Source organism: Ruegeria sp. BHSC223 (assembly GCF_059613025.1).
The window spans coordinates 163,676-275,647 of the sequence record NZ_JBXWRR010000003.1; the positions used below are offsets into that span (position 1 = coordinate 163,676).

Below are 111,972 nucleotides of genomic sequence, written 5' to 3' on the forward strand. Positions count from 1 at the left end.
CCCTGGGTATCCTGATCCCGCCTTCGGTCACCATGATCGTCTACGGTATCGCCACCGAAACCTCGATCGGCCGCCTGTTTCTGGCCGGTGTGATCCCGGGGCTGATGTTGGTTGGGCTTTTCATGGCCTGGTCGCTCTACTCGACCTGGCGCTCCGGCGATACGGCCCGGTTGGGATCAGGCAGCTATACATGGGCCGAACGGTTCGAGATACTGCCGCGGGTGCTGCCCTTTCTGGGCATCATCCTGGGGGTGCTCTATGCCATGTATGGCGGCATCGCGACGCCTTCCGAGACTGCGGCTGTGGGGGCTCTGCTCTGCCTGCTGATCGCGATGATCATCTACAAGCTCTGGCATCCAAGAGCGCTCTGGATCGTGCTGCGTGACAGCACCAAGGAAAGCGTGATGATCCTGTTCATCATCGCGGCGGCCGGGGTGTTTTCCTACATGCTGTCCTCGCTGTTCATCACCCAGTCGATTGCGGAGTGGATCGGCACGCTGGACGTCAATCGCTGGGTGCTGATGGGCGCGGTCAATGTGTTCCTGCTGATTGCAGGCTTCTTTCTGCCGCCAGTGGCCGTGATCCTGATGGCGGCACCGATCCTGTTGCCGATCATCACGACCGCTGGATTTGATCCGATCTGGTTCGCCGTAGTTCTGACAATCAATATGGAGATCGGCCTGATTTCGCCGCCGGTGGGCCTGAATCTCTATGTGATCAACGGTATCGCACCAGATATCTCGCTCAAAACCATCCTTACCGGGTCTCTGCCCTTTGTGGCCTGCATGGTGGTCGCGATTATCCTGCTGTGTCTTTTCCCAGGCCTCGCGACATGGCTCCCCAATGCTGTCATGGGAACCGCTGTATGACTTTGCTTGCCGATCTCCTCTCGACGGTGTTCGAGCGGCGTTATCGCCGGCAAACGCCGGGAACGCATAAGGATGGGCGCCCGCTGATCGAAATGGCCTCGGCCCTGGTCGGCTCCACGGGCGAGACCTCGGGACTGGCGCTGGCCGAAGAAATCCTGTCGCGCTTTGCCGATCTGGATGATACCGCGAAACTGGCCTTCTTTCGCGATGTCGCCACCTCGATGAACATCAATCCAGCAACCTTGCGCGAAACTCTGGATGCATATGAGCAGACCCCGTCCAAAGCAACCTATCGCGCCTTTGCCGAAGCCGCCGAACCGGCACGACAGGAGTTGGTGCGTCGACTGAACAGTGTGCCCGGCGCAACCGGTGCCTTGGTCAAGATGCGGGCAGACCTGCTGCGGCTGGGAGGTGACGAGCCGGAATTGCAGGCGCTGGACCTGGATTTCCGCCACCTGTTCGCCTCGTGGTTCAATCGCGGCTTTCTTGTCCTGCGGCCCATCAGTTGGGAAAGCCCGGCACATATCCTGGAAAAGATCATCGTCTATGAGGCAGTGCATGCCATCGACAGCTGGGACGATCTGCGCCGCAGGCTTGAACCGGCCGACCGCCGATGCTTTGCGTTCTTTCATCCTGCGATGCCCGACGAACCGTTGATTTTCGTCGAGGTCGCGTTGACCAAAGGCATACCGGGGTCGATCCAGGGATTGCTGGCCGAGGACCGCGCCACATTGCCAGCCCAGGCCGCGGATACGGCAGTGTTCTACTCTATCTCGAACTGCCAGGCGGGGTTGGCCAGCATCTCTTTTGGCAATTCGCTTATCAAGCAGGTCGCCTCGGACCTTGCGACCGAGCTGTCCGGGCTGAAAACCTTCGTCACCCTGTCGCCCATTCCCGGCCTTTCCCATTGGCTGACGCAGGAGGGTACGAGCTGGGATGCTGGCAACCCCGAGATGATGCGAAAACTGGCCGCGCATTACTTGCTGAATGCAAAATCGCGCGGGAACCTGCCGTTCGATCCGGTTGCGCGGTTTCATCTGGGTAACGGTGCAATTGTTCATGCGGTACATGCTGATGCCGATACGTCGGACAAGGGCCGCGCGCAATCAGGCGGCGCCATGGTCAACTATCTTTATGATCTCAAACGTGTCGCCCAGAACCACGAGAAATTCGCAGCAACGCGTCAAATCGCTGCCACCCCCGATGTCCAGTCACTGGCAGAGTCCGCGGTACTTTCCATGACCGAAGAAAGGTAACACATGGCCAATCCTCTCTATGACGGTCTGTTCGGTGCTCATGCTGGGAAGACCCTGCCGTTTCTGCATCTTCAGGACGGGCAGGTGATCACCTATCACGAATTTCTGACCATGGCCGCGCGGTTCGCCAACGCTATGGCCAGGCTTGGACTTCAGCCCGGCGACCGTGTTGCCGTACAGGTCGAGAAATCGCCAGAAGCTCTGGCGATTTACGCCGCCTGCGCACAGGCCGGTCTTGTGTTTCTTCCGCTGAACACCGCCTATACCGTGGATGAGCTGAGCTACTTCATTGAAAACAGCGGTGCTTCCCTCATCGTCTGCGATGGCGGTATCGCGGTACCGCTTGGCGACCTTGCAACCAAGCTGGGGGCTAAATGCGAGACTCTGAACGCAGACGGCAGTGGCACGCTAAAAGATCTCGCGCGCGACTTACCGGATGTTTTTGCCACCGTTGACCGGGGTGGTGACGACTTGGCTGCCTTTCTCTACACCTCCGGAACGACGGGACGGTCAAAAGGGGCCATGCTGACGCAGAACAACCTGTTGTCCAACGCTCGGACCCTGGTCGGGGAATGGCAATTTACGGCGGATGATGTACTGCTGCATGCGCTGCCCATCTTTCACACACACGGTCTGTTTGTGGCAACGAATGTGACCCTTGCCGCAGGCGGCAGCATGTTCTTTCTTCCGAAATTCGATCTCGACCAGATCATCGAACGCTTGCCCGATGCGACGACGATGATGGGCGTGCCCACCTTCTATACCCGCCTCCTGGGCGATGATCGATTTACCCGCGAACTCGCCGCCCATATGCGCCTTTTCGTGTCGGGCTCTGCCCCGCTGCTGGCAGAAACTCATATACAGTTCGAAAAACTGACCGGTCACCGCATCCTCGAACGTTACGGGATGACCGAAACCAACATGAACACCTCGAACCCCTATGACGGGGAACGTCGCGCGGGAACGGTTGGCTTTCCCCTGCCGGGTGTCGAACTCAAGATCACCGATCCGGAAAGCGGCGACAGCCTGCCTACAGGCGAGGTGGGACAGATCGAGGTCCGCGGCCCGAACGTGTTCAAGGGCTATTGGCAGATGCCCGACAAGACAGCGGCAGAGCTGCGCCAGAACGGGTTCTTCATCACTGGGGATCTGGGCAGGATCGACACAGAAGGCTACGTGCATATTGTAGGGCGCAACAAGGACCTCATCATCTCGGGCGGTTATAACATCTACCCCAAGGAAATCGAACTGGTCCTTGACGAACAGCCGGGCGTTCTGGAAAGCGCGGTGATCGGTGTGCCGCACCCCGATTTTGGCGAAACCGTTGTGGGCGTGGTCGTTCCCGAACCCGGAACCACACCCGATACCGAGGCGATCATGGATGTGGTTCGGCACTCACTGGCACGGTTCAAACATCCGCGCAAGATTGTGATACTTGACGAACTGCCCCGCAACACGATGGGAAAGGTTCAGAAAAACGCTCTGCGAGAAAAGTATGACGGGCTATTTGCACCCTAATCACACCGCTACGGTCGATGCCCCCTCCTCGCCTTCTCCAGCTACGGCGCTTTCGCTTGCCCCGGCAATCGCCAGCCCTCCGAGATGTGCCAGCAGATCGACAACCTGATCGACGCCAGTGCGATGACGCAGGGCGGTAAATACAAAGGGTCTGTCCTTTCGCATCCTACGCGCATCCCGCTCCATCACCTCCAGCGACGCGCCCACATGCGGGGCCAGATCGGTCTTGTTGATGATCAGGATATCGGATTTCGTGATCGCCGGCCCGCCCTTGCGGGGGATCTCCTCGCCGGCCGCGACGTCGATCACGTAGAGCGTCACATCCGCCAGTTCCGGGCTGAAAGTGGCCGACAGATTGTCGCCACCACTTTCGATAAGGACGATATCCAGGTCGGGATGGCGTGCGCAAAGCTCGGCCACGGCGGCCAGGTTGATCGAGGCATCCTCGCGGATCGCGGTATGCGGGCAGCCGCCGGTCTCAACCCCGATGATCCTGTCCTGTGGCAGGATCTGCATCCGCATCAGGGCCTCGGCATCCTCTTGCGTATAGATGTCATTGGTGATGACACCGACGGAACAGACATCGCGCAGGGCCTCGGCCAAGGCGGCGGTGAGGGTGGTCTTTCCGGCACCGACAGGTCCGCCGATGCCCACGCGCAGGGGGCCGTTCATGCTGCTCATGTTCGAAAAATCCTTGAATACTGGGTTTCGTGTTTCATCGACGCGATATCGGCCAGGAACGCGGTCGAACTCAGATCGTCCAGCCCAGCCGCAAGCGCCTGTTCCGCAAGCTGCGCGCAGAGTGGTGTCAGCTCACGGATCAACCGCTGCGCCTCTGTCTGGCCCAGGGGCACAAGGCGGGTGGCGCAGGCGACCAGATTGCTCATGAAAGCCTGAAGGAAAACCTGCGTCGTCAGCAAGAGCGGCAGATCCTGCAAGCGCGCCGCGTGTCCCACCGCGACCGGATAAGCAAGTCCGCCCAACTCGAAGTCCCAGACATCGCCGGTCACGGACCCAAAGGCCTGCCCCAGAAGGTGGGTTTCCATTACCCGTTCGGACGAGGCGCAAAAGGCCCGCGCGGTGGCGTCGATACCCGCCAGTGCGCCTGCATCCCCCGCCCGATGGGCCGCGACAAGAAACAGCGCATCGTTCCAGCCCGCCCCGTGTTCCAGCACATCCGCGATCCAGGCGCCGGTGTCTTGCACGGTTGTGACCGCACCCGCGTCGATCGCTGCCTCCAGCCCGTGGGAATAGGCGAACCCCCCCACCGGGTAGGCCGGGGACAACCATTGGGTCAGCGTCAGAACAGCGGTGTCAGTGGGCGTGGCCATGGGTCCTGCCGTGGCCATAGGCCCCGCCTTCCGGGGTAAAGGGTTCGACAACCTCGCGCAGCTCGGCCCCCAGCTTCAACAACATGTCGCGCAGGACATGATCGCGCTGGATCAGCAGGCGGGTCGGCTCGATCTGGCAGGGCGTATGCCGGTTCCCGATATGCCAGGCCAGTTGCAACAGGTTGTCGCCGCCAACCTCGAGCAGTTCTTCGGGGGCCGCGACGATCTCGACCTCGCGCCCGTCCTCCAGCACCAGCACGCCACCATGGTCGAGCGAGCGGGTCTGCGCCAGATCGACCAGAAAGGTCTCTCCCGCATCCGTGGCCAGCATCTTGCGGCGCAGAAAGCGGCCGTCATAGTCCAGCGAAACCTGGGCGCAAGCAGGCGCATGAGGGTGATCGCGGTAGATGCGGGCGGTCTTTATCGCGGTGCTCATCGGGGGTCTCCTTGCGGGCTCAGAACAGGAAATAGCGCTGCGCCATCGGCAGCACCTCGGCAGGTTGGCAGGTCAGCAACACGCCATCGGCGCGAACCTCGTAGGTTTCCGGATCGACCTCGATCCGGGGGGTCGCGTTGTTCAGCAGCAGGTCACGCTTGCCGATCGCGCGGGTGTTGCGCACGGCAACCGTCTGTTTCGCCAGCCCCAGCCTTGCGCGTACGCCATCGACCTGCGCGGCATCGGAGACGAAGATCACGGCCGAGTGCTCGACCGAGCGGCCATAAGCGCCCCACATCGGCCGGGAATAGACCGGCTGCGGCGTCGGGATCGAGGCGTTGGGGTCACCCATCTGGGCGCAGACGATGGTGCCGCCCAGCAGCACCATTTCCGGTTTCACCCCGAAAAAAGCCGGATCCCACAGGACGAGATCGGCGCGTTTGCCTTCCTCGATACTGCCGATCTCATGCGCGATGCCGTGGGCGATAGCCGGGTTGATCGTGTATTTCGCGATGTAACGGCGAACCCGGAAATTGTCGTTGTCGCCGCTTTCCTCTGCCAGCCTGCCGCGCTGTTTCTTCATCTTGTCGGCGGTCTGCCAGGTGCGGATCAGCACCTCACCCACCCGGCCCATCGCCTGACTGTCGCTGGCGATGATGGAAAACGCGCCCATGTCGTGCAGAATATCCTCGGCCGCGATGGTCTCGCGCCGGATGCGGCTTTCGGCGAAGGCCACGTCCTCGGGGATCGACTTGTCCAGGTGGTGGCACACCATCAGCATGTCGAGATGTTCCTCGACCGTGTTCACGGTAAAGGGGCGCGTGGGGTTGGTCGAGGAGGGCAGAACATGGTCCTCGCCACAAATCCGAATGATGTCGGGGGCATGGCCGCCGCCTGCACCCTCGGTGTGAAAGGCATGGATCGTCCGGCCCTTCATGGCCTTGACCGTCTGTTCCACGAAACCGCTCTCGTTAAGCGTATCGGTGTGGATCATCACCTGCACGTCCATCGCGTCCGCCACCGACAGGCAACAGTCGATCGTCGCGGGTGTCGTACCCCAGTCTTCGTGCAATTTCAGGGCGCAGGCCCCGGCCAGCACCTGTTCCTCCAGCGCGGCGGGCAGCGCGGCATTGCCCTTGCCCGCAAAGGCAAGGTTCATCGGAAAGGCATCGGCGGCCTGCAACATCCGCCCGATATGCCAGGGGCCGGGCGTGCACGTGGTGGCCAGCGTGCCATGGGCCGGCCCGGTGCCGCCGCCCAGCATGGTGGTCAGGCCCGAATGCAGCGCGTCCTCGATCTGTTGCGGGCAGATGAAGTGGATATGACTGTCGAACCCGCCAGCGGTCAGGATCCGCCCTTCGCCGGCGATGATCTCGGTGCCCGGTCCGATGATGATGTCAACGCCGGGCTGGGTATCCGGGTTCCCGGCCTTGCCAATCTTGTGAATGCGCCCGTCTTTGAGGCCGATATCGGCCTTGGTGATGCCCGCGTAATCGACGATCAGCGCGTTGGTGATCACCGTGTCCACCGCCCCCGCCGCACGGGTGGCCTGCGACTGCCCCATGCCGTCGCGGATGACCTTGCCACCGCCGAACTTGACCTCTTCTCCGTGAACAGTCAGGTCCCGCTCTACCTCGATGATCAGATCGGTATCGGCCAGCCGCAGCTTGTCGCCCGTGGTCGGGCCGAACATGGCGGCATAATCGCTGCGCTTTATCTGTGCCGGCATCAGAGAGGCCCCATGACCTGTTGGTTGAACCCGTAGATCTTGCGTGCCCCGCCGATCGGGATCAGCGAGACCTCACGGCTCTGCCCCGGCTCAAAGCGCACGGCGGTGCCCGGTGCGATGTCCAGCCGCATCCCGCGCGCGGCTGCGCGGTCGAACTGCAAGGCGGGATTGGCCTCGGCGAAATGATAGTGTGACCCGACCTGAACCGGGCGGTCACCGGTGTTCGACACCATCAGTGTGGTCGCCATGGCATCCGCGTTCAAAAGGATCAGCCCCTCTGCCGGGAACAGCTCTCCCGGGATCATCTGGGCAACCGCGACAACAGGGCAATGACGATAAGGGCGATCAACGCCAGCCCCACGCCCAGGCTCGCATGATCGGTTCCATGAGCGTGTATATGGGTATCGGTATGGGCCATGGCGGGGCTTGCGAACACGAGCGCGGCAAACAGCATGCGGGTCATTGGAAACTCCTTGTCAGATCAGCGGATTGGGTTGTGGACGGTGACCAGCTTGGTTCCATCCGGAAAGGTGGCCTCGACCTGAACGTCGTGGATCATCTCGGGCACGCCTTGCATGCATTGATCGCGGGTGACGACCTCGGCCCCGGCCTGCATCATCTCGGCGACCGAACGGCCGTCGCGGGCGCCCTCGACAACCGCCTCGGTGATCAGGGCAATCGCCTCGGGGTGATTCAGCTTGACGCCCCGCGCCAGCCGCCTGCGGGCAACCTCGGCGGCCATGGCGACCAATAGCTTGTCTTTCTCACGCGGTGTCAGGTTCATGTCAGAGCATCCAGCATCGGGGTAAGGTGTCGTCATTGAGCAGGCGCAGAACCGGCAGCAGATCGCGCCTGAGGGTAAAGCTGTTTTCAGCGAGCATCCGGATCACCAGCAGGTCCGGCTTGATCAAACTGGCACCGGCTGTGTCGGGCAGCAGCGCGCGGACCGGGGTCAACCGCGCCTCGGCGGTTGGCGCGGCAAGAACGACCAGCGCCATTGCCCCGGCGCCATTGGCGATATGCGGCCTGGCGAGATGGGCGTGCAGATCGCCAGAGAACCGCATCGCATCCAGAAAGACCGGCGCCGCGCCGCGCCGGATCTCGACCCGGTCGCGCAGGCGGATATCGGTCAGGGTCTCTCCCATCGCGGCACGGCCAAAGACCAGCGGCTCGACCATCAGCAGGGTTGCATCCGGCGCCATGTCGATGCGCAGACGACGATCCAGCGCGCTGCGGTTGAACAGGATGGTCTCTTGCGGCAGCCAGTTCAGTCTTGCGCCGGGTTCGATCGTCAGGCTTGTAGAGACCTGCCCCCAGCTATCGGGTTGCGCCTTGTAGATGCGTTCGCATGCCTGCGAGGTCAGGGTCAGCGTCGTACCCGAGGCGGCCGCGCCGGTGAACCGGAACCTGTCCCCCCCGGTAATGCCACCCGCGGTGTTCAGCAGGACCGCGTCCAATCCCCGGCCCGCCGGGCGGGGAAACAGGCATTTGAACGACCCCGCCTGATGCAGGTGGTCCAGAACAGACCTGTCGCCCAAAGGCTTGGTGCGCAGCCGAATCGCACCCTTGGCGCGCGGGGCCGCCTGTGCCTTGTCGGGCGATATGGGAGCAAGTTGGGTAATGGGGTACCTTCAACGGGCTGTTTCGCACCACCTGTTTCGCCGCTGCAGCGTCAGAGCACTATTCCAGCATGCGGCCAGCCGGCCAGATTCCCTCGCCCCTGATCATCTTTTAGGCAGCAGTCCGGCCCACAGATCAAAAAACAGGCAGATACAGCCGAAATCTGGAAATGCTGAACAGGCCGGTTGCGCAAATTGCTGCAATGCAGAAATCGTATGAATGCCCACAGCGGAGAGACATTCCGAAGGGTGTGTGACGGCTGCGCGAATTGGACCTCGGACACAACCGCCACACGGAACGCAACAACAGTTGCGGGGATCAGGTAGTAGAAGAGCACGCCGTGACGCAAGCCCTCTCTCCCGGCCCCGCCAGGAGGATCATATGACATCTTTCAAATCCACACTTGCCGGTTCGGTCGTATTTGCCGCCATGGCCACCGCCACGCTTGCGGCCGAAGACACGATCAAGGTGGGCGTGCTGCATTCGCTGTCGGGCACCATGGCGATTTCGGAGACCACGCTGAAGGACACGATGCTGATGCTGATCGACCAGCAGAACGCCAAGGGCGGGCTGCTGGGCAAGCAGCTTGAGGCGGTCGTGGTCGACCCGGCCTCGGACTGGCCGCTGTTCGCCGAAAAGGCGCGCGAATTGCTGACCGTGCACGAGGTCGACGTGATCTTTGGCAACTGGACCTCGGTCAGCCGCAAATCGGTTCTGCCGGTGATCGAAGAGCTGAACGGGCTGCTGTTCTACCCGGTGCAGTACGAGGGCGAGGAATCGTCGAAAAACGTGTTCTACACCGGCGCCGCCCCGAACCAGCAGGCGATCCCGGCCACCGATTATTTCCTGGATGAACTGGGAGTCGAGAAATTCGCGCTGCTGGGCACCGACTATGTCTATCCGCGTACCACCAACAACATCCTCGAAAGCTATCTGAAGCAGAAGGGCATCGCCGACGAGGATATCTTTGTCAATTACACGCCTTTCGGTCATTCCGACTGGTCCAAGATCGTGGCCGATGTGGTCGCCCTGGGCGCGGACGGCAAGAAGGTGGGTGTGATCTCGACCATCAACGGCGATGCCAATATCGGGTTCTACAAGGAGTTGGCAGCCGCCGGTGTTTCGGCGGATGACATCCCCGTCGTGGCCTTCTCGGTGGGCGAGGAAGAACTGTCGGGTCTGGATACCACCAACCTTGTTGGCCACCTTGCGGCCTGGAACTATTTCCAGTCGGCCGATACCGAGGCCAATGCCGAGTTCGTCGAGACCTGGAAGGCCACGATGGGCGAGGATCGGGTCACCAACGACCCGATGGAGGCCCATTACATCGGTTTCAACATGTGGGTGAACGCCGCGACACAGGCGGGTTCGACCGAGGTCGACGCGGTGCGGGCCGCCATGTACGGGCAGGAATTCCCGAACCTGACCGGCGGCACCGCAGTCATGCTGCCGAACCACCATCTGGCCAAGCCGGTCCTGATCGGCGAAATCCAGGCCGACGGTCAGTTCGACATCATCAGCGAGACCGACGTGGTGCCGGGCGACGCCTGGACCGACTATCTGCCGGAATCCGCCGTCCTGAAATCGGATTGGAAGGATCTGGGCTGCGGCATGTACAACACCCAGACCCAGACCTGCGTTCAGACCCTGTCGAACTACTGATCCCAATTGCAAGGCGGGCGCCCTGCCCGCCTTGCCTCAGGACATCCGGGTTTCACCACATGTTTAGACTTCTCCTCGCGAGCCTCGCACTCGTGGGCACCTGCCTGACGGCCTCGGCGCAAGAGGCCGCATTGCAGACAATCCTGCAAGAACATCGGGCGACGATTGCCGAAAGCTCGCGCAAGACGATCGGACCGGCGATTGACGCGATTGCCGCCAGCGGGTTGCCGCAAGCCCAACGGATGCTCGAGACATGGGCCGCCAAGGACATGTGGATGCGCAAATCCGACGGTCTCTTCTTTGCCGGTAGAAAGGGTGAGGGGCGCACTTATGTCCTGACCGATTTCGATACCGGCGTGACCGTCGGCAGCTTTGCCTCGTCCGAACTGGCGCAGCTGAAACCCAATAGCGGCATACGGGCGATGATCGGTACCGCGCTGGTGCGGTTCCAGCTGTCCGACCCCGACCGGGCCAAGCGGCTGTCGGCGCTCGATTCGATCCAGCGCGCGCCCGAGGCGGCCCTGTTGCCCCCATTGCGCGCGTCGATCGCCGCTGAACCCGACGCCGGGATCAAGGCCCGCAAGCAGCGGCTGGAGCGGTTGCTGACCATCGGCTACGACTCCGACCCCCGCGCCCGTATTGAGGCCATCGACGACATGTCCGACGGGCTTGGCCTCGACCTGCGCGCCGCCCTGAACCCTTTGCTTATCACGACCCGGCATGCGGCGCCCGCGCTGCCGGATGAGGCCAATATCGCCGCCGTTCTCGAACCGGGACGAGAGGGTCTGTCCGTTGTCGACGCCTATGACCTGCTCGTCGCAAGGGATCTCGCCCCGCCACGCGTTTCGCGGGATGACATTCGAAATGCCCTGGCGGCACATATCGTTGGCGGGCGCGTCGGCGACGTGCCGGTCGCGCAACTCGATACCGACGCCGCGCGCGCGCAGGCCTATGCCGCACTGGCCCGGGCCGGCGCGGTGCCCGCGCTGGTCACCCAGGCCGATATGGCCGCCGCAGTGGCCGGGCATGTGTTCTTTGATGCCTATGTCGAACCGTCAAGGGCTGTCACCGAGGCGGCCCAACAGGCATTGGACCGGATCGACCTGAAGGTCGGCATGAACCAGACGCTCGACCTGGCGCTGGATGCGGTCTCGCTGGCGTCGATCTACTTCCTTGCGGCCATCGGTCTGGCCATCACCTTTGGCGTGATGGGAGTGATCAACATGGCCCATGGCGAGTTCATCATGATGGGCGCCTATACCGGCTATGTGGTGCAACAGGTCATCCCGGATCACACGCTCTCGATCATCGTCGCGATCCCGATGGCCTTTGCCGTCACCTTTGCCGCCGGCGTCGCGATGGAGCGGCTGGTGATCCGCTGGCTCTATGCCCGCCCGCTCGAGACCCTGCTTGCCACCTTCGGTATCTCGATCGCGCTGCAACAGCTGGCCAAGAACATCTTTGGCACCCAGGCCCGCCCGCTGACGGCACCCGGCTGGCTGGATGGGGCATGGGTGCTCAACGATGTGGTGTCGATCAGCTATATCCGCATCGCCATCTTCGTGCTGGCGCTGATCTTTCTGGCGCTGTTCCTCTATATCGCGAAACGCACCCGGCTCGGTCTTGAAATGCGGGCGGTGACGCAGAACCCGCGCATGGCAGGATCAATGGGCATCAACCCCGGCCGGGTGAACATGCTGACCTTTGGGCTGGGTTCGGGCATTGCCGGGATCGCCGGCGTCGCCATCGGTCTCTTTGCCAAGGTCACTTCGGATCTGGGCAGCGACTATATCGTGCAAAGCTTCATGACCGTGGTTGTCGGCGGTGTCGGCAACATCTGGGGCGCTCTGGCCGGGGCCGGAATGATCGGTTTCCTGCAAAAGGGGATCGAATGGATGAACCCGTCCAACACGCTCGCCGCCCAGACCTACATGATCGTTTTCATCATCATCTTCATCCAGTTCCGGCCAAGGGGCATCATCGCCCTCAAGGGCCGCGCCGCGGGGGATTGAGCCATGGACCGCAGCTTTGTTGCAAGAAACCCGTCGGTGCTGGTCTTTCTGGCCTTGCTGTCGCTGTTCACCCTCGTCGTCACCGTCCTGTCCGAGGGCTTTGGCATCGGCGTGATCTCGACCAGTTTCGTCAAGACGCTGGGCAAGACCCTGTGCCTGTGCCTGATCGCGGTGGCGATGGATCTGGTCTGGGGCTTTACCGGCATCCTGTCGCTGGGCCATTTCGCCTTTTTCGGGCTGGGTGGCTACATGATCGGCATGTGGCTGATGTACGAGCGCACCCGCCTGATCGTGGTCGATGCAATGTCCCAGGCCGAGATCCCGCCCACTCCGAATGAGGTGGTCGATGCAATCGGCAGCCAGATCTTTGGCGTGGTCGGATCCTCCGAGTTTCCCTTGGTCTGGGCCTTTGCTGACACTCTGGCGCTGCAACTGGTGCTGGTGGTGCTGGTGCCCGGATTGTTGGCGCTGGTCTTTGGCTGGCTGGCCTTTCGCAGCCGCGTGACCGGCGTGTACCTGTCCATCCTGACCCAGGCGATGACGCTGGCACTGGCGCTTTACCTGTTCCAGAACGACAGCGGTCTGCGCGGCAATAACGGCCTGTCCGGCCTGCAAAACCTGCCGGGTGTCACCGCCGCGCAGGATATCGTGTCGATCTGGTTCCTCTGGGCCTCGGCGCTGGCGCTGGGTCTGGGATACCTGCTGGCCGCCTGGATCGTGGCGGGCAAGTTCGGCTCGGTGATCCGCGGCATCCGCGACAACGAGGCACGGGTCCGTTTTCTGGGCTACTCGGTCGAGGTCTACAAGCTGGCGGTGTTCACCCTGACCGCCTGTCTCGCGGCCATCGCGGGCGCGCTCTATTATCCGCAGGCGGGCATCATCAACCCCGAGGAGATGGCGCCCATCGCCTCGATCTATCTGGCCGTCTGGGTGGCGATCGGCGGGCGCGGGCGTCTTTATGGCGCGGTGATCGGGGCGGCCTTTGTCAGCCTGCTCAGCACCTGGTTCACCGGCGGCCAGGCCCCGGATATCCCGCTGGGTTTCTACACGATCAAATGGGTCGACTGGTGGCAGGTGCTGCTGGGCGGTTCCTTTGTGCTGGTCACCCTGTTCGCACCGCAGGGGATCGGAGGGCTTTTCGACCTCTGGTCGAACCGGCGGCGCCCCGATCGCCATGGCGCCAATCTGGGCCCCGATGCCGGATCCCTGCGGGAAAAGGAGGCAACGCAATGAGCACCCTGCTGGAAGTGAGCGGCGTCTCGGTCTCGTTCGACGGATTTCGCGCGATCAACAACCTGTCGTTCCGCATCGGCAACGCCGAACTGCGCGCCGTGATCGGGCCGAACGGCGCGGGAAAGACCACGTTCATGGATATCATCACCGGCAAGACGCGCCCCGACGAGGGCCGCGTGATCTGGGGCGAGAAATCCGTGTCGCTGCTGCGCCTGAGCGAGGCCGCGATCGCGCAGATGGGCATCGGACGCAAGTTCCAGAAACCCACCGTGTTCGAAGACCAGACCGTGCAAGAGAACCTGTTGATGGCCCTGAAGAACACGCGCGGCTGGCTGGGCGTGCTCTTCTATCGCCCGACGGCAACCGATCTGCAAAAGGTCGATGATCTGGCGACCGAAATCGGCCTGTGGCAAGAGCTGACGCGCAAGTCCGGCGAATTGAGCCACGGCCAGAAACAATGGCTGGAAATCGGCATGCTGCTGGCGCAGGAACCGCGCCTGTTGCTGGTGGACGAACCCGCCGCCGGGATGTCCCCACAAGAACGCGAACACACCACCGACCTGCTGGTACAGGCCGCCAGGACCCGCGCCGTTGTGGTTGTCGAACATGACATGGAATTTGTCCGGCGCCTGAACTGCAAGGTCACCGTGCTGCACGAAGGGTCGGTTCTGGCCGAAGGCAGCCTCGACCACGTGACCTCCAATCAGGACGTCATCGACGTTTACCTGGGACGCTAGACCATGCTGAAACTGACCGATCTGACCCTGCATTACGGGCATTCGCAAATCCTCAACGGTATCTCGATGGAGGCCAGCCAGGGCGAGGTGACATGTGTGATGGGCACCAATGGCGTCGGCAAGACCAGCCTGATGAAGGCGATCTCGGGCACGCATCCGCGCTCGGGCGGCACGCTGGAACTGGATGGCGAGCAAGTCGGCATCTTGCCTGCACACGGGATGGCCTGGAAAGGCGTCGCCTATGTGCCGCAGGGGCGCGAGATCTTTCCGCTGCTGACGGTACGCGAAAACCTGGAAACCGGCTTTGCCTGTCTGCCCAAGGATGCGCATGTCATCCCCGACGAGATCTTTGACCTGTTCCCGGTGCTCAAGCAGATGCAGAACCGGCGCGGCGGCGATCTTTCAGGGGGCCAGCAGCAGCAACTGGCCATCGCCCGTGCGCTGATCACCAGACCGCGCCTGCTGCTTCTGGACGAACCCACCGAAGGCATCCAGCCCAACATCATCCAACAGATCGGAGAGGTCATCCGGCATCTCAGGGCCTCGGGTGACATGGCCATCGTGCTGGTCGAGCAGTATTTCGATTTCGCCTATGAACTTGCCGACCGGATATTGGTGCTGCGGCGCGGAGAAGTCATCACCCGCGGCAGCAAGGCGGACCTGTCGCGAGAGGCGGTCTTGGACGGGATCTCTGTCTGAGCGCAAGACCGCCCCCGAGAACCGCCCCGCTTGCGCTGTTCGCGGCGGCGGTTCCCTGCTGCACTTGCTGCATCCGTCAGAGGAAAGGCAGCTCGCAAAGGGTTCCTTCGACCGCGCCCGACCCACGTTGCACCAGCACCCGGTCACCGGGTTTTGCCGTGACCGAAACCAGGGCAAAACCGATGTTCTTCTTCATCCGGTAGGACCAGACGCAGGTGGTCAGGTCGCCGATCTTCTGCCCGTTCCTCTCGATGTCGCTCCAGGTGAATTCGGCCTTGGCCGGTTCGGGATCGTCCAGAACCACACCCAGTTGGTGCCGTTTCGGCCCCTCGGCCGCGATGCGCCGCAACGCAGTGATCCCGATGGTGTCGTCGGGTACATGCAGATCGACATATTTGCCCATCCGCACCTCGAACGGGTTGGTGTGCCCGTCCGAGTCGCCGCCATAGGAGACCAGGCCGCTTTCGACCCGTTCGCACCAGTTCGGGTTCCCCGGCCCGATGCCGTACGGCTGACCCGCTTCCTTGACGATATTCCAGAGCGCGCTGCCCTTGGTGCCATCCATCAGGTAGATTTCGAAACCGCCCTGTTTCGACCAGCCGGACCGGGCCACCGCGACCGGAATGCCGTCTATCTCGGTCTCGCGGAACCAGAAATACTTCAGCTCCCGCACCCAATCGCCAAAGATCGAGGCGACCACGGTTTCCGCCTTGGGTCCCTGCACCGCAAGCGGCGACACGTCCGGCTCGCTCACCTCGACATCCAGACCGCGCTCGCGCGCAATCGCTTCGGCCCAGAACCAGATGTTGCTGTCGGCAATCGAGAGCCAATAGCGTTCCTCGTCCAGCTTCAGCAGGATCGGGTCGTTGATCAGCACGCCATGGTGATTGCACAATGGCACATATTTGCCCTGCCCGACCTTGCATTTCGTCAGATCCCTGGGCGCCAGTATCTGCGCCAGCCGCCCTGCATCCGGCCCTTTCAGCTGGACCTGGCGTTCCACCGCCACATCCCACATCGAAACGCCGTTGATGATGCGCCAGTACTCTTCTTCGGGATGACCGTAAGAGGTCGGCATCAGCATCTGGTTATAGGTCGTCATGGCGCAGACACCGTCGGCCAGCGTGGCCTCGTAAAAGGGCGACGTCCGCAGGCGGGTCGAGGGCGAGATGGAGAACATGATTGCACCGGTTGTTCGGGTGGACGCAAGAAAACGGCCGCCAGTCCGGGTCGACCGGCGGCCAGGGGTCAGTCTGCTGGTGTCACTGACGGGGAGTGATCCGGATCAGGCGAGCCAGACGTTGCGCAAGGTCTGGCCAAATCCACCCATCGCACCGACCGAATGCGGCGTATAGCCCATGACGTTTTTCGCCGTTGCCTCAAGCTGGTTCTGGAACACAGGGTTCACGAACCCGCCGTCGTCATTCATCATGTGCAGCATGTCGCAATACATCTGCGCCCGCTTGGCCTCATCCAGTTCGGCACGCGCGGCAAGGATCATGGCGTCGAACGCATCCGAACCCCACATGGTTTCGTTCCAGCTGCCGCCTTTCATGTGCGCGATGGTCAGAAAGGCGTCCACGGTGGGCCGCGCCTGCCAGCCCGACATGGTCATCGGCTTCTGCATCCAGATGTTCGACCAATACCCGTCCGAAGGGGTCTTGATGACCTTGATATCGGCAGCGCCCTTCGCGGATTGCTGGAAGGTCAGCGCGATGTCATTGGCCGTGCTGCCGGCGGTCTCCGAGGTATAGAGTTCGACAGCGTTGACACCGGCCTTGTCGAAATGGAACTTCGCCTTGTCGAGGTCGTATTCGGCGGGCTTCACGTCCTTGCACCAGTACTTGTAGGTTGGTCCGATCGGCGTGTCGGCCGAAATCGTGCCGATGCCCTTGAACACCTGGTTCAGGATCAGTTCGCGATCCAGCGCGTGCTTGATCCCCTTGCGGAAATCCGCGTTGTCCGTCGGCGCCCGGTCAACCATCATGACGATGTTGGTGAAGCCACCCGTGGGCGTGTTGTAGAGCGTGATCGCATCATTGCCGCTCAGTTGTTCGACCGCAAAGGCGGGCACATCGCGGATGGCGTCCACGTCACCGGCCAGCAATGTGCTAAGCGTCGCATTGGCGTCCGGAACCGGGATGAAGTCGATCCCGTCGAGATAGGGTTTGCCTTCTTCGTAATAGTTTTCAAACCGCTCAAGGACCACACGCTCGCCGGGGATGAACTCCATCACCTTGAACGGGCCTGAACCGATGGCCATTGCGAAATCGGTATGGCCTGCCGGGTGAATCGCAAGATGGTAGTCGGACATGATCACCGGCAGGTCGGCATTGCCCGAGGACAGGGTGATCTTGACGGTCGAGGCATCCGGCGCCTCGATTGCCGTAACGGTGGAAAGCAGTGCCTTGGCCGGAGATTCCGAACCTTCGGCGATGTGCCGCGACAGGCTTTCGACCACATCCGCCGCCGTCACCGTCTGACCATTGTGGAAGGTCAGCCCGCCGCGCAGCTTGAAACTCCACTCGGTCGCCTGTGCATTCACGCTCCACTCCTCGGCCGCGTCGCCCTCGACCTCCAGTGTCGGAGCGAACCGGGTGAGGCGCTGATACACGCAGTTCGAGTAAATGCCGTCATCGGTGTCGACCATGCGCACCGGCTCGAGCGTGTTGTCCGTGTTGCCCTGCGCAATCCGCAGCCAGCCGCCGCGCTTGGGTTCTTCGGCATGTGCCGGGCCAGCCATCGTGAGGATACTGCTTGCCGCAGGCATCAGCAGGCCAAAGGCGCCTGCGCGTTTGAAAAAGCCGCGGCGGCTGAGCGCGCCGGCCTTGTATTGCCGTACCAGGCTGTCGATGTCGGACATGTCATTACCTCCCAGATGACCGATGACGGGCAGTCCCCGCTATGCCGCAAAGAGTGCGGGGCGCGCGTGCGTGGCACAAACAACCGATTTCATGACTTTGCCATAACTGTGGTTATGCATTGCATCCGCTCCTTCAGCGAGACAGGAACGAAGCGCCCGTCATACCTTCGGGAACAGAGACCCCCATCCTCGTCAGGATCGAAGGAGCAAGCGCCAGCTGGTCCAACAGGACATCTTCGGATGGCAGGGCGCTGCTGCCGAAATAGTACAAGGCCAAATCCTGCTGATCTTCTCCGGCGCCACCGTGATGGCCAAGATCGTCCTGCCCATGATCGGCGGTGACAATGACGTCATACCCCAGTTCGCGCCAGCGGGTCACATAGGGCGCCAGGGCCGCATCCAGATAATAACAGGCATCGCTCAATTCCTTTCGTCCATGGCCAAAGCGATGCCCCATGCTGTCGAGCGTCGACGTGTGCAGCAATCCGTAATCCAGGCCCTTCGCCTCGCAAAGATAGGTCAGGGTGGCAAAGAGATCGGCATCCGAAGGGCTCATCTGGTTTGCATCGGTCGCATCCGCCATCGTGTGAAACCGACCGTGATGTATCGGGCCAACTGCGTTGTCGCTCTCGATGTCACGCACCGGGTCAAAGGGCATCCGGTGAAACAGCTCGCTCCACCAGCTCAGCGCCACGGCGCCGGTTTTTCGCCCGGCGCCCGCCAGCTCCGAGAACACGTCCGGCACCTCCAGTCTCCGCCTGTGCTTGTTACCGACAACACCATGGCGATGCGGCGGCAAGCCGGTGTGCATCGAGGCATAGCAGGCCGAAGACGTCGAGGGCAGCACCGAACGCATGCGCCTTACGCGGGCCCCTCCCGATGCGACCAGTCCTTCGAGATTGCCGAACAACCGACGGGAGTTCCTGTAAGGAACACCGTCCAGAACGATGAGCAAGAGTTTGGCGGGCATGGTCGATGTCCTTTGCAGTTCCACTCCGTTTTGCTGCCTTGCAAACCGCCCCGACAAACAACAAAAAAACGGTCATTGCCCAAAAAGTCGAAAACGCATGCCGTTGCCATAACCAAAACGACCCCATTCGGGTTGCTATGGTTGTTTGTCCGAACCCGGGCTTGGGCCGAATATACCGGCAGCCTTGAAGGGAGGAACAAGGTGCACCGGATCATTCTGACCCGTCTGGCGCAGGGTGTGCTCACCCTGCTGCTGGCATCCATAATCATTTTCGGCGCCACCGAGATTCTTCCCGGTGACGTGGCCGAAGCCATTTTGGGCCAAAGCCGAACCGAAGAGGCGCTCGCGACCCTGCGTGAGGAGATGGGCCTCAACCGCCCCGCGATCGTGCGCTATTTCGACTGGCTGGGCGGCATGGTCCAGGGGGACCTGGGCACCTCGCTGGCGACCAAGCGGCCGGTGGCCGACATGATCGAAAGCCGGATGTGGAACACGCTCCGCCTGGCCCTGCTTGCGGCCGCAATCTCTGTGCCGTTGTCGCTGGCGCTGGGTCTCTGGTCTGCGATGCGCGCCGGTGGGCGGGTCGACAAGACCCTGGCCATGACCACGCTCGCGCTGATCGCGGTGCCCGAGTTCTTTATCGGCCTGATCCTGATGAAGGTCTTTGCGGTCGAGTTGAAATGGCTGTCCGCCTCGGCCAACACGCGGCCCTATTTCGACTTCTGGCAGAATGCCCGCGCGCTTGCGCTGCCCGTCGCCACACTCAGCTTTGCGGTGCTGGCACACATGATGCGGATGACGCGTTCCTCGGTGATCAACATCTTCACATCTCCCTATATGGAGATGGCCGCGCTCAAGGGCTTGCCGAAACGCCGCCTTGTGGTGCTGCACGCCCTGCCCAATGCGCTGTCCCCGATCCTGACCGTGATCGCCCTGAACCTGAGCTACATGGTCTCGGGCGTGATCATCGTTGAAACCGTGTTTGGCGTGCCGGGTCTGACCCGCCTGCTGGTCGATGGCGTCACGCTGCGGGACATCCCGCTGATCCAGGCCTGCGCCATGATCTTCGGCGCCGTCTATATCCTGTTGAATCTGCTGGCCGATGTCCTGTCCATCATGGCCAATCCGCGCCTGAGGTATCCGAAATGAGCGACGCAACCGAATTCGCCAAGCCGCGTGCTTCGGTCTTTGCCGGCCTGCGCCTGACCCGGACCGCGATTTTCGCGGGTGGCATCCTGCTGTTCTGGTTGGTCCTCGCCCTGTTCGGGCCGTGGATCGCCCCCCATGGAGAGGCCGATATCATCTCGACCAGGACATTCGCTCCGATCGGCGAAGGCGGGTGGCTCGGCACCGACAAGCTGGGGCGCGACGTGTTTTCGCGGCTGATCTACGGCGTCCGCACAACGCTGTTGCTGGCGCTGGTGACAACGGTAATCTCCTTTACCTTTGGCGTCACGCTGGGCTTTGCCGCTGCTATCCTCAAGGGCTGGTTCGATATCGTGGTCAGTCGCATCGTCGAGGCCTTCATGGCCTTTCCCTCGACCCTGCTGGCGCTGGTGGTGATCGGCGCCTTCGGCACCTCGATCACGGTTCTGGTCCTGACGGTCGGGTTGGTGCTGTCGACCAGCGTCTTCCGGGTATCGCGCGCATTGGGCTATGACATCGGCGTCATGGATTTTGTCGAGGCCGCGCGCGCCCGAGGCGAAGGCACCTGGTGGATCCTGACCCGCGAGATCCTGCCAAACTCGATGGCGCCACTGATCGCGGAATTCGGCTTGCGCTTCACCTTTTCGATCCTGTTCCTGTCGGGTCTCTCCTTTCTGGGTCTGGGCGTTCAGGAACCCGCCGCCGACTGGGGGCTGATGGTGCAGGAAAACGTGGGCGGGCTGTTCCTCGGCTCTTCTGCCGCGCTGATCCCTGCCGCCTGCATCGCCTCTCTGACCGTATCCATGAACCTGCTTGTCGACTGGTTCCAGCAGCGTCAGCAGGGTGAAACCGTTCTGGAGAAGATCGACCAATGAGCGACATCCTGACCATCAAGAACCTGCGTGTCGAGGGTCGCCCACCAGGGGGAACCTATGTGCCCATCGTCAAGGGCGTGTCGCTGAACGTGGCCAAGGGCGAGGTGCTGGCCCTGATCGGCGAGAGCGGGTCGGGCAAGTCAACGATCTCGCTGGCCTCGATGGGCTTTGCCCGCCCCGGCTGCCGCATCTCGGGCGGCGAGATCTGGCTCAATGGGCGCGACATCATGAAACTGTCACCGCATGACCGCCACGCGCTGCGCGGGAACGAGGTCTCGTATGTGGCGCAATCGGCGGCGGCCAGTTTCAACCCCGCCCTGCGGATCGGCAAACAGGTGATCGAGGCACCGCTCTGGCATGGCGCGGGCGATGCAGCGACCCTCACCGCCACCGCCGTCGATCTTTATCGCAAGCTGGACCTGCCCAATCCCGACACCGTGGGTAACAAGTTCCCGCATCAGGTCTCGGGCGGTCAGTTGCAGCGGCTGATGGCGGCGATGGCCATGTCCTGCGGGCCGGATTTGCTGATCCTGGACGAACCCACAACGGCGCTGGACGTGACCACCCAGATCGAGGTGCTGAAGGCGTTCAAGGACATCATCCGCGATCAGGGCACGGCGGCGATCTACGTGACCCACGACCTTGCGGTCGTGGCGCAGGTGGCGGATCGCATTCTTGTGCTGAAGAACGGTGAAATGGTCGAGGAAGGACCAACCGCCCAGATCCTGCATGACCCGCAGCACGAATATACCCGCACGCTGATGGCGGCGGTTCGGCCCGCACCGCATCTGGTCGACCATGTTGACGCCAGCGCGGCGCAAGCGCCGGTGATCTCGGCCCGCAACATCACCGCGGGCTATGGCGCGCTGACTATCCTGTCCGATGTCTCGGTTGACGTCCCCGCCGCATCGGTCGTCGGGGTGATCGGCGAAAGCGGCTGTGGGAAAAGCACGCTGGCGCGGGTCGTCGCCGGCCTGACGCCGTTGCGAGAGGGAGAAATCAAGCTCGATGGGAAGGTCGCCGCTCCAAGCGTGAAGGATCGCCCCCGAGATACGCTCAAGGATTGCCAGATCGTGTTCCAGATGGCCGACACGGCGCTGAACCCGCGCCAGCGGATCGGAGACATCCTGGGCCGCCCGCTAGAGTTCTATCAGGGCCTCAAGGGTCGCGCGCGTTTAGACAAGGTTGGCGAGCTTTTGGAACTGGTTGACTTGCCGCGCAGCTTTGCCTCGCGCTTCCCGGGCGAATTGTCAGGCGGGCAAAAGCAACGCATCAACCTCGCTCGCGCGCTGGCCGCCGATCCAAAGGTAATTCTCTGTGACGAGGTGACATCGGCGCTGGATACCGTGGTAGCGGCGGGGGTGATCGAACTTCTGAAAACGCTCAAGGACAAGCTGGGTGTGGCCTATATGTTCATCAGCCACGACCTGTCCACGGTGGCCTCTTTTGCCGACGAGGTTGTCGTGCTCTACGCCGGGCGGGTGGTCGAGAAAGGACCGTCGAAGGCCGTCTTCAGCCCGCCTTTTCACCCCTATACCAAACTGCTCCTCTCCTCGGTCCCCGAGATGCGGCAAGGCTGGCTGGAGGGCGTGGCCGATACCGGCGAGGCCAAGGCCGCAAGCGCCGGCAGTGTCGTAATCGGAGCGAAGGGCTGCCCCTTTTCCAACCGTTGCACTCATGTGATATCTGGGACCTGCGACACCGTTGCACCGCCGCTCAAAGTGTTGTCCGATGGGTTGGAAATCGCCTGCCATCTGCCGACGGGCGAGTTGCCTGATCGAGGTCTTTGAAACATGCCCCCGAAACCACGCCGGTTTCCTGACTACCAAACCGCGCTAAAGGTGGCCTTTGACGAGGAGATCGCCGGCCGAGCCTATTTTCTGATGCTGGCAAGAAAGTATCCCGAGCAGCGTCAGGCGTTGCAATTGATCGCACGAATAGAGGCCGTCACGGCCAGCATCCTGCGGCCCCCAGTCACACGTGCTGAAATCACGCCGGGCGATCCCGAGATCCTGAACAGCAAGGGTCAAGCCGAGGCGGCGGTCGAACAAAGGCCGTGGCTCGAGTTCGTCTGGTCTATGGCCAATGATTACCCCGCCTACATCCAGGAGATGACCGATCTGCTGCATATTGCGCCATCCGCAGATCGAGCCGCCCTCGAAGCCTTGGTCGCGCATGAGCAGGCGATTGTCGATTTCGCCCTTGCCGAAACAAGGGGGGATAGCAAAAGCATGCAACCCCTGATCGATTTCCTGAGGCGCCACGGCGAGGATCAAACAAGCGCCTGATAACTCAAAACCCTCAGCTGTCGGCGCAATGTGTAAGCGCTGGAGGGGATCAGTTGCGTCATCAGGATCACGGTCATCTCTTCGACCGGGTCCACCCAGAACGCGGTCGACGCCATGCCGCCCCATGCGAATTCGCCGGGTGAGCCGACGATCCTGGCACGGACCGGGTCCAGCATCACCGACACGCCCAGGCCGAAGCCGATCCCTTCAAAGGTCGTTTCGCTGAAATGCGCCTGCCCCCGGCTGGCCAGATCGCCGCCCATCTGGTTCGACACCATCAGGTCGAACGTCTTGCGCCCCAGTAGCCTGCCGCCGTCATAGGCGCCGCGCTGCAACAGCATGGTCGCGAAACGCTGGTAATCGGCCATGGTCGAGACCAGCCCGCCACCACCGCTTTCCAGCGTGACCGGCGCGAGGCAGCGATCCTGACTGGCAGAGGGTACATATCCCCCGCCGGCATGATCATAAAGCGTCGCCAATCGTCCTGCCTTGTCCTCGGGCACCGAAAAGCCGGTATCGGTCATGCCAAGCGGATCGAAGATCCGTGACTTGAGAAAACCGCCCAGCGTCTGGCCGCTGATCACCTCGATCAAGTGCCCCAGAACATCGGTCGACAACCCATAGAACCACCGCGCACCGGGGTGAAAGGCCAACGGAAAAGCCGCCAGCGCCTCGACCGCCTCGGCCATGGTGGCAAAACCGCGGTCAAAATCGAGGCCCGACGCAGATAGCGCCTGTTCCAATGCGTTTCCACGCGGGTCGCCATAGACGATCCCTGCCTGATGCGTCAGCAGATCGTGAATGGTGATCTGACGCCGCGCGGGTTCGGTCTCGGTCAGGGCATGCCCCTCGCCTGTCCAGACCTGCGGATCGGCAAAAGCGGGCAGGAAGTCGGCGACTGGCTGATCAAGCTGGAACGCCCCTTCCTCGTACAGCATCAACAGGGCAAGCGAGGTCACCGGCTTGGTCATCGAGTAGATGCGCCAGATCGTATCCGGCGCCACCGCCCGCCCGGCCGCCGCGTCGGCATGGCCGGCCCGCTCGGAAAAGACGACCTGCCCCCGCCGCGCGATCTGCACCGCCAGACCGCTCAGGCGCCCGTCACGCACATGCCCCTCCATCCAGCGCGAAATGCGCCTCAGTCGGTTGGGGTCGACACCGTCGATATGGTCCTGCGGCAAGGCCGGTCCTCCTTGATCCTTCGCCACAACTTTGCGGCAGATCATTCCCGGCTTTCAAGCGATGGATAATCGCCCTATAACACCATCAGAGTTATGCATGAGTTGGTCATGAGCACCCGGCGACTTCCCCATCTGACATGGTTGCGTGCCTTCGAAGCATCCGCCCGGCATCTGAGTTTCACCCATGCCGCGCAGGAACTGAACCTGACCCAGGCCGCGATCAGCAAACAGGTCAAGCTGCTGGAGCATTACCTGCGTGAACCCCTGTTCGAGCGCAAACCCCGGAGCCTGGTGCTGACCAAGGTCGGCGCCGCCTATCTGCCAAAGGTCCGCGACGGGTTCGAACGTCTGGCGGCGGGCACCGAAGAGGTATTTGGCCTCAGGCGGTCCGAGGTTCTGACCGTCCGCGCGCCGGTGGGCTATTCGGTCAACTGGATCGCACCCAGGCTTCAGGGCTTTTTCGACCGTCACCCGGAGAGCGAGGTGCGGCTGGTGTCCAGCGTCTGGGGCGACCAGTTCGACAACGAGCGGTTCGACCTCGACATTCAGTACGGCACCGGCAGGTGGCCGGGCTACACGGCCGAACGGCTGACATGGGAGGTGATCAAGCCGGTATGCGCCCCCGCGTTGCTGGACGGGGAACGGGCGCTTCGGCAGCCCGAAGACCTTGTCCATCACCGCCTGCTGCATGTCCTGGGATACGAGGAAGGCTGGGCCGACTGGCTACGCTATGCCCAGACGACCGGGGTGAACTCGGGCCAGGGTCTGCAATTCGATACCTCGCTGCTGGCCTTTGAATTCGCGGCGCGCGGGGGCGGGGTAGCGTTGGCGCGATCCTCGATGCTGGGCGTCGAAATAGAACGCGGGCGCCTGGTCACCCCCTTCGAGATCGAGGCCCCCCTGCAAGAGGCGTTCTATCTGATCTCGCCCGAGACAGGCCGCGACCATCCGGATGCGCGCAAGTTCAGCGACTGGCTTGTCGAGACTGCGGCGAACGACCCCGAGAACCGGAGGATCCGGACAACCTATCGCACTTGAGGCGTGGCGCTCTATCGGGCTCAGTCGAGTACCACGATGCCGGAGTGTTTCTGCTTGTGCTCGGGTTCGACATGGATGGTGATCTTGGCGCCCTCCACGGCCTCTTTCAGCGCCGCTTCGACGCGGTCGCAAATCTCGTGCGCGTCGAACACCGTGGTCTCGCCTGGGACCACAAGGTGAAAGTCGATAAAGGTGGCCTGCCCCGCGTGCCGCGTTCTGAGATCATGCGCCTCGACCGCGCCGCCCGCCTCCCTCGAGATGATGTCGCGCACCTTGGCCAGCGTATCCTCTGACACCGCTTCGTCCATCAACCCGCTGAGCGACTGGCGCACCAGGTGAAAGCCGGACCAAAGGATGTTGACCGCGACCAAGGCCGCCATCAGCGGATCAAGCAGCCACCAGCCGGTGACGATGGCCAGCAATATCCCCAGCGCCACCCCGGCCGAGGTGATCACATCGGTAAAGAGATGCTTGCCATCCGCCACCAGCGCCGGAGAGCGGGCGGCGCGACCACGCCGCACCAGAACCCAGGCCCAGATCGCATTGATCACCGTGGCAGCGCCGTTGACCAGCAGCCCCTCGATCGGCAGGTCCATCGCCCGGGGGGCCAGAAACCCCGTATAGGCCTCGCGCAGGATGAGCAGCGCGGCGACGATGATCATAACCCCCTCAAGCACGGCGCTGAAGAACTCGGCCTTGTGGTGCCCGTAGGGGTGAGACGCATCCGCCGGTCGTGCTGCGATACGGATGGCAATGAGCGCTGCGATGGCCGTTGCCACGTTGACGGTGCTTTCAAGCGCATCCGCAAGCAGCGCGACAGAACCCGTGAGCCACCAAGCAAGCGTTTTGATGCCCAGAACAAGGGCACCGACGAAGATGCTGGCAATGGCGATCCGGATGGTCGCGGACATCGATTCCCTCCAATGCGGCAGGTGGACTGAGTAGCCCCGTCAGCGGCAACGGGCAAGCGATGCCTCGCTCCGCGACCAGCTCGGTCTTGCAACGAGGGCAGAGCCTCGGCTGGACGACGTTCTCCGTGGCCCCACCCCCCTGCGTTGCGCCGCGACAGGATCACCGAAATGACAAAGGCGATGGCGGTGATGGCACTGAGCGTTTCCCAAAAGGAGGCCAGCAGCGAGATCGACAGCGCGATGACCCCGCTTTTGAAGAAACTCGGCAGCCATCCACCGATCTGAGCCAGCCGCGCCTCGGGGCAGTTCATACCGGTACCCGATTCGGGCATGGATTCGGCCAAAGGCTGGAACAGCCATGGGGGTGACCGGGGCTTGTGGGCATTTGCAAGTCGCGCCTTTGGCAACAGTGGCGGTACCGGGCAGCACAGCCTCTTGGCTCGTGCAACTTTCCTCAAAGTTCTTTCGGTTTGCTGGCTGGCCCCTCCGAAAAGCTGGCGAATATTCGTCATAGCTGATGTGTTGCCGTCGAAAAAAATTTATAAGATGCAAAGGAGAGTAACCTTAGGAAATATCATGCAACTCGACTTGTTGCCCCCTCAGGACAGAGGCCAGCTCCATTCGGTTTTCGTGGTGGTGCCGCGGTTCAACCTGACGACCCTGATCACGATGATCGAAACCATGCGGATCGGGAATTACCTGTCTTCCGAGCGGCTGTTCTCATGGGAAGTCACCTCGTTCGATGGGCTGAAACTGGGCGCCAGCAATGGCGTGCGGGTGCATCTGGACGTCGAGCCAGACCAGACCGCACCGGCCGACCAGGTCTTTGTGCTGGCCAGCTGGGGGGGCGAGCATTACCAGAACAAGGCGCTGGCCTCGTGGCTGCGCAAGCGCGCGCGGCGGGGCGAGCGCATCTGCGCGGTCGAGCTTGGCTGCTATCTGGTCGCCCGTGCCGGCCTGATGGATGGCAAGGAAGCCACGACCCATTGGTCCTGGATCAACGGTTTCCAAGAGAAATTCGACCAGATTTCCGTGGTCGAACAGCTGTTTACCATCGACGGGCGGATCCTGACCTGTGCCGGTGGCATGGCGGGTGTCGACCTGATGCTGCGGCTGATAGAGCAGTCGCACGGGGCGAGTTTCTCGGGCGAGATTGCCGACCAGATGCTGCATAACCCGATCCGCAAGGGGTCCTCCTCGCAGCGCCGGACCATGGGGCGCGGGACGGAATCGATCCTGCCGCTGGTGCGGCAGGCGATGACCCTGATCGAACGCAACATCGAAGAGCCGCTGACCGTGCCCCAGATCGCCGCTGCGCTGGACGTGTCACAACGCCAGCTCGAGCGGCAGTTCAAGAAACACGTGGGCTGTACCGTGGTTCAGTTCGGCCTGCTGCGCCGGTTGCAGAACGCACGCGTCCTGCTGATCGCGACCGAACTCAGTGTGCGCGAGATCGCCACCGCCTCGGGCTTCAACACGCTGTCGCATTTCTCGTATTCGTTCAGCAAGTTCTTCGGGCGCAGGCCGTCGGAATATCGCGAGGCCTGGCCGTCGAACGAGACCGCGCCGACATGGCCCGGCACCCTGTCGGATTTCCTGCATGCGCTCAATTCGGGGGACAAGCGCTCTAAAGCTCCGCTCGCGCCTCCCGAAGGGCGTTGAGCACGGCGACGATCTCGCGGTCACGCTGCGCCGCCATGTCGGCAAAATGCCGGTCACCGGCGACGGCATTGCAGCCATCGACCATGCGGTCGCGCAGCTCTTGCGTCAGCTCGGGCGCCTGAAGCCGGGTCCAGGGCAGTTTCAGCGCCGGGCCGAACTGATCCAGATTGGTGGCCATGCCGCCCGCGCCACAGGCGACGTGAAACGCCATGCATTGCCCCTGGCTGACCATGCGCGGCGCCGGGCCGTTCATCAGTGCGATGTCGATATCCTCGGGCGTGGCCTCGCCATTGGCGACCATGTGCAGCGCCTCGCGCCACAGCGCCTCTTGCAGACGTGTCGCGACAAAGCCGGGGATCTCCTTTTTCATCATCAACGGCGCCTTGCCCGCGATCCGATAGAATTCACCGGCCCATTTCACCGCCGCCGGGTCGGTTTTCTCTCCGCCCACGATCTCGACCAGCGGCAACAGATAAGGCGGGTTGAACGGATGCCCGATCACCGTGCGTCCGGGCGTTTCGCAATTGGCCTGAATGTCGGTCATCATCAGGCCCGAGGTCGAGGAGCCGATCACCACAGTCTCGGGCACGATGCGCCCCAGCCGGTGATAAAGCGCCTGTTTCATCGCCAGATTTTCGGGCGCGCTTTCCTGGATGAACCCCGCCCCCTCGACCGCCGCGTCAAGGTCATGAACGACGCGCAGCCGGTCCAGCGACGCGCCCGGAGCAAGCCCCAATGCGGTCAGGCTGATCCAGGCGGTATCGAGGATGGTGCGAAACGCCCCCTCCTCGGCCGGGTCGTGCAGATAGCTGGTGACGTCATATCCCCGCGCCAGGAAATGCGCCGCCCAGCCGCCGCCGATGGGACCACCGCCGATACTGGCGACACGGGTGATGGAGGTGGGATCGGGATACATCATTCGCCCTTGAACCTGGGTTCGCGTTTCTCGACAAAGGCGGCCACGCCTTCGGCGGCATCGTCGGATTTCAGCATCTTGCGATAGGTCGGCATCGGGTCGGTGCGCATCTTGTGGAACGCCTGTTCCAGCGGCACGCATTCGATCTCGCGCTGAACCTCTTTCACCGATTGCATGGCCAAGGGCGCCGACCAGGCGATCGAGGCGGCCCATTCGCGCGCCGCATCCATCAGTTGCTCCTTGGGCACCACCTTGTTGACCAGACCGTAATGGGCGGCCTCGGTCGCCGACATGCGGCGGCCCAGCAGGAACATCTCCATTGCGATGTTATGCGGAATGCGCCGAGGCAGGCGTTGCAGCGCGCCCGCATCCGGCACGATGCCCAGCGGCATTTCCGGCAGGCCGAATTCCACGTGATCGGCGGCGATCAGCAGGTCGCAGGCCATCGCCATCTCGAACCCGCCGCCGATGGCCAACCCGTTGATCGCGGCAATGACCGGCTTGTTCAGCGACCAATTTTCGGTCAGGCCGGTAAAGCCACCGAACCCGTAGTCGTCGCTCTCCCACCAGTTATCAAGCTGCATCTCGCCCGCGTTCAGCGCCTTCAGATCCCAGCCCGCGCTGAAGATCTTGTCGCCGCCACCGGTCAGGATCGCGCAGCGCAACTCCTTGTCCTCGTGCAGCTCCTGAAACGCCGCCGCCAGGGCCTGGCTGGTCGGCACGTCGATGGCGTTGACCTTGCCACGCGACAGCGTGACCTCAAGGACATGGCCGTCACGGCGGGTGCTGACACCTTCGCTCATCGGGGTCTCCTCCATCACCGGAATTCCGGCATGACTTCATTGCAGAACATCCTGAGCGAGCGTTTCTGCGCGTCATGATCCAGCCCCATCGAGGCGTAGTAGATGAACTCGTTCACACCCAGGTCCTCGTACCGTTTCAGCTTGGCAATAGCGGTTTCGGGCGAGCCGAACATGAGGTTCTCTTCCAGCATCTCGGGGTCGTATTGCTCGCGGCCCGCGATCTGGTCCAGCGGCAGCGCGGCGGGGAAGCCGTTGACCACGTCACCGGCATTGCGGAACAGGTTTTCGAATTGCGACAGCAACCGCCGGATCGCGTCCAGCGCCTGCTGTCGGTCGGCGGCATTGTCATAGATGCAGGCATGGCGCATCAGCGCGAAACGGGGTGACCAGCCGTTATCGGCCTTGGCGATGGCCTCGTCCAACTGCTTTTTGTACAGTTCCGCCTCGGCAAAGGGCCGGGTCAAGGGCCAGCAGTTGATATGGCAGCGGTTGCGCACCGCATAGTCATAGGTGATGGGCGAACGTGCGGCGACCCAGACCGGCATGTCGGCCTGTACCGGCTTGGGCACCGAGGTCGAGGTCGGGAACTGCCAATACTCGCCGTCATGGGCGTAATCGCCCTGCCACAGCGCGCGTACCGCCGGCAGCATTTCCTGCATGTAGCGCCAGGCATCGGATTGCTTGAGACCCGGTTTCATCCGGTCGAACTCGCGCTGATAGGCGCCCGAGCCGATGCCGAATTCCAGCCGCCCGCCGCTGATCAGGTCAAGAAACGCGGCCTCGCCCGCGAGGTTGATGGGGTGCCAATAGGCCGCCGTGGCGACCGCGGTGCCCAGCCGGATATTGCTGGTCTCTCCGGCCCACCAGGTCAGGATCTGGAACGGGTTCGGCGCGATCGTCATCTCGATGGCGTGATGTTCTGCGGCCCAGACGATGTCGAAACCGCCCTCTTCGGCCATTTGCACCATTTCAAGCGTGTGGCGCGCGACGTCGTTCATGTCGAGACTGTCGTCGATCCGTTCCAGGTTGATGGCAAGTTGGAATTTCATTGTCCGTGTTCCTTTCCGGGCTCTCGCTCAGCGCATGACAAAGGGGTTGGCCATGGGTTCGTCGGATGTGTTCATCCAGACCGTCTTGGGCCGGGTGTAATCGTAGATCGCCTGAAACCCGCTTTCGCGGCCATAGCCGGACCCCTTGATGCCGCCAAATTCGGCAATGGGAGAGACCACGCGATAGGTGTTGACCCAGACGATGCCCGCGCGCACCGCGCCCGCCATCCTGAGCGAGCGGGCGCTGTCACGGGTGAATATTCCCGCCGCCAACCCGTGTTCAGAGTCATTGGCCAGCGCCAGAACCTCTTCTTCGGTGCGGAAACGCTGGACGCTCAGGACCGGGCCGAACAGTTCGGTATCGACGATGCGCAGGTCCTGGCGTGGGCAGTCGATGATCGTAGGTTCGTAATAGAGACCGCCCAGCCCCTCGGGCTGCTTGCCGCCGGTCAGCACGGTGCCGCCCTCGGATTGCGCATGGGCGACCTCGCGCTGGATATGCTCCAGTTGCCCGGTGGTGCAGAGCGGCCCCATCTGGGTCTCGTCGGCCAGCGGGTCGCCGATCACGATGGCGCGGGCCTGTGCCACCATCCGGTCGAGGAACTCCTCGGCGATATCCTCGTGCAAATAGAGCCGGGATCCGGCGACGCAGCTTTGCCCCGTGGCGCCAAAGATGCCCGCAATCGAGGCGTTGACCGCGCTTTCGATATTGGCGTCCTCAAAGACGATAAAGGGCGATTTGCCCCCCAGTTCCAGCGAGACCTCGGCAAAGTTGCGCTTGGCGTTTTCCAGCACGTGGCGCGCGGCATTCGGCCCGCCGGTGAAGGAAACCCGTGCCACCAGAGGATGCCCGGTCAGCGCCCGCCCGCAGGGTTCGCCGTGGCCGGTGACAATGTTCACGACACCCGGTGGGAAACCGGCCTTTTCGATCAGCTTGCCGAATTCCAGCATGGCGGCACTGGCATGTTCAGAGGCTTTCAGAACAACCGTATTGCCTGCGGCCAGGGCCGGGCCGATCTTGACAGCGACCAGGAACAGCTGGCTGTTCCACGGCACCACCGCGGCCACCACGCCCAGCGGTTCGCGCTTGGTAAAGACGAACATGTCCGGCTTGTCGATCGGCAGCGTTTCACCGCTGACCTTGTCGGCGCAGCCTGCGAAGAAGTGAAAGAACTCGGCGATGTACTTCGCCTGCCAGCGGGTTTCCTTGAGCATCTTGCCGGTATCCACCGACTCGATCCGGCCCAGTTCCTCGGACCGGTCGGCCAGCAGATCGCCCAACCGCCGCAGAAGCTTGCCGCGCTCGGTCGGTGTCATCCGGGCCCATGGCCCCGAGGTAAAGGCGCGGTGCGCCGCCTCGACCGCCCGGTTCACATCCGCCTCGGTGGCCTCGGGAACCCGGCACCACACCTTGCCGTCGGCGGGGTTGGTGCTGTCGAACAGCGCCCCGTCCGAGGCATCGACCCAAGCGCCGTCGATCAGCATCCGATAGCTCTGGATATCGGCCATCTCGGTCCTCCCTTTTGTCTCTCGTCTCATACAAAGCGGCGAATCGGCGATGAGTTGTGCGAAAAATCGGCATCCATGTGTCGAAAATTCCTAAGTTGAGGATTGGGGATCAGGGCAGGCTGGCCGCAAAAGGAGATGCGAACGTGACCAGCAGCAAGAAACAGGTGATTGGCGGCCCCCTTGAAATAGGCGGCAGGGTTCTGTCGCTTTCCCGCGCCATCCGGGCCGGCGATTTTGTCTTTCTGACCGGCCAGATCCCGATGCGGGACGGTGTCCCGCTGACCACCGGCTCGGTCGAGGAACAGACCCGCGCCGTGCTCGACGACATTACCGCCACGCTCGCCCTCGCTGGCTGTACCCGTGACGATGTGGTCAAGGCGATGGTCTGGCTGCGCGACCGCAGCGATTTCCCCGGCTTCAACGCGGTCTATGGCGAGTATTTCCCGCACGATTCGCCGACCCGCTCGGCCGTGGTCAGCGATCTGCTGGTCGATGTCCGGGTCGAGGTCGAGGTGATGGCGTACAAGCCGCTGGAGGGAGAGGGCTGATGCCGGTAGCACCTGACGGCAGCACCTATGAGATTACCGGCCCAGCGGATGCGCCCTGCGTGGTGCTGATCCATGGTCTGGGGCTGAACCGGGCCTGCTGGCAATGGACCGGTCCGGCGCTGGCCGATGGCTATCGCGTGCTCAGCTATGACCTGTATGGTCACGGCGAGTCGGCGGTTCCGCCCGAGACGCCCAGCCTGTCGCTCTTTTCGCGGCAATTGCAGGGCCTGCTTGATCACTGTGGTATCGCGGATGCGGTCATTGTCGGCTTTTCTCTGGGAGGCATGATCGCGCGCCGCTTCGCGCAGGACTGCCCAGACCGCGCGCGCGCGCTGGTCATCCTGCATTCGCCGCATCAACGCAGCGCCGAGGCGCAGGCCGCGATCCTGGCACGGGTCGAGCAGGCCCGCGATCAGGGCCCGCACTCAACGGTCGAGGCGGCGCTGGAGCGCTGGTTCACCGAAGGTTTCCGCGCGGCCAACCCGGAGATGATGGAGACCGTGCGCGGCTGGGTCACGGCAAACCGCAAAGAGGTCTATCACCGGATCTACCGGGTTCTGGCCGAGGGGATCGACGAAATCACCGCCCCTGTCCCGCCGCTCACCTGCCCGGCGCTGGTGATCACCGGGGACGAGGATTATGGCAACGGCCCCGAGATGACCCGCGCCATCGCCGCCGAGATCGCGGGTGCGCAGGCGCTGATCCTGCCGGGACTGCGCCACATGGCACTGGCCGAGGACCCGGACGCCATCAACACCCCGCTGCGCCGGTTTCTGGACGGCCTGCCAAAGGGGGCGACCGGATGAGCAGCACTCTCCTCAAGGGGATACGCGTGCTGGATCTCAGCCGCATGCTGTCCGGCCCCTATTGCAGCATGTTCCTGGCCGATCACGGCGCCGAGGTCATCAAGATCGAAGGCGGCAGCGGCGACACCAGCCGCAACAACGGCCCCTATCGCGCCGACGATCCCGGCCACGATTGGGCGGGCTATTTCGTCAGCCTGAACCGGGGCAAGAAAAGCATCCGGCTGGACCTGAAATCGACCGAGGGCAAGGCCGCTTTTCGCAGGCTGGCGGCAACGGCGGATGTGGTGCTGGAAAACTTCCGGCCCGGTGTGATGGACCGGCTCGAGCTGTCCTATGAATCGCTCGCCGAGGCCAATCCCCGGCTGGTCTATGCCGCCATTCGCGGCTTTGGCGACCCGCGCACCGGGGCCAGCCCCTATGCCGACTGGCCCTCCTATGACGTGGTGGCGCAGGCGATGGGCGGGCTGATGGCGATGACCGGCCCCGATGCCGACACGCCCACCAAGGTCGGCCCTGGCATCGGCGACATCTTTGCCGGCATGATGATGTCCTTTGGCATTCTCGCCGCCCTGCGCGAGGCCGAGGCGACCGGCAAGGGGCGGTTCGTCGACGTCGCCATGTATGACGCGATGATCTCGATGTGCGAGCGCATGGTCTATCTACACGACATGACCGGGCAGGTACCGGGCCCCGAGGGCAACGGTCACCCGCTGCTGGCGCCTTTTGGCCTGTTTCCCGCCGCCGATGGTCAGGTGGCACTGGGCATTGTCGATGACAGTTTCTGGCAAAAGCTGACCGCGATCATGAACCGGCCCGACCTGGGCAGCGATGCGCGGTTTTCCACCCGTGCGGGGCGGTCCGCCCATGCGGGCGAGATCAACCGGGTCGTTTCGGGCTGGACCGCCACCCGCAGCAAGGCGGAGCTGACCGGCCTGCTGGGTGGTCAGGTTCCCTTTGGCCCGCTCAACACGGTGGCCGATATCACCGCCGATCCGCATGTCGCGGCGCGGCAGATGCTGGCGCATATTCCCCATCCCGAACCCGGCCATGCCCCCTGGACCGTGGCCGCCAATCCGCTGCGCTTTGCCGGGCAGGCGGCGCCTTCCCTGCCTGCCCCGCCCCGGCTGGGCGAACATGACGCGCTGCTCGACACGCTGGCAGAAAGCGCGCCGCTCGACGACGAGGCCCGGCGCGACCTGCGCCGCGCCTTTGGGCAGTTCGCCACCGGGGTGACGGTACTCACCACCCGGCAAGAGGATGGAACGCCCCGCGGCTTTACCGCCAATTCGTTCACCTCGGTCTCGCTCGACCCGCCGCTGCTGCTGGTCTGCCTCGCCAAGACCGCGCACAGCTGCGATGTCTTTGCCCAAGCGCCGCATTTCGCTGTGAACATCCTGTCGGATGCGCAGAAAGAGATCTCGGGCCTCTTCGCCTCGCGTTCGACCGAGAAATTCGCCGGCCCCCATTGGCATCCAGGCCCGCAAGATCTGCCGCTGATCAACGGGGCGCTGGCGACATTTGCCTGCGCCCGTCACAAGCTGGTCGATGCCGGCGATCACCTGATCCTGATCGGGCGCGTCCTGAACCACGCGGTGACCGAGGGCAAACCGCTTGGGTTTCACAACGGCGCCTATTTCGACCTCGGGTTGGAAAACCGGCTGGCCGACGCGGCGACCAAGGACACAAACGGGGTCATCGCCGCCGTTCTGGCCGAAGGTGAGCGAATCCTGCTGGAAGAGACACCAGACGGCACGCTGACGGTTCCCAAGTCACCCGCGCGCGACAACACCGTCGCGGGCTTTGTGCGGCACATGGACAGTCGCGGTCTGACCGCCCGGCTCGACCACCTTTATGCCGTGTTCCAGAACAGCCAGACCGGCGCGCATTCGATCGTCTATCACGGCACGGTCAGCGGCGCCGCGCCCGAGGGCATGCGCTATCACGACCTTGCCGCGCTGCCGCTGGATCAGGTCGCCAACGATACCGAACGCTCGATGCTGGCGCGCTATCAACGCGAATACCGCCATGGCAGTTTCGGGATTTACCACGGCACCGAACGCAGCGGCATCGTCCATTCCATTGCCGATCACACCGAATACACCGTTTGACAGGAGACCCCCAATGCTTCCGGAACTGAGAAAAGTCGTCACCTTTGACGAGGATATCCACACCGAGGGCGGCCGCGCCGCCGACCCGGTCCTGCGTATGATCGGGGTCGCGGCGGTGGTGGCCAACCCCTGGGCCGGGCGCGGTTTCGTCGAGGATCTCTCGCCCGAGATCCGCCGCATGGCGCCGGTTCTGGGCAAGCTGCTGACCGACCGCCTGATCGCGCTGGCCGGATCGGGCGACGCGATCGAGGCCTATGGCAAGGCCTGCATCTCGGGCACCAATTGCGAGGTCGAACACGCCTCGGCGCTGATCCATACGCTGCAATTCGGCAATTTCTATCGCGAGGCGGTGGGCGCCAAAAGCTATCTTGGCTTTACCAACACGCGCGGCCCCGCCAACACCCAGATCCAGATCCCGCTGATGGACAAGCACGATACAGGCCGCCGCTCGCATTACCTGACGGTGCAGTTCTCGATCTATGACGCACCCGCCTGTGACGAATTGGTGGTCGCGCTGGGCGCCGCGACACGCGGGCGGCCGCATCACCGTATCGGCGACCGCTATTCCGATCTGGCCGCGCTGGGCCGCGACGTGCAGGACCCCGCCGGCGTCGGCAAGGACGGCTAGGACCAGACCCGCTCCTCCCGAGGCACTGCCGGGAGGAGCGGGCGCGACGGCCTCAGGGCGTCACGATTGCGAAATTCGGGTCGAACGCATCCAGCGCTCCGAAAAGGGCGCCGAGTTTCGTGGCATCGCCCTGCATCGACAGAATGCCTTGTCCGATCAGGTCCTCGACCCCGGCGATCTGCCCCAGCAGTTGAAAGAACGCCGCTTCGGTCAGGGTCAGGACCAGGTCCGCCGTGCCGTCGTGATAGGTGGTGTTGGCAAGCACGCCGTTCTGCGCGGCCAGCAGATGGCTCTGGCCGCTATCCGAGAAGTTCAGCAGAACGGTAAAATCACCCGGCACCTTGGCCGCATTGAACTTCACGCCCAGGAAATCGAGCGCCATCCCCACCCCCATGTTGAACAGCACATCCGGGTTCGAGGTATTGACGGTCGAGGGGCGGATGCCCTCGCGCAGTTCCTGCGCCCCCAGCAGGAAGATGTTGCGCCATGTTCCGGCCTCGGCCTGATACCCCATCTGCTCCAGCGTATCCGCCTGAAGCTTGAGCGCCGCCGCGTTCTGCGGTTCGGCAAAGACCAGCTTGTTCAGGATCTCGGCGGCCCAGCGATAGTCGCCTTCGTCATAGGCCCGCTGCCCTTCGGCCAGCACAGCGTCGGCGCCGCCCATGGCGCGCACCAGCCGCGTGGCGCTTTCTGCGGGCGGCAGGCAATCATAGGTCGACGGATTGCCGTCCCACCAGCCCAGATAGAACTGATAGACCGCCTTGATGTTGTGTTTCAGCGTGCCGTAATAACCACGACAGGCAAAATCGTGCCGCAACCCCTCGGGCAGTTCCACCATGTCCGGGATCTCGTGGATCGTATGGCCGTGATTGGCCAGCCGCAGCGTCTCGTCATGGATGAAGCGATAGAGATCGCGCTGCCGGGTCAGGAAACCCCGAATGCGCTCGGTGCCCCATTGCGGCCAGTGATGCGAGGCAAAGATCAGGTCGGTCCGCTCGGCAAAAAGCGCGATCGACTCGTCGATGTATTTGGCCCAACCCAGGGTATTGCGGATCTCGGCGCCGCGCGGGGTCAGGATGTTGTGCATGTTATGCGTGGTCACTTCCGAGGCGCAGAGCGCCCGGAACTGCGGGAAATAGAACATGAACTCCGAGGGCGCTTCGGACCCGTTGGCCATCTGGAATTCGATCTCGACCCCGTCCACGACCCGGGTTTCCCCGGTCCGGTACACCGTGTCGGTGGGCGGGATCAGGCTGATCGAACCGGCCCCGGCCGCCGGCCCCAGGCCACAACCGGCATGGCCCCGGGGGCCGGCGTCCAGCCCCATGCCGAACTGGTATTGCGCCCGCCGGTTCATCGCGTTGCCAGCAAGCACGTTTTCGGAGATCGCGTATTCCATGAACCCGTCGGGCGCGATGATCGGCACCTTGCCCGCCGCCACATCCGCCTGATCGACAACACCGCGCACGCCACCGAAATGGTCGGCATGCGAATGGGTATAGATCACCGCCACCACCGGACGCTCGCCCAGATGCCGGTTTGCCAGCGCCAGCGAGGCGCGCGCGGTCTCGACGGTCAGCAGCGGGTCGATGACGATCCAGCCGGTGTCACCCGCGATCAGCGTCATGTTCGAGATGTCGGCATTGCGTATCTGATGGATACGCGGATGGATGGTGAACAGGCCATGAATGGCGTTCAACTGACCCTGCCGCCACAGGCTGGGGTTCACGGTATCGGGCGCCGCACCCTGCATGAACGCAAAGCGCTTCAGGTCAAAAACGGTCTTGCCCCCGGCCCCGGTGATCGCATCCTCGTCAAAGGTCGCGACAAAACCGCGGCTGGCATCCTCGAAATCCTGCCGGTCGCCAAAGTTAAGCAGGTCCAGCACCGCCCGGTTGGCGGTGGCGGTATGGTCGGTTGCGGGGTTCTTGCACATGGGAAACCTCCTGGGCGGGATCGGCGATGCGGGGTGAGGCTCAGGCCGCGCTCAGGGCGCAGCCTTCGATGGTGATGCGGTGCATGTAACGGCGGTACCCGTGATAGTCGTTGATCGCCTTGTGCCAGGTCGACCGGTTGTCCCACATGGTCAGATCGCCCTCGCGCCAGCGCACGCGGCACTGGAACTCGGGCTGTTGGCAATGCTGGTAGACACCGTTCAGGATCGCGTCGGATTCGGTGGGGGACATCCCGTCGATGCGGGTGGTGAACTGCGGATTCACAAACAAGCACGGGCGCCCGGACAGCGGATGCCGGATCACCATCGGGTGTTTCACATCCGGCTCGGGCATGGCGTTTTCGTTCAGCCGCCCCTCTTCGCGCGCCTTCTTGGCCGCCGGGCTGTTGACGAAGACATGATAAGTGCCGTGCCAGGCCTCCAGCCCCTCCAGCATTTTCTTAAACCGGTCCGACAGGGCGTCATAGGCGGCAGCCATCGAGCTGAAGGCAGTGTCGCCGCCCACCGGCGGCATCTCCTTGGCGTTCAGGATCGAACCAAGCGCGGGTTCCCGGTCATAGGAATGATCGGTATGCCAGACCTCGCCGATCGCGCCTGTCTGATCCTTTTCCTTCAGAACAATTGCGATGTTCGGATGGGTGTCCAGCGGGGTGAAGAACCGGTTGATGTTGATCTTGCCGATCGCCTCGGCAAAGGCGATGTGCTCCTCAGGTTCGAGATGCTGATCGCGGATCGACAGGACCGAGTATTTGGCAAATGCGTCCTTGATCCGGGCGACATGTTCGGGGTTGCGCACATCCGCGCTGTAGATGTCGGCGCCCAGCGCGGTGGTCATGGGTACGATTTCCATTGCCTTCTCCTTGCTTGTCTGTGGTGCCCGGTCCTCGGGCGTTTGAGGTGTCATTCGGATGGTTGCGTCATCAGCACGCCGCGCCGACCGACCTGCCTGTTCTCGGGGTCGATCAAGGCGCCGGGGTTGAGGATGCCCGCAGGGTCGAAGCGGCTTTTCATCGCGGCAATCGCGGCGCGCATCAGGGCCGGGCTTTGGGCCTCATAGCCACTACGGTGATCACGGCCCACCGCGTGGTGATGGGTGACCGTGCCACCATGCGTGGTGACGGCAGTATTCGCGGCCTGTTTGATACGGCGCCAGGCCTCCAAGGCTCCGGTCATGTCGCCGGGCGCGCCGCCATCGCAGTAGAAGGTGAAATAGGGCGCCGGGCCATCGGGGTATACATGGGTAAAGCGGCAACTCAGCCGCCCGGGTTTGCCTGTCGCCCGTTTGATCGCCCTGCCGACATCGGCCATGACATTGCGATAGAAACCCTCGAACCGGTCCCACGTGATCGCGGATTCGAACGTGTCGACAATGACCCCCAGCCGGGTCAGACGGTCGCGGTAATAGGGCATGCGGATAAAGGACTCGCGCCAGGCGCCCGCCGCGCCCTTGCGGTGTTCGTCGCCGCCCCTGAGCGAGGCCGCCACCGTCTCGGCATCCCAGCGCCCGCCATGATCGGCCATCAGCTCCACGGCCCGCTCCATCCACGGGTCCAGCGCATGATCCGCGCTCTCAAACCCCAGGACCAGCGTCGCGCTCTTGCCGTCGCCGATGCCATAGGCCGCAACCTCGGCCTCGTCGAGCAAGCGGCAGTTCGTCGGATAGAGCCCTGATTGAGACAGCGCGCGCACGGCCTTGGCGGCGCTGAAGAAACTGTCGAACCGCACCGAAGCCGAGGCGCGGAACCGCGGGCGGTCCTGCAAGCGCATCCAGGCCTCGGTGATGAGCCCCAGGTTCCCTTCGGACCCCAATACCATACGGTCGCCGGATATCCCGGCCCCCGAGCCGGGCAGGCGCCGGGTCTCCATGATGCCCGCTGGTGTGACCATCCGGGTCGCCTCGACCAGATCATCGATATGGGTCATCAGCGTGGCATAATGCCCGCCCGCACGGGTGGCGATCCATCCGCCCAAGGTCGAGAATTCAAAGCTTTGCGGAAAGAACCGCAGCGTCAGACCATGTGGGCGCAGCTGCTCTTCCAGTGCCGGACCATAGGTACCGGCCTGAATGCGCGCGGCGCGGCTCAGGCTGTCGACCTCGAGGACGCGGTCGAAATTCTGCATGTCCACGCAAACCGTGCCGCGATAGGCTGGCCCGACATCGGGCTCGACCCCGCCGCAAACGCTCGACCCGCCGCCATAGGGGATGACCGCGATGTCATTCGCGCTGGCCCAGTCGAGAAGCGCCGCGATCTGGTCTTCGGTCCTTGGGAATGCGACCAGATCGACCGGTTCCGGCACATGGCGCATCACCATGCGGATATTGTCGGCAGTGCTTTTGCCATAGGAATGCGACAGCCGGTCATGGGCGCCGTCGGACATGATTTCGGCAAGGCTTGCCGGAGGTGTCACGCGCGGCGCCCGCAGCTTGAAATCCGCGAGCTTGGGTTCCGGCGCGATGGCGGCAGGGTCGCGTCCGAATGCGCGCGCTATACCGTCGATCAGCGCGGTCTCGGGTTGGGTCAGGACAAAACCCGCCCGACCCCAGCCCCAGAACGAGCGCTCCTTGTTCGCAGGGATTTTGGGCATCGCGCTTTCTCCTATGGCGAGACGAAATAGAGTGAAAGCTGGGGCGCAAAGGTGACCAGCATCAACACCGCGAACATGATCGCGATGAACGGCAGCACAGCATGGCAGATGTCCCAGAACCGCTCGCGAAAGGCGGTCATCGCCACCAGCACGTTCAGCCCGACAGGTGGCGTCAGCAGCCCGATTTCCAGGTTGATCACCATGATGATCCCGAAATGCACCGGGTTGATGCCAAAGCTTTGCGCGGCGGCAAACAGGATCGGCCCAAGCAGCAGGATGGCCGAGACCACGTCAATCAGGCAGCCGATCACGATAAGCGCGGCATTGACCGCCAGAAGAAAGGCGATCTTCGAGCTGACTGCCCCCTGAAGCCACTGGGCGAAATCCTGCGGGATGCCCTCGATCGCAAGGATGGTCTTGATCGACAGCGCCACCGCCACGATAGGAAACAGCGTTCCCAGCATCTGGGCAGTTTGCAGGCCGACCGCAAAGAAATCCCTCGGCCCAAGCTCGCGATGAATGAACAGTTCGACCAGCATCGCATAGCCGACCGAAACGGCGGCCGCCTCGGTGGGCGAAAAATAGCCCGAGTAGATGCCCCCCAACAGGATCACCGGCAGCATCAACGACCAGATGCCGTTGCGAAACGCCGCCATGAGGCGGGAGATGGAAAACGGGGTCCGGGGAACGTGGCGGTTGCTGAGCAGACTGTAAATGCCCAGTGCCACGGTCAGCAGGATGCCGGGGATGATCCCGGCCAGGAACAGATCGACAATCGAGGTTTCCGTGATGATCCCATAGATAATCAGCGGGATCGAGGGCGGGATGATGATCCCCAGCGTCCCCGCCGAGGTCACGGACCCAAGCGCGAATTTACGGGTATAGCCCGCCTCCTTGAGGGCCGGATACATCACCGCCCCCACCGCCAGCAGCGTCGCGGGCGACGACCCCGAGATGGCAGAGAACAGCGCGCAGCTGAGGATCGTGGCAAAGCCCAATCCGCCGGGCATCCACTCGGTTGCGGCGCGCACGATCTCGATCAGCCGTTCGGCGATCGAGCCACGCGACATCAGGGCGCCCGCGATGATGAACATCGGGATGGCCAGCAGGACGGAATTGTCCATCGCCGTCCAGATATCCTCGATCAGGTAGACGACCAGCCCGTCGCCCCAGACCAGATGTACATAGGCGGTGGCGGCAAGCAGGATGAGAATGACGCTCTGCCGCAGGATCAGAAGCGCGGCGAACAGGGCAAACAGGCCAAGCACCTCCATATGTCAGCCCTCGCCGGTATGTTCGGGCTTGGTACCCGGAACGAGAAAGAAGATCAGATGCCGTAAAGCGGCGGTGCCGAACGCATAGGGAAACACCAGCTGGATCGGCCAGAGCGGGATATGGATCACTTCGGCTTTGTCCTTGAACTGAATGGATTCACTGACAAATTCGATTGCATACCAGCACAGGCCGCCGAACAGGATCGCCGAGATCAGGTCGCCCAGCCGGTCGACCCAGGGATAGGGCAGCACGCGGTCGGCGAAATTGGCGCGCAGGTGGGCATTGTTGCCCACCGCGATGGTCAGGCCCAGAATACCGGCGACGATGGCACCGAACACGGCCATTTTCTGAGCCCCCCAGATTGCCTGGGACAGGAACTCGCGGGCAAAGACATCCGCCAGGAGCAACCCGCAGGTCACCGCATAAGCGGTGACCGCGACCATGCCTTCGACCCGCAAGAGCATTGTAAGATAGCGCTGCATCGTGTCAGCCCCGGTTCAGGCCGGGTCAGGACCCACAGGCGGCCTTGGCCTGCGCGATCCGGTCGGCGACGGCCTGGGCATCGCCGCCTGCCTCTTCGATGATCGCCGCCAATACGCCGTCCGCCGCGGCCTTCCACACGGCGCCTTCCGCGGCGCTCAGATGCTTGACCGGCACGCCCGCGCCTTCGAGTTGCCCAAGGAGCGCAGGCTCAGCCCCGAGGATCCCTTGCGTCAGCTGCGGCCCGGCGGCGGTGAACACACCCAGCCATTGCTTTTCCTGGTCAGAGAGCTTGGCCCAGGTCCGCCCCGATACAGCGACGGTGCCGATCAGGCGAGCGTGATTGGTGACGGTGACATGCGGGGCGACCTTGTGGGTCCCGATCCCGATCCCGAACAGCGTCGGGAACCAGGCCGCGTCAACGGTGCCGGTCTGCAAGGCCGGGATCGCGTCCGACGTACCCATCGGAACCCCCTGAACGCCCCAGGCCTTGGCCAGCGCCGCGTCGGCGATCGAGGGAGCGATGCGCATCTTTTTGCCGGCCAGGTCCGCCGGGCTGGAAACAGGCTCCTTGGAGAACAGGACATAGTGGCCGACTTCCATCCAGGTCAGCGGCACCACGCCGGCGCCCTCCATGATGCCGCCCAGCGTATCCGAAAGATGCTCATAGGTGACACAGGTCCCCTGTTCGGGGCTGTCGAACAGATAGGCCGCCGAAGGGATCGCCATTTCCTGGCTCAGCAGGGTCAGCGGCACGTTGGACACAAAGGCGATATCCAACCGCCCCTTGGCGGTTTGGCGCAGCACCGTCTGTTCGTCACCAGCCTGCGCATCCAGCAGCAGCTCGATCTTCAACGCGCCGCCCGAAACCTCTTCGATCTTGGCGGCGACCCCGGTCGCCCATTTGCCCCAGGGCGAGCCGGATGGCGCCACCGAGCCGAGCTTGAGAACCGTTTCCGCAACGGCTGGTGCACTGATGGCCGCCAGACCGCACGCAAGGGCAAGGCCCTTGAGCATGGACTTTTTCATTACTCTCTCCCTGATTGAACGTTGTCGTTCATGTTCCAGCTCTCCCCTCCTCCGGGAATCGCCGTCTGGCATGAAGCAAACAAAATTTCTGGACTTTTGTCCAATAAATTCGCTTAATCTTTTTCGAGGAGATGGATCGGACTGGGATTCGCCCTGCGAAGGGTAAGAATAGCAGGGCAATAGGCACGGTCCGATGGAGAGAACCAGGGAGTTGGAAATGAGCTATGATTTTGTGATCGTGGGCGGCGGGTCCGCCGGGGCGACGATCGCGTCGCGCCTGAGCGAGGACCCGAATGTCAAAGTCTGCCTGCTCGAGGCGGGCGGTGGCGGCCGCGATATCCTGATCCGCGCCCCCATGGGCGTGGTGGCGATGCTGCCCGGCTATGGCAAGATCAACAACTGGGCCTTCAAGACGGTACCGCAGCCCGGGCTGAACGGGCGCCAGGGCTATCAGCCGCGCGGCAAGGCGCTGGGCGGGTCGAGCGCGATCAACGCGATGCTCTATGTGCGCGGCCAGAAAGAGGATTACGACAGCTGGGCGGAACTGGGCAACGATGGCTGGGATTGGGACAGCGTCCTGCCCTATTTCAAGAAGGCTGAAAACAACGTGCGCGGCGCCGACGCGGCGCATGGTGACAGCGGGCCGCTCCAGGTCTCGGACCAGAAGGCTCCACGCCCGATCTCCGAGGCATTCATCGAGGCCAGCACCCAGATGCAGATCCGCCGGACCGAGGATTTCAACCGGGGCGACAACAGCGGCGCGGGCTATTGGCAGGCGACCATCCACCACAGCCCCGACAAGAATGGCGAGCGCTGCTCGGCCGCGGCGGCCTATTTGTTCCCGGTGATGGACAAGCGCCCGAACCTGACCGTGATCACCAAGGCGCGCACCACCCGTATCCTGTTCGAGGGCAAGCGCGCCATCGGGGTCGAATACCGGGTCGGCAAGGCGACGCATCGCGCCATGGCCGGCAAGGAAGTGATCCTCTGCGCCGGTGCCTTCCAGTCGCCGCAGATCCTGCAATTGTCAGGCGTGGGCCGGGCACAGGACATCACCCCGCATGGCATCGGCATGGTGCACGAGTTGCCGGGTGTCGGCCAGAACCTGCAAGATCACCTCGATTTCATTCTCGGCTACACCACCAAGGATACCGACAATATCGGCATCGGCCTGCGCGCGACCGGAAAGCTGTTCGGCGAAATCCTGAAATGGCGCAAGCACGGCAATTCGATGGTGGCCTCGACCATCACCGAAGCGGGAAGCTTCTTCAAGACCGACCCAAGCCTCGACCGGCCCGACGTGCAGACCCATTTCGTGATCTCGATCGTCGACGATCACGCGCGCAAACTGCATCTGGGCCATGGCTATTCCTGCCATGTCTGCGTGTTGCGCCCCCATTCGCGCGGTGAGGTGTTCCTGCAATCGGGCGACCCGATGGCCGATCCCGGTATCGACCCGAAATTCCTCAGCGACGAGCGCGACCTGCAAACCCTGATCAAGGGCGCCAAGATGACCCGCGCCGTGCTGGAGGCGCCCGCGATGGCGAAATACAAGCACAAGGAACTGTTCGGGGTGCATGACACCACCACCGATGCCGAATGGGAGCAGCATATCCGCAACCGGGCAGATACGGTCTATCACCCGGTCGGCACCTGCAAGATGGGCATCGACGACATGGCGGTTGTCGACCCACGGCTCAAGGTGCGGGGGCTGGACGGGCTGCGCGTGGCCGATGCCTCGATCATGCCGCTCCTGGTGTCGGGCAACACCAATGCGCCCTCGATCATGATCGGCGAGAAATGCGCCGACATGATCAAAGCCGAATACAGCGCCGCGGCTCGGGCCGCCGAGTGAACAGAGTTTTTGGCCTCGCTTGCGGCGAGGCCCGACCAACAACACAGGGAGATCACCCATGCTGGGTTCGATGATGCGAAAAGAGCTGCTGATCAGTGATCTGATCGTGCATGCCGGGAAATACCATGCCGATACCGAAATCGTCAGCCGCGAGACCACCGGTGCCTTGCACACCACCAACTGGGGCGATGTGGCGGCCCGGTCGCGCAAGCTCGCCTCGGCCCTTGGCACATTGGGCCTGTCGCAGGGCGACCGGGTGGCGACACTGGCCTGGAACAACCACCGTCACCTGAAGATCTGGTTCGCCGTGTCCGGCAGCGGCATGGTCTGCCACACGCTGAACCCGCGCCTTGCACCACAGCAGTTCATCTTTATCTGCAACGATGCCGGCGACAAGGCGATGTTCTTTGACAAGACCTTCATGCCGCTGATCACCGGAACGCGTGACCACCTGAAGACGATCGAGCATTTCATCTTCATGGGGCCGCGCGATGCAGAGGTTCTGGCGGCGATCCCGGACGTGATCTTCTATGACGAGCTGATCGAACAGGGCGCTGACGACTACGAATGGCCCCAGATCAGCGAGGATAGCCCCTGCTCGCTCTGCTATACCTCGGGCACCACGGGCAATCCCAAGGGGGTGCTCTACAACAACCGCTCGACCATGATCCACACCTTCGCGATCTCGCTGCCCGACGGGTTGAGCCTGTCGAGCGAGGAGACCATCCTGCCGGTGGTGCCGATGTTCCACGCCAATGCCTGGGGCATTCCCTATGCCGCCGCGATGACCGGCGCCAAGCTGGTGATGCCGGGACCGATGCTGGACGGTGACAGCCTGCTGGGGCTGATCGACGACCAGAAGGTGACGCTGGCCCTGGGCGTGCCGACGATCTGGATGATGCTGCTGGCGGCGGCGAAGAAATCAGGCTCCAGGATGGAGACCCTGCGCCGCAACGTGATCGGCGGATCAGCGGCCGCACCGTCGATGATTGCCACCTTCCGCAACGATTATGACTGCGACACGATCCATGCCTGGGGGATGACCGAGACCTCGCCGCTGGGCACGGCCAACCGGCCCAAGGGCAAGCATGCCGATCTGGATGCCGATGCGATGGCGCTGTTGCGTCTGGGTCAGGGCCGCCCGCCCTTTGGCATCGACCTGCGCATCGTCGATGACAAGGGCGCTCCCCTGCCCCATGACGGCAAGGCCGAAGGCGCCCTTCAGGTGCGCGGCCATTGGGTGGTCGATACCTATTTCGGCAAGGACGCACCGGCAACCACCGGTGACGGCTGGTTCGATACCGGCGATGTCTCGACCATCGACGCCGACGGGTTCATGGTGATCCGCGACCGGACCAAGGACATCATCAAATCGGGCGGCGAGTGGATTTCCTCGGTCGACCTCGAAGGGATCGCGGTGGCGCATCCCGGCGTCGCCATGGCCGCCGCCATCGGCGCGATCCATCCGAAATGGGACGAGCGCCCGATCATCATCGCGGTCAAGGCCGAAGGCGCCGAGCCGAGCGAAGAAGAGATCCTCGCGCTTTACAAGGGCAAGGTCGCCAGCTGGCAGGTGCCCGACGCGGTGGTGTTCACCGATGCGATCCCGCTCAATGCCACCGGTAAGATGCTCAAGAACCAGCTGCGCGACCAGTTCGCCAATACCCTGATCGAGAGAGGTATCCAGGATGCTTGACGCCGCACAACTGACACTCGACGACCAGGACGCCCTGTTCGATCACTATGACCGTGCTCTGGCAGAGCTGGACGCGAACAAGGACAGATGGGCGCAATTGCCCGTCCCCGACCGGATCCGGCTGTTGTCGGGCATGAAGGACGGGATCATGAAGGTCGCCAAGGGCTGGGCCGACGAGGCCGCCCGCCGCAAGGGTCTGAAACCCGGCACGGCGGTGGCGGGCGAGGAATGGATCGCGGGGCCCTATGCCTGCATGGCAGGCTGCAACGCCTTGATGGCAACGCTGTCGCAGATGCAGGGCAAGGCCTTTGTCGATCACCTGCCCACCCGCGAACTGGTCACCGGGCAACTGGCGGTCAAGGTGCTGCCGCATTCGATCTGGGACAGGTTGCTCCTGTCCGGCGTTTCGGCCGAGGTCTGGATGCAACAGGGCGTGACAGCCGGCAACCTCAAGGAGCACGCCGCCATCGCCTATGACACGCCCGAAAGGGAACGGCGTGGCAAGGTCGCGCTGGTGCTGGGCGCGGGCAACGTGAACGCGATCACGCCGCTGGACGTGCTGCAAAAGCTGATCCTGGAAAACCAGGTGGTGATCCTGAAGATGAACCCGGTCAACGATTACCTGACCGACTATTACAAGATCGCCATGAAACCCTTTGTCGACGAGGGATATCTGCGCATCGTCAAGGGGGATGCCAAGGGGGGCGCCTATCTGTGCGATCATCCCATCATCGAAGAACTGCATATCACCGGCGCCGAAAGCACCCATGACGCCATCGTCTGGGGCGTGGGCGAGGAAGGTGCAAAGAACCGCAAGGCGGGCACGCCCAGAAACACCAAGCGGTTCACCTCCGAACTGGGTTCGGTCAGCCCCACCATCGTGGTACCCGGCCCCTGGTCCGCCGCCGATATCCGGTTCCAGGCGGAAAACATCGCGACGATGAAGCTGCACAACTCTGGCCACAACTGCATCGCCTGTCAGGCGCTGGTGATGCCGCGCGGCTGGGACAAGGGCGCGCAGCTGATCCAAGAGGTCAAGCGCGTCGCGGCGGGGTCCACCCGCCCGGCTTGGTATCCCGGCGCCCAGCAACGGCTGGACAGTTTCGCCGAACATGCCGGCAAGGCCGACAAGGTCGACCGCGGCCCGCTTGCCCCGGCGCTTATCGTGGGCGAACTGGGCGCGGACCATTTCAACGCCTCGTGCGAGGTCTTTGCCCCCGCTTTGAGCGTCAAGGAACTGGAGGCCCCCGATCCGGCCAGCTATCTCGAAGCGGCCATCGACTATGCCAATGACGAGCTTTGGGGCACGCTGGGCTGCCAGATCCTGATCCACCCGAAAACCATCCGCCAGATCGGCCGGAAACGGTTCGAGGAAATCATCGCCAAGCTGCGCTATGGCACCATCGGCATCAACGGCTGGTGCGGGCTGGGTTTCCTGATCACCGCCTGTCCTTGGGGTGCATTTCCGGGTCATACGTTGGAGAATGTCGGATCGGGCATCGGGACGGTGCACAACTCCTTCATGCTGGAGAAGACCGAACGCACAGTGGTACGTGCACCCTGGCGCCCGTTCCCGCGCGGGCTGCTGTCGGGGCAGTTCTCGCTGCTGCCGCGCCCGCCCTTCTTCATCACCAACCGCCGCCAGCACAAGATCGGCGCCGCGCTGACCGGATTCCAGTACAAGCCCAACTGGCTGAAACTGCCCGGTATCTTCTACCACGCGCTGTTGGGCTGAAAGGAGACAGAGGGCGGAAAAAGTTGCATTCCGCCCGAATCAAAGCCATGTGAGTGCCATGAACGAGATGCCAGCCAAACTGAAAGCCCGCGCCGCGCGCAAGAACGCCAAGCGGGACGAGAAAAAACGCCAGATCGCCACCAGCGCGATCGAGGCGCTCAAAGAGCTTGGCTATGCCAATACCTCGCTGCGTGACATCGCCGAGAAAAGCGACCTGTCGCTTGGCATGCTGCATTACTATTTCGAGGACCGCACCGACCTGATCATCTACTGCGTGCAGCTCTACAAGCAGGAGTTCGTGCGCAATATCACCGACGCGTTGAAAAAGGCGCAGGGACGCGAGCGGGTGATCGACGCCTTTTCCGAGGCTCTGGTAACCTCGATCGTGGACGACAACATGACCCACCGGCTGTGGTATGATATCCGCACCCAGGCCATGTTCGACGCCACCTTTCGCCCGGTCGTGGCCGAGATCGAAGGGATGCTGATCGGCATCGTGCGGGCCGCTTTCGAGAAGGCGGGCCATGACGCCCCCGAGAATGTCGAAATCTCATATGCGCTGCTCGACGGCGCCTTTCGGTTTCTGATGCAGAACCAGATCGGCAAGGACCAGGGCAGTCGCGAAGAGTTGACGGCCACGTTCCGGGCCTTGCTGACCCGGTTCCTCTAAGCCGCCGGTCATTCGCATGGAGACAGAACCTCCGGGGTCCACCCGCAAGGTGATCCAGACAGGCAATAAGTAAGAGAAAGGCGGATCAGGCCGCCTGAATGCGTGAAGCGCGGACGTTCTCGACCCAATCGACCAGCGCATCCGCTTCCGGGTTCAGCTTTACGGCGGCACCCTCGGTAAAGGCCAAAAACCGCTCTTCGTTCAGGCCGTTCACCCCCAGCAGCACCGGGATATCCCGCGCCAGCGCCTCGGCGATCAAGGGGCGAAAGCCGCGCCCGTCGGCCTCGTGTTTGCCGAACTTGTTGACGATCAGCAGCTCGGGGTCCTCGGCCAGAGCCGCCGAGACCAGACCCACCGCGCGCTCCAGCTCTCCGGGATCCAGCCGGCAGCCGCGCGACCCGGCGCCCAGCGTCTGCGAGATGCGGATGACCTCGGTTCCCGGCATCACCCGCAGATCCATGTCGCAGCGGGCGTTATCGGCGCACTCCGTGTTGGTCTGCACCACCCCGGCCAGGCGCACGCCCTTGGCATCCAGCCGCGCGGCCACCTCGCTCAGCAGCCGGTCGGTGGCGCCGCGCGCTGTGGTGGTGACATAGGCCAGATGCATCGTGAGCGTCCTTTTCTCTCGGTTGGTGATGATCTAGCACGCCGATCCGGGTTCGACCAGTCAGGGCAGCGGCGAGACCCCGATCACAGGTGCATGGGCCAGCAGGAGGGCCAGATAAAGCAGCACGGCAGACAGCACGATGCGCGGCGCCAGCAGTGCAGGCAGTCCCCTTGGCGACAGCCGGGCAGTGCTTGCCGCCAGCCGCGTCCAGTCGGCGCCCAATTCGCGCCGCTTGCGCCGGTCGATCAGGGCCATGCCCATCACGGCAAACCCGGCAAAGAGGCCAAACAGGATCACATGCGCCAGCGATCCATTGGCCAGCAGATGCGCCCCCGACCACATTGCCAGCGCCAGCAGCAGCGGATGGCGCGACAGGGCCAGAATACCGGGCCGGGCCGGATCGAACGCCCCCCGCCCCAGCCCGCCAAAGGACAGCGGATTGACCGCACGCAGCCCCGCCACCGCCATCAGGCAGACCGGCAACATGACCAGCACCGGAACCCAGCGCAGCGCGGGCAAGGGCGGGATCACCTCGACATAGGGCGCGCGGGCGGCGGCCAGGATCAGCCAGCCCAGCACCGCGATGGAGAACAGGGAATAGGCGATGCCAAAGCCGCGCGCGCCCAGCCGCGCCACCAGCCAGGGCCGCACCGGCGGGCGCACCGGGATCACATGGCTGAGAAGGAACACCGCCAGCGCCACCGCAAATTCCGCCCATCCGCCCATCGCTGTCCCTCGACCGTTTCGCCGCCCCGGTCTAGGGCGGCAGAAAAGGCCCGGCCTTAACCGAAGTCAAGCCGCGCCCGCATGGGTTCACAGGCCCAGCGCCTTGCGCCGCTCTTCGGCAAAGCCCTGCACCAGCCGGTCGGCGATCAGCGCCAGAATGGCCATCGCCGCACCTGCCGAGATGCCCAGACCCACATCCGCCTGTCCCAGCGCCAGATAGATCGACTGGCCCAGACCGGTGGTCCCGATCAGCGCCGCGATGACCAGCATCGAAAAGGCATAGAGGATGGTCTGGTTCAACCCCAGGAGGATGGTCGGCGCCGCATAGGGCGCGCGCACATCGCGCAGGATCTGCCAGTCGGTGGCGCCGCTGGAAATCGCGGCCTCCATCATCTCGTCCGGCGTGTCCACCAATCCGTGACGGGTGTAGCGGATCATCGGCACGATCGCATAGGCGCAGATCGCCAGAAAGGCCGAGAATTCGCCGATCTGAAACACCATCAGCACCGGGATGAGGAAGACGAACAGCGGGATGGTCTGCAACGTGTCGCAGATCGGGCGCACCACGCGCCAGACCGGCGACCAGACCGCGCTGGCCACACCGATCGCGCCACCCAGCACCGCGCAGGCAAAGACCGAAGCGCCGCAGAGATAAAGCGACAACAGCGCCCGGCCCCACAGGCCCGACACCAGAATGGTGCCCAGCAGGATCACCACCATCAGCGCCAGCCGCCGACCACCCGCCACGTATCCCAACGCCGCCGCCCCGGTCAGCACAAAGGGCCAGGGCAGATTGGTGATGCCGGTCTCGATCATGCCGAGGCCGATCAGGGCCATCAGCCCGGCAGTCGGCCGCCCGGCCCAGGCCATGCCCAGCGCCAGCACCGCGCCCAGCGCAAACAGCGCGCCACTCATCAGCGGGGTCCAGGAAAAGCCCCAGGTAAAGGGCAGAACCGCCTGATCCAGCCCGATCCTGAGCGGCAACAACACATAGTAGAGCGTGTTGTTCTTCAGCGCATCCAGCGCCGCGCCATTGGCCTGGGTGAACCGGGTCAGCCCCTGATCCAGCGAGACCGCCACCGGGTCGAGCAGGGTCAGGTCCGAGGCCGCCGGCAGCCGGGTCCAGAACACCAGCGTAAAGGCCAGGGCCAACCCCAGCAGCCCCCAGACCACGCGAATGTCATGGCGTTTGCGCTCGGTCGCCAGCACCGCGCTCATCCGGTCGATGATGACCGCAAAGGCCACGATCACCATCCCCGCCAGCAAGGCCGCACCGAACTGCGCCTTGCGCATGGTCAACAGCACTTCCCAACCAATATCGTTGAACCCGCCGATGACGGCGGCGATGATCACCATGCTCAGCGCCGCCATCAGGCACTGGTTGAACCCCACCATGATCTGGCGCGAGGCCGAGGGGATCTCGACCTGGAACAATTGCTGCATACGGGTGCCGCCGGACATGATCGCGGCTTCCTTGACCTCGGCCTCGACCCGCTCCAGCCCCAGCATCACGTTGCGCGCCATCGGCGGCGCGGCATAGATCGCCGAGGCGATCAGCCCCACCACCGGGCCAAAACCGAACAGCGCCAGCAAGGGCGTCAGATAGGCAAATGTCGGCACTGTCTGCATGATATCCAGCACCGCCTGCACCGCGGCCCGGATGCGCGGCACCTCGTTGGCGAGAATGCCGATCGCCCCGCCCACCACCAGCGCCAGCGGCACCGAAACCGCCACCAGGGCCAGCGTGTTCATTCCCTCGTGCCAATAGCCCGAGGCCAGCACGAAGCCCAGACCGCCAAGCCCCAGCGCCGCCATCGCCGCACCGCCCAGATACCAGCCCAACGCGGTGACGATACCGATCACCAGCGGCCAGGGGGTCGCGTTCAAAACCCAGTTGGCGGCATCCATCGGATAGACCATCACCGCCGAGAACAGGCGGGCCACGGGTTTGAACCAGGCCAGGAACGCGGTCATCACCGTCCCGACCCAATCGGTGGCGGGCAGCACCCAGGCCTTGGGCCAGGCGCCCAGCCAGGGCGCCACCGGCTCCAGTACCAGGCAGAGCGCGCCGACCAGCGCCGTGATCAGCGCGGCCTTTGTTCCCACCGTCAGCCGTGCCGCGCGCGGGACCGGGATCTCGACGGCGCTCATGTGTCGTCCACCTGCAATGCAGCCGCCAGATCCGAGGGTTGCACCGTGCCCACGATGGCACCGCTGGCATCGCGCACCGGCACCGGTTGGTACAGCTGCATGCAGCGCGCCAGCGCGGTGTCCAGCGTCATGCCCGTGGTCAGGCCCGGATCGTCCGGTCCCTGCTCCTCGGCGCCGGTCCGCATGACCGAGGCCACCTTGGCATGGCGGCCCTTGGCCACATCCTTAGAAAACTCGCGCACATAATCGTCGACCGGGTTCAGCACGATCTCGGTCGGCGTACCGATCTGCACGATCTTGCCATCCCGCATGATCGCGATGCGGTCGGCCAGTTTCAGCGCCTCGGCGATGTCATGGGTGATGAAGACGATGGATTTCTTCAGCGTCGCCTGAATGCGCAGGAATTCATCCTGCAACTGGCGCCGGATCAGCGGGTCCAGCGCCGAGAACGGCTCGTCCAGGAACCAGATATCGGGGTTCACCGCCAGGCTGCGGGCGATGCCGACGCGCTGGCGCTGGCCACCGGACAGCTGGCGCGGGAAACTGTCCTCGCGCCCGTCGAGCCCGACCAGCGAGATCACCTCTTGCGCCCGGGCGCGGCGTTCCTTGCGCCCTACCCCCTGCACCTTGAGCGGATAGGCCACGTTTTCAGCGACCGTCATGTGGGGGAACAGGCCGAAATGCTGGAACACCATGCCCAGCTTGCGGCGGCGCAAATCGGTCAGTTTTTGCTTGCTGGCGCCGACGACATTGTCGCCCTCGATCCGGATCTCGCCGCCGGTGCCCGGCAGCAGTTGCGAGATACAGCGGATCAGGGTGGACTTGCCCGACCCGGACAGGCCCATGATCACGAACAGCTCGCCCTCGCGGACCTCGAAACTGGCGTCCTGCACGGCGGGGATCAGACCCTTGCCGCGCAGCTCTGCCGCCGCGGCCTCGGCATCGCCGCCCGACCGGGCCAATGCCTCGGCCAGGGCGTCGTTTGCACCGGGCCCAAACACCTGCCAGAGATTCTGGCAGGTGATGGCCGGCGTTGTCGCCTCAGTCACGTCTGCGGCTCACTTGGTGGCAGCGTCGACGACCGGGCGCCAGCTGCCCTCGTTCTCGGTCATCCAGGCGGCAACCACCTCTTCGACCTTGCCGCCATCGACGTCGATCGCGCCCATCATCGGCTGCTGCGCCTCGACGCTCAGCTGATAGTTCGACAGGATCTCGTGCGCGGCGGGCCATTTCTCGGCAAAGCCCGACCACGACGCCTTGAAGATGCGGCTGGGCGAGAAATCGCAATCGTTGACCGCATTGGGGTTCGGCCCCCACGAGGCATCGCTGAAGCAGGCCTCTTCGCCCGGCGGCAGGTCGATGAATTTCACATCGTAGGCCGACATCGCCCAATGCGGCTGCCAGAAGGTGATGAGCAGCGGCGACTTGCGCTCGGTCGAGGCGCGCAGTTCCGCGATCAGCGCCCCTTCGGAGCCTGCGGGCACCGCCTTGATCGGCAGGTCAAGACCGGTCATGCGGTCAGCGCCCGGTGTGCCCCAATCGGCGGGATAGTCGACAAGGCGGCCCATCGGCAGGGTCTCGGCGGTGGCGAAGACCTGCGCGCACTCCTTCAGCGCCTCCCAGGCCGGCAGGCCCGGGCACAGATCGGCCACATGCGCGGGATAGGCGATGCCCTCGCGCGCGTTCAGGCCCAGATCGCCGATCTCGGTCACCGTGCCCTCGGCAACCTTCTTGGCGTATTCGTCCGACACGTTCGACGACCAGATTTCCAGCGTGGCGTGGATATCGCCATCGGCCAGCGCCTGGAACTGGTTCATCATGCCGGCAGTCACATATTCCACCTTGTAGCCCGCGGCCTTGAGCATCTCGCCGGCCACATGCGTGGTCACGTGCTGCCCGGTCCATTCGTTGATCGCCAGCTTGATCGGCTCGTCCGAGGCGCCCATTTCAGCGGCGTTCACGCCCCCTGCAAGCGCGGCCAGCGCAAGTCCAAGTCCTACCCGTTTCATCTCAGTTCTCCCTGTTGATCCGATTGGGTGCACTATCCGCCGATTCCGGGGAACTGTCACCAGTCCCTCGCATGGCGGTTTATTGATTGGTCAGTCAATAATCATCACACCTCCCCGTCTTGTCGAGCATTTTTTTGCGACGCCGGGTTTGACCCTGTCTGGACTTGGCGTCGGATGATCTCTGCGCCTATGCTCGCCCCCAGACAGAACCACAGGAGACGCCGCTGATGTTGACCCCGGAAACCGCCCAGGCGCTGCTGAGCGAACATTTCGCCGATTGGGTTCAGGCGCTCGACCCCGAGGTGCTGGAGGCAGGGCGCGAACACGTGCTGGTGCGAATGCCGCTGGGGCCGCATCTGGCGCGGGCGGGCGGCATTGTCTCGGGTCAGGCGCTGGCAGCACTGGCCGATACCAGCATGGCGCTGGCCGCCATCGCACAACAGGACGAGCTGCGCCTGTTTGCCACCACCGACCTGCACACCCAGTTCCTGCGCCCCGGTGTCGGGCGCGCGATCCTGTGCCGGGCTCAGGTGGTGCGCGCTGGCAAGGCGCTGGTCTTTGCCCGCGCCGATATGCACGAAGAAGAGAGTGGCAAGCAGGTGGCCACCGCGACAGCCACCTTTTACGCGCCCTGACGTGCACGCCTTGCCCAGCCTTGGGCAGAGTGGCAACATCCCCCAGATCAGGGAGGTGAGACATGCACCATTTCGACGAGATCCATGCGCTTGCCGCCGCCCGCCATGGCGGCACGGCGGCGCTCGAGGCCAAGCTGACCCGTCCCTCATCCGCGGCCGAGCTCGCCGCGCTGCCCGAGGATCGGTGGCTGTCGGTAATCACCAAATGCGTGTTTCAGGCCGGCTTCAACTGGAAGGTGATAGAGGCGAAATGGGACGGGTTCGAGGTCGCCTTTGACGGGTTCGACATCGGCCGTTGCGCCCTGATGGATGACAAGAATTTCGACGCCCTGTTGCAGGACGCCCGCATCGTGCGCAACGGCACCAAGATCGCCACTGTACGCGACAACGCGGCCTTTCTTCTGGAATTGCGGGACGAAGGCGGCGCCGGTCAGGTGCTGGGTGGCTGGCCGTCAACCGACTATGTGGGCCTTCTCGACCTGCTTAAACGTCGCGGCAGCCGGTTGGGCGGCACCACCGCGCAATATGCCATGCGCTTTGCCGGGCGCGACAGTTTCATCCTGTCGCGCGATGTGATTGCCCGGTTGATCGCCGAAGGGGTTGTGGACAAGGCGCCCACCTCGAAAAAGGCGATGACGCAGGTCCAGGAGGCCTTCAACACCTGGATGGACCAATCCGGCCGTTCGCTGACCGAAATCAGCCGCGTGCTGGCGATGAGCCTTTGAGGCCACCGCGCGACATTTCCCTTGCCCGACCTGCGGGCGCTTGGCTAGCGTCCGGAGCGAGGCTGCTAGGGCTCTGCCAGGGTCCTCTCACCAACGCGCGGGGCGGGACCGTGCGATGGTACAGACATCTGTCCCGAACCGCACGAGGCCCGCGCGCATGATCCTCCGCCTGTTCTGTATGCTGCTGCTGGTGGCCGCCTGCGGCCGCCCACTGACCGAGGCCGAGCGCGCCTTTGCCACCCGCTTGCACGGCGACGCGCTCGATATCTCGCGGGTGCGCCTGGTCGAGGGCGCGCCGGTGGGCGCGGTGACCTTTCACCGCAAGCCGCGTCCGCGCGTGACCTGCCGCGAACGGATCCTGCCGCCGCAGAAAGAAGAGATCGTCACGGTCAAACCCGCTGCCGTAACCCTGTTCCACAAGGTCTATTTCGCGCGCGACTGGTATCTGGATGACTACATGCCGGACTATCCCGACCGGGTGAACCTGATTGCCGCGATGCTGCTGGCACATGAGCTGACCCATGTCTGGCAATGGCAGAACCGGCACGCCACCGGGTATCATCCGCTCCGGGCGGCGGCCGAACACGGGGCCAGCGACGATCCCTATCTGTTCGACCTGCGCGCGGCACCCGATTTCCTGAGCTACGGCTACGAGCAGCAGGGCGCCATCGTCGAGGAATATGTCTGTTGCCGGGCGCTGGCCCCCGAGGCGCCGCGCACGCGTCGGCTGCATGACATGCTGGCGGCGGTGATGCCGGTGAGTGCCCTGCCACAGTCGGGTCGAGAAAGCGACGTGCTGCTGCCCTGGCGCGATGCGGAGCTGAATGGGATCTGCGACTGACCTTGCAACGCAGCGCCAGAGAAGAAAATTCGTCGAATTTTCTTCGCCTCCGCCCCGGTCGCGCGGATTACCCCGCCTCGGACACCTGGATACTTTCCAGATAGGCCAGCAACGCCGCCAGTGGCCGCGGCGTCGGCGTCATGACCCCGTCGATCTCGACCGGAACCAACTCTCCTTCGAGGAGGGCGCCAAAGGCTGGCATGATCTCTGCCGACACCTTGCCGCGTCCATAGCCGTCGATCTTGGTTAGGATCTCGGCCCGGGGAAAGTCTCCATCCCGCCGTTCCGCGATCCGGGTCAGGTCCGGCGCCTCGCCACCGCCAGACAATTCCGCCCCCTGCCCGCGGTAATCGTGACAGGCCACGCAATTTGCGGCAAAGACCTTTTCGCCTTCCGCGGGACCGGGCATGGCGTCGATCCGGGCACAGGCCGCAATCACAGCCAATATCAGAGCGGTTGCGGGTATAGCGCGCATGGCCGGTCTCCCATTCATTTCTCTTGCAGCGTCGCGATATAGGCCAGCAGATCGACAATCGGCTGGCTGGTCAAGATCGGCTGACCGGTTTCCGACTTAATAGCCACGTCGCGCCCTTCGAAATAGGGGCCGTAGACCGGCATAGGGCTGCCATGGCTGACCAGCGGGTCTCGCCCGTCGATGCGTCGCACGATCCGTACGATCGGCAGCTCTCCATCCTCGGACAGACGCGTCAGATCCGCGGGGCTGATCACCAGTACGCCGGCCATCGGTCCGTGCCCGGTGGCCTCGATCCCGTGGCAGGTCGCGCAATGGTGGCGGTAGAGTTGCTCTCCCTCGGTCACATCCTGCGCCAAGGCAGGTGCGACCAGGCTCGAGATCAGCAGGGCGGACAGGAACGGTTTCATCGAGGTCTCCTCCAGTTTGCGCGCCTCAGGGCGTTTGCAGCGTTTCGACATGAGCGGTCAGCGCCACTATTGCGCGCGGTGCTGCGACGACATTTCCATCGGTAGTGGTGACGGCGACCGTCTCGCCGTCGAACAATGGCCCGAATTCAGGCATCGCGCCCAGATGCCCCTTGCCGGGATAGCCATGGATCGTGGCCATCACGGACGCCGCCGGAAACTGCCCGCCATGCGCCTCAGCAAGGCCACGCAGATCTGCGGGCGGCACCGGCAAGCGCGGCGCCTCGGGTCCGTCCCCTGCGCCGGTCGGCCCATGGCAAGCCGCGCAATGCCGGGCATAGAGCCGCGCACCACCCGGTCCTTCGGGGGCGCATGCGGCGAGCAGGAGCAAGGCCGGAAACAGAAGGCGCATGTTCAACGAACCACTATGATTTCCCGGCCAGCCTGACCCGGCGCGACACCCGGCGCCATGATCCAAATCAACGCGTGGCGCCGCCTCAGCCTTCGGCCGACAATCGCCCTTCGGTCAGGCGCACCACCCGGTCCATGCGCGCGGCGAGTTCCAGGTTATGAGTAGCGATCAGCGCCGACAGGCCCGTGCCGCGCACCAGTTCGACCAGCGCGTCAAACACCTGCTCCGAGGTCGCGGGGTCGAGATTGCCGGTCGGCTCATCCGCCAGCAACAGGCGCGGTGCGTTGGCCAGCGCCCGGCAGAACGCCACGCGCTGCTGTTCGCCCCCCGATAGCGCCGCTGGGCGATGATCCGCGCGCCCGGCCACTCCGACGCTGGAGAGAAGCTCGCGTGCGCGCGCTTCGGCCTTGCCTTCAGCCACGCCGTTGGCCAGCTGCGGCAACACCACGTTTTCCAACGCGGAGAATTCGGGCAACAGATGGTGGAACTGATAGACAAAGCCCACGTCCCGCCGCCGCATCCCGGTGCGGGCGCGGTCGCCGCGCCCGGTCATGTCCTGTCCGGCGATCTGAACCTGACCCGCATCGGGCACGTCCAAGAGGCCCGCGATATGCAGAAGCGTCGACTTGCCCGCCCCCGAGGGCGCGACCAGCGCCACCATCTCGCCCGGCGCGACGCTCAGATCGACGCCGCGCAGCACGCGCACCTCGCCGGGTGTCCCCTTCAGATAGGTCTTTTCGATGCCGCTCAGGCGCAATGTCGGCTCACTCATAGCGCAGCGCCTCCACCGGGTTCAGCCGCGCCGCGCGGCGCGCCGGGAAATAGGTCACGACACAGGAGAGGCCCAGCGACAGACCCGCCGCCTTGAGCACATCAGCCAGCCGCAGTTCCGCCGGCAGCGCATAGATGCCGCGAATGGCCGGGTCCCAGACGCCGCCCCCCATCACGAAATTCACGAAAGAGAAGATCGGGTCGATATAGATGGCAAAGAGACAGCCCAGCACAACGCCCATCAGCGTGCCCAGGATGCCGGTAAACGCGCCGCAGATGAAGAACACGCGCAGGATGGACCCTTCGCTCAGGCCGATGGTGCGCAGGATGCCGATATCCCGGCCCTTGTTCTTGACCAGCATGATCAGACCCGAGACGATGTTCATGGTCGCGATCAGCACCAGGATCGACAGGATAATGAACATCACGTTGTCCTCGACCTCAAGCGCGCGCAGGAACCCGCCCGAGGCGTCTTGCCAGGTCCAGACCTGGGCGCCGTCACCGGCGGCGGTCAGGATCGGGATCAGCACCCGGTCCAGCCGCTCGGGCTCCGTCACCATCACCTCGATCTCGTCGGCGACACCCTCGCGGTTGAAATAGGCCTGCGCCTCGGCAAAGGGCATGTAGGCCCGGGTGCGGTCGATGTCATAGCGCCCGGCCGAGAACACATAGACCACCTCATAGGCGTTCACCCGGGGCGAGGTGCCCATCGGTGTGCGGGCACCGTTGGGCGAGATCAGCTTGATCCGGTCGCCCACGGTAACCCCCAGCTCGCGCGCCACGCCCGAGCCCAGCGCGATCCCCTGATCGAAGCGGGACAGGTCGCCATAAGAGCGGTCGGTATTGGTGATGCCGGGCAGTGCGGCCAGATCGGCCGCGGCGATACCGAACACCTCGACACCGGCATTGCGGTTCTGGGCGGCCGCCATCACCTGCCCCTTGACCAGCGGCGCGGCCCGGGTGACGCCCGCGACCCCGGCCACCCGGGCGGCCATCTCGGCATAGTTGGGGATGGTCCGGTCAATGCGGCCATTGGCGTCGATTTCGCCGGGGTTATAGACGGTGACATGGGCGTTGGCACCCAGGATGGTGCCCACGAAATCGGACCGGAAGCCCGAGCGCACCGCCAGCGTCGCGATCAGCGCGAACACCGCCAGCGTGATGCCGATCAGGCTGATCCAGGTCATCACGCTGACCCCGCCCTCGGCCCGGCGGGCACGCAGGTATCGCCAGGCGATCTTCCATTCAAATGCGGCAAAGGGGGCCGGTTGTCTGGCCATTTTAGGCTCCTGCTCGTTTGCCCGCGATGTACGGCGTTTTGACGGTTTTGTACATGGTCAGAACCAACAACCCGCCGATTCCGCGGTATGCCGGGGGAATTCAGAAGCCGTACGACTGTCAAATGCTTACGCGCGCCGGGTCGCTCTTGCTCGCGATTTCGTGAGCCCCTTGGAATGATCCGCCCTGTTCCTGAACGCGTAGTCCTCTCGAACACAAGCTGGAGGAAACAATGCCCACAATAACAGATATTGCCGCTGGAAACGCGGATTTCTCGATCCTTGTTTCGGCCCTGACGTTCGTCGACAGCGAACTACCCGGATCGAACCTTGTCGCCACCTTGAACGATGCCTCGGGCGATTTCACCGTTTTCGCCCCGACCAATGCGGCCTTCTCGAAACTTGCCGTGGATATCGGCTTTGACGGAGACAGCACGGACAACGATGCGGTGACCGCGTTCTTGACCGGTGCAGTACCTGCTGAAACTCTGCGCGCTGTCTTGCTGTATCATGTCGCCGGCGAATCCCTGGAGGAAGCCGAAATCGCGGCTGCGGGCAGTCTGACAACCCTTCAGGGTGGCGTTGTGACGCTGAATGCGCCCACCCTTGTCGATCTCGAACCTGACCTGATCGACGCATCTTTGGTCACGACCGATGTGGCGGCGGACAACGGCATCATCCACGTCATCGACCGGGTCATGCTGCCGGTAGACCTGCCCGGAAACGATGCCCCGACAATCACAGGGCTGGTCGCGTCGTCGGGAGAGCTGGATGACAATGGAAGCGACTTCGATCTCCTCCTGGCGGCCGTATCAGCCGCCGGGCTTGGCAGTGCCCTTGACGATGCGGATGCCGACCTGACTGTTTTCGCGCCGAATGACGACGCGTTCCTGTCTCTTGCGCAAACGCTCGGCTATGAGGGAACCGACGAGGCAGGTGCCCTGTCCTTCATTGTGCGCGGTCTCAATCTTCTAAGCGGGGGCGATCCGATCGGGCTGTTGACCCAGGTGCTGACCTATCATGTCGCGGGCGAATCCCTGCAAGCCAGCCAGGTACTTGCTTCTGACACCATCACAACACTTCAGGGCGGTTCGATAACGATCGACGGAACCAGCCTCGGCGATCTTGACCCCGAACTGCCCGATCCAAACATCATCGCCACCGATATCCAGGCTGCCAACGGGATCGTGCATGTCATTGATGGCGTTCTGGTTCCTGCAGATGTTCTTGTCAGCGACGGGAACAATGCTGTCGATCTGATCTTTGGCGAAGACATTGCAGAGTCCTTTGATACCGGCCTCGATAACGACCTAATCGACGCTGGTGGCGGGGATGATGTCGTCCGCGGCGGTGAAGGCAATGACATCATCCTTGGCGCCGACGGCAACGACCGGCTGCTCGGCGACGCCGGAAACGATCTTCTGCGCGGTGGCGATGGCAACGATACCCTCAATGGGGCCGAGGGTGCCGACACGATCATCGGCGGCGCCAGCGACAGCGACCTTGGCGACTGGATCTATGCAGGCGCAGACAGCGATCTGGTTGATGCGGGGGCCGGTAACGACGTCGTCTATGGCGAAGGCGGTGCTGATACGATCTCGGGTGGTGCAGGAACCGATTTTCTGGCTGGTCAGGACGGGAACGACGTCATCGCCGGAAACGGGTTGAGTGACCAGATATTCGGCAACGCCGGGGATGATTTCATCAATGGTGGCTTCGGGTTCGACCGGTTGAATGGTGGCACCGGCGCCGACAAGTTCTACCACCTGGGGATTGAGGATCACGGCACCGACTGGATCCAGGACTTCAACTCGGAAGAAAACGATGTCCTTGTCTTCGGCCAGTCCGATGCGAGCATCGACGATTTCGTCGTTCACGTGACCCATGCCGGCGGTGACGGTGTCGCACGTCCGGGGGATGATGCCGTCGAGGAGGTTTTTGTCGACTATCAGGGGCAAGTGATCTTTGCCCTTGTGGACGGCGCTGCACAAGACAGCATCATGATCAGGATCGACGGCACGGATTACGATCTTCTTGCCTAACCCAACGTTCGCACATTTTGGCAGGGGCGGCTACAGCGCCCCTGCCGTACATGATGCACAGATGACAAGAACACGCATCACCGCTCAATACCGTTTCCAAGACAGAAACATTATGGCGATGAGACCGATTTTGACACCGAATTTCCCCAAATTTTAACCAAAATTAACACGTCGGGCGGGCAAATTTTGAATCCGTACTGCACAAGTGCCAGCATTTTAGGAATGAGGAGTGCCCAAGATGGGACTCAGGCAGATGACAGGACCGATGTCTTCGAAAAAACGCTCCACGTCGCAACCTGCGGCTTATGATTGTGAAACGGCAGCTCTGCTGCGGGCAGTCATGCTGCCGCTTTTTCACGGGGCGAAAACATGGGCCGAGCTTATCGAGGTCATGCGGAAACGCGGTTATGGTCTGGCTTTTCGAGACGGCGCCTTTTGCGTCACAGAGCGCGGCAGCGGTAAGCGATTGTGCGGTTTGAACTTCCTCGGGCTGTCGATGGAGGACTTGGTGAACCGTTTGGGGCGGCCATGCGTTCTGGCGCACCATGGCGACTGGGCGGATGGCGATTTGCTAAGCCACCCGCCAACCCGCAGTCCACTTCACTAGTCCATCACAGCCAGGTGTGGAAAGACCGGCCTGCCATCGGCTCTTCACGAGCTAGGTGCGGGTGGTGCGGCGCATAGATCTCGGCCACCTTCCGAACCGCCTCTTCCGGGCTCAGCTCGACGCTTTCGCCGGTCTTGCGGCTGGTCAGTTCCACCACCCCGTTCTTCAACCCGCGCGGGCCCACGGTGATCCGCCAGGGCAGACCGATCAGGTCCATGGTGGCGAACTTGCCCCCCGCACGTTCGCTACGGTCGTCATAGAGCGGTTCCAGCCCGAGCGCTGTCAGCGCGGCATATAGCTTGTCACAGGCCGCATCCGCCTCGTCGTCACCCTGCTTCAGGTTCACGATACCGCAATGGAAAGGCGTGACGCCCTCAGGCCAGATAATGCCCTTGTCGTCGTGGCTAGCCTCGATGATGGCACCGATCAGGCGCGACACTCCGATGCCATGGCTGCCCATGTGCAGCGGTACGCGCTGGCCGTCCTCGCCCTGCACCATCGCGCCCAGTTTCTCTGAATACTCGGTCCCGAAGTAGAAGATCTGGCCCACCTCGATCCCCCGCGCCACGCGGCGGCGCTCTTCGGGGATCTCGTTGAAAACCGCCTCGTCATGGGTTTCGTCGGTGCGGGCGTAGCGGCTGGTGAACTCCTCCAGCACCGCCTGGCACTGGGCGTGATCGTCATAGTCGATCATGCGGTCGCCAAAGCTCAGATCGGTGATCGCGCTGTCATAGAAGACTTCCGACTCGCCGGTATCGGCCAGCACCAGGAATTCATGGGTATAGTCGCCGCCAATCGGGCCACTGTCGGCCCGCATCGGAATCGCCTGCAACCCCATACGCTCATAGGTGCGCAGATAGCTGACCAGATGGCGGTTATAGGCGTGCAGCGCATCCTCTTTCGTCAGGTCGAAATTGTAACCGTCCTTCATCAGGAATTCACGGCCCCGCATGACGCCGAAACGCGGGCGCACCTCGTCGCGGAACTTCCACTGCACATGGTAGAGCGTCAGCGGCAGCGCCTTGTACGAGGTCACATAGTTGGCGACGATGTCGGTGATCATCTCTTCGTTCGTCGGACCAAACAGCATTTCGCGGTCGTGCCGGTCGGTGATCCGCAGCATTTCCGGGCCATAGGCGTCATAGCGCCCGGATTTGCGCCACAGGTCGGCCGATTGCAGGGTGGGCATCAGCATCGGGATATGACCGGCACGGATCTGTTCCTCGTGCACGATGTTTTCCAGCTTGCGCAGCACCTTGAACCCCAACGGCAGCCAGGAATAGATGCCGGCCTGCGCCTGTTTGATCATGCCGGCGCGCAGCATCAGACGATGGCTGACAATCTGGGCCTCAGCGGGGTTTTCCTTCAATACGGGCAGAAAATATCGCGACAGGCGCATCGTGCTGTGTCTTTCCTGAATTTGACGTTTCCAAGCGGTCTAAGACATCGCCGTGCAACAGGCAATCGCTCAGGCGTGGTTTTGCCCGGTGAAGACATCCGGTTTACCGCTGCATCAGGTTCATGTTCCAGTACGGTCAAAGCAGCTACACCCGGAACGGAGACAATGCGCAAGCCGTGTTCCCCAGAGCTATAGTGATCGCAACGCGGGCCGCGCCAAGGGAATGCTTGCAAGCCCAGGCACCATAAGCCAAAACCGAAGCATGTGGAAAATCATCGCGCCGGAGGCCGCATGGCACTGCCCGTAAAGGATCAACTGCGCTACTGGGGGCTTGCCGCGGCGGTCTTTGTTGCGGTGCTGTATTTACTGGGAGATGTGCTGCTGCCCTTCGTGATTGGCGGCGCGATTGCCTATTTCGTCGATCCGGTGGCCGACCGGCTGGAACGCTGGGGCCTGTCGCGCACGGCGGCGACGGCGGTGATCACCATCGCCTCGGTGCTGCTGTTCGTGCTGATGGTGCTGATGGTGGTGCCGGCATTGATCGCGCAGATGATCGACCTGATCAACGTGCTGCCGCAACTGTTCCAGGACCTGAGGGCCTTTGTCAGCACCCATTTCCCCTCGGTGCTGGATCGCGAATCGAACGCGCATCAGATGATCGCCTCGGTGATGGAGACGCTGAAGTCGCGCTCGGGCGACCTGCTCAAGACCCTGGCCGGTTCGGTCGGCTCGGCCATCAACGTGGTGCTGCTGTTGGTGATCGTGCCGGTGGTTGCGGTCTATCTTCTGCTTGACTGGGACCGGATGATCGCGCGCATCGACCAGTTGCTGCCGCTGGATCATGCACCGGTGATCCGGCGTCTGGCCGGAGAGATCGACGCTGTGCTGGCCTCTTTCGTGCGCGGCATGGGCACGGTCTGTCTGATCCTCGGAACCTATTACGCGGTGGCGCTGATGATTGTCGGCCTGCAATTCGGTCTGGTGGTCGGGCTGATCGCCGGGCTGGTGACCTTCATCCCCTATCTGGGGGCACTGATCGGCGGTGCGCTGGCCATCGGGCTGGCGCTGTTCCAGTTCTGGGGCGACTGGCTGTCGATCGGACTGGTGGCGGCAATCTTTGCCCTGGGCCAGGTGGTCGAAGGCAACCTGTTGACCCCGAAGCTGGTGGGCAGTTCGGTCGGGCTGCATCCGGTCTGGCTGTTGCTGGCCCTGTCGGTCTTTGGTGCGCTGTTCGGCTTTGTCGGCATGCTGATCGCAGTGCCGGTCGCGGCGGCGCTGGGGGTGCTTGCGCGTTTCGCCACCGGACAGTATCTGGGCAGCCGCCTCTACCGGGGCCTCACCGGACAGGACAACGACTGAATGGCCCGACAACTCAGCTTTGACCTCCCCGCGATGACCGCGCTGGGGCGCGAGGATTTTTTCGTCTCGCCCGCCAATGCGCTGGCGGTGGCGATGATTTCCGCACAGGTCTGGCCCGGCGGCAAGCTGGTGCTGACCGGCCCGGCGGGCGCGGGCAAGACCCACCTGGCCCATGTCTGGGCCGCCGAGACCGGCGGGCGTATCACCGCCGCAACCGACCTGGCCGAGGCCGATATTCCCCAGTTGGCATCCGGCCCGGTCGCGGTCGAGGATGTGCCGCTGCTGGCAGGCGACGACGCGCGTCAGGCGCTGCTCTTTCATCTGCACAATCTGACCCTGGCCAATGGCCATCCGCTGTTGCTGACCGGACAGCAGGCGCCCGGCTTCTGGGGCCTGGCCCTGCCCGATCTGCAAAGCCGGATCGAGGGCGCACAGCATGTGGCGCTAGACCCGCCGGACGACGCCTTGCTGGGCGCTGTACTGGCCAAACTGTTCGTCGACCGGCAACTCAGCCCCGGCCCCGAGGTGATCTCGTATCTGGTGAAACACATGGACCGCAGCTTCGAGGCCGCCGCCCGCATGGTCGAGGCGCTGGACCGGATCGCGCTGGCCGAAAAGCGCGACATCACCCGTGCCCTGGCCGTTCGGCTGCTGAACGATCAGCCCGGTGCGGCCGGACACCGCAATTGACCCGAATGACTCAATCCCGCATTCTGCCCACACGAAGACAGGGGGCCGCATGAACCTGCAAACGGAAACATCCGTCCCGGACTGGGGCCCCTTCGGCAGACCGCTGTTCGACGATCCCGGCGCCCGGGCGCTGTCGCGGATCGGCGTGGTGGATGTCGGCTCGAACTCGGTCCGCATGGTGGTGTTCGATGGGGCAGCGCGCTCGCCCGCCTATTTCTACAACGAAAAGATCATGTGCGCCCTGGGCGCCGGTCTGGCCGAGACCGGACGGTTGAACCCCGAAGGCCGGGTGCGGGCGCTGGCCGCGCTGCGCCGGTTCCAGCACCTGGCCGACGACCTGGACCTGCCGCCCCTGCGGGTGGTGGCCACCGCTGCCGTCCGCGAGGCCGCGGATGGCGCCGATTTCTGCGCCGAGGTAAAGCGCGAGACCGGCCTTGTGATCCAGGTGATCGACGGTGAAGAAGAGGCGCGGCTGTCGGCGCAGGGCGTGCTGCTGGGCTGGCCGGGCGCCTATGGGCTGATCTGCGATATCGGCGGCGCCTCGATGGAACTGGCCGAGATCGGCAGCGGCCAGGTCGGCCGCCGCCTGACCTCGCCGCTGGGGCCGCTGAAGCTGCGCGACGTGCCGGGCGGTCGCCGCGGCCGCAAGGCACATATCAAACAGGTGATGAACGACCTGCGCGCCCAGCTTGGACCGCAGCGCGACCGCCTGTTCCTGGTCGGTGGCAGCTGGCGCGCCATCGCGCGTGTCGACATGCTGCGCCGGAACTATCCGCTCAAGGTGCTGCACGAATACCGTATGACCGTCCGCGACGTGCATGAAACCGCGCGCTATATCGAACGGGCCGACCTGGACAAGCTGCGCAGCAAGGCCGGCGTTTCGGCCTCGCGCATGGCGCTGGTTCCCTATGCGATCGACGTGCTGGCCCGGCTGATCCGCGAGTTCAAGCCCAAGGATATCGCCATCTCCTCTTACGGGATCCGCGAGGGGCTGCTGTATGAACAGATGCCGCAGCGGCTGCGCGACCGCGACCCGCTGATCGAGGCCTGCTATTTCGCCGAATCCAAGGATGCCCGCCTGCCCGGATTCGGCAAGCAGCTCTTTGAATTCGTGATGCCGCTGTTCAAGTCCGCCCCCCGCCCACGGGTGCGGCTGATCAAGGCCGCCTGCCTGCTGCACGATGTCAGCTGGCGCGCGCATCCCGACTACCGCGCCGAGGTCTGTTTCGACAACGTGACCCGCGCGAACCTGGGCGGGCTCAAGCATTCCGAACGGGTCTTTATCGGGCTGGCCCTGCAACACCGCTATCGCAACAAGCGTGAGGGCAACCGGTTCGAGCCGATTTACGCGTTGCTGGACGACAAGAGCCAGACCCAGGCCGAGATCCTGGGCAAGGCAATGCGCTTTGGCGCCATGCTCTGGCTGAAGCGCGACGCGCGGATGGGACGGCTAACCTGGTTCCCCAAGAAGCGCCGTCTGGAACTGCACCTGCCGCAAGAGGCCGCGCCTCTGTTCAGCGAAGTGGCCGAGGCCCGGTTCCAATCGCTGGTCTCGGCGCTGGGGGCGACCTCGGACGTGTTTATCGAGGAGTGAGACCAACGCAGCCCGGGGCCGCAGGTTTGCCCCGGACTTTCCGGAACCTGCCGTGACCCATCCTGTCGGGTGGTCCCACAGAGGTCCTCGCTTGGGTTCGTAACAAGCCGCTGGCCAAGACGCATCACCGCGAACAATGAGAGGGAGTTGCTTCGGGTTCGTTCAGCAACTCGCTCAGCATCGGCTTCCGTCAGGCCAGCGGCGCGGCAGATCGAAAAGATGACCAGATGCCTCTCAATTCCGGGCGGTGAGACCCTCGTACATGGCGTGAAGAATATGATCCGCCGCGACAGGGCTAAAGGCAAAATCCGGGTGTGACAGCTCGCCTTTCTGCACGCCCGCCTCGGCCTCGTAGATCACTTTGTTCTCCTTGATGGTCTTAACCACACGAAGCTGATCCAGCGTTTCCGGATCAACCGCCGTCGGGTCGCCAGACAGAATGACGAAGTCGGCGAGCTTGCCTACCTCGATCGAGCCCTTGTCGTCTTCCTCGAACTGCTGCCATGCGGGCCAGATTGTCATCGCCTTGAGCGCGGTCATGACATCGACCCTTTGATGTGGCCCAAGGATGTCGCCGGAACGCGTCCGCCGGGTGACCGTGGCGTCAAGAATGCGCATGCTGTCGGGGAAGGCAACTGGCGCATCGTGATGAGAACCAAACATCATGCCACGCTGAACCAGCCATCCGGTTGGCGAGATGTTTTCGGCGTTGACCGGCCCAACCGTATGGTCTCGATGCCAGTCGCCCCAATAAAAGGTGTGCATCGGAAACAACGACATGAAGACACCCAGCCGCTGATAGCTGTCCACCTGGTCTTCGCGCAGGAATTGACCATGGATCAGTACCGGACGGTTGCCCGGATCGCCATACTTCTCCTGTGCCGCCCCAAGTGCGGCGATCAGCATGTCGGACGCCCCCTCGCCGTTTGCATGCGTAATGACCTGCAAACCGTTCTCGTAGCACCAGTTCACTGCGTCTTGGACCTGCTCCATCGTCACGGCAGAATACCCGGCGTAGCCCGGTGGATAATCGCCCACCGGATCGAAATATGGTCGGTCTCGAAGCGCGGTGAAGCCTTGCGGCGAACCGTCGATTGTCAGCTTGCAACCCCCGACGCGGACGTTGCCGGTGTAATCATCCGAAGCGTTTGCCTTGATGTAATCCTTGGCTTCCAGCACATCGGGAAAAGCGATCACATCGATCGGCAATTCGCCTTCGGCGTCGACCGCTTTCAGGGCTTCGACGACGCCGCCCGAGGATCGGCCGTCCTGTGCCGTGGTATAGCCAAAGCTCGCCCATAGCTTGGCCCCGGCCTTGGCAAAGACAGTCACACCCTCGGGGCCCAGTTCGGACAGCATCGGCACCACCGCCGTGAAGAAGGCATATTCTTCCAGCACACCGTTCGGTTCGCCGTCGGGACCACGCCGGATGACGCCACCGGGCGGGTTCTCTGTCGAGGCATCGATCCCGGCGATTTCCAGCGCCTTCGAATTGCCGACACCCAGATGCCCAGACTGATGCACGATCATGATCGGGTATTCAGTCGAAACCGCATCGAGGTCTTCTCGTGTCGGATGCCGCAGTTCCGCGAGTTGGGCATTGTCGTAACCAAAGCCGATGATCAGTTTCACCTTCTCGACGGTATCGGCGTTCTTCTCGGCCCACTCACGAAGCGTTTGCTGCAAACTGGGAATGTCGGTGACGTCTCCATCCGGCGGGGCGAGAAGATTGGCGGAAAGCGCCTGTAACCCCCCCATGACCACGTGCCCATGGCTATCGACAAATCCCGGCAGCATGGTTCTGCCATCTAGATCGAAGACCTTCGTCGCGTCGCCTTGCCGCGCCAACAGATCGGACAGATCGCCCACAGCAAGAACCCGCCCGTCCTTCACCGCGACTGCCTCGGCTCTCGGCTGCGCGTCATCGACCGTGAGAATAGGACCCCCGGTATAGATCGTGTCCGCGACTTCCTGGGCTTCGGACATTGATGCCCACATTGCGATAACCGCAATCCAGGCCGTCGTGCGATGCAAATTCATCAACATATTTGTCTTCCCCGACTGGTGATCCTATCCGTATAAAATATCGACAGGTGACCCGTCTTGATAGAGCGCTCATGACTTTGTGTGTGGTGATCGGCAGATAAGCCGGCAGCGCGGATGAAAATGCCCACTCAGCAAGCGACAATCCCAGGATTGTCCGTGCTAAATATCCGTCATCCCTGGGGGGGGCGGCTCCACCGGCTGAAGCGGCTGGTCCGGTTGTGCCTCGGGCAGCGGCGTCTTGCGGCGGATGAGGATGTCGCCGTTGGGCAACATCTCGGGTATCTCATAGACCGACCAGTCCTCGACCCGCTCGGCCAGATCGGCCAGTGCCGGGCCCATCTGTTCGAGGAAACTCAGCACCGATGGCCCCACCTTGCCCGCCATGTCGCGCAGGTCCCTGAGCGCCGGTTCCATCTCCTGGCTCAACCCCTTGAGGAACAGTTCGGCGCCGCGTTCCATCAGCGAGCGGCCTTCACCCTCGTCCTGCGCGGTGGCGGGCAGCGGGGTGGTCAGCATCAAGCCAAGGGCGATGACAAGGATCGGTTTCATATGCCCAAGATAGGCATTCGCGCGCGCGATTTCAAAGCTCAGATGTCGATATCCAGCGACACCGGGAAATGATCGGAGGCGGTCAGTAGCGCCTCGCGCAACTCGACCATCTGCCAGCATTCGGCATCGTCGAACGGATGCCAGATGCGCCAGGCCGGGCGCCGCGCCATCAGGCCCCCGCTGATCATCACGTAATCGAGCAGCGCCGACAAGTACCGCCCTTCGCCCGGAAGCTGGAAGCGCGCCGTCGCCGGCAGCGGCCCCGGGCGCACCTGCCGCACCTTGTCGGCATGCGGGTCATACAGCCCCGCCGCAAGCAGGATCTCGACCGAGGAACGGCCAAAGAGATGTTCGAATTCGTCCAGGCCGGGGCCGTCGTTCAGATCACCCAGCAATACCACCTCTTCCCCACGTGCCAGATGATCCTCGACCCTTTCACGCAGCCAGATCGCCTGGGCCAACTGTTTGCGCCGGTTCAGGATCGAGATGCGGATCGCCTCGTCGCGGGATTCGGCCCCATGCGGCGCCTTGGATTTCAGATGCGCCCCGATCATGCGGAACCGAGTGCCCGTGGCGGTCTTGATCTCCAGCTCCAGCGGCGGTTTGGAAAAGCGCACCAGATCCTCGGTCGCGTCGATATCGAGGTCGATCCGGTAGGTGCCGTCGAACCGGGGCGGCGTGGCACTGCCGCGCTTTCCGGTCTCCTCGCCCAGGGGATCGTGCCGCGCCTCGAGCCGGGCCGGATCGTACAGCAGCGCCAGCTCCTGGTGGGTCTCGTTGGCAAAGCCCATCACCGCGGCGCGGGTTCGCAGATCGAATGCCTCGGCAAAGGCGGTCAGCGCCCGAACCGTGTTCTGGGTTCGCCCGGTATTGGGCGCCTCGATGATCATCACCGCATCGGCATCGAGCGCGGTCAACACCTTGGCAATGGCCTCGACCTGCCGGGCGCGGGTGACATCGTGGCGCCCCGACCAGCGGTCATCCACCAACAGCCGGTCATTGCGGTCAAAGAGGTTGGCGAACCACTCGATATTCCAGGTCGCCAGCCGCATCGCCCTAGACCCGCGCGCCGTTAAGCTCGTCCCAGGCGCGGTTGATGTCGATCATCTTCTTTTCCGCCAGGCGGATCGCCTCTTCGGGCACACCGCGCGCCATCATCGCGTCCGGGTGCGTCTCGCGCACCAGCTTGCGCCAGACCTTGCGGATCTCGGCCATCGGCATGTCGGGCGACACCCCCAGCACCGTATAGGGATCCTTGGGCGCATCAGGTACGAAACGGGCACGCAGGGCATGGAACTGGCGGTCGGTCTGCCCGAATATCTGCGCCACCTCGGCCAGGAACTCGTTCTCGCCCGGATGATAGAAGCCGTCCGCCATGGCGATGTGAAACAGCCCCTCCATCAGGTCACACAGCACGGTGCTGTCCTCGGCGAACATGCCTTTGATCTTGCGGGCGTAATCCTGATAACCGGCGACATCGGTGCGGGCCATGTCAAAGACGCGCGCCGCGCCCGCCTCGTCGGCGCGGGCGATCTGGAACACTTCGCGAAAGGCGGTCACCTCGTCGCGCGTGACCCGGCCATCGGCCTTAGCCATCTTGGCACCCAGGGCGATGACGGCGATGGCAAAGGCCACCGATTTCTCGGGCGGCGTACGCAAGCGTTCGAACACGGCGCTCAGGCTTTCGCCCTGCGCCAGCGCGCTCAGCGCGTCGGTTATGCGGGTCCAGAGTGACATGGCGCCACACTAGCGCCTTCGCCCGGCGGTGTCAGGTGCGTCAATTTGGGTCAGCATAGAGAATTTTCTGCATCAGGATCAGGTCGAGCCAGCGCTCCTCCTTGTACCCGACCTGCGGCAGGCGCCCCACCTCGGCAAAGCCCAGTTTGCCATGAAACGCCACCGCTCCCGGATTGGCGCCCGAGATACCTGCCACCAGCACATGCACCCCCTCGGCGCGGGCGACCCGCTCCAGTTCCGCCATCAAGGCGCGCCCCGCCCCCTGCCCCCGCGCGCCGGGGACAAGCAGGATGGAATGCTCACGGGTGCGGGCATAGCCGGGCCCCGACCGAAACGGGCCATAGGTGGCAAAGCCCAGAACCGCACCCGCCGCTTCGGCCACCAGATAGGCGGGCGCGCGTGCCGCGATATCTTCGGCTACGGCCTCTGGCCTGCGCAACTCGGTGGTAAAGGTCACCAGCGTGTCGCGGATGTAATGATTGGCAATCCCGGCGATATCAGCCGCATCCTGCGCCCGCGCGGGCCGGATCCTCATTCCAGCACCCGCAGCCCGTGCGGCGTGTCGATCTCGGCGCGTAAGCCCGAAGGCCCGGTCTCGAACACCACCCGCTCCAGCGACCCGCACAGCTCTGCCAGTGCCTGCGCCTCGGGATGGGTCACCACCAGCCGGCGCAAAGCGCAACCCGAAGGCGCCAGCATCGCCGCCGGATGCAGGTCGCCCTGCCACTGGATCAGCGCCGGAAACCGGTCATCATAGGGCAGCACGCCACTTGCCGGAACCGCCATCCGCCAGCTAAGCGCGCCGCGCTCCAGATCGACGATATCCCCCGCCCCCGCTAGCGCCTCGCTCAGAGCCGCCGTCAGATCGGGCACCCGGCAGATCCAGTTACTCAACCGCGGCGGGCCTGAAAAGCGATCCAGGTCGAACCAGCGCGGCCGCTCCGGCCCTGGCGCATCGGGGTCGATGGCAATCGCCTCCAGGTACAGCCCGTCGGCCAGGCTCAACAGCCTGTTATGGGTGCCAAACCGGGCATGCTGCCCCCCCGGCTGCATCGCCACGCCCAGCGCCGCCTCCACATGCGCCCGCGCCGCTTCCAGCGTCTCGCCCGCCACCGCGAAATGATCCAGTTCCATCACCGCCCTCCTGCCAAAGCAGAGACTGACAGCAAAAAAGCGGCAAGCCAACGCCTGCCGCTTCTTTCTGGTTCGAAATACTCCGGGGGGAGGCCGCAGGCCGGGGGGCAGCGCCCCCCAACCCCTGCCCTCAGCCCGCGCGCGCGTCGCGCACCAGCTTCAGGATATCCTGCGCCGCTTCGGGAATGTTGGTGCCCGGACCAAAGATCGCCTTGACCCCGTGATCATAGAGGAACTGGTAATCCTGCTGCGGAATGACCCCGCCGCAGATCACGATGATGTCCTCGGCACCGGCCTTCTTCAGCTCTTCGACCAGTTGCGGTGCCAGCGTCTTGTGGCCCGCCGCCTGGCTGGAAATGCCGACCACGTGGACGTCGTTGTCGATGGCATCCTGCGCCGCCTCGGCGGGCGTCTGGAACAGCGGCCCCACATCAACGTCGAAACCGATATCGGCAAATGCGGTGGCGATCACCTTGGCGCCCCGGTCATGGCCGTCCTGGCCCATCTTGACCACCAGCAGACGCGGGCGGCGGCCCTCTTCCTCGGCAAAGGCCTCGATCGACTTCTGAATCGCGGCAAAGCCCTCGTCGCCCTCATAGGCCGCGCCATAGACACCGGCCAGGGTCTTCACTTCGGCGCGGTGGCGGCCGAATTCCTTTTCCATCGCCATGCTGATCTCTCCAACAGAGGCCCGGGCGCGGGCCGCCTCGACGGCCGCCTCGAGCAGGTTGCCGCCCTCTTTGGCGCGGCGGGTAAGCTCGTCGAGCGCGGCGACACAGGCCGCCTCGTCGCGGGTGCTGCGGATACGCTCCAGCCGGGCGATCTGGGCGTCGCGCACCGCCATGTTGTCGACGTCCAGAATGTCGATCGGGTCTTCCTTGTCCTTGCGGTACTTGTTGACGCCGACAATCACCTCTTCGCCGCGGTCGATCATCGCCTGGCGGCGGGCGGCGCTTTCCTCGATGCGGAGCTTGGGCATGCCGCTGGCCACGGCCTTGGTCATGCCGCCCATCTCCTCGACCTCCTGGATCAGCGCCCAGGCTTTCTCGATCAGGTCGTTGGTCAGGCTCTCGACATAGTAGGAACCCGCCAGCGGATCGACCACCTTGGTCACGCCGGTCTCTTCCTGCAGCACCAGCTGGGTGTTGCGCGCGATGCGGGCCGAGAAATCGGTGGGCAGCGCAATCGCCTCGTCCAGCGCGTTGGTATGCAGCGACTGGGTGCCGCCCAGGACCGCGCTCATCGCCTCGTACGCCGTGCGGATCACGTTGTTATAGGGGTCCTGTTCCTGCAGGCTGACACCCGAGGTCTGGCAATGGGTGCGCAGCATCTTGGAACGTTCGGATTTGGCGCCGAACTCGGTCATGATCCGGTGCCAGAGCGTGCGCGCGGCGCGCAGCTTGGCAATCTCCATGAAGAAGTTCATGCCGATGGCAAAGAAGAACGACAGGCGACCTGCGAACTTGTCCACGTCCATCCCGGCCTCGATCGCGGCGCGCACATATTCACGCCCGTCGGCCAGGGTATAGGCCAGTTCCTGCACCAGGTTCGCCCCGGCCTCTTGCATGTGATAGCCCGAGATCGAGATCGAGTTGAACTTCGGCATGTTGTCCGAGGTATAGCCGATGATGTCCGAAATGATCCGCATCGAGGGTTCGGGCGGATAGATATAGGTGTTGCGGACCATGAACTCTTTCAGGATGTCGTTCTGGATGGTCCCCGACAGCACCGATCTGTCATGGCCCTGCTCTTCGCCCGCGACGATGAAACTGGCCAGGATCGGGATCACCGCGCCGTTCATCGTCATCGAGACCGACACCTTGTCGAGCGGGATGCCGTCGAACAGGATCTTCATGTCCTCGACGCTGTCGATGGCGACACCGGCCTTGCCCACGTCGCCCACCACGCGGGGGTGGTCGCTGTCATAGCCGCGATGGGTGGCCAGGTCGAAGGCGACCGAGACACCCTGCTGACCGGCGGCCAGGTTGCGGCGGTAGAATGCGTTCGATTCCTCGGCGGTGGAGAAGCCGGCATATTGCCGGATGGTCCAGGGGCGGCCCGCATACATGGTCGCCTTGACGCCACGGGTAAAGGGGCCAAAGCCCGGCATCCCACCCATATGCGGCAGTTCGGCGGTGTCCGCCTCGGTATAAAGCGGCTTGACGTCGATCCCTTCGAGCGTCTGCCAGGTCAGGTCTTCAACGGGGCGCCCGCGCAGCTCTTTCTCAGCCAGCGCCCGCCAATCGTCGGTCTTGCTCATTGCGTCTTCCTCTTGTCAATTCGGGTCTTGGCAGGGTTTGCCCCGCCGGTTTCTTGTTCGGATCGTCCATTAGCCAGGCCAGGCCATCGGCTCCGGCTGCCAGCCACATCAGGTCATCGGCATAGGTCTCGCGCTGGGCGGTGGCCTGCTCGGCTGTAAAGGGGCTCCAGCGGCCCTCGCCACCGGGCAGCGCGCGCGCCAGGCGCTCTGGCAGCATCTCGCGCAGTTCCGGCAGGCGCGGCGTTGCGTTCAACCAGTCGCGGCTATGCTCGTTCGGCGCCGGGCGGCCGGTGACCGCCTGCAACTGCGCCTCGGGGCGGCCGGCGAAAATCTCGAACGGCAGCACCCACAGCCGGGCGCCCGGCACCGCGCAGCCGATATCGGCGATCACATCGCGCCAACTGCGCGGGCCATGAGCGATCCAGTCCAGCGCCACCGGCGATGGCAGGCCAAAACCGCGCGTCAGCCCATAGCCCAGCGCCGACGACCACCAGATCTCGGGCGAGCGGATGTTCAGCACCACATCGCTGATCCTGCCGTCAAAGGCCTCGGCATAGCGGGCGATGCGTTCGCCCGCATCCGGGTACAGTTCCGCCTGACGCAGGTTCAGCCGCATCGAACCCAGCATGTTCTCATCGCTCACCACCAAACGCCGGGTGCCGCCCAGCGCGGTACGCGCCAGGTTCAGCCGCACCCGCCCCACCGCGCGGCGGCGCAGGTCGCGCCCGGTGGCGGGGCCGGGCGTGGGCAGCAGGCCGCGAAACAGCCCGTTGCGGGTCCGCCGTGGCCCCCAGAACCCGGTGCCATCGGCCGCCAGCCGGTCGGCATTCTGGCGCAGATAGTGTTGAAATGTGGTGGTCGCGCAGCGATGCGCGCCGATATGCAGGATAACGTCCATGGCGCAGCCTTTCTTGCGGGCCCTCAGGACCCGATGGGAGCGGGAATGTACCCTCACAGTCATGCCCAACCCCTGACGAAGCCATTAACGTTAAACTTTTTGCATCCCCCTCTCGCGCAAGCTGTCGCAATCGGCGCCGCCGCGGCTATATTGAACGGGACAGGAGACCACATGAGACCGTTATTCGCCTTTGTTTTCCTTGCCTTTCTCCCGCTTGCAGGCTGGGCAGCCGATGCCATGCAACCTGAAGCGGAGGCTCTGATCCGGCCCGCCGGTGAGAGCGATTTGAGTGAATTTTTATGGATAAAACGGCCCATCGTCGTCTTTGCCGATACCGATGCTGACCCCCGGTTCCAGCAGCAGATCGAGATGCTGCGCGCAGGCGCAGACATGCTCAAGGAACGCGACGTGGTGGTTCTGACAGACACCGACCCGTCGTCCCGCTCACCCGCCCGGCAGAAACTGCGCCCGCGCGGTTTCGCGCTGGTGGTGATCGACAAGGATGGCGGCGTCAAGCTGCGCAAGCCGACACCGTGGAGCGTGCGCGAACTGACCCGGACCATCGACAAGATGCCGACCCGCGAACAGGAAATCCGCGACCGGCGCGGGCTGAACTGAGGCGCGCGCGCCGCCATCACACATCTCCCCGGGCAAAGAACACCTGTCGGCGTTCCCGGTCGAGGATCACCAGGGCGTTGTTATCCGGGGCAAAGATCAACAGCGCGGCAGGCGAGTGCAGCGCACTCAGATAAGCCGATCTTGTATCCTCGTCCATGCAGGCCCGCGCGCTGAGCCCCGAGGCCAGGATGCCCAGCCCCTTGGGCAGATCCGCCGACATCACCGCCTGCGAGACCTGATCGGGCGTTTCGCCCTCAAGTTCGAAGGCAACGATGGCCTCGCGCGACAGTGCCGCCAGCCCGTCTCGCAGGGTCGAAACCGTGCGCACCTTGGTTTGCAGGAAATCGGCCTGGGTTGCGAACAGCCCCGCCGTGCATTCCAGCTTGGACTCGAAATAGAGTGTATCGCCCAGCGGCATCCAGCCGCCGAGTTGGGCACGCACCTCGGCCTCGCGGTCCAGCGCACAGGCCGCCAGCCCGATCAGGGCCAGCGCCGCGAGCGGGTGCGATGCGCGAAGATATGTGCGTGCCCCGAACATGGGGTTATTCGAACTCCATGATTACGTCATCGACGGCCAGGCTGTCGCCCGCGCCGGCGTTGATCTTGGCAACCACGCCCTTTTTCTCGGCGCGCAGGATGTTTTCCATCTTCATCGCCTCGACGGTGCACAGCGCCTGACCCTCCTGCACTTCCTGCCCCACTTCGACATCGACCTTCACGATCAGGCCGGGCATCGGGCAAAGCAGCATTTTCGAGGTGTCGGGCGGCAGTTTCTCGGGCATCAGCCGCGCCAGTTCCGCCTGACGCGGGGTACGCACATGCACCTTGAGGTCAGCGCCCCGGGTGCGGATGCGGAACCCGCCCGAGATCTTGCCCACCTTCAGCACCAGCGGCGCACCATCGACCATCAGGTTGGCCAGCTGGTCGCCCGGCGTCCAGTCGCTGGTCACCCGCATCGCGCTGCCATCGTCAAAAGTGACGGTAGAGCCATCGTGATCGGCGGCGATGGCGACCGGGAAATCGGCGCCTTGCAGCGTGACCACCCAATCCGTACCCACCCGGCGCTCGTGGTTGTCCATCCGGCCCGAGACACGGGTGCGCCGGATTTCGGCCACACGGTGCATAGCGGCGGCGGCGGCGGCCACGCGGCGCAGGTCGGTTTCAGGCAGGGTCACGCCTTCGAAGCCTTCGGGATATTCCTCGGCGATAAAGGCCGTGGTCATGTCGCCCGAGATGAATTTCGGATGGTCCATCACCGCACTCAAGAAGGGCAGGTTGTGACCGATGCCTTCGACCTCGAAACTGTCCAGCGCGATGCGCATCGCCTCGATCGCGGCGGCACGGGTCGGCGCCCAGGTGCAGAGCTTGGCGATCATCGGGTCATAGTACATGCTGATCTCGCCGCCTTCGTAGACGCCGGTATCGTTGCGCACAGCCGCCTCACCCGTGGGCGCCTCCCCCTGCCATTTTCCATTGACCAGCATCGGACCGGCGGCGGTTTCCGCCGGCGGGCGATAGCGGCTCAGACGGCCGATCGAGGGCAGGAAGCCGCGATAGGGATCTTCGGCATAAAGCCTGTTCTCGATGGCCCAGCCGGTCAGTTTCACATCGTCCTGGGTGATGCTAAGCGGTTCGCCCGCAGCCACGCGGATCATCTGTTCCACCAGATCGACACCGGTGATCAGCTCGGTCACCGGGTGTTCCACCTGAAGGCGGGTGTTCATTTCCAGAAAGTAGAAGTTCTTCTGCCCGTCGACGATGAATTCCACCGTGCCCGCGCTGGCATAGCCCACCGCCTTGGCGAGCGCCACGGCCTGTTCGCCCATGGCGCGGCGGGTGGCCTCGTCGAGGAAGGGGCTGGGCGCCTCTTCGACGACCTTCTGGTTGCGGCGCTGGATCGAGCATTCACGCTCGCCCAGATAGATGCCGTTGCCATGGCTGTCACACAGAACCTGGATCTCGATATGGCGCGGCTGGGTGACGAATTTCTCGATGAAGATACGGTCATCGCCAAAGGAGTTCGCCGCCTCGTTCTTGGAACTTTGGAAGCCTTCGCGCGCCTCCTGATCGTTCCAGGCGATCCGCATGCCTTTGCCGCCGCCCCCGGCGCTGGCCTTGATCATCACCGGATAGCCGATCTCGTTCGAGATCTTGACCGCTTCGTCGGCATCCTCGATCAGACCCATGTAGCCGGGCACCGTCGAGACATTTGCCTCCTGCGCGATCTTCTTCGACGTGATCTTGTCGCCCATCGCCTCGATGGCGCCCTTGGGGGGGCCGACAAAGATGACACCGGCGGCCTCCAGCGCCTCGGCGAATTTCGAGTTCTCGCTAAGGAAGCCATAGCCCGGATGCACCGCTTGGGCGCCGGTCGCCTTGATCGCGGCCATCACCTTGTCGATGACGATATAGGACTGGTTCGCGGGCGGCGGGCCGATATGCACCGCCTCGTCGGCCATCTGCACATGCAGCGCCTGCTTGTCGGCATCCGAATAGATGGCAACGGTGGAAATGCCCATCTTGCGCGCGGTCTTGATGACCCGGCAGGCAATCTCGCCCCGGTTGGCGATCAGGATCTTGTTGAACATGCGATGTCCTCTGTCTTGGAAGGGTCGGAACGCAAAACGCCGCCCCCGGCCGGATGGCCAGGAACGGCGTATCGCGCGATATCAGCCGGGCGGTTCGGTGCCCGGAGAGAATTCAGTGTGTCAGTTACAGGTGCCTTGCACCTTGCAATAAAGGATGTTGCCAGCGGCGCCGGCCGCTGCGCCGACAACAGGGTTTCCATCCAGCGCGAGCGAGCCCAGAAGCCCCGCACTGCCGCCGTAAAGCGCCTGTTCGGTCGGATTGTCGCCACAGGCGGCCAGACCGGCGACGAGCGCCAGACCGGCAAAGAGTTTCGATTTCTGCATCCTGCCCTTCCTTCGGATTGATCCGTCTTATGGGCAGATAGATGGGGCCGCGCGCGGGTGGAAATCAAGCGGCGTGCACGCGCCGTGACAGCCTCAGCGGCGGGCCGCGCAAATTGGGGGAAATCCGCCGATCCACCTGTGCCGAGCGCGGGCAAAAAGACGGGCGGTTCGAGGTCAGCGACATCAAACCGCCCGCTTAGGGAAGGGGTACGGAATAGTAGGTGCGCGCACGACGCAGGCAGATTTGTACCGCACGCCTGAACGAGGCTGCCGTATCCGTGACAAGCCGCCAAGCCCCGGTTCGCGGGACGCCGGATTTGAGCCGGATTCTGCCGGACGCGGAGCAACTCTGGCGGGAAAACGCCGACAGGGTGCTTCTCCGCTGCGGGCACGTCCTCTGTCACATAACCGTTACGCAAGGCCAGGCGATCCCGTCCCAACCCACAGGCGCGACGACTGCTTTCACGCGAGCTGCACGCGTTCGTGCGCGCCAGACCCTGTACCGGCGAGATACCGTGTGCGACAGGCAAAAACTCAACTCCCGAACGATCACCATCGCGGCAATTTCCGCTCACGGCCAATCGCCCGCTTGTCATTTGATCGCACCGGGGCCGCGTGGAACCCAAAGCCTCGCCACATATAAGAGGAGATGGGTAGAAATGGTGAGGAGACTTGACGCAATATCGGCGCTGACGCTGATGACGGCCCTGGGGGGCGCCGGAGCGGCGATGGCCGGCGATGCCGGCAGCCAGGCCGAACTGGACGCGCTGCGCGCCCGTGTCGAAGCGCTGGAGGCCGGCCGTGCCGCCGGTGCACGCGGCGACCTGCATGTCGGTCGCACCGCGATCGACATTTACGGCTATGCCAAGGCCGATTTCTTTTACGATTTCGACTTTGTGCAGGGCGACACCGCCTTTGTGAACAATATCGGCGAACCCGCGAATGCCACCGACGGGACCTTTGGCGCCACCGTGCGCCAGTCGCGCCTGGGCATCCGCACCAGCACCGAGACCGATATCGGCACTCTGGGCGGGCAGCTGGAGTTCGACCTGTTCGCCTCGGGCGGCCGGTCGGAACTGCGCCTGCGCCATGCAAATATCCGCATCGGCGATCACTGGCTGATCGGTCAGACCTGGACCAACTTCATGCCCATCGGCCATTACCCGACCAGCGTCGAGTTCAACGGCCCGGTCGGCGTGACCTTTGCCCGGGTGCCGCAGGTGCGCTACAGCCATGCCTTCGGCAAGGCACTGTTCAGCGCCTCGATCGAGGAAAACAGCTCTCGCTCGGACGATCCGGTCGTCACCGCCGCGCTGGAATACAATGACGATCTGTTCTCGGCCCGGATCGCGGGCCTGGTCGGCACCGTCATTTCCGGCGGTACCGAGGTCGACCAGACCGGCGTCACCGTGTCCGGCGCGCTGCGCCCCTGGCATGGCGGCCTGTTCCAGGCAACCTTCGTCACCGGCGAGGCGCTGGGCCCGCTGCTGATCGGCGGCGGCGCCTCGGCGGTTGGCGGCGTGGCCAACGATGTCGATGGCTTTACCGTCGAATTCCGGCAGGATGTCGGCGAGAAGTGGAACTTCGGCATCGCCTATGGCAGCGAGGAATACGACCTGCCCACCTCGACCGGTACGCTCGATTTCACCGAGCTTGAGACCATCCATGTCAACGCGTTCTACAAAGCCACCGACAACCTGACGCTGAGCGGTGAATACATCTTTGGCGAACGCACCACCTCGACCGGCGCCAGCTTCGAAGGCGACCGGGTTCAGCTTGCGGTACAGCTGAACTTCTGAGAGCCGCGGCACGCCCTGTCCTCCCTCGGTCAGGGCGTGTCCGGTATTCCCCGAACGGGCCATATGCGCCGCCGGATGGATCATTCCCAATCGTCCCCGTCGAACGCATCCGGGAACGAGGCCCGCGCCACCGCCACATCAATGACCAGAAGCGCCTCGTAGCTGGCCGGATCGAACGGATCCTCTGCTGCCACCACCTCGCGACCGAACAGCCAGCTCAGGCGCCCGGCATCCAGATTGCCGCGCTCGAACGGTTCGTCGCCGAACTGCTCCCACAGGGCCTGCATGAACAGCGCATCGGCACGGCGATCGACCGCCTTGCGGTCGCGATAGCGCTCGCGCCGGACCAGTGGCGTGACGCCCTTGGGGTTGGCGCGGCGAATGGTGAACTGGAAATCAGAGCCGGGCATGCGGCTGGGGAAACCGCGATGTTTCAGCATGACACGCCCTCCCGGCCAGAGAGCGCGGCGAAACGCGGGACCGGCCGCAGGGCCGATCCCGCGCGGTCTTTACTTGTACTTGCCGGTGAAGACCGGTTCGGTCGAGATGGGCTCGACGATGACGTATTCTTCCTTCGGCGAGTTGTCACAAGCAGCAACGGCGCCGACAAAGGCAACCATTGCAACGAATTTGATGCATTTCGACATCTGTTTCTCCTACTGACACAATCGAAACTTACAGAAGCAACAGCTTCTGCCTGCCTCACCCTTTCAGGGTTGGACGCGCGTTGGCGACCGTGCGCGAGCATAGTGGATCTCGGTTCGGAAATACATCCGAGATGGGGCAAGTTCATGGCCTGTGACTCCAAAGTCGCAAAACTCCGCTGATGTGAAGATTGACCCGCAACATGTTGTAGCATCGTCAAAACTCCTCCCAGATACAGCGAGAGTCGCGGAGGCGGTAGGCCTCAAAAAATTGTGTGGCGCCGGGTTGCGAGGTGCCGAAGGCCACCGGGCGGTCCGACATCGAGATGATCACGCGCGCCGGTGTGATCTGGCGGCTTTCCACATATGGGACCGCCAGGATGGTGCACAGATGCTCCATGTCGATGGCCACCACGTCATAGGGGATCTGCCCCGCCTGATCGCCGATCTTGGGCGCGATGAAGCGGAAGCGGATCCATAACTCGCCCGGATTATTGTCGAGCAGCACATCGGCCAGTTCCACAGGCTGACCCGAGGGCACCGGCAACAGCGCCTGCGCTCGCAAAGGCGCGGCAAACGCCGCCATTAGCGCCAGGACATAGAGGCAACCCCGGCCCCGCAAGCGGGCTCCTCTCGCCGGGGTTGCTTGCGCATCGCACGTGGCGGGCGCTGTTCCATGTCGGGCGCGCAGGGTCATGGGGCGGTCTCGTCCCGTGTCTCGAAGGCGGCGGGCGAGATGATCTCGATCAGTTCCATGTCGTCGGAGTGACGGCATTCGCGGTGCTTGATGCCGGGCGGCTGCAACACGCAGGACCCGACGCGCAACATATGCTCGCCCAGCCCTTCGTATTCGAAGACGACCCAGCCCTTGGTGACATAGACCATCTGGAAATCGAGATCGTGACTGTGCCAGGCGCCCGGGCTTTCCATGCCCGGCACCGCGCGGATCACATGGGCGCCGAACCGGCCCTTGGTCGCATCCTTGATGCCCAGATCACGATATTCGAAAAAGGCCCGCAGCCCCTGCCCGACAAAGGGGGAACTGTCGGCATGGCTGATGGTAAAGGCCTGATTTTTCCAGAGCTGTGTCATGAGCTTACCAGGTGATGATGGTTGTAGACCGCCGGATCCTGCGGTGCGCCTTCAAGATCGGTTGCGTGTTGCCGGTAGACCGGGAACCCGGCCTGTACCACCGTCCCCTTCTGTGCGCAGTCGGTGAAGATGTACTTGGCGTTTTCCGGCGTCCTGTCGAACCAGTCCGGGTCGTCCAGGGTACCCGCCATGACTCCCGTGAAACCGGGGAACCGCTCCAACTCCACAAACACGGTGGTGGCACAGGTCGGGCAGGATTTCAGGTGGATCTGCTTGCCGCTGCCTTCGGAGACATGGGTATAGGTCTTAGGGTTGCCCGACACCAGCCGGAACGCGCCACCGGAAAACCCGGCAAGCGCATTCATCGGTGTCCCGGTCATCTTCTGACAGAAGCGACAGGTGCACCATGTCAGACGCAGGGGCGGTTCGCTCACTTCGTAGCGAAGCGCGCCGCACAGGCATCCACCGGCGTGGGTCTGGCCCATCATTGACCTCCTAGAGCGGAATGTTGTCGTGCTTCTTCCACGGGTTCTTGAGCGACTTGCCCCGCAGCGAGGCAAAGGCGCGGCTGACGCGCTTGCGGGTGCTGCGCGGCTGGATCACCTCGTCGATGAAGCCGCGTTCGGCGGCGACAAACGGATTGGCGAACCGGTCCTCGTAATCCTTGGTATGGGCCGCGATCTTGTCCGCATCGCCCAGATCGGCGCGGTGGATGATCTCGGTCGCGCCCTTGGCGCCCATCACCGCGATCTCGGCGGTGGGCCAGGCATAGTTGAAATCACCGCGCAGATGCTTGGATGCCATCACGTCATAGGCGCCGCCATAGGCCTTGCGGGTGATCACGGTGACCTTTGGCACCGTGGCCTCACCATAGGCGAACAGCAGCTTGGCGCCGTGCTTGATGACGCCGCCATATTCCTGGCTGGTCCCCGGCAGAAAGCCCGGCACGTCGACCAGCGTCAGGATCGGGATTTCGAAACAGTCGCAGAAGCGCACGAAGCGCGCCGCCTTGCGGCTGCTGTCGATGTCCAGACAGCCCGCCAGGATCATCGGCTGGTTGGCCACGACACCCACGGTCTGCCCTTCGAGCCGGATGAAACCGGTGATGATGTTCTTGGCGAAATCCTCCTGGATTTCATAGAAATCGCCCTCGTCCGCGATCTTGTTGATCAGCTCTTTCATGTCATAGGGGGTGTTGGCGTTTTCCGGCACCAGCGTGTCGAGGCTGGCCTCGATCCGGCCCGGCTCGTCAAAGAACGGCCGCACGGGCGGCTTTTCACGGTTGTTGAGCGGCAGGAAATCGACCAGGCGGCGGACCTCGGCCAGCGCCTCGACATCGTTTTCAAAGGCGCCGTCGGCGACCGAGGACTTGCGGGTATGGGTCGAGGCCCCGCCGAGTTCCTCGGCTGTCACCACCTCGTTGGTGACGGTTTTCACCACGTCGGGACCGGTCACGAACATATAGGACGTGTCCTTGACCATGAAGATGAAGTCGGTCATCGCGGGCGAATAGACCGCGCCGCCGGCGCAGGGGCCCATGATCACGCTGATCTGGGGCACCACTCCGCTCGCCATGATGTTGCGCTGGAACACCTCGGCATAGCCCGCAAGGCTGGCGACGCCCTCCTGGATGCGCGCGCCGCCCGAATCGTTGATACCGATCACCGGGGCGCCGTTCTGCACCGCCATATCCATGATCTTGCAGATCTTCTGGGCATGGGTTTCCGACAGCGAGCCGCCAAAGACGGTGAAATCCTGGCTGAACACATATACCATGCGGCCATTGATCGTGCCCCAGCCGGTGACCACGCCATCACCCGCAGGCTTTTGTTTTTCCATCCCGAAATCGGTACAGCGATGGCTGACGAACATGTCGAATTCTTCGAAACTGTCCTCATCCAGCAACAGCTCGATCCGCTCGCGCGCTGTCAGCTTGCCCCGGGCATGCTGGGCGTCGATCCGCTTTTGCCCGCCCCCCAGCCGCGCGGCCTCGCGGCGGGTTTCCAGCTCGGAAAGGATGTCTTTCATGGCGATTGTCCCCTTTGAAATTTGAACGGACCATAAAGACAATGCCGCAAGCGCCAAAGGGGAATTCGGCAAATTTGCAAATGATTGGCAACTCCACCAAAGCAAAACGCAAAGTTGCTAATTAACACCTTAACCCACGGCCAAAGATGGACTTGCCCGCCGAGCGCGCCTAGATCGAAACCATGCAGACCCCGCCCGCCTCCTTGCAGCGCAGCCCACCTGCGCTTGCCACTCTGATCCTGTTGTCGGGCCTTTCCGCCCTGGGCATGAACATCTTTCTGCCCAGCCTTCCCAACATGACCGAGTATTTCCAGACCGATTACCGGCTGATGCAGCTTTCGGTCGCGCTCTACCTGGCGGTGAACGCGGCAATGCAGGTGGTGATCGGACCGCTGGCGGACAAGGCCGGGCGGCGCCCGGTCATCCTGTGGGGGCTGGTCCTGTTCCTGATCGTCACGCTCGGCTGCATCTATGCGCCCACGGTCGAGATTTTTCTATTCTTCCGCATGTGCCAGGCGGTGATCGCGGTGGCCATCGTGCTCAGTCGCGCAGCGGTGCGCGACATGTACGAACAGGACAAGGCCGCCTCGATGCTGGGCTGGGTCACCATGGGCATGGCGGTGGTGCCAATGATCGGCCCCGCGCTGGGCGGCGTGCTGGACCAGTATTTCGGCTGGCAGGCCAATTTCTGGATCCTCTTCGCGCTGGGGGTGGCGGCGCTCATTCTCACCTATGTCGATTTCGGGGAAACCGCGCTGAAAAGCGGCAAGACCCTGATCCAGCAGTTCCGCGAGTATCCCGCCCTGCTGACCTCTCCCCGGTTCTGGGGCTATTCGCTGGCCTGCGGCCTGTCCTCGGGGGCCTTCTTTGCCTATCTGGGCGGTGCACCCTTTGTCAGCACCGAAGTTTTCGGGATGGAGCCCGCGCGCATGGGTCTTTTCTTCGGGGCCCCTGCGCTGGGGTACTTTGCCGGCAACTTTGTCAGTGGCGCTTATTCGGTAAGGTTCGGCGTCGACCGGATGGTATTGTGGGGCTGCCTGATGAACGCGCTTGGCATAACCCTGTCGCTGGCAACCATGCTCTCCGGATATGGGTCTGAATACAGCTTTTTTGGACTGATGACGCTGGTCGGGCTCGGCAACGGCATGTCGATCCCCAACGCCACCGCCGGCGCTCTGTCGGTGCGTCCGCATCTGGCAGGCAGCGCCTCGGGGCTGAATGGCGCCATCATGCTGGGCGGCGGCGCCGCGCTGAGCGCCTGGGCCGGCGCCTTGCTGACGCCCGAATCCGGCGCGCTGCCGCTGCTCTGGCTGATGCTGGGCACCGCCCTGCTAGGGGTTGTCGCCATCCTCGCCGTGATCTGGAGAGCACGCCGGCTGGGCCTGTGACATTCGCGCGGACAGAACGCCTTCGACCCAATCCGCGACCAGGCGAACGCGCTTCAGGTCACGCAGTTCGCGACGCAGCATCAACCAGAGTTCGCGCCTGGGCAGCGCTCCATGCCGAAACGGCAACTCGACCAGGCGCGGCTCGGCGCCGCCAATGATCCGGGGCAAGAGCGTTTTCCCGTGGCCGGAGCAGACAAGCCGGAACAGGGTTTCGGCGTCATTGACCGAGACCTGGGCCGCACCTTCGATCTCTGCCGCCCGTGTGAGGGCCGCCGCCTGAGGCAGGTATTGCATACGTGTTTCATAGCCGATCCAGGGCAGATCCCTTGCGGCATCGCGCGCAGCAAAGGCAGCATAGTCCAGATCTCCCAGCTTGCGCGCCAACACGCCCTGCCCGCCCTCTGTCGGGCGCGCCAGGCGCAGGGCGATATCGGCCTCGCCGCGCAACAGGCTCAGATCGCGGGCCTCGGCAATCAGTTCCAGCCGCAGTCCCGGAGCCGCCGCGCGCAGGTCGCAAAGCGCAGGCACAAGGATATGGTTGATCACCATGGGCACCGCTGTCAGGCGCACCGTTCCAGACGTACCATCGCCACTGGCCCCGGCCAGGGTGTCGACCTCCTGCATTTCGCCCTGCATGACCTCGGCATGGCGGTACAGACGGCGCCCGAATTCGGTAAGACCCAAGCCCTGCCCGCCCACCTCGACCACCTGGCGCCCCAACGCCGTCTCGAGCGCACGCAGGCGCCGCGACACGGTGGTCTTGTCCACGCCAAGTGAGCGGGCCGCCCCTTTGAGGCTGCCCGCTTGCGCAACCGCCAGCAGAAACCGCATGTCATCCCAGTTCATGACTGCAACCTTGCATCTCCTAACTGCAAATTTCCACTCTGCGCAGCTAATTTGCAGCATGTCATCCTGTTCACCTTAGCACCGAAAGGACAGATCATGCTCTACCGTGTCACGTTTCAGGATAGTCCCGGCAAGGAACATCTGCGCCAAAGACACATGGCCGAACACCTTGCGTTTCTTGCCTCTCACGGGGCAGCCATTCTTGGCGCCGGACCGCTGTTCGACGGGCCCCAGGGACGCGGCGGCATGTGGTTGATCGAGGCCGCGACCCGCGCCGATGTCCAAACCCTGGTCGAGAAAGACCCGTTCTGGCCCACGGGCTTGCGCCAGAGCGTGGACATTCTGGAATGGCGGCAAGTCTTTCGCAACGGCCAGCCGGTCTGAGCTTGCCGCGCGCGCTTTGCAAACGTAACCTTGCATCAAGGTAAATTTGCAAAGAGACGGCATCCGATGGCCACCCAGAAACTCTATGCCGGCGCCAAGCTGCGCGAGATCCGCAACCGCCTGTCGCTGACGCAAAAGGATTTTGCCGCCAAGCTGGGCGTGTCGCTGCCCTATCTGAACCAGATGGAAAACAACAACCGCCCGGTGTCGACCTCGGTGGTGCTGGCACTGGCGCAGGAATTTGGTCTGGACGTGACCGAGCTCAGCACCGGCGACAGCGAGCGGCTGGTCAGCGACATGCGCGAGGCGCTGGCTGACCCGATTTTCGCCGACGCGATGCCGCCGCTCGCCGATCTGCGCCTGACCGCGTCGAACGCACCGGCACTGGCGCGCGCCTTTATCGAGCTGCACCGCACCTACCGGCAGACACATGAGCGACTGGCCTCGCTGGACGAGGCGCTGGGACGCGAGGATGCCCGCATCCAAGCCAGCCCGTGGGAGGAGGTGCGCGACTTCTTCCATTATTGCGACAACTATATCGACGCGGTCGATCACGCGGCAGAGCGGTTCGCGGCCCGGGCCCAGACCGACGGGGTGCGCGGCGCGGCGCTGGCCGCACTGGCCGATCGCGGCATCACGGTCGAGCTGACCGATATCGAGGCGTTGCGCCAATATGACCCCGCAACCCGCCTGCTGCGGCTGTCCACCCGCAGCGCGCCACAGACCCAGGTGTTTCAACTGCTCTTGCAGGTGGCGCTGCTCAGCCAGAACTCGCTGCTCGAGGCAACGCTCGATTTCGCCCGTTTCCATAGTGACGAGGCACGCGCCATTGCAAAGATCGGGTTGGCCAATTACTTCGCCGGTGCGGCGCTGATGCCCTATGGCACCTTTCTGGAGGCTGCCCAACAGACCCGTCATGATCTGGAACGGCTCAGCACCCGCTTCGGCGCCTCGATCGAGCAGGTGGCGCACCGTCTCTCTACCCTGCAACGGCCGGGCGCCAAGGGCATCCCCTTCTTCTTTGTCCGGGTCGATCAGGCCGGCACCATCACCAAGCGCCACTCGGCCACGCGGCTGCAATTCGCACGCTTCGGCGGCGCCTGCCCGCTCTGGAACGTGCATCGCGCGTTCGAAACCCCCGGCCATTTCTTGCGACAACTGGCGGAAACGCCCGATGGCGTGCGCTATATCTCGCTGGCGCGTGACGTGTCCAAGACCGGCGGCTCCTTCGGGGCACCAGTGCGACGCTATGCGATCGGGCTCGGCTGCGAGGTGCGCCATGCCGATCAACTGGTCTATGCCGATAATCTCGATGTCAGCAACGCCAGCGCCTATGAGCCGATCGGCATTTCCTGCCGCATCTGCGAGCGCAAGACCTGCCACCAGCGCTCGGTCCCGCCGCTCGAGCGGCGCCTGACCATCGACAGCGACCATCGCGGCACCCTGCCCTACGAGGTCAACTGATCTTCATTTCGCTGAAAATACTCCGGGGGAGTCGCCGACAGGCGACGGGGGCAGAGCCCCCGTCCCTTCGGATCAGGCCTTGGACAGGATGCCCCAGATCTCATCCTTCAGCGCCGCGCGCTTCTTGCGCAGCTCGACCTCGGCCAGTTCCTCCATGGGTTCCACGTTGGTTTCGGCCCGGTGCACAGCCCGGTTGATCTCGTGATACTCGTCCGCCAGTTTGGAAAAATGCGCATCCGTCTGCTTGAGCTGGCTCATCAGATCGACCTTTTCGGGAAATTCCTCGGCCAGTTCATGCGGGGTATGGGACATCCGTTCGCTCCTTTTTCAATGTCAGCCCAGAGGCTAGACGCCCTCCACAAGGCCGACATTGACAGGGATCAAATCGGGTACGGCAGGCGAGATTTTTCGACGAAAAATCTCTGCCCCTGCCTTACCGTTGCGAGGCCTCCCAGCGCGGGTTGATCCAGGGGATGTCATTGGCGCGCGGCAGCGGGTCGCGGCCCAGGATATGGTCCGACATCTTCTCGCCCACCATGATCGAAGGCGCGTTGAGATTGCCATTGGTGATTTGCGGGAAAATCGAGCTGTCGGCCACGCGCAGGCCCTCGACACCGATCACCCGACCCTGCCCGTCGACCACGGCGTTCGGATCATCCGCCCGACCCATGCGGCAGGTGCCGCAGGGGTGATAGGCGCTTTCGGCATGTTCGGCGATGAACGCGTTGAGTTCGTCGTCGCTCTGCACCGCCGCACCCGGCTGGATCTCTTTGCCGGCATAGGGTTTGAACGCGTCCTGACCAAAGATCTCGCGCGTCAGCCGGATACAGGTGCGGAAATCGGCCCAGTCCTTTTCATGGCTCATGTAGTTGAAGCGGATCACCGGCGCGTCCTCGGGCCGGTCCGAGCGCAGGGTGACCGCCCCGCGCGAGGGCGAGCGCATCGGCCCCACATGTGCCTGGAAGCCATGGCCCTCGGCCGCGGCCTGACCGTCATAGCGCACGGCGATGGGCAGGAAATGGTACTGGATATCCGGATAGGGCACGCCGGGTTGCGAGCGGATGAAGGCCGCGCTTTCGAACTGGTTCGAGGCGCCAAGCCCGGTCTTGGTGAACAGCCATTGCGCGCCGATCGCCGCCTTGCCCAACAGGTTCCAGTACTTGTAGAGCGTCACCGGCTGGATCGCGGCCTGCTGGATGTATAGCTCCAGATGGTCCTGCAAGTTGCCCCCCACGCCGGGGCGGTCGGCCACAACCGCGATGCCATGTTCGGCCAGATGCGCCGCCGGACCGATGCCCGACAGCATCAGCAGTTTCGGCGAGTTGATCGACGAGGCCGCGATGATCACCTCGCGACGGGCGCGGATCACCTCGGCCTTGCCGCCCCGGATGATCTCGACCCCGGTGGCGCGGCCCGCGTCCATCACCACGCGGGCGGCCAGGCCGCGCACCACGTCGCAATTCTCGCGCTTGAGCGCCGGTTTCAGATAGGCATTGGCCGCCGACCAGCGCCGCCCCTTCCAGACGGTCTGCTCCATCGGGCCAAAGCCCTCCTGCTTTTCGCCGTTATAGTCGCCGGTGACCTCGTACCCGGCCTGCCGCCCGGCCTCGACAAAGGCCTTGAACAGCGGGTTGGTACGCGGGCCGCGGGTGACATGCAGCGGCCCGTCGGTACCGCGCCAGGTGGCATCGCCGCCATGGCCGCCATCGTGCCAGGTCTCCATCCGCTTGTAATAGGGCAGCACATCGGCATAGGCCCAGCCGTCGGCGCCCATCTCGGCCCAGGTGTCGAAATCCATCGCATGGCCGCGCACATAGACCATGCCGTTGATCGAGGACGACCCGCCGATCACCTTGCCGCGCGGGCAGACCAGGCGGCGATTGTTCAGATGCGGCTCGGGCTCGGACAGGTAACCCCAGTCATAGCGCGACATGTTCATCGGATAGCTGAGCGCCGCCGGCATCTGGATGAACGGCCCCGCATCGGTGCCGCCATGTTCGATCACCAGAACCGAGGCCCCCGCCCCGCTGAGCCTGTAGGCCATGGCGCAGCCCGCGCTGCCGGCCCCCACGATGACAAAATCCGCTTCCATCCGTCTGTCTTTCCTTGCTGCCGGCGTCGCCTTGCGCACGCCAAAGGGGGAACCCGGCCAACAGGGGCCGGGTCCGGTTGTGTCAGTGCACGCTCTCGACCTTGTGGAAATCGAGCGCGCGGTCTTCGGGGGATGTCCTGATCGCCATCACCGTGCTGCGGTGACGCAGCGCGATGAACAGGACGCAGGCCAGGTACAGGCCGATCACGATCGAGCCGACCCACTGGATCTGGAGCCACTGGCTCTGGAACAGCAGGGTCAGCGCGAACAGCACGCCGACATTGCCCGCGATATAGACCGGGCGGCCCAGACGCTCGACCGTGATCGACAGGTTGTCGGTGTAAAGCCGGATCAGCGAGTCGAGCGAGTTGATGACAAAGGTGATGCCCACCACGATCATCGCCACATTGGTCAGCCCGGCGGTGCTGATCCCGTTCTCGTGATAGAAATAGAGAACCGAGAACCAGATCGCCAAGGGGATCGAGGGGAACACCAAAAGCGCGATCAGCAATTGCCAGGTCTTCAGCCCGCCGACAAAGCGCGAGGTGAACTGACCGATCATGATCGACCAGGCGAACCACCAGAACAGGTAGAAGGCGTGGTAATCGGTCAGCGGCAACACGAATTCCTGCAGGTTGCCGAAATAGGCACCCAAAAGCCCAAGGTTCTGGCCGACACCGCCCAGGCCCATGCCCGCGCTGGCCCACATGCCCAGGATCAGCGCCAGGAACAGAAAGGTCGAACCGACCGACAGCACGCGCACATATTTCAGATCGGTCGAGGAATAGGCCGCCGCCAGAATGGTCAGGAACACAATGACGTAGAAGGCGGGCACCACCGTCTCGCCATCGCCGATCTCGGGAATGTAGCCGGGCAGATAGATCAGGAACAGGCTGGCGGTAAAGGCACAGGTGCCGATGATGACGATGTTGTTGATCAGCTTGACCAGCGGGATCTCGAAAAATCCGACGCGCGGCTCGATCACGCAGAAATAGAAGGCAGTCAGGAAGTAGAACGCCCAGATCAGAAAGCCCCAGAACCCGAACTCGATCGCCAGCGGGTTGGCAAAGGCATAGGCGGGCTCGTCTGCATAGCCGCCGAACTCGGCCAGCGGGAACATGATCAGCCCGACATCCAGACCGGAGGTGAACAGGATCGCGATAAAGGTGAACAGATGCACCGGCGTCGGGCCGATACAGTCCACATCGCGCCATTTGATGACGCAAAAGGCCACCAGACCAAATGTCAGCAGCAGCCCGAAGCTCAAGATCGAATTCAGGATCATGGTTCCTCCCTGGGGTCACGCCCGCCCTCTCCTCGGGGCCGGGTCGAATGATGCGGGAAATTAGCACAATAACCTGATCAAAAGAACCAAAACTTGTATCACCATACAAGTTTTTCGATAATCCTTTAAACTTGAACAGTTTGACCGATTGGCCAATATGGCCGCATGAGACGCAAACGCATTCGGGATATCCGCAATGACGAGCTGGTCGCCGCCGCGATCCGGTCGTTGCATCAAAGGGGATTCGGCTCGGTCACCATGGCCGAGATCGCGGGCGAGGCCGGGGCCTCGGCGGCGTCGATCAACTATTACTTCGGGTCCAAGGACCGGCTGATGGAAGAGACCATGCGCCGTCTGCTGTCGATCCTGCACACGGCATTGCTGACCCGACTGGCCGAGGCAAGGACACCGCGCCAGCGGCTGCTTGCGATTGTCGAGGCCAATTTCGACGATACGCTGTTCACGCCCGCGCAATGTTCGGTCTGGGTGCAGTTCTGGGCCAATGCGCCCTATACCAACAGCCTGTCGCGGCTGCACAGGATCAACCGGGCGCGGGTGGCAAGCAACATCCGCCGGGAACTGCGGCAACTGGTGCCGGAACAGGGTCTGAACAGGGTGCAGACGACGATACAGGCCTATATGGACGGCATCTGGATCGAAGCGGCGCAGGGCGACACGATCCCCGATGCGGCATCGGCTCGGGCCGATGCGCGGGCCCTGACGGAGTTGTTACTGGACCGGCGGTGACAGGCGCGCGCGTCATCTCAGGATTGCCGTTTCTTTCGCGCCCGAGGCCGATATGCTCATCGTGCCGCCAGATCAATGAGGAGTGCCATCATGCGCCGCGATGAATTGACCAAGCGTTTTCGGGACCTGCACGTTCCGGGTGATCCTCTGGTGATGCCGAACCCGTGGGATATCGGGTCGGCCAAGGTCATGGCCGGTTTGGGCGCGCGGGCGCTGGCGACGACCTCGTCCGGACATGGGTTTACCCTGGGTCTTGCGGATGGCGGGCAGATCACGCGCGAGATCGCGCTGCGGCACGCGGCGGATATCTGCGCCGCTGTCGATGTGCCGGTGAACGGCGATTTCGAGAACGGGTTTGGCGACAGCCCCGACACCGTGGCCGAGACGGTGCGCCTGGCGGCGGAGGCGGGTTTGGCCGGGGTTTCGATCGAGGATACCATGATGCCGTCCAAGGGGTCTTATTCCTTCGATCTGGCCCTGGCCCGGATCGAGGCGGCGGTGGCTGCCGCCCGCGAGGTGGATATCGTTCTGACGGCGCGCGCCGATGGCTGGCTGATGCAGAGCTATGATCAGGCCGAGGCCCTGCGCCGCTGCATCGCTTTTGCCCAGGCGGGCGCGGACGTGATCTATGCCCCGCTTGTCGATGCAGATACCACCCGGGCGCTGGCCGATACCGGAACGCCGGTCAACCTGCTGGCGGCGGGGGAAATGCGGGATCTGACCGCCGAGCAGATGGGCGCGCTGGGGGTTTCCCGGATCTCGATCGGTGGCGGTTTGGCCCGGGTGACGCAACAGATCCTGCTGGACGGCACCCGCGCCATGCTGGAACGCGGCGATTTCACCGTGCTGAAGGGTGCGGCGAGCGTGGTCGAGGTCGAAGCTTTGCTGAACGGGTAAGACCGCCGGAGCGGCGGACATTCAGCGGATACGATAGACCTTCGACACGATGCGCCAACTGCCCTCGTGCAACAGCAGCGTGAGGAAATCGTCAAAGCGCATGCCGGCCCAATCGTTTTCGACATGGACCTGCGCGATGTCCCCCTGCACCGAAACAGAATTGATCGCCCAGAACGGATCGGTTTCCGCATCGGCCGCGTCCTCGCACATGGCGATGAACGCGTCGCGAGAATTCCAGAGCAGCTCCCCTTCGTAATGGCCCACCTCGCTGGCCCGGTCGAAGAATATCCGCTCCAGCGTGGGCCGGTCGCCCCGGGTCATCGCCACCACGTAGGTTTCGACAAGCGCGGTCAACGCGGCGATGTGTTCTGATGTGGTCATGATCCCCCTCTTTTGGAACAGGAGTTTACCCGATCATAACCTGATTTGAATGTGCGAAGCGAACGGCTTGAGCGCTGGAAAATCGCCTGTCACGGCGTGGAAAAATGGGGGTCACGATCATTTCCGTCGCTGCCAGAGTACCATCAGGGGAAACAGCTACTCCCCCCTCGGGAACCTCTGGCTTTCCTCCAGATTATCAAGGTTCATGTGGTTACGCATGTAGCGTTCCGAGGCTTTTTGCAGCGGCTGGTAATCCCAGGGATAATAGCCGCCCTGGCGCAGCGCCTCGTAAACCACCCAGCGGCGGGCCTGGCTGGCGCGCACTTCGGCATCGAAACGGTCAAGATCCCAACGGGCCTGCGACTTGGCGCGCAGGCTCTGTACCGTGCCCTGATGATCGGGGTGGTCGGCGAGGTTGGTCATCTCATGCGGATCGGCGTCCAGATCGAAAAGCTGGTCGGGGTCGAGCGCGCAGCGGTTGTACTTCCACTTGCCATAGCGCATCGAAACGAGCGGCGCATAGGATGCCTCGGCGGCGTATTCCATCAGCACCGGCGCGGTGCGCTCGGTGCCGTTTGCCAGTGGCACCAAGCTTGTGCCATCAGTCCAGGGCGCGATTTCGGCCATGTCGACACCCGCCAGTTCGCCCAGCGTAGGCGTCACGTCGATGGTCGAAACCGGCGTGTCGATGCGGCCCGGGGCCATGCCCGGTGCGGCCACCATCAGCGGCACCCGGGCGGAGCCTTCGTAGAAGTTCATCTTGAACCACAGCCCGCGCTCACCCAGCATGTCGCCGTGATCGGAAACAAAGAGGATGATCGCCTCTTGCCGGGTGGTGTCCAGCACCTCGAGGATCTCTCCCACCTTGTCGTCCAGATAGGAGATATTGGCGAAATAGGCACGGCGCGACTTGCGGATGTCGTCCTCGGTGATGTCGAAATTGCGCCAGTCATTGGCATCGAAGATGCGCTTGGCGTGCGGGTCGTGTTTGTCGTAGCCCAGATCGCCCACCTCTGGCAGCAGGTGCTCGCAATCCTCGTAGAGGTCCCAGTATTTGCGCCGCGCCACATAGGGGTCATGCGGATGGGTGAAGCTGACGGTGACGCACCAGGGGCGGCCATCCTTGCCGCGCGCCAGATCGTAAAGCTTGGCCTTGGCGTGATGGGCGACCTCGTCGTCATATTCCATCTGGTTGGTGATCTCGGCCACGCCTGCCCCAGTCACGGACCCCATGTTGTGATACCACCAGTCGATGCGCTCGCCCGGTTTGCGATAGTCGGGCGTCCAGCCGAAATCGGCCGGATAGATATCGGTGGTCAGCCGCTCCTCGAACCCGTGCAACTGGTCGGGGCCGACGAAATGCATCTTGCCCGACAGGCAGGTGTAATAGCCCGCGCGGCGCAGGTGATGGGCATAGGTCGGGATATCGCTGCGGAACTCGGCGGCGTTGTCATAGACCCCGGTGCGCGACGGCAACTGGCCGGACATGAAACTGGCCCGCCCCGGCGCGCAGAGCGGGCTGGCGGTATAGGCATTGGCAAACCGGGTCGAGCGCGCCGCCAGCCGTTTCAGGTTGGGCGCATGCAGCCAGTCGGCGGGACCATCGGGAAAGAGGGTACCGTTGAGCTGATCCACCATCAGGATCAGGATATTGGGTTGGGTCATCTACCAGCCTCGATCAGGGTATCAAGAACACGCAAAGCATGGGCGCAGGCCAAATCGGGTTCTCCGGGTGCGCCCAACGCCGCCTGGATGTAGAGCCCGTCGATCAGCGCCCGGATATCACTGGCCACCTCGCCCGGATTGCGCACCACCGGACGCAGGGCATGAACCAGGTTGGAATACAGCCGCGCCTGATAGATGCGCCACAGGCGCAGCGCGTCGTCATTGGTCTGCGACAACACGTAGAAGGTCATCCATGCCGCGATCACATCCGGGGTGAAACAGGAATGCGCGAAACAGGCCCGCACAATGGCTTGCGGTCGGTCGGCTGGCGTGCTGGCCTTCATCTCGGCCCGCGCCTCGTCGCCGAACTCGGTCAGGATATGACGCATGGCGGCCAGAAAGATCTGGTCCTTGCCACCGAAATAGTGATGCGCCAGCGCGCTCGACATGCCCGCCCGGCGGGCGATCTGGCTGACGGTGACATCGAGGCTTTTCTGCACGCCCAGTTCTGCTATCGTCGCCTTGACGATCGCATCGCGCCTGATCGGTTCCATTCCGATTTTCGGCATGCCCTCTCCCCAGCGCCATTGGTTTAAAAAAACGCTAGGGAATATTTATTGACGCGTCAATCAATCATCGGCAGGTCGAACCAGAGGTGACAGGTCCAACCGGAAACCGGTCGCCGTGGGGCCGGTATCAACCTCGCGAAACAAGTTGGTGACAAGGTCGCGTTCCCGACAGTTTTCGGCGCCGACAATGTCAAAGACACCCTGCTTGACGCAAAAGGCGATGTCATGGTGGTCAAACGCCCACCCCTCGGCCAGCGCAGTCACGTAATAATAGCGATTGGTCAGATCACCCTCCAGCACGGTCTGGCATTGATCCGGTGCGAACACATACCAACCCTGGCTGATCCAGTCCCCGGGACCACGAAAGGCGAGCGCAACAGATTGCGTAACCGGCGTATCGTTGCAGATCTGGAACCCGGCCTGCACCACACCGGGCGCGAACAAAAGACAGATTATGGCCGCAGCGCCTCTCATGCGATTTCCCTTTGATGCGCGCCCCTTCAAACGGGTCACAGCTTCGGTGCAATGCTGGGCGGGGTGATCGGGCGCCGCTTCAGCACCGCCTCGCGCCAGGTGATGAAACTGACCGAGGCGAGGATCAAAGTGCCGCCCGCAACCACCCAGATATCGACCCCCTCGCCAAAGACCAGCGCGCCAAGCAAGGTGGCCCAGATCAGTTGCAGGAAGGTGACCGGCTGGGTCACCGCCACCGGTGCCGCCTTGAGCGCCAGCGTCATGAAGTAATGCCCGGCAGTGGCGAAACTGGCGATGGCGAACAGAACCCCCAGCTGTTGCCAGCTGGGGGTCTGCCAAACCGCCACCGCAAAGGGGATCATCGCCACCGTGACCCAGATCGACAGATGCGCCACCACCACGGCGGGGCTGAGATCCTCGACCGCCGCCTTGGCCAGCAGATAAGAGCCGCCCAGCGTCAGCGTGGTCCCGAGCATCGCCAGATGACCGGGCGAGATCTCGCGAAAGCCGGGGCGCAGGATGATCGCGGCGCCGATCAGCGCCACGAAGATGGCGGTGATCCGGCGTGCCGCCAGCGTCTCGCCCAGGAACAGGGCGGCGCCGAGGCTGACATAGACCGGGGTGAGATAGTTCATCGCGGTGACCTCGGCCAGCGGGATGCGGGTCATGGCAAAGAACCACAGCATCACCCCCACCGCATGGATGGCCCCGCGCAGGCCGAACATGGTCCAGTGCCGCCGGGTCAGCCGCGCCGACCGCAGGCTGCGCAGCGCAGGCAGCACAAAGACGATGCCCAGCAGATAGCGCAGAAAGGCCGACTGGATCGGGTGCATGCCCTGCCCCATCGACTTGACCAGCGCGGTCATCACCACAAAGGACAGGCCCGCCGCAAGCATCCAGAGGATGCCGGCCAGCGGGCGGGAGTCTGGGGTCTCGGGCAGAGGCATATCAGGGTTGAACACCCATTCCGGCGCCGGGGCAACCCTTCACATGCGAACGACCCGCGATTGCCCGGTCACATCAGCAGCAGCTTGGCCGCGATGGTCCACATGGTCAGCGCGATCACCGTGTCGAGCACCTGCCAGGCCCGAGGCCGGGCAAAGACCGGCGCCAACAGCCGCGCGCCGTAGCCCAGCGAGAAGAAGAAGGTGAAGCTGGCCAGGGTAGCGCCCAGGCCAAAGCCGAACCTGTCGCCATATTGCGCCGAAATCGACCCGATCAGCACCACGGTATCCAGATAGACATGCGGGTTGAGCCAGGTAAACGCCAGCACCGTCAGCAACACCGGTCGCAGGGCGGCTCCTCCGCCCTGGCGGGCGTCCTCGCCGGTCACCAGCGCCTCGGTCTTGGTCAGCGCCGCGTGCAGGCTGCGCGCGCCGTACCAGATCAGGAAGGCGGCCCCACCATAGCGCATCAGCGGCTCGAACCAGGGCATGGCCGTGGCCAGCCCGCCAAACCCGGCCACGCCGGCGGTGATCAGCACCGCGTCCGACAACGCACAGGTCAGGCAGACGGCCAGTACATGCTGACGCCGGATGCCCTGCCGCAGAACAAAGGCGTTCTGCGCGCCGATGGCAAGGATCAGTCCGAAACTGAGGACATAGCCGGAGAAGAAGGCAGAAGACATGGGGCGGGGTTCCTTGGTGTCGCCGGGTTTGACTAGAGGGCGGCAAGAACTTAATCCAGTTAAAGATTGTTGTCCTTGTTTAGAGTTTCTAATGAAATTCGACCCACATCAGCTTGCCGCTCTTGCTGCCATCCTGCGGCTGGGCAGTTTCGAGGCCGCGGCCTCGGCGCTGTCGGTGACGCCGTCAGCGGTGTCCCAACGCATCCGCGCTTTGGAGGAGAAAGTGGGCCTGGCGCTGATCCAGCGCGGTCCACCCGCAACGGGCACCGCCGCCGGTCTGCGGCTGGCGCGCCATGCCGAGGATGTGGGTCTGTTGGAGGCGCAGGTGAGCCGCGATCTGGCGCTGGACCAAGGCTCCGGGCCGGTGCGGGTGCGGATCGCGGTCAATGCCGACAGTCTGGCCACCTGGTTTCTGGAGGCGATGTTCGAGGTCAGGGACGTACTCTTCGATCTGGTGATCGACGATCAGGACCATTCCGCCGAGTGGCTGCGGCGCGGCGAGGTCGCCGCCGCGATCACCGCTCATGGCAAACCGGTCCCAGGCTGCGACGCCCACCCTTTGGGCGCGTTGCGCTACATCGCAACAGCCAGCCCCGCCTTCATGCAGCAGTGGTTTCCCGAAGGTGTCACGGTGCAGGCGCTGTCGCGCGCGCCCTGCCTGACCTTCAACGCCAAGGATCAGCTGCAACTGCGCTGGATCGAGGCGCAGACCGGGAGACAGCTGGCGCCCCCGACACATTTCCTACCCTCCTCACAGGGCTTCGTTGACGCCGCGCTGGCAGCTATGGGGTGGGGAATGAACCCGCGCGCCCTGATCCGGGCCCATGTCGACCACGGCGATCTGGTTCCTCTCATTCCGCACAGACCGCTGGATGTACCGCTGACCTGGCAGGTGAGCCGGGTGCTGACACCGGCGCTCGCCCCGCTGACCCGAGCGGTGCGGCGGGCCGCGAGCCTGGGCTTGATCGCTGCTTGAACGCGGCTGATAAAGAGGCAACCGAGAAGGAGAAGCCATGTTTGCCCGTGACGCGCTGAGCTATGCCGCCCTGCCACTGCCCGACCGGGTCGAGATGAGCGATGCCCGGATGCTGGCGGCGGCAGAGGCGTTTCACGACACCATGCGGCGGCGCCACACGGTACGTGACTATGCGGACCGGCCGGTGCCACGCGCGGTGATCAAGGCCTGCATTCGCGCAGCGGGCACCGCGCCTTCGGGCGCCAATCACCAGCCCTGGCATTTCGTAGCGGTCGCCGATCCGGCGTTGAAGGCGCGGATCCGGGAGGAGGCGGAAGAGGAAGAGCGGCGGTTCTACGCAGGCGGTGCGGGCGACGAGTGGATCAAGGCTCTGGAGCCGATCGGCACCAATGCGGTGAAAGAGCATCTGACGGACGCCCCCTGGCTGATCGTGGTCTTTGCCCAACGCTGGGGGCAGTTCGACGACGGCACGCGGTACAAGAACTATTACGTGCCCGAGAGCGTGAATATCGCCACCGGCTTCTTGCTCGCGGCGCTGCATCACGCGGGACTGTGTGCGTTGACCCATACGCCCAACCCGATGCGGTTCCTCAACGACGCGCTGGGGCGGCCCGCCTCGGAAAAACCCACGATGATCATCGCGGTGGGTCACCCGGCAGCGGACGCGACCGTGCCGGAGGTGGCCAAGATCAAGAAGCCGCTGAGTGAGATCGCCACCTTCGCCGAATAGCGCCGCCGTTTTCCGGCACGGAAAACGGGTCGGAAAATTTGCAATTTTCCGCGCCCGGCTCCCGATCCGGTCACATCGGCCAGAACAGCAGGATGGCCGGGATGGTGACCGCCACGATCAGTATCTCGAGCGGCAGACCCATTCGCCAGTAGTCGCCGAAATGATAGCCGCCAGGGCCAAGGATCAGCGTGTTGTTCTTATGCCCGATGGGGGTCAGGAATGCCGCCGAGGCCGCCACCGCCACCGCCATCAGGAACGGGTCGGGCGAGACGCCCAGCGCATTGGCCATCTGGATGCCCACGGGCGCGGCAACAATTGTCGTCGCGGTGTTGTTGAGCACATCCGACAGCGTCATCGTCACCACCATCAGCACCGTCAGGATGGCCCAGGCGGGCCAGCCCTCGGTCAATGTCACCAACCCGCCCGCGATCAGCTGGGTGCCGCCCGAGGCCTCAAGCGCGGCGCCCAGCGGGATCATCGACCCCAGAAGCACCACCACCGGCCATTCGATATGGTCATACAGCTCGGCGATGGGCAGGATGCCGGTCAGCACATATGCCACCACCACCAGCCCCAGCGCCACCGGCAGGTAGAGAAGCCCGACCGAGGCCGCCAGCACCGCCGCGCCAAAGAGGCCGATGGCCAGCCATGTCTTGTCATTGGCGGTCACGCTCAGGCCCCGCGTGGCCAATGGCAGGCAGCCCAGCCATTCGGTCACATCCGGCCCCCGGTCGCGCGGGCAGAGCAAGAGCAGGATATCGCCCGGCTGCACCTCGGTCCGGCGAATATGCTGGGTGATCCGGGTGCCCTGGCGCGAGATGCCCATCAGCACCGTGTTCTGCCGCCAGCTGAGCCCCAGCCCCTGCGCGGTGCGCCCGGCGATACGGGCGCCGTCGGTCACCACCACCTCGATCACGTCCAGCCCCTCGCCCGCCGCCGTCAGTGCCTGCTGGCGTTCCTTGTCCGAGAAATCGAGGCTGAGCGCGGCGCGAAACTCGTCCAGCGCTTCGGGCGTGGCCTCGATCACCAACGTGTCGCCGGCGGCCAGGATGGTGTTGGCGGCGCGGCCATAGCGGCGCTTGCCGTCGCGGATCAGGCCCAGGATCGCCACGTCGGCCTTTTCCGCCTCGGCATCCAGTTCTGCCAGGCGTTTGCCGATATGGGGCGACTCTTCTGGCACCGTCAGTTCGGCGATATATTCGGCCAGCGCCTCGGCCGCCTCCGCGGCACCTCCGCCGCGCGTCGGGATCAGGCGCCAGCCGATCAGCGCCACAAAGATCAGACCCGCCAGCGCCGCCGCGCCGCCGACAGGGGCGAAATCGAACATGCGATACGGCTCGCCCAGCGCCTCGGCCCGGATCGAGGCGATGATGATGTTGGGCGGCGTCCCGATCAGCGTGACCATGCCGCCCAGGATGGTGGCAAAGGACAGCGGCATCAGCGTCAGCGCCGCCGCCCGCCCCGCCTTGCGCGCGGTCTGGATATCGACCGGCATCAAGAGCGCCAGCGCCGCCACGTTGTTCATGAAGGCCGAGAGCACCGCGCCAATCCCGCCCATCAGCGCGATATGGGCGCCAAGGCCCCGCGAGGCATCGACCAGCGTGCGTGTGATCAGGAACACCGCACCCGAGCGCACCAGCCCCGCGGAGACCACCAGCACCAGCGCCACCACGATTGTGGCGGGATGGCCAAAGCCAGAGAACGCGTCCTTGACCGGAACCAGCCCCAGTACCACCCCCAGCATCAGCGCCGAGAAGGCCACCAGATCGTAGCGGAACCGCCCCCAGAGCAGCAGGGCAAAGACGGCGGCGAAAAGGGCGAAAAGCAGGATCTGGTCAATCGTCATGGCGCCAGCATAGAGGGCGCCGCGCGGCCTGCAACCGGCTCCCTTGATCCCGCCCCTCCTCCTTGTCTATATGGGCGCCAACCAGCAACCAGCGACGAGGACATCATGGCCGGCCATTCCAAATGGGCAAACATTCAGCACCGCAAGGGACGGCAGGACGCAGCGCGGTCAAAGCTGTTCTCGAAGTTCTCCAAGGAGATCACGGTTGCGGCCAAGATGGGCGACCCGGACCCGGACAAGAACCCGCGCCTGCGCCTGGCGATCAAGGAAGCCAAGTCGCAGTCAATGCCCAAGGACAATATCGAACGCGCCATCAAGAAGGCGATCGGCGGCGATGGCGATGCTTATGAGGAAATCCGCTATGAGGGCTATGGCCCCAATGGCGTGGCGGTGATTGTCGAGGCGATGACCGACAACCGCAACCGCACCGCGTCGAACGTGCGCTCGACCTTCACCAAGCACGGCGGCAACCTGGGCGAGACCGGGTCGGTGGGCTTCATGTTCGAGCGCAAGGGCGAGGTCATCTATCCCGCCGAGGTCGGCGATGCCGACACGGTGATGATGGCCGCGATCGAAGCCGGCGCCGAGGACGTGGAAAGCTCGGACGAGGGACATATCATCTATTGCGCCGATACCGACCTGAACGAGGTATCGACGGCGCTGGAAGCGGAGCTGGGCGAATCGGATTCGACCAAGCTGGTGTGGAAACCCTCGACCACGACCGAGCTGGACCTCGAAGCGATGCAAAAGCTGATGAAGCTGGTCGACGCACTGGAAGATGACGACGACGTTCAGCGAGTGACCACCAATTTTGAAGCCTCCGACGAGGTGATGGCGGCGCTTTGAACCCGTCCAAGGCAGGGGGCGCTGCCCCCGCCGCCCGTTCCGGGCGACTCCCCCGGAGTATTTCCGACCAGAAAGAAGCAGCAGGGCCTGCTCTCTTCATTTCGCCCTAAATACTCCGGAGCGCGAGGCAGAGCCTCGCTTGCCCCCGTCTGCTGGCCATGCGCGCTTGCCCGGCAGGGCACTGCGCGTTAGACGAAGCGCCATGAAACGCTTTCTGATCCTGCAACTGCGCCCTGAAACCGACGCGGCCGATGCCGAGTTCGCCTCGATCCTCGATAAATGCGGGATCGGGCCGGAGCGGGTGCACCGCATCCGGCTGGATTGCGAGGACCTGCCCGAGGGGCTGGATGTGACCGATTACGCGGGCGTCATCGTCGGCGGTGGACCCGGCTGTGTCAGCGACGACCCCGCCACCAAGCCCGCGACCGAAGCGCGGATCGAGGCGGCGATCCTGGGGCTGATGCCGCAGATCACCGGTGCCGATCATCCCTTCATGGGGTGTTGCTATGGGCTGGGCGTGCTGGCGGCGCATCTGGGCGGCGCGGTCAGCAAGGCGCGTTATGGCGAGCCGGTCGGTCCCTCGACCTGTACCCTTACCGAAAGCGGCGCGAGTGATCCGCTGACCGCTGGCCTGCCGCCTGTCTTTGACGCCTATGTCGGCCACAAGGAGGCGGTGCAGGCGCTGCCGCCGGGCTGTACCCATCTGGTCGCCTCGGCCCCTTGCCCATATCAGATGATCCGCTGGGGCGAGAATGTCTATGCCACCCAGTTCCACCCGGAAGCGGATGCGCATGATTTCGAGCAGCGCATCCGGATTTACAAGGATCACGGCTATTTCCCGCCCGAGGATGCCGCGCGACTGATCGACATGTGCCATGCCGCCGAGGTCACGGCACCGGGCGAGATCCTGCGCCGGTTCGCCCAGCGCTACGGCTGACCCAACGGCGCCGTTGCCTGCTGGCCTGCTGCCGTCCTAGGCTGAGGCCAGGACAGGGGAGGATGGATATGGGCGCGAATACCGCCGATGCGATCATCGTGGGCAGCGGGCTGGCCGGGCTGGTTGCCGCCGCCGAACTGGGCGACCGGGGCAAGCGGGTGATCCTGCTCGATCAGGAACCCGAGAGCTTCCTGGGCGGTCAGGCCTTCTGGTCGCTGGGCGGGCTGTTCATGGTCGATACCCCCGAACAGCGCCGCATGGGCATCCGCGACAGCGCCGATCTGGCCCTGCGCGACTGGCTGGGCAGCGCCCAGTTCGACCGCGCGGAAGACGCCTGGCCCCGCAAATGGGCCGAGGCCTATGTGGAATTCGCCGCTGGCGAGATGCGACCCTGGCTGCATGCCATGGGCTTGCGCTGGTTTCCGGTGGTCGGTTGGGCCGAGCGGGGCGGCTCCTATGCCGACGGCCACGGCAACTCGGTGCCGCGCTTTCACATCACCTGGGGCACCGGTCCGGGCGTGCTGGAGCACTTTCTGCGCCGGGTGCAGGACCACGTGAAGGCGGGCCGGATCGAGTTGCGGTTTCGCCATCAGGTCAGCCATATCATCATGCAAAACGGTACCGCGACCGGGGTGTCGGGCGAGGTACTGGCCCCGGACACCGCCCAGCGCGGGCAAAAGACCAATCGCGACGAGATCGGTGAGTTCGAGGTCTATGCCCCCTCGATCCTGGTCACCTCGGGCGGGATCGGCGGCAACTTCGACCTGGTGCGCAAGGCCTGGCCGCGCGACCGGCTGGGAGAACCGCCCCACGACATGGTCGCGGGCGTGCCGTTCCATGTCGATGGCCGGATGATCGCGATTTCGGAACGCGCGGGCGGCCACGTGATCAATGGCGACCGGATGTGGCATTACACCGAGGGCGTCCGCAACTGGGACCCGATCTGGCCCGAGCATGGAATCCGCATCCTGCCCGGCCCCTCGTCGATGTGGTTCGATGCGCGCGGCAACCGGTTGGCACCGCCCTGCCTGCCGGGGTTCGACACGCTGACCACGCTGCGCGAGATACTCAAGACCGGATACGAATACAGCTGGTTCGTGCTGACCCAGAAGGTGATCAAGAAGGAATTCGCCCTGTCGGGGTCCGAGCAGAACCCCGATTTCACCTCGGCCAAATGGTCCGAGGTGATCCGCCAGCGCATCCTGTCGGGCAAATCCGCCACCGCCCCGGTAGAGGCGTTCAAACAGCATGGCGAGGATTTTGTTGTCGCCCACAGCCTGAGCGAACTGGTGCGTGGCATTAACCAGCTGGGCGAGGTGGCAATCGACGAGGATCACCTGCGCGCCCAGATCGAGGCGCGCGATGCGCAGATGGTCAACCCATTCACCAAGGATGCGCAGATCATGGCAATCCATGCCGCGCGCAATTATCGCGGCGACCGCCTGATCCGCACCGCCAAGCCGCACAAGTTTCTTGACCCCGTCAACGGCCCGCTGATCGCGGTGCGCCTGCATGTGCTGACCCGCAAGACGCTGGGCGGGCTGCATACCAATCTGGATGGCCAGATGCTGGGCGCAGATGGCCAGGTGGTGCCGGGCCTCTTTGCCGCGGGCGAGGTCGCCGGGTTCGGCGGCGGTGGCTATCACGGCTACAACGCGCTGGAAGGCACCTTCCTTGGCGGCTGCATCTTTTCGGGCCGCAATGCCGGGCGGTCGCGGGCAATTGCCTGATGATCAGGCCCTGATCCGATCTTCGAAGCGCTCTGGCCCAGGCCATTCAGCCCGAGCAAAACGCTGATAGGCTTGGCGGGAATGGTGCCCCCACACGGGCTATTCAGCAAACCTAAATGACCCATAAAGCACTGCTTTTCAAGGGATAATCAGAACGGCCCGCCGCGCATGCGTCCCGAAACGTGCGCTATTTGTGTCCCACATCCTTCGAACGAGAGCAAGCCAGTCCCGCTATAAGATGGCCACTGCTTCTTCAGGCGTCTTTATCGAAGCGTCTGGGAAGCTCGTTAACTCTTGCAGTTTCTTGAAGCGCCCATCGCTCGTTACAAACAGCTCCCGACCGACGTTCTCGTGCGCCCAATACGCTTGCGCATCAAGGATTTGGTTTCTCCACCGTAAGAATGCCGAAGAAGCGATGTCAGATGCACCAACTCCCCGATCTCTCGCGTAGTCTGCCCACTCGTATGGTGATGCTGGGAACATAGCGAGATAGATTTCCTCCTCGCGCGCATTTCCTTCGGGCCATGAAAAAAACGGTGGCACCAAAAGCCTACCCCCCACCGCATGATCGGCTTAAGGAGGTCAAGCCCCCCCGAAGCCAAGCCGTCTGCAGCGTTCGCTGAAGACAGCCAAATCATCAAGAAACCCACCTTCAAGCTGACGCTCTGAGGCGCATGAAGCAACCAATGCCAAGTCGGCTCGACCAGCGGCATGCTCTTGGAGCAGCCCTTTGACATTCGCCGCTTCAGCACGCCCCTCTTCAACCTCGATCAAGCAGTTGGTGTCGAGTGTGAACGAAGTCGTACTCGGCAAGCTCATTCTTCGCTAGCCAGTTCTGCCGCTCCCAGTTGTTGCATCGCCTCGAAAGCCAAATGCTCCCGCCGTTTCGCCCCAAAATACCAAGCCAACGAGTGCAGGCTGATGGTGAGGCAAATTACAAAAACCAAACCAGCACCTAGCAAGGTCGCTTCAGGTCGCTCGACCCAACCGACAGATAACAGACGCAACCATTGCTCCTGGCACCAGCAAACACAGAGCTAGAAACAGTCCGAACGAACCACCGAAAACACCAGTTATTTCGGTAAGAACAGCCCATTTACCGGCCCAATAGTCATGGCTCTCGTTGCCATCATCCAAGTCCGATGGAACCTCCTATCAACCGCATAGCATACCTCACTTTTCATTAGGTTCTGCCAGAGAATAACCGAAACGGATACAACTGTTAACGCGCGCCTATGGTTTGGTCTGTCCAAACCGGGCGCTGTCATGCGACCAATGCGGCATGACCAGAATCAATATCGAGCAACTCAGGACATTTCTGGCGGTCGTGCGTCTGGGCGGGGTCCGCCGGGCGGCGTCAGGGCTCAACCTGACCCAGCCCGCCGTCACCGCGCGGATCAAGAACCTTGAGGATTCGCTTGCCTGTGAACTGTTCGAACGGCGCTCGGGGGGGATGCGGCTGACCAAGCGCGGCGAGCTGCTTCTGGCCCATGCAGAGAAGTTCGAACATCTCACCGAACTGGTGGAACGCGACGTGGTCGACCCGCAAGGGATCGATGGCCGTTTGCGGTTGGGCGTGTCCGAAACCATCGCCCAGTGCTGGCTGCCCGAACTGATTTCTAGGCTGCACGGGCTTTACCCAAGGCTGGATATCGAATTCAACGTGGATATCTCGCTGAACCTGCGGGCCGGGCTTCTCAATCGCGAGATCGATCTGGCCATCCTCCTCGGCCCTGTGTCCGAGTATTTCGTCAACAATATCGAACTTCCCGGCTTTGATCTGGCCTGGTATGCGGCGGCCAATACCGAACCCGGCCTGACCGAAGACAAGTACCTGTCCCGCCCCGTCCTGACCTATGCCCGCAATACCCGGCCCTATCGCGAACTCAAGGAGATGCTGTTCGAACGGGTTGGCCCGGATGTGTCGATGTTCCCCTCTTCTTCGCTATCCGCCTGTTTCCGGCTGGTCGAGGCCGATCTGGGCGTTGCCGTCCTGCCGCGCGCCCTGGGTCAGGAATTCGTCGACACCGGGCGCATCCGGGAATTCGATCCAGGCTGGGTGCCGTCGCCGCTGCGGTTTACCGCCTCGTATCTGGGCGAACCCAGAAGTCATCTGATTGAAACGGCGGCAAAACTGGCGCTGGAAGTTGCCACCGAATACCAGCGTGATAGAAATTCTTAATCGATATCGAGAAAAAGTTTCGATTTGAGTTTATAGAGCTAACCGGCGACCCTCGCTTCATCTCGATGGAGGGGCCCGCGTGAGCGAAACATACCAGAAGCTGAAAAACAGCACATTGGACGAACAGCGCGCCGCGATCCGGTCCGGCGCGTACCGGTCGCACACGGCGGGGCTGGGCCAGGGCCACTTGCAAGCCAACCTGGCAATCATGCCCGAGGCCTATGCGCTTGACTTCATGCGGTTCTGTCAACGCAACCCCAAGCCCTGCCCGTTGACCGGAGTTTCCGACACCGGCAACCCGATGATGTTCACCCTGGGCCGCGACATCGACATCCGGACCGACGTTCCGGCCTATAACATCTACCGCGACGGAAAGCTTGCAGGCTCTGCCAGCGACATATCCGACATCTGGCGGGACGATCTGGTGGTGTTTGCTCTGGGGTGTTCGTTCACCTTCGAACATGCGTTGATGCGGGCCGGGATACCTGTCTGGCATATCGACAACGACAAGACGGTGCCGATGTTTCGCTCGAATGTCGACACGGTGCCGGCAGGTCCCTTTTCCGGCAAGATGGTAGTGTCGATGCGCGCCATCCCCGAAAGCCGCGTCAGCGAAGCCATCGAGATTTCGCGCCGCTTTCCGCTGGCCCATGGCGCACCGGTCTATTGGGGCGACCCGGCTGGTCTCGGCATCGCCGACCTGTCCGCGCCGGACTGGGGCGACCCTTCGCCCATCGGCCCCGGCGAGGTGCCGGTATTCTGGGCCTGCGGCGTGACCCCGCAGGTCGCGATCGAGGCCGCCAGACTGCCGCTCTGCATTACCCACAAGCCGGGACACATGCTGATCACCGACGTGGCCGAGGACGCCGAAGCCCCGGTCCTTACATTCACCAATGACAAGACATAACGTCCAACGAGGAGAACGAAGATGAAGCGTATCACCACCATTCTGGCCGCCACGACGGCGCTGGCCGCGCCCGCCATGGCCGAGGATCTTTCCGTCGTCGGCAGCTGGTCCAGCCTGCCGCTGCACAAGCAATACGAAGCCCCGTTCTGGGGCGAGGCCCTGCCCGCCGCCTCGGGCGGCAAGATCAATGTCAATCTGACCACCCACAACCAGATGAATCTTGGCGTCGGCGACGTTTTTCGCCTGCTGGGTGACGGCGTCTATGACGTGGCGATGACGGTGGCCGACTATGCCGTTGCCGATGCGCCCGAGCTCGAAGGGCTGGATGTGCCATTGCTGGCGCTGACCGCGGACGAGGCCCGCGCCATGGTCGATGCGGCCCGGCCGATGGTGACCGACATTTTCCGCGACCGGTTCAATTCGCATGTTCTGGCCATCGCCCCCTATCCGCCGCAAGTGGTGTTCTGCAATGCCGAGATCGCCGGGCTGGACGATCTGAAGGGGCTCAAGGTCCGTGCCTCGGGCCGGATGACCGCCAAGTTCCTCGAAGCGCTGGGCGCCGAGGGCGTCAATGTCAGCTTTGGCGAGGTACCCGGTGCATTGCAGAAGGGTACCGTGGACTGCGCCGTAACCGGCGCCGGCTCGGGCTATTCGGCGGGCTGGTGGGAGGTCTCGACCCATCTGCTGCCGATCCCGCTGGGTGGCTGGGACAGCGTCGTGACCGCGATGAACCTGGACAAGTGGAACAGCCTCGACGCCGACACCCAGGCGCTGATCGCGTCCAAGGTCGCGTCGGATTTCGAGGCCCCGGCCTGGGCCAGCGCGCAGGGTGCGCTGGTCAATGACATCGCCTGCCTGACCGGCAATGGCGACTGCCCCGCCGGCGACGCGCGCGGCATGAAACTGGTCGAGGTCTCGGATGCCGATTTCGCCCGCGCCCGCGAAGTGTTGGTGGGAGAGGTTCTGCCTGACTGGGCCGGGCGCGCCGGTGGCGACTGGGCCGAACGCTGGAACGCGTCGGTTGGCGCGACCGTCGGTGTGACCATCGGGAACTGATCGGCACCGTCAGGGAGGAGCAGATGGAAGAGATCGTGCTGGAGAAACTGCGCAGCTGGAATCGCCGAATAGCGATCTTGACCGGATGTGTGCTGATGGCCTGTGCCGGTGTCGTCCTTCTCGACGTCCTGCTCAGGCGCCTGGGCTCCTCCTTTGGCGGCACCGATGAAATCTCGGGCTATGTGATGGCCATTGCCACCTCTTGGGGAATGGCCTTCACGCTTCTCGAACTTGGTCACGTCCGCATCGACCTTCTGCGCGGGCGTACGGGACAGATCGGCCGGTCGCTGTTCGACCTGTTCGCGATGATCATGATGGCGGGCACCGTCACCCTGATCGCGGTCAAATGCTGGCCGGTGCTGGCCCGGTCCCTGGCCAATTCCTCGCGTGCGAACACGCCGCTGGAAACCCCGCTGGCACTGGTGCAGGTGCCATGGTTCGCCGGTTGGGTCTGGTTTGCCATCGTTGCCTGGGCGACGCTTGCGGCGGCGCTGCTGCTTGTGCTGAAAGGCAGGTTCGAAGCCTCGGAGGCTGCCATCGGCTGTTTCGGCGAGGAGGCCGCGTTGAAATGATCGGCTATGTGACAATCGGACTGCTCGGGCTGCTCGCCCTGTCGATCCCGGTCGGCATCGTGCTCTTTCTTCTCGGTTTCGGGGTCGATGCGTTCTTTAGCCCGTTTCCCCTGATCCGCGGCTTGGGCAACCTGGTCTGGTCGACCTCGAACAACGCGACCCTGATCGCGATCCCCTTCTTCGTACTGCTGGGCGAAATCCTGGTCCGGTCGGGGATCGCAACACGCACCTATGCCGCGCTCGACCG

The 111,972-nt window shown here is 63.6% G+C and carries 109 protein-coding genes (2 of these 109 only partly in view); 47 read left to right on the forward strand and 62 right to left on the reverse strand.

The window, feature by feature from the left end:
- The 3 genes in view from AC2FNY_RS08520 to AC2FNY_RS08530 are tightly spaced (at most 3 nt apart) and all read left to right on the forward strand, a layout consistent with a single transcriptional unit that may run on beyond the window.
- On the forward strand, positions 1-869 hold the 3' portion of the coding sequence (locus AC2FNY_RS08520) for a TRAP transporter large permease (protein WP_234167037.1). 448 nt of this gene lie to the left of the window's left edge; 869 of the gene's 1,317 nt are visible here — the last part of the coding sequence; the start codon falls outside the window, past its left edge; the stop codon is at positions 867-869.
- A complete protein-coding gene (locus tag AC2FNY_RS08525; RefSeq protein WP_234167038.1) occupies positions 866-2,125 on the forward strand; it encodes a malonyl-CoA decarboxylase in 1,260 nt (419 codons plus the stop codon). The genes AC2FNY_RS08520 and AC2FNY_RS08525 overlap by 4 nt, the downstream gene beginning before the upstream one ends.
- 3 nt (positions 2,126-2,128) lie before the next feature.
- Positions 2,129-3,643: a malonate--CoA ligase gene (locus tag AC2FNY_RS08530; RefSeq protein ID WP_496802180.1), complete on the forward strand. Its 1,515-nt coding sequence runs from the start codon at positions 2,129-2,131 to the stop codon at positions 3,641-3,643.
- On the opposite strand, the gene ureG is transcribed toward AC2FNY_RS08530, so the two are convergent.
- The 8 genes from ureG to AC2FNY_RS08570 are packed head-to-tail and all read right to left on the reverse strand — an operon-like array spanning position 3,644 to position 8,761.
- Positions 3,644-4,324 (reverse strand): urease accessory protein UreG, encoded by a 681-nt coding sequence (gene ureG / locus AC2FNY_RS08535; protein WP_496802181.1) that lies wholly within the window; start codon positions 4,322-4,324, stop codon positions 3,644-3,646.
- Positions 4,321-4,974 carry an urease accessory protein UreF gene (locus AC2FNY_RS08540; RefSeq protein WP_496802182.1) on the reverse strand — a complete coding sequence of 218 codons (654 nt, stop codon included), beginning with the start codon at positions 4,972-4,974 and terminating at the stop codon, positions 4,321-4,323. Before AC2FNY_RS08540 ends, ureG begins: the two co-directional genes overlap by 4 nt.
- The gene (ureE, locus tag AC2FNY_RS08545; protein WP_234143322.1) at positions 4,958-5,410 is read right to left on the reverse strand and encodes an urease accessory protein UreE; all 453 of its coding nucleotides are present in this window, start codon (positions 5,408-5,410) and stop codon (positions 4,958-4,960) included. Before ureE ends, AC2FNY_RS08540 begins: the two co-directional genes overlap by 17 nt.
- 19 nt (positions 5,411-5,429) lie before the next feature.
- The gene (gene ureC, locus AC2FNY_RS08550; RefSeq protein ID WP_496802183.1) at positions 5,430-7,139 is read right to left on the reverse strand and encodes an urease subunit alpha; all 1,710 of its coding nucleotides are present in this window, start codon (positions 7,137-7,139) and stop codon (positions 5,430-5,432) included.
- Positions 7,139-7,444 (reverse strand): urease subunit beta, encoded by a 306-nt coding sequence (locus AC2FNY_RS08555; RefSeq protein WP_234137658.1) that lies wholly within the window; start codon positions 7,442-7,444, stop codon positions 7,139-7,141. Before AC2FNY_RS08555 ends, ureC begins: the two co-directional genes overlap by 1 nt.
- Positions 7,441-7,602, reverse strand: coding sequence for a hypothetical protein (locus AC2FNY_RS08560; protein ID WP_234217032.1), 162 nt, complete (start codon positions 7,600-7,602; stop codon positions 7,441-7,443). Before AC2FNY_RS08560 ends, AC2FNY_RS08555 begins: the two co-directional genes overlap by 4 nt.
- 18 nt (positions 7,603-7,620) lie before the next feature.
- The gene (locus AC2FNY_RS08565) at positions 7,621-7,923 is read right to left on the reverse strand and encodes an urease subunit gamma (RefSeq protein WP_234137656.1); all 303 of its coding nucleotides are present in this window, start codon (positions 7,921-7,923) and stop codon (positions 7,621-7,623) included.
- A gap of 1 nt (position 7,924) precedes the next feature.
- Positions 7,925-8,761 (reverse strand): urease accessory protein UreD, encoded by an 837-nt coding sequence (locus AC2FNY_RS08570; RefSeq protein ID WP_496802245.1) that lies wholly within the window; start codon positions 8,759-8,761, stop codon positions 7,925-7,927.
- A 379-nt stretch (positions 8,762-9,140) separates the two neighbouring features.
- On the opposite strand from AC2FNY_RS08570, the gene urtA reads away from it, so the two are divergent.
- Genes urtA through urtE form a run of 5 tightly spaced genes read left to right on the forward strand, consistent with a single transcriptional unit; the run spans position 9,141 to position 15,102 of the window.
- The gene (gene urtA / locus AC2FNY_RS08575) at positions 9,141-10,421 is read left to right on the forward strand and encodes an urea ABC transporter substrate-binding protein (RefSeq protein WP_234137654.1); all 1,281 of its coding nucleotides are present in this window, start codon (positions 9,141-9,143) and stop codon (positions 10,419-10,421) included.
- A 59-nt stretch (positions 10,422-10,480) separates the two neighbouring features.
- Complete coding sequence (gene urtB / locus AC2FNY_RS08580) at positions 10,481-12,433, forward strand: urea ABC transporter permease subunit UrtB (RefSeq protein ID WP_496802184.1); 1,953 nt, start codon at positions 10,481-10,483, stop codon at positions 12,431-12,433.
- A 3-nt stretch (positions 12,434-12,436) separates the two neighbouring features.
- Complete coding sequence (gene urtC, locus AC2FNY_RS08585) at positions 12,437-13,666, forward strand: urea ABC transporter permease subunit UrtC (RefSeq protein ID WP_496802185.1); 1,230 nt, start codon at positions 12,437-12,439, stop codon at positions 13,664-13,666.
- Positions 13,663-14,403 carry an urea ABC transporter ATP-binding protein UrtD gene (gene urtD / locus AC2FNY_RS08590; protein ID WP_234137651.1) on the forward strand — a complete coding sequence of 247 codons (741 nt, stop codon included), beginning with the start codon at positions 13,663-13,665 and terminating at the stop codon, positions 14,401-14,403. The genes urtC and urtD overlap by 4 nt, the downstream gene beginning before the upstream one ends.
- Before the next feature lie 3 nt (positions 14,404-14,406).
- Complete coding sequence (gene urtE / locus AC2FNY_RS08595; RefSeq protein ID WP_496802186.1) at positions 14,407-15,102, forward strand: urea ABC transporter ATP-binding subunit UrtE; 696 nt, start codon at positions 14,407-14,409, stop codon at positions 15,100-15,102.
- A gap of 76 nt (positions 15,103-15,178) precedes the next feature.
- Here the strand turns inward: urtE and AC2FNY_RS08600 are convergent, their stop codons facing one another.
- From AC2FNY_RS08600 to AC2FNY_RS08610, 3 genes are all read right to left on the reverse strand, one after another.
- Positions 15,179-16,282: a glycine cleavage T C-terminal barrel domain-containing protein gene (locus AC2FNY_RS08600; RefSeq protein WP_496802187.1), complete on the reverse strand. Its 1,104-nt coding sequence runs from the start codon at positions 16,280-16,282 to the stop codon at positions 15,179-15,181.
- Positions 16,283-16,387: 105 nt separating this feature from the next.
- Positions 16,388-17,965: an ABC transporter substrate-binding protein gene (locus AC2FNY_RS08605; protein ID WP_496802188.1), complete on the reverse strand. Its 1,578-nt coding sequence runs from the start codon at positions 17,963-17,965 to the stop codon at positions 16,388-16,390.
- Positions 17,966-18,098: 133 nt separating this feature from the next.
- A complete protein-coding gene (locus AC2FNY_RS08610; RefSeq protein WP_496802189.1) occupies positions 18,099-18,935 on the reverse strand; it encodes an alkaline phosphatase family protein in 837 nt (278 codons plus the stop codon).
- A gap of 201 nt (positions 18,936-19,136) precedes the next feature.
- Here AC2FNY_RS08610 and AC2FNY_RS08615 point away from each other — a divergent pair, with 201 nt between their 5' ends.
- From AC2FNY_RS08615 to AC2FNY_RS08630, 4 genes are read left to right on the forward strand one after another with little or no spacing between them, the layout of a single operon-like run.
- Positions 19,137-20,084 carry an ABC transporter permease gene (locus AC2FNY_RS08615; protein WP_234143313.1) on the forward strand — a complete coding sequence of 316 codons (948 nt, stop codon included), beginning with the start codon at positions 19,137-19,139 and terminating at the stop codon, positions 20,082-20,084.
- Complete coding sequence (locus AC2FNY_RS08620) at positions 20,081-20,956, forward strand: ABC transporter permease (RefSeq protein ID WP_496802190.1); 876 nt, start codon at positions 20,081-20,083, stop codon at positions 20,954-20,956. The genes AC2FNY_RS08615 and AC2FNY_RS08620 overlap by 4 nt, the downstream gene beginning before the upstream one ends.
- The gene (locus AC2FNY_RS08625) at positions 20,953-22,746 is read left to right on the forward strand and encodes an ABC transporter ATP-binding protein (protein WP_496802191.1); all 1,794 of its coding nucleotides are present in this window, start codon (positions 20,953-20,955) and stop codon (positions 22,744-22,746) included. The genes AC2FNY_RS08620 and AC2FNY_RS08625 overlap by 4 nt, the downstream gene beginning before the upstream one ends.
- Positions 22,747-22,749: 3 nt before the next feature.
- Positions 22,750-23,244, forward strand: coding sequence for a hypothetical protein (locus AC2FNY_RS08630; protein WP_496802192.1), 495 nt, complete (start codon positions 22,750-22,752; stop codon positions 23,242-23,244).
- On the opposite strand, the gene AC2FNY_RS08635 is transcribed toward AC2FNY_RS08630, so the two are convergent.
- A complete protein-coding gene (locus AC2FNY_RS08635) occupies positions 23,229-24,425 on the reverse strand; it encodes a serine hydrolase domain-containing protein (RefSeq protein ID WP_234167052.1) in 1,197 nt (398 codons plus the stop codon). The two genes, AC2FNY_RS08630 and AC2FNY_RS08635, sit on opposite strands and share 16 nt — an antisense overlap.
- 108 nt (positions 24,426-24,533) lie before the next feature.
- Here AC2FNY_RS08635 and gcvA point away from each other — a divergent pair, with 108 nt between their 5' ends.
- Positions 24,534-25,463: a transcriptional regulator GcvA gene (gene gcvA, locus AC2FNY_RS08640; RefSeq protein ID WP_234137641.1), complete on the forward strand. Its 930-nt coding sequence runs from the start codon at positions 24,534-24,536 to the stop codon at positions 25,461-25,463.
- Between the two features lie 20 nt (positions 25,464-25,483).
- Here gcvA and AC2FNY_RS08645 read toward each other — a convergent pair whose 3' ends face one another.
- Positions 25,484-26,374: a cation diffusion facilitator family transporter gene (locus tag AC2FNY_RS08645; protein WP_234137640.1), complete on the reverse strand. Its 891-nt coding sequence runs from the start codon at positions 26,372-26,374 to the stop codon at positions 25,484-25,486.
- Between the two features lie 576 nt (positions 26,375-26,950).
- On the opposite strand from AC2FNY_RS08645, the gene AC2FNY_RS08650 reads away from it, so the two are divergent.
- A complete protein-coding gene (locus tag AC2FNY_RS08650) occupies positions 26,951-28,036 on the forward strand; it encodes a GlxA family transcriptional regulator (protein WP_234137639.1) in 1,086 nt (361 codons plus the stop codon).
- Here the strand turns inward: AC2FNY_RS08650 and AC2FNY_RS08655 are convergent.
- From AC2FNY_RS08655 to AC2FNY_RS08670, 4 genes are read right to left on the reverse strand one after another with little or no spacing between them, the layout of a single operon-like run.
- On the reverse strand, positions 28,002-28,955 hold the full coding sequence (locus AC2FNY_RS08655) for a 3-hydroxyacyl-CoA dehydrogenase NAD-binding domain-containing protein (RefSeq protein ID WP_496802193.1): 954 nt from the start codon (positions 28,953-28,955) through the stop codon (positions 28,002-28,004). The two genes, AC2FNY_RS08650 and AC2FNY_RS08655, sit on opposite strands and share 35 nt — an antisense overlap.
- The gene (locus AC2FNY_RS08660; RefSeq protein WP_234137637.1) at positions 28,952-29,755 is read right to left on the reverse strand and encodes a carnitinyl-CoA dehydratase; all 804 of its coding nucleotides are present in this window, start codon (positions 29,753-29,755) and stop codon (positions 28,952-28,954) included. Before AC2FNY_RS08660 ends, AC2FNY_RS08655 begins: the two co-directional genes overlap by 4 nt.
- A 14-nt stretch (positions 29,756-29,769) precedes the next feature.
- Positions 29,770-30,804: an LLM class flavin-dependent oxidoreductase gene (locus tag AC2FNY_RS08665; protein ID WP_234143299.1), complete on the reverse strand. Its 1,035-nt coding sequence runs from the start codon at positions 30,802-30,804 to the stop codon at positions 29,770-29,772.
- Between the two features lie 27 nt (positions 30,805-30,831).
- A complete protein-coding gene (locus AC2FNY_RS08670; protein ID WP_496802194.1) occupies positions 30,832-32,313 on the reverse strand; it encodes an aldehyde dehydrogenase in 1,482 nt (493 codons plus the stop codon).
- A gap of 143 nt (positions 32,314-32,456) precedes the next feature.
- Between AC2FNY_RS08670 and AC2FNY_RS08675 the strand changes: the two genes are divergently transcribed.
- Genes AC2FNY_RS08675 through AC2FNY_RS08690 form a run of 4 tightly spaced genes read left to right on the forward strand, consistent with a single transcriptional unit; the run spans position 32,457 to position 36,403 of the window.
- Complete coding sequence (locus tag AC2FNY_RS08675; RefSeq protein WP_496802195.1) at positions 32,457-32,861, forward strand: RidA family protein; 405 nt, start codon at positions 32,457-32,459, stop codon at positions 32,859-32,861.
- Positions 32,861-33,667: an alpha/beta fold hydrolase gene (locus AC2FNY_RS08680; protein WP_496802196.1), complete on the forward strand. Its 807-nt coding sequence runs from the start codon at positions 32,861-32,863 to the stop codon at positions 33,665-33,667. The genes AC2FNY_RS08675 and AC2FNY_RS08680 overlap by 1 nt, the downstream gene beginning before the upstream one ends.
- Positions 33,664-35,775 (forward strand): CoA transferase, encoded by a 2,112-nt coding sequence (locus AC2FNY_RS08685; protein ID WP_496802197.1) that lies wholly within the window; start codon positions 33,664-33,666, stop codon positions 35,773-35,775. The genes AC2FNY_RS08680 and AC2FNY_RS08685 overlap by 4 nt, the downstream gene beginning before the upstream one ends.
- 13 nt (positions 35,776-35,788) lie before the next feature.
- The gene (locus AC2FNY_RS08690) at positions 35,789-36,403 is read left to right on the forward strand and encodes an amino acid synthesis family protein (protein ID WP_234137631.1); all 615 of its coding nucleotides are present in this window, start codon (positions 35,789-35,791) and stop codon (positions 36,401-36,403) included.
- 52 nt (positions 36,404-36,455) lie between these two features.
- On the opposite strand, the gene AC2FNY_RS08695 is transcribed toward AC2FNY_RS08690, so the two are convergent.
- Genes AC2FNY_RS08695 through AC2FNY_RS08720 form a run of 6 tightly spaced genes read right to left on the reverse strand, consistent with a single transcriptional unit; the run spans position 36,456 to position 43,727 of the window.
- On the reverse strand, positions 36,456-38,339 hold the full coding sequence (locus AC2FNY_RS08695) for an alkyl/aryl-sulfatase (RefSeq protein ID WP_496802198.1): 1,884 nt from the start codon (positions 38,337-38,339) through the stop codon (positions 36,456-36,458).
- Between the two features lie 40 nt (positions 38,340-38,379).
- Positions 38,380-39,207: a TauD/TfdA dioxygenase family protein gene (locus AC2FNY_RS08700; protein WP_496802199.1), complete on the reverse strand. Its 828-nt coding sequence runs from the start codon at positions 39,205-39,207 to the stop codon at positions 38,380-38,382.
- A 50-nt stretch (positions 39,208-39,257) separates the two neighbouring features.
- A complete protein-coding gene (locus AC2FNY_RS08705; RefSeq protein ID WP_496802200.1) occupies positions 39,258-40,943 on the reverse strand; it encodes an FAD-binding oxidoreductase in 1,686 nt (561 codons plus the stop codon).
- Positions 40,944-40,954: 11 nt separating this feature from the next.
- Positions 40,955-42,217, reverse strand: coding sequence for a TRAP transporter large permease (locus AC2FNY_RS08710; protein ID WP_234167063.1), 1,263 nt, complete (start codon positions 42,215-42,217; stop codon positions 40,955-40,957).
- A gap of 3 nt (positions 42,218-42,220) precedes the next feature.
- On the reverse strand, positions 42,221-42,700 hold the full coding sequence (locus AC2FNY_RS08715; RefSeq protein WP_234137626.1) for a TRAP transporter small permease: 480 nt from the start codon (positions 42,698-42,700) through the stop codon (positions 42,221-42,223).
- A gap of 25 nt (positions 42,701-42,725) precedes the next feature.
- On the reverse strand, positions 42,726-43,727 hold the full coding sequence (locus tag AC2FNY_RS08720; RefSeq protein WP_496802201.1) for a TRAP transporter substrate-binding protein: 1,002 nt from the start codon (positions 43,725-43,727) through the stop codon (positions 42,726-42,728).
- A gap of 217 nt (positions 43,728-43,944) precedes the next feature.
- Between AC2FNY_RS08720 and AC2FNY_RS08725 the strand changes: the two genes are divergently transcribed.
- Genes AC2FNY_RS08725 through AC2FNY_RS08740 form a run of 4 tightly spaced genes read left to right on the forward strand, consistent with a single transcriptional unit; the run spans position 43,945 to position 49,683 of the window.
- On the forward strand, positions 43,945-45,582 hold the full coding sequence (locus AC2FNY_RS08725; RefSeq protein ID WP_496802202.1) for a GMC family oxidoreductase: 1,638 nt from the start codon (positions 43,945-43,947) through the stop codon (positions 45,580-45,582).
- A gap of 58 nt (positions 45,583-45,640) precedes the next feature.
- Positions 45,641-47,278: a long-chain-fatty-acid--CoA ligase gene (locus tag AC2FNY_RS08730; RefSeq protein ID WP_496802203.1), complete on the forward strand. Its 1,638-nt coding sequence runs from the start codon at positions 45,641-45,643 to the stop codon at positions 47,276-47,278.
- On the forward strand, positions 47,271-49,013 hold the full coding sequence (locus AC2FNY_RS08735; protein ID WP_496802204.1) for an aldehyde dehydrogenase family protein: 1,743 nt from the start codon (positions 47,271-47,273) through the stop codon (positions 49,011-49,013). Before AC2FNY_RS08730 ends, AC2FNY_RS08735 begins: the two co-directional genes overlap by 8 nt.
- 58 nt (positions 49,014-49,071) lie before the next feature.
- Positions 49,072-49,683, forward strand: coding sequence for a TetR/AcrR family transcriptional regulator (locus tag AC2FNY_RS08740; protein WP_496802205.1), 612 nt, complete (start codon positions 49,072-49,074; stop codon positions 49,681-49,683).
- A gap of 85 nt (positions 49,684-49,768) precedes the next feature.
- Here AC2FNY_RS08740 and AC2FNY_RS08745 read toward each other — a convergent pair whose 3' ends face one another.
- The 5 genes from AC2FNY_RS08745 to AC2FNY_RS08765 form a co-directional block, all read right to left on the reverse strand.
- Positions 49,769-50,290, reverse strand: a complete 522-nt coding sequence (locus AC2FNY_RS08745) for a DUF2478 domain-containing protein (RefSeq protein WP_234137620.1) — start codon at positions 50,288-50,290, stop codon at positions 49,769-49,771.
- Positions 50,291-50,350: 60 nt separating this feature from the next.
- On the reverse strand, positions 50,351-51,016 hold the full coding sequence (locus AC2FNY_RS08750; protein WP_496802206.1) for an NnrU family protein: 666 nt from the start codon (positions 51,014-51,016) through the stop codon (positions 50,351-50,353).
- 87 nt (positions 51,017-51,103) lie between these two features.
- Positions 51,104-53,167 carry an ABC transporter permease gene (locus AC2FNY_RS08755; RefSeq protein ID WP_496802207.1) on the reverse strand — a complete coding sequence of 688 codons (2,064 nt, stop codon included), beginning with the start codon at positions 53,165-53,167 and terminating at the stop codon, positions 51,104-51,106.
- A complete protein-coding gene (locus AC2FNY_RS08760) occupies positions 53,164-54,216 on the reverse strand; it encodes a quaternary amine ABC transporter ATP-binding protein (protein ID WP_234137617.1) in 1,053 nt (350 codons plus the stop codon). The genes AC2FNY_RS08755 and AC2FNY_RS08760 overlap by 4 nt, the downstream gene beginning before the upstream one ends.
- A gap of 9 nt (positions 54,217-54,225) precedes the next feature.
- A complete protein-coding gene (locus AC2FNY_RS08765) occupies positions 54,226-55,176 on the reverse strand; it encodes an ABC transporter substrate-binding protein (protein WP_234167071.1) in 951 nt (316 codons plus the stop codon).
- Between the two features lie 227 nt (positions 55,177-55,403).
- Between AC2FNY_RS08765 and AC2FNY_RS08770 the strand changes: the two genes are divergently transcribed.
- The 3 genes from AC2FNY_RS08770 (at position 55,404) to AC2FNY_RS08780 (ending at position 57,377) form a co-directional block, all read left to right on the forward strand.
- The gene (locus AC2FNY_RS08770) at positions 55,404-55,811 is read left to right on the forward strand and encodes a PaaI family thioesterase (protein WP_496802208.1); all 408 of its coding nucleotides are present in this window, start codon (positions 55,404-55,406) and stop codon (positions 55,809-55,811) included.
- A gap of 62 nt (positions 55,812-55,873) precedes the next feature.
- Positions 55,874-56,536 (forward strand): DNA-3-methyladenine glycosylase I, encoded by a 663-nt coding sequence (locus AC2FNY_RS08775; RefSeq protein WP_496802209.1) that lies wholly within the window; start codon positions 55,874-55,876, stop codon positions 56,534-56,536.
- Positions 56,537-56,693: 157 nt separating this feature from the next.
- Entirely contained in the window at positions 56,694-57,377 is a 684-nt protein-coding gene (locus tag AC2FNY_RS08780) for a hypothetical protein (protein WP_496802210.1), read from the forward strand.
- A 67-nt stretch (positions 57,378-57,444) separates the two neighbouring features.
- On the opposite strand, the gene AC2FNY_RS08785 is transcribed toward AC2FNY_RS08780, so the two are convergent.
- The 5 genes from AC2FNY_RS08785 to AC2FNY_RS08805 all read right to left on the reverse strand — a co-directional run bounded on the left by AC2FNY_RS08785 (position 57,445) and on the right by AC2FNY_RS08805 (position 60,719).
- Positions 57,445-57,852, reverse strand: a complete 408-nt coding sequence (locus AC2FNY_RS08785; protein WP_234137612.1) for a c-type cytochrome — start codon at positions 57,850-57,852, stop codon at positions 57,445-57,447.
- A gap of 14 nt (positions 57,853-57,866) precedes the next feature.
- Positions 57,867-58,259 (reverse strand): c-type cytochrome, encoded by a 393-nt coding sequence (locus AC2FNY_RS08790; protein WP_496802211.1) that lies wholly within the window; start codon positions 58,257-58,259, stop codon positions 57,867-57,869.
- A 25-nt stretch (positions 58,260-58,284) separates the two neighbouring features.
- Complete coding sequence (locus AC2FNY_RS08795; protein ID WP_234137610.1) at positions 58,285-58,668, reverse strand: c-type cytochrome; 384 nt, start codon at positions 58,666-58,668, stop codon at positions 58,285-58,287.
- An 85-nt stretch (positions 58,669-58,753) separates the two neighbouring features.
- A complete protein-coding gene (locus tag AC2FNY_RS08800; protein ID WP_496802212.1) occupies positions 58,754-59,440 on the reverse strand; it encodes an ABC transporter ATP-binding protein in 687 nt (228 codons plus the stop codon).
- A complete protein-coding gene (locus AC2FNY_RS08805) occupies positions 59,433-60,719 on the reverse strand; it encodes a lipoprotein-releasing ABC transporter permease subunit (RefSeq protein ID WP_234167075.1) in 1,287 nt (428 codons plus the stop codon). Before AC2FNY_RS08805 ends, AC2FNY_RS08800 begins: the two co-directional genes overlap by 8 nt.
- A 230-nt stretch (positions 60,720-60,949) precedes the next feature.
- Between AC2FNY_RS08805 and AC2FNY_RS08810 the strand changes: the two genes are divergently transcribed.
- Together AC2FNY_RS08810 and AC2FNY_RS08815 are read left to right on the forward strand one after the other, a co-directional pair.
- Positions 60,950-62,758: a fasciclin domain-containing protein gene (locus AC2FNY_RS08810; RefSeq protein ID WP_234163458.1), complete on the forward strand. Its 1,809-nt coding sequence runs from the start codon at positions 60,950-60,952 to the stop codon at positions 62,756-62,758.
- 238 nt (positions 62,759-62,996) lie between these two features.
- The gene (locus AC2FNY_RS08815; RefSeq protein WP_234137606.1) at positions 62,997-63,365 is read left to right on the forward strand and encodes a hypothetical protein; all 369 of its coding nucleotides are present in this window, start codon (positions 62,997-62,999) and stop codon (positions 63,363-63,365) included.
- 4 nt (positions 63,366-63,369) lie between these two features.
- Here AC2FNY_RS08815 and proS read toward each other — a convergent pair whose 3' ends face one another.
- Positions 63,370-64,764 (reverse strand): proline--tRNA ligase, encoded by a 1,395-nt coding sequence (gene proS / locus AC2FNY_RS08820; protein ID WP_234163457.1) that lies wholly within the window; start codon positions 64,762-64,764, stop codon positions 63,370-63,372.
- A gap of 291 nt (positions 64,765-65,055) precedes the next feature.
- On the opposite strand from proS, the gene AC2FNY_RS08825 reads away from it, so the two are divergent.
- The 3 genes from AC2FNY_RS08825 to AC2FNY_RS08835 are packed head-to-tail and all read left to right on the forward strand — an operon-like array spanning position 65,056 to position 68,407.
- Positions 65,056-66,123 carry an AI-2E family transporter gene (locus tag AC2FNY_RS08825; RefSeq protein ID WP_234163456.1) on the forward strand — a complete coding sequence of 356 codons (1,068 nt, stop codon included), beginning with the start codon at positions 65,056-65,058 and terminating at the stop codon, positions 66,121-66,123.
- The gene (locus AC2FNY_RS08830; RefSeq protein WP_496802213.1) at positions 66,124-66,813 is read left to right on the forward strand and encodes a P-loop NTPase family protein; all 690 of its coding nucleotides are present in this window, start codon (positions 66,124-66,126) and stop codon (positions 66,811-66,813) included. It begins immediately after the preceding gene.
- 49 nt (positions 66,814-66,862) lie between these two features.
- Complete coding sequence (locus AC2FNY_RS08835) at positions 66,863-68,407, forward strand: Ppx/GppA family phosphatase (RefSeq protein WP_234137602.1); 1,545 nt, start codon at positions 66,863-66,865, stop codon at positions 68,405-68,407.
- A 234-nt stretch (positions 68,408-68,641) separates the two neighbouring features.
- On the opposite strand, the gene AC2FNY_RS08840 is transcribed toward AC2FNY_RS08835, so the two are convergent.
- The 8 genes from AC2FNY_RS08840 to AC2FNY_RS08875 form a co-directional block, all read right to left on the reverse strand.
- Complete coding sequence (locus AC2FNY_RS08840; protein WP_496802214.1) at positions 68,642-70,453, reverse strand: amidohydrolase; 1,812 nt, start codon at positions 70,451-70,453, stop codon at positions 68,642-68,644.
- 159 nt (positions 70,454-70,612) lie between these two features.
- Positions 70,613-71,002 carry a hypothetical protein gene (locus AC2FNY_RS08845; protein ID WP_238905389.1) on the reverse strand — a complete coding sequence of 130 codons (390 nt, stop codon included), beginning with the start codon at positions 71,000-71,002 and terminating at the stop codon, positions 70,613-70,615.
- Positions 71,003-71,040: 38 nt separating this feature from the next.
- Positions 71,041-72,054 carry an endonuclease/exonuclease/phosphatase family protein gene (locus AC2FNY_RS08850; protein ID WP_496802215.1) on the reverse strand — a complete coding sequence of 338 codons (1,014 nt, stop codon included), beginning with the start codon at positions 72,052-72,054 and terminating at the stop codon, positions 71,041-71,043.
- A gap of 4 nt (positions 72,055-72,058) precedes the next feature.
- On the reverse strand, positions 72,059-72,739 hold the full coding sequence (locus AC2FNY_RS08855; protein ID WP_234137598.1) for a molecular chaperone DjiA: 681 nt from the start codon (positions 72,737-72,739) through the stop codon (positions 72,059-72,061).
- A 40-nt stretch (positions 72,740-72,779) separates the two neighbouring features.
- Positions 72,780-73,274: a GNAT family N-acetyltransferase gene (locus AC2FNY_RS08860; protein WP_496802216.1), complete on the reverse strand. Its 495-nt coding sequence runs from the start codon at positions 73,272-73,274 to the stop codon at positions 72,780-72,782.
- On the reverse strand, positions 73,271-73,873 hold the full coding sequence (locus AC2FNY_RS08865; RefSeq protein ID WP_496802217.1) for a VOC family protein: 603 nt from the start codon (positions 73,871-73,873) through the stop codon (positions 73,271-73,273). The genes AC2FNY_RS08860 and AC2FNY_RS08865 overlap by 4 nt, the downstream gene beginning before the upstream one ends.
- Before the next feature lie 130 nt (positions 73,874-74,003).
- Positions 74,004-76,133, reverse strand: a complete 2,130-nt coding sequence (scpA, locus tag AC2FNY_RS08870) for a methylmalonyl-CoA mutase (protein WP_234219149.1) — start codon at positions 76,131-76,133, stop codon at positions 74,004-74,006.
- Positions 76,099-77,031 (reverse strand): hypothetical protein, encoded by a 933-nt coding sequence (locus AC2FNY_RS08875; protein WP_496802218.1) that lies wholly within the window; start codon positions 77,029-77,031, stop codon positions 76,099-76,101. Before AC2FNY_RS08875 ends, scpA begins: the two co-directional genes overlap by 35 nt.
- A 171-nt stretch (positions 77,032-77,202) precedes the next feature.
- On the opposite strand from AC2FNY_RS08875, the gene AC2FNY_RS08880 reads away from it, so the two are divergent.
- Positions 77,203-77,649: a DUF4174 domain-containing protein gene (locus AC2FNY_RS08880; protein ID WP_496802219.1), complete on the forward strand. Its 447-nt coding sequence runs from the start codon at positions 77,203-77,205 to the stop codon at positions 77,647-77,649.
- Between the two features lie 16 nt (positions 77,650-77,665).
- Here AC2FNY_RS08880 and AC2FNY_RS08885 read toward each other — a convergent pair whose 3' ends face one another.
- From AC2FNY_RS08885 to AC2FNY_RS08895, 3 genes are all read right to left on the reverse strand, one after another.
- Entirely contained in the window at positions 77,666-78,187 is a 522-nt protein-coding gene (locus AC2FNY_RS08885; protein WP_496802220.1) for a hypothetical protein, read from the reverse strand.
- 4 nt (positions 78,188-78,191) lie between these two features.
- Positions 78,192-80,237, reverse strand: a complete 2,046-nt coding sequence (locus tag AC2FNY_RS08890) for an acetyl-CoA carboxylase biotin carboxylase subunit (protein WP_496802221.1) — start codon at positions 80,235-80,237, stop codon at positions 78,192-78,194.
- A gap of 120 nt (positions 80,238-80,357) precedes the next feature.
- Entirely contained in the window at positions 80,358-80,561 is a 204-nt protein-coding gene (locus AC2FNY_RS08895) for a hypothetical protein (RefSeq protein WP_234137590.1), read from the reverse strand.
- Between the two features lie 659 nt (positions 80,562-81,220).
- Between AC2FNY_RS08895 and AC2FNY_RS08900 the strand changes: the two genes are divergently transcribed.
- Positions 81,221-82,360: a DcaP family trimeric outer membrane transporter gene (locus AC2FNY_RS08900; RefSeq protein WP_234167086.1), complete on the forward strand. Its 1,140-nt coding sequence runs from the start codon at positions 81,221-81,223 to the stop codon at positions 82,358-82,360.
- A gap of 80 nt (positions 82,361-82,440) precedes the next feature.
- Here AC2FNY_RS08900 and AC2FNY_RS08905 read toward each other — a convergent pair whose 3' ends face one another.
- From AC2FNY_RS08905 to AC2FNY_RS08930, 6 genes are all read right to left on the reverse strand, one after another.
- Complete coding sequence (locus AC2FNY_RS08905; RefSeq protein ID WP_234137588.1) at positions 82,441-82,800, reverse strand: hypothetical protein; 360 nt, start codon at positions 82,798-82,800, stop codon at positions 82,441-82,443.
- A gap of 69 nt (positions 82,801-82,869) precedes the next feature.
- Positions 82,870-83,007, reverse strand: coding sequence for a hypothetical protein (locus tag AC2FNY_RS08910; protein ID WP_234137587.1), 138 nt, complete (start codon positions 83,005-83,007; stop codon positions 82,870-82,872).
- A gap of 214 nt (positions 83,008-83,221) precedes the next feature.
- Positions 83,222-83,626 carry a DUF6497 family protein gene (locus tag AC2FNY_RS08915; RefSeq protein WP_234167087.1) on the reverse strand — a complete coding sequence of 135 codons (405 nt, stop codon included), beginning with the start codon at positions 83,624-83,626 and terminating at the stop codon, positions 83,222-83,224.
- Between the two features lie 71 nt (positions 83,627-83,697).
- Positions 83,698-84,096, reverse strand: a complete 399-nt coding sequence (locus AC2FNY_RS08920) for a cupin domain-containing protein (RefSeq protein WP_496802222.1) — start codon at positions 84,094-84,096, stop codon at positions 83,698-83,700.
- Positions 84,093-84,581 (reverse strand): GFA family protein, encoded by a 489-nt coding sequence (locus tag AC2FNY_RS08925; protein ID WP_496802223.1) that lies wholly within the window; start codon positions 84,579-84,581, stop codon positions 84,093-84,095. The genes AC2FNY_RS08920 and AC2FNY_RS08925 overlap by 4 nt, the downstream gene beginning before the upstream one ends.
- Positions 84,582-84,591: 10 nt before the next feature.
- Positions 84,592-86,124 (reverse strand): acyl-CoA carboxylase subunit beta, encoded by a 1,533-nt coding sequence (locus tag AC2FNY_RS08930; RefSeq protein WP_234137583.1) that lies wholly within the window; start codon positions 86,122-86,124, stop codon positions 84,592-84,594.
- 182 nt (positions 86,125-86,306) lie between these two features.
- Between AC2FNY_RS08930 and AC2FNY_RS08935 the strand changes: the two genes are divergently transcribed.
- Complete coding sequence (locus AC2FNY_RS08935) at positions 86,307-87,512, forward strand: multidrug effflux MFS transporter (RefSeq protein WP_496802224.1); 1,206 nt, start codon at positions 86,307-86,309, stop codon at positions 87,510-87,512.
- Here the strand turns inward: AC2FNY_RS08935 and AC2FNY_RS08940 are convergent.
- Positions 87,456-88,358, reverse strand: a complete 903-nt coding sequence (locus AC2FNY_RS08940) for a LysR family transcriptional regulator (protein ID WP_496802225.1) — start codon at positions 88,356-88,358, stop codon at positions 87,456-87,458. The genes AC2FNY_RS08935 and AC2FNY_RS08940 overlap by 57 nt on opposite strands.
- A 96-nt stretch (positions 88,359-88,454) precedes the next feature.
- Here AC2FNY_RS08940 and AC2FNY_RS08945 point away from each other — a divergent pair, with 96 nt between their 5' ends.
- Complete coding sequence (locus tag AC2FNY_RS08945; protein WP_234137580.1) at positions 88,455-88,742, forward strand: YciI family protein; 288 nt, start codon at positions 88,455-88,457, stop codon at positions 88,740-88,742.
- A 66-nt stretch (positions 88,743-88,808) separates the two neighbouring features.
- Entirely contained in the window at positions 88,809-90,206 is a 1,398-nt protein-coding gene (locus AC2FNY_RS08950) for a helix-turn-helix domain-containing protein (protein ID WP_496802226.1), read from the forward strand.
- A 72-nt stretch (positions 90,207-90,278) separates the two neighbouring features.
- Here the strand turns inward: AC2FNY_RS08950 and AC2FNY_RS08955 are convergent, their stop codons facing one another.
- The 3 genes from AC2FNY_RS08955 to AC2FNY_RS08965 all read right to left on the reverse strand — a co-directional run bounded on the left by AC2FNY_RS08955 (position 90,279) and on the right by AC2FNY_RS08965 (position 93,583).
- Positions 90,279-90,518 (reverse strand): HP1242/YdcH family protein, encoded by a 240-nt coding sequence (locus AC2FNY_RS08955; RefSeq protein WP_234137578.1) that lies wholly within the window; start codon positions 90,516-90,518, stop codon positions 90,279-90,281.
- A gap of 121 nt (positions 90,519-90,639) precedes the next feature.
- Positions 90,640-92,298, reverse strand: a complete 1,659-nt coding sequence (betA, locus tag AC2FNY_RS08960) for a choline dehydrogenase (protein WP_496802227.1) — start codon at positions 92,296-92,298, stop codon at positions 90,640-90,642.
- 82 nt (positions 92,299-92,380) lie between these two features.
- Positions 92,381-93,583, reverse strand: a complete 1,203-nt coding sequence (locus AC2FNY_RS08965; protein WP_496802228.1) for a BCCT family transporter — start codon at positions 93,581-93,583, stop codon at positions 92,381-92,383.
- A gap of 165 nt (positions 93,584-93,748) precedes the next feature.
- Here AC2FNY_RS08965 and betI (AC2FNY_RS08970) point away from each other — a divergent pair, with 165 nt between their 5' ends.
- Together betI (AC2FNY_RS08970) and AC2FNY_RS08975 are read left to right on the forward strand one after the other, a co-directional pair.
- A complete protein-coding gene (gene betI, locus AC2FNY_RS08970; protein ID WP_234143254.1) occupies positions 93,749-94,330 on the forward strand; it encodes a choline-binding transcriptional repressor BetI in 582 nt (193 codons plus the stop codon).
- A 90-nt stretch (positions 94,331-94,420) separates the two neighbouring features.
- Positions 94,421-95,227: an isocitrate lyase/PEP mutase family protein gene (locus tag AC2FNY_RS08975; protein ID WP_496802229.1), complete on the forward strand. Its 807-nt coding sequence runs from the start codon at positions 94,421-94,423 to the stop codon at positions 95,225-95,227.
- 21 nt (positions 95,228-95,248) lie between these two features.
- Here AC2FNY_RS08975 and AC2FNY_RS08980 read toward each other — a convergent pair whose 3' ends face one another.
- The 6 genes from AC2FNY_RS08980 to AC2FNY_RS09005 form a co-directional block, all read right to left on the reverse strand.
- A complete protein-coding gene (locus AC2FNY_RS08980) occupies positions 95,249-95,608 on the reverse strand; it encodes a nuclear transport factor 2 family protein (protein ID WP_234137574.1) in 360 nt (119 codons plus the stop codon).
- 156 nt (positions 95,609-95,764) lie between these two features.
- Positions 95,765-97,273, reverse strand: coding sequence for a choline-sulfatase (betC, locus tag AC2FNY_RS08985; protein WP_496802230.1), 1,509 nt, complete (start codon positions 97,271-97,273; stop codon positions 95,765-95,767).
- Positions 97,270-97,842, reverse strand: a complete 573-nt coding sequence (betI, locus tag AC2FNY_RS08990) for a choline-binding transcriptional repressor BetI (protein WP_234167095.1) — start codon at positions 97,840-97,842, stop codon at positions 97,270-97,272. Before betI (AC2FNY_RS08990) ends, betC begins: the two co-directional genes overlap by 4 nt.
- Before the next feature lie 60 nt (positions 97,843-97,902).
- Complete coding sequence (locus AC2FNY_RS08995; protein WP_234137571.1) at positions 97,903-98,316, reverse strand: DUF1036 domain-containing protein; 414 nt, start codon at positions 98,314-98,316, stop codon at positions 97,903-97,905.
- Between the two features lie 35 nt (positions 98,317-98,351).
- Positions 98,352-99,263: a DMT family transporter gene (locus AC2FNY_RS09000; protein ID WP_496802246.1), complete on the reverse strand. Its 912-nt coding sequence runs from the start codon at positions 99,261-99,263 to the stop codon at positions 98,352-98,354.
- 68 nt (positions 99,264-99,331) lie between these two features.
- Positions 99,332-99,943, reverse strand: coding sequence for a LysE/ArgO family amino acid transporter (locus tag AC2FNY_RS09005; protein WP_496802231.1), 612 nt, complete (start codon positions 99,941-99,943; stop codon positions 99,332-99,334).
- A gap of 91 nt (positions 99,944-100,034) precedes the next feature.
- On the opposite strand from AC2FNY_RS09005, the gene AC2FNY_RS09010 reads away from it, so the two are divergent.
- Positions 100,035-100,919: a LysR family transcriptional regulator ArgP gene (locus tag AC2FNY_RS09010; RefSeq protein ID WP_496802232.1), complete on the forward strand. Its 885-nt coding sequence runs from the start codon at positions 100,035-100,037 to the stop codon at positions 100,917-100,919.
- A gap of 37 nt (positions 100,920-100,956) precedes the next feature.
- Entirely contained in the window at positions 100,957-101,649 is a 693-nt protein-coding gene (locus tag AC2FNY_RS09015) for a nitroreductase family protein (RefSeq protein WP_496802233.1), read from the forward strand.
- 70 nt (positions 101,650-101,719) lie between these two features.
- Here AC2FNY_RS09015 and AC2FNY_RS09020 read toward each other — a convergent pair whose 3' ends face one another.
- Positions 101,720-103,495 carry an SLC13 family permease gene (locus tag AC2FNY_RS09020; protein ID WP_496802234.1) on the reverse strand — a complete coding sequence of 592 codons (1,776 nt, stop codon included), beginning with the start codon at positions 103,493-103,495 and terminating at the stop codon, positions 101,720-101,722.
- A 105-nt stretch (positions 103,496-103,600) separates the two neighbouring features.
- Here AC2FNY_RS09020 and AC2FNY_RS09025 point away from each other — a divergent pair, with 105 nt between their 5' ends.
- The 8 genes from AC2FNY_RS09025 to AC2FNY_RS09060 all read left to right on the forward strand — a co-directional run.
- Positions 103,601-104,341: a YebC/PmpR family DNA-binding transcriptional regulator gene (locus AC2FNY_RS09025; protein WP_496802235.1), complete on the forward strand. Its 741-nt coding sequence runs from the start codon at positions 103,601-103,603 to the stop codon at positions 104,339-104,341.
- A 202-nt stretch (positions 104,342-104,543) separates the two neighbouring features.
- Complete coding sequence (locus AC2FNY_RS09030; protein ID WP_234167101.1) at positions 104,544-105,278, forward strand: glutamine amidotransferase; 735 nt, start codon at positions 104,544-104,546, stop codon at positions 105,276-105,278.
- A gap of 68 nt (positions 105,279-105,346) precedes the next feature.
- Positions 105,347-107,008: an FAD-binding dehydrogenase gene (locus tag AC2FNY_RS09035; protein ID WP_496802236.1), complete on the forward strand. Its 1,662-nt coding sequence runs from the start codon at positions 105,347-105,349 to the stop codon at positions 107,006-107,008.
- Positions 107,009-108,290: 1,282 nt separating this feature from the next.
- Positions 108,291-109,190, forward strand: coding sequence for a LysR family transcriptional regulator (locus AC2FNY_RS09040; RefSeq protein ID WP_234167104.1), 900 nt, complete (start codon positions 108,291-108,293; stop codon positions 109,188-109,190).
- Positions 109,191-109,269: 79 nt separating this feature from the next.
- Positions 109,270-110,097, forward strand: a complete 828-nt coding sequence (locus tag AC2FNY_RS09045) for a putative hydro-lyase (protein WP_496802237.1) — start codon at positions 109,270-109,272, stop codon at positions 110,095-110,097.
- Between the two features lie 21 nt (positions 110,098-110,118).
- Entirely contained in the window at positions 110,119-111,153 is a 1,035-nt protein-coding gene (locus AC2FNY_RS09050; RefSeq protein WP_496802238.1) for a TRAP transporter substrate-binding protein, read from the forward strand.
- A 23-nt stretch (positions 111,154-111,176) separates the two neighbouring features.
- Positions 111,177-111,725 (forward strand): TRAP transporter small permease subunit, encoded by a 549-nt coding sequence (locus tag AC2FNY_RS09055; RefSeq protein WP_234137558.1) that lies wholly within the window; start codon positions 111,177-111,179, stop codon positions 111,723-111,725.
- Positions 111,722-111,972: the beginning of a TRAP transporter large permease gene (locus tag AC2FNY_RS09060; protein WP_234137557.1), read on the forward strand. The gene runs 1,036 nt beyond the window's last position; only the first 251 of its 1,287 coding nucleotides appear in the window; the start codon lies at positions 111,722-111,724; its stop codon lies beyond the right edge, outside the window. Before AC2FNY_RS09055 ends, AC2FNY_RS09060 begins: the two co-directional genes overlap by 4 nt.

What these genes read in the sequence shown, in the direction of transcription:
- AC2FNY_RS08770 (WP_496802208.1), top strand. Translation starts at nt 55,404, where the DNA reads ATGTTGACCCCGGAAACCGCCCAGGCGCTGCTGAGCGAACATTTCGCC.
- AC2FNY_RS08910 (WP_234137587.1), bottom strand. Translation starts at nt 83,007, where the DNA reads ATGTCGAAATGCATCAAATTCGTTGCAATGGTTGCCTTTGTCGGCGCC.
- AC2FNY_RS08685 (WP_496802197.1), top strand. Translation starts at nt 33,664, where the DNA reads ATGAGCAGCACTCTCCTCAAGGGGATACGCGTGCTGGATCTCAGCCGC.
- AC2FNY_RS09010 (WP_496802232.1), top strand. Translation starts at nt 100,035, where the DNA reads ATGAAATTCGACCCACATCAGCTTGCCGCTCTTGCTGCCATCCTGCGG.
- ureC (WP_496802183.1), bottom strand. Translation starts at nt 7,139, where the DNA reads ATGCCGGCACAGATAAAGCGCAGCGATTATGCCGCCATGTTCGGCCCG.
- AC2FNY_RS08845 (WP_238905389.1), bottom strand. Translation starts at nt 71,002, where the DNA reads ATGAAACCGATCCTTGTCATCGCCCTTGGCTTGATGCTGACCACCCCG.
- AC2FNY_RS08950 (WP_496802226.1), top strand. Translation starts at nt 88,809, where the DNA reads ATGGCCACCCAGAAACTCTATGCCGGCGCCAAGCTGCGCGAGATCCGC.
- AC2FNY_RS08715 (WP_234137626.1), bottom strand. Translation starts at nt 42,700, where the DNA reads ATGCAGCGCTATCTTACAATGCTCTTGCGGGTCGAAGGCATGGTCGCG.
- AC2FNY_RS08660 (WP_234137637.1), bottom strand. Translation starts at nt 29,755, where the DNA reads ATGAGCGAAGGTGTCAGCACCCGCCGTGACGGCCATGTCCTTGAGGTC.
- AC2FNY_RS08930 (WP_234137583.1), bottom strand. Translation starts at nt 86,124, where the DNA reads ATGAAAGACATCCTTTCCGAGCTGGAAACCCGCCGCGAGGCCGCGCGG.
- AC2FNY_RS08670 (WP_496802194.1), bottom strand. Translation starts at nt 32,313, where the DNA reads ATGGCCGATATCCAGAGCTATCGGATGCTGATCGACGGCGCTTGGGTC.
- AC2FNY_RS08690 (WP_234137631.1), top strand. Translation starts at nt 35,789, where the DNA reads ATGCTTCCGGAACTGAGAAAAGTCGTCACCTTTGACGAGGATATCCAC.
- AC2FNY_RS08745 (WP_234137620.1), bottom strand. Translation starts at nt 50,290, where the DNA reads ATGCATCTGGCCTATGTCACCACCACAGCGCGCGGCGCCACCGACCGG.
- gcvA (WP_234137641.1), top strand. Translation starts at nt 24,534, where the DNA reads ATGAGCACCCGGCGACTTCCCCATCTGACATGGTTGCGTGCCTTCGAA.
- AC2FNY_RS08695 (WP_496802198.1), bottom strand. Translation starts at nt 38,339, where the DNA reads ATGTGCAAGAACCCCGCAACCGACCATACCGCCACCGCCAACCGGGCG.
- AC2FNY_RS09040 (WP_234167104.1), top strand. Translation starts at nt 108,291, where the DNA reads ATGACCAGAATCAATATCGAGCAACTCAGGACATTTCTGGCGGTCGTG.
- betA (WP_496802227.1), bottom strand. Translation starts at nt 92,298, where the DNA reads ATGGAAGCGGATTTTGTCATCGTGGGGGCCGGCAGCGCGGGCTGCGCC.
- AC2FNY_RS08665 (WP_234143299.1), bottom strand. Translation starts at nt 30,804, where the DNA reads ATGAAATTCCAACTTGCCATCAACCTGGAACGGATCGACGACAGTCTC.
- AC2FNY_RS08600 (WP_496802187.1), bottom strand. Translation starts at nt 16,282, where the DNA reads ATGTTCTCCATCTCGCCCTCGACCCGCCTGCGGACGTCGCCCTTTTAC.
- AC2FNY_RS08900 (WP_234167086.1), top strand. Translation starts at nt 81,221, where the DNA reads ATGGTGAGGAGACTTGACGCAATATCGGCGCTGACGCTGATGACGGCC.
- AC2FNY_RS08655 (WP_496802193.1), bottom strand. Translation starts at nt 28,955, where the DNA reads ATGATGTATCCCGATCCCACCTCCATCACCCGTGTCGCCAGTATCGGC.
- AC2FNY_RS08995 (WP_234137571.1), bottom strand. Translation starts at nt 98,316, where the DNA reads ATGAGAGGCGCTGCGGCCATAATCTGTCTTTTGTTCGCGCCCGGTGTG.
- AC2FNY_RS08920 (WP_496802222.1), bottom strand. Translation starts at nt 84,096, where the DNA reads ATGACACAGCTCTGGAAAAATCAGGCCTTTACCATCAGCCATGCCGAC.
- AC2FNY_RS09005 (WP_496802231.1), bottom strand. Translation starts at nt 99,943, where the DNA reads ATGTCTTCTGCCTTCTTCTCCGGCTATGTCCTCAGTTTCGGACTGATC.
- AC2FNY_RS08895 (WP_234137590.1), bottom strand. Translation starts at nt 80,561, where the DNA reads ATGCAGAAATCGAAACTCTTTGCCGGTCTGGCGCTCGTCGCCGGTCTG.
- AC2FNY_RS08860 (WP_496802216.1), bottom strand. Translation starts at nt 73,274, where the DNA reads ATGAGGATCCGGCCCGCGCGGGCGCAGGATGCGGCTGATATCGCCGGG.
- AC2FNY_RS08790 (WP_496802211.1), bottom strand. Translation starts at nt 58,259, where the DNA reads ATGAAACCGTTCCTGTCCGCCCTGCTGATCTCGAGCCTGGTCGCACCT.
- scpA (WP_234219149.1), bottom strand. Translation starts at nt 76,133, where the DNA reads ATGAGCAAGACCGACGATTGGCGGGCGCTGGCTGAGAAAGAGCTGCGC.
- AC2FNY_RS09035 (WP_496802236.1), top strand. Translation starts at nt 105,347, where the DNA reads ATGGGCGCGAATACCGCCGATGCGATCATCGTGGGCAGCGGGCTGGCC.
- urtB (WP_496802184.1), top strand. Translation starts at nt 10,481, where the DNA reads ATGTTTAGACTTCTCCTCGCGAGCCTCGCACTCGTGGGCACCTGCCTG.
- AC2FNY_RS08645 (WP_234137640.1), bottom strand. Translation starts at nt 26,374, where the DNA reads ATGTCCGCGACCATCCGGATCGCCATTGCCAGCATCTTCGTCGGTGCC.
- AC2FNY_RS08730 (WP_496802203.1), top strand. Translation starts at nt 45,641, where the DNA reads ATGCTGGGTTCGATGATGCGAAAAGAGCTGCTGATCAGTGATCTGATC.
- AC2FNY_RS08800 (WP_496802212.1), bottom strand. Translation starts at nt 59,440, where the DNA reads ATGAGTGAGCCGACATTGCGCCTGAGCGGCATCGAAAAGACCTATCTG.
- betC (WP_496802230.1), bottom strand. Translation starts at nt 97,273, where the DNA reads ATGACCCAACCCAATATCCTGATCCTGATGGTGGATCAGCTCAACGGT.
- AC2FNY_RS08755 (WP_496802207.1), bottom strand. Translation starts at nt 53,167, where the DNA reads ATGAGCGCCGTCGAGATCCCGGTCCCGCGCGCGGCACGGCTGACGGTG.
- AC2FNY_RS08795 (WP_234137610.1), bottom strand. Translation starts at nt 58,668, where the DNA reads ATGCGCCTTCTGTTTCCGGCCTTGCTCCTGCTCGCCGCATGCGCCCCC.
- AC2FNY_RS08630 (WP_496802192.1), top strand. Translation starts at nt 22,750, where the DNA reads ATGCCCCCGAAACCACGCCGGTTTCCTGACTACCAAACCGCGCTAAAG.
- AC2FNY_RS08725 (WP_496802202.1), top strand. Translation starts at nt 43,945, where the DNA reads ATGAGCTATGATTTTGTGATCGTGGGCGGCGGGTCCGCCGGGGCGACG.
- AC2FNY_RS09000 (WP_496802246.1), bottom strand. Translation starts at nt 99,263, where the DNA reads ATGCCTCTGCCCGAGACCCCAGACTCCCGCCCGCTGGCCGGCATCCTC.
- urtE (WP_496802186.1), top strand. Translation starts at nt 14,407, where the DNA reads ATGCTGAAACTGACCGATCTGACCCTGCATTACGGGCATTCGCAAATC.
- AC2FNY_RS08850 (WP_496802215.1), bottom strand. Translation starts at nt 72,054, where the DNA reads ATGCGGCTGGCGACCTGGAATATCGAGTGGTTCGCCAACCTCTTTGAC.
- betI (WP_234167095.1), bottom strand. Translation starts at nt 97,842, where the DNA reads ATGCCGAAAATCGGAATGGAACCGATCAGGCGCGATGCGATCGTCAAG.
- AC2FNY_RS08880 (WP_496802219.1), top strand. Translation starts at nt 77,203, where the DNA reads ATGAGACCGTTATTCGCCTTTGTTTTCCTTGCCTTTCTCCCGCTTGCA.
- AC2FNY_RS08830 (WP_496802213.1), top strand. Translation starts at nt 66,124, where the DNA reads ATGGCCCGACAACTCAGCTTTGACCTCCCCGCGATGACCGCGCTGGGG.
- AC2FNY_RS08740 (WP_496802205.1), top strand. Translation starts at nt 49,072, where the DNA reads ATGAACGAGATGCCAGCCAAACTGAAAGCCCGCGCCGCGCGCAAGAAC.
- AC2FNY_RS08810 (WP_234163458.1), top strand. Translation starts at nt 60,950, where the DNA reads ATGCCCACAATAACAGATATTGCCGCTGGAAACGCGGATTTCTCGATC.
- AC2FNY_RS08605 (WP_496802188.1), bottom strand. Translation starts at nt 17,965, where the DNA reads ATGTCCGACATCGACAGCCTGGTACGGCAATACAAGGCCGGCGCGCTC.
- AC2FNY_RS08815 (WP_234137606.1), top strand. Translation starts at nt 62,997, where the DNA reads ATGGGACTCAGGCAGATGACAGGACCGATGTCTTCGAAAAAACGCTCC.
- AC2FNY_RS08805 (WP_234167075.1), bottom strand. Translation starts at nt 60,719, where the DNA reads ATGGCCAGACAACCGGCCCCCTTTGCCGCATTTGAATGGAAGATCGCC.
- ureG (WP_496802181.1), bottom strand. Translation starts at nt 4,324, where the DNA reads ATGAGCAGCATGAACGGCCCCCTGCGCGTGGGCATCGGCGGACCTGTC.
- AC2FNY_RS09030 (WP_234167101.1), top strand. Translation starts at nt 104,544, where the DNA reads ATGAAACGCTTTCTGATCCTGCAACTGCGCCCTGAAACCGACGCGGCC.
- betI (WP_234143254.1), top strand. Translation starts at nt 93,749, where the DNA reads ATGAGACGCAAACGCATTCGGGATATCCGCAATGACGAGCTGGTCGCC.
- AC2FNY_RS08965 (WP_496802228.1), bottom strand. Translation starts at nt 93,583, where the DNA reads ATGATCCTGAATTCGATCTTGAGCTTCGGGCTGCTGCTGACATTTGGT.
- AC2FNY_RS08620 (WP_496802190.1), top strand. Translation starts at nt 20,081, where the DNA reads ATGAGCGACGCAACCGAATTCGCCAAGCCGCGTGCTTCGGTCTTTGCC.
- AC2FNY_RS08625 (WP_496802191.1), top strand. Translation starts at nt 20,953, where the DNA reads ATGAGCGACATCCTGACCATCAAGAACCTGCGTGTCGAGGGTCGCCCA.
- AC2FNY_RS08905 (WP_234137588.1), bottom strand. Translation starts at nt 82,800, where the DNA reads ATGCTGAAACATCGCGGTTTCCCCAGCCGCATGCCCGGCTCTGATTTC.
- AC2FNY_RS08945 (WP_234137580.1), top strand. Translation starts at nt 88,455, where the DNA reads ATGCTCTACCGTGTCACGTTTCAGGATAGTCCCGGCAAGGAACATCTG.
- AC2FNY_RS08540 (WP_496802182.1), bottom strand. Translation starts at nt 4,974, where the DNA reads ATGGCCACGCCCACTGACACCGCTGTTCTGACGCTGACCCAATGGTTG.
- AC2FNY_RS08885 (WP_496802220.1), bottom strand. Translation starts at nt 78,187, where the DNA reads ATGTTCGGGGCACGCACATATCTTCGCGCATCGCACCCGCTCGCGGCG.
- AC2FNY_RS08735 (WP_496802204.1), top strand. Translation starts at nt 47,271, where the DNA reads ATGCTTGACGCCGCACAACTGACACTCGACGACCAGGACGCCCTGTTC.
- AC2FNY_RS08980 (WP_234137574.1), bottom strand. Translation starts at nt 95,608, where the DNA reads ATGACCACATCAGAACACATCGCCGCGTTGACCGCGCTTGTCGAAACC.
- AC2FNY_RS09025 (WP_496802235.1), top strand. Translation starts at nt 103,601, where the DNA reads ATGGCCGGCCATTCCAAATGGGCAAACATTCAGCACCGCAAGGGACGG.
- AC2FNY_RS08530 (WP_496802180.1), top strand. Translation starts at nt 2,129, where the DNA reads ATGGCCAATCCTCTCTATGACGGTCTGTTCGGTGCTCATGCTGGGAAG.
- AC2FNY_RS08555 (WP_234137658.1), bottom strand. Translation starts at nt 7,444, where the DNA reads ATGATCCCGGGAGAGCTGTTCCCGGCAGAGGGGCTGATCCTTTTGAAC.
- AC2FNY_RS08840 (WP_496802214.1), bottom strand. Translation starts at nt 70,453, where the DNA reads ATGTTGATGAATTTGCATCGCACGACGGCCTGGATTGCGGTTATCGCA.
- AC2FNY_RS08720 (WP_496802201.1), bottom strand. Translation starts at nt 43,727, where the DNA reads ATGAAAAAGTCCATGCTCAAGGGCCTTGCCCTTGCGTGCGGTCTGGCG.
- AC2FNY_RS08750 (WP_496802206.1), bottom strand. Translation starts at nt 51,016, where the DNA reads ATGGGCGGATGGGCGGAATTTGCGGTGGCGCTGGCGGTGTTCCTTCTC.
- AC2FNY_RS08565 (WP_234137656.1), bottom strand. Translation starts at nt 7,923, where the DNA reads ATGAACCTGACACCGCGTGAGAAAGACAAGCTATTGGTCGCCATGGCC.
- AC2FNY_RS08855 (WP_234137598.1), bottom strand. Translation starts at nt 72,739, where the DNA reads ATGTCACTCTGGACCCGCATAACCGACGCGCTGAGCGCGCTGGCGCAG.
- AC2FNY_RS08680 (WP_496802196.1), top strand. Translation starts at nt 32,861, where the DNA reads ATGCCGGTAGCACCTGACGGCAGCACCTATGAGATTACCGGCCCAGCG.
- AC2FNY_RS08890 (WP_496802221.1), bottom strand. Translation starts at nt 80,237, where the DNA reads ATGTTCAACAAGATCCTGATCGCCAACCGGGGCGAGATTGCCTGCCGG.
- AC2FNY_RS08975 (WP_496802229.1), top strand. Translation starts at nt 94,421, where the DNA reads ATGCGCCGCGATGAATTGACCAAGCGTTTTCGGGACCTGCACGTTCCG.
- AC2FNY_RS08610 (WP_496802189.1), bottom strand. Translation starts at nt 18,935, where the DNA reads ATGCCCGCCAAACTCTTGCTCATCGTTCTGGACGGTGTTCCTTACAGG.
- AC2FNY_RS08710 (WP_234167063.1), bottom strand. Translation starts at nt 42,217, where the DNA reads ATGGAGGTGCTTGGCCTGTTTGCCCTGTTCGCCGCGCTTCTGATCCTG.
- AC2FNY_RS09050 (WP_496802238.1), top strand. Translation starts at nt 110,119, where the DNA reads ATGAAGCGTATCACCACCATTCTGGCCGCCACGACGGCGCTGGCCGCG.
- AC2FNY_RS08785 (WP_234137612.1), bottom strand. Translation starts at nt 57,852, where the DNA reads ATGCGCGCTATACCCGCAACCGCTCTGATATTGGCTGTGATTGCGGCC.
- AC2FNY_RS08935 (WP_496802224.1), top strand. Translation starts at nt 86,307, where the DNA reads ATGCAGACCCCGCCCGCCTCCTTGCAGCGCAGCCCACCTGCGCTTGCC.
- AC2FNY_RS08825 (WP_234163456.1), top strand. Translation starts at nt 65,056, where the DNA reads ATGGCACTGCCCGTAAAGGATCAACTGCGCTACTGGGGGCTTGCCGCG.
- urtA (WP_234137654.1), top strand. Translation starts at nt 9,141, where the DNA reads ATGACATCTTTCAAATCCACACTTGCCGGTTCGGTCGTATTTGCCGCC.
- AC2FNY_RS08775 (WP_496802209.1), top strand. Translation starts at nt 55,874, where the DNA reads ATGCACCATTTCGACGAGATCCATGCGCTTGCCGCCGCCCGCCATGGC.
- AC2FNY_RS08525 (WP_234167038.1), top strand. Translation starts at nt 866, where the DNA reads ATGACTTTGCTTGCCGATCTCCTCTCGACGGTGTTCGAGCGGCGTTAT.
- AC2FNY_RS08650 (WP_234137639.1), top strand. Translation starts at nt 26,951, where the DNA reads ATGCAACTCGACTTGTTGCCCCCTCAGGACAGAGGCCAGCTCCATTCG.
- AC2FNY_RS08705 (WP_496802200.1), bottom strand. Translation starts at nt 40,943, where the DNA reads ATGCCCAAAATCCCTGCGAACAAGGAGCGCTCGTTCTGGGGCTGGGGT.
- AC2FNY_RS09015 (WP_496802233.1), top strand. Translation starts at nt 100,957, where the DNA reads ATGTTTGCCCGTGACGCGCTGAGCTATGCCGCCCTGCCACTGCCCGAC.
- AC2FNY_RS08940 (WP_496802225.1), bottom strand. Translation starts at nt 88,358, where the DNA reads ATGAACTGGGATGACATGCGGTTTCTGCTGGCGGTTGCGCAAGCGGGC.
- AC2FNY_RS08925 (WP_496802223.1), bottom strand. Translation starts at nt 84,581, where the DNA reads ATGGGCCAGACCCACGCCGGTGGATGCCTGTGCGGCGCGCTTCGCTAC.
- AC2FNY_RS08765 (WP_234167071.1), bottom strand. Translation starts at nt 55,176, where the DNA reads ATGAAACGGGTAGGACTTGGACTTGCGCTGGCCGCGCTTGCAGGGGGC.
- ureE (WP_234143322.1), bottom strand. Translation starts at nt 5,410, where the DNA reads ATGAGCACCGCGATAAAGACCGCCCGCATCTACCGCGATCACCCTCAT.
- AC2FNY_RS08955 (WP_234137578.1), bottom strand. Translation starts at nt 90,518, where the DNA reads ATGTCCCATACCCCGCATGAACTGGCCGAGGAATTTCCCGAAAAGGTC.
- proS (WP_234163457.1), bottom strand. Translation starts at nt 64,764, where the DNA reads ATGCGCCTGTCGCGATATTTTCTGCCCGTATTGAAGGAAAACCCCGCT.
- urtC (WP_496802185.1), top strand. Translation starts at nt 12,437, where the DNA reads ATGGACCGCAGCTTTGTTGCAAGAAACCCGTCGGTGCTGGTCTTTCTG.
- AC2FNY_RS08780 (WP_496802210.1), top strand. Translation starts at nt 56,694, where the DNA reads ATGATCCTCCGCCTGTTCTGTATGCTGCTGCTGGTGGCCGCCTGCGGC.
- urtD (WP_234137651.1), top strand. Translation starts at nt 13,663, where the DNA reads ATGAGCACCCTGCTGGAAGTGAGCGGCGTCTCGGTCTCGTTCGACGGA.
- AC2FNY_RS08560 (WP_234217032.1), bottom strand. Translation starts at nt 7,602, where the DNA reads ATGACCCGCATGCTGTTTGCCGCGCTCGTGTTCGCAAGCCCCGCCATG.
- AC2FNY_RS08700 (WP_496802199.1), bottom strand. Translation starts at nt 39,207, where the DNA reads ATGGAAATCGTACCCATGACCACCGCGCTGGGCGCCGACATCTACAGC.
- AC2FNY_RS08875 (WP_496802218.1), bottom strand. Translation starts at nt 77,031, where the DNA reads ATGGACGTTATCCTGCATATCGGCGCGCATCGCTGCGCGACCACCACA.
- AC2FNY_RS08835 (WP_234137602.1), top strand. Translation starts at nt 66,863, where the DNA reads ATGAACCTGCAAACGGAAACATCCGTCCCGGACTGGGGCCCCTTCGGC.
- AC2FNY_RS08865 (WP_496802217.1), bottom strand. Translation starts at nt 73,873, where the DNA reads ATGGAACTGGATCATTTCGCGGTGGCGGGCGAGACGCTGGAAGCGGCG.
- AC2FNY_RS09020 (WP_496802234.1), bottom strand. Translation starts at nt 103,495, where the DNA reads ATGACGATTGACCAGATCCTGCTTTTCGCCCTTTTCGCCGCCGTCTTT.
- AC2FNY_RS09055 (WP_234137558.1), top strand. Translation starts at nt 111,177, where the DNA reads ATGGAAGAGATCGTGCTGGAGAAACTGCGCAGCTGGAATCGCCGAATA.